Annotated in this window: 75 protein-coding genes and 1 rRNA gene; 25 read left to right on the top strand and 51 right to left on the bottom strand. The window is 70.8% G+C overall.

Going from position 1 to position 88,086, the window contains the following annotated elements; all coding sequences use genetic code 11:
• Both ABH935_RS44355 and ABH935_RS44350 read right to left on the bottom strand, forming a co-directional pair.
• Positions 1–75 (bottom strand): 16S ribosomal RNA (locus tag ABH935_RS44355); the annotation flags it as partial.
• A 656-nt stretch (positions 76–731) separates the two neighbouring features.
• Positions 732–1,733 carry a stage II sporulation protein M gene (locus ABH935_RS44350; protein WP_370384021.1) on the bottom strand — a complete coding sequence of 334 codons (1,002 nt, stop codon included), beginning with the start codon at positions 1,731–1,733 and terminating at the stop codon, positions 732–734.
• Positions 1,734–1,865: 132 nt separating this feature from the next.
• Between ABH935_RS44350 and ABH935_RS44345 the strand changes: the two genes are divergently transcribed.
• Positions 1,866–2,849, top strand: a complete 984-nt coding sequence (locus tag ABH935_RS44345) for an RDD family protein (protein WP_370384020.1) — start codon at positions 1,866–1,868, stop codon at positions 2,847–2,849.
• 97 nt (positions 2,850–2,946) lie between these two features.
• Here ABH935_RS44345 and ahcY read toward each other — a convergent pair whose 3' ends face one another.
• The 3 genes from ahcY to ABH935_RS44330 form a co-directional block, all read right to left on the bottom strand.
• Positions 2,947–4,404, bottom strand: coding sequence for an adenosylhomocysteinase (gene ahcY / locus ABH935_RS44340; RefSeq protein ID WP_370384019.1), 1,458 nt, complete (start codon positions 4,402–4,404; stop codon positions 2,947–2,949).
• An 89-nt stretch (positions 4,405–4,493) separates the two neighbouring features.
• Complete coding sequence (locus ABH935_RS44335; protein ID WP_323747866.1) at positions 4,494–4,667, bottom strand: Trm112 family protein; 174 nt, start codon at positions 4,665–4,667, stop codon at positions 4,494–4,496.
• A gap of 78 nt (positions 4,668–4,745) precedes the next feature.
• On the bottom strand, positions 4,746–6,110 hold the full coding sequence (locus tag ABH935_RS44330; protein ID WP_370384018.1) for a phosphomannomutase/phosphoglucomutase: 1,365 nt from the start codon (positions 6,108–6,110) through the stop codon (positions 4,746–4,748).
• Positions 6,111–6,319: 209 nt separating this feature from the next.
• Here ABH935_RS44330 and ABH935_RS44325 point away from each other — a divergent pair, with 209 nt between their 5' ends.
• The gene (locus ABH935_RS44325; RefSeq protein ID WP_370384017.1) at positions 6,320–6,712 is read left to right on the top strand and encodes a DUF3499 domain-containing protein; all 393 of its coding nucleotides are present in this window, start codon (positions 6,320–6,322) and stop codon (positions 6,710–6,712) included.
• Positions 6,713–6,873: 161 nt separating this feature from the next.
• Complete coding sequence (locus ABH935_RS44320) at positions 6,874–7,377, top strand: metallopeptidase family protein (protein WP_228563349.1); 504 nt, start codon at positions 6,874–6,876, stop codon at positions 7,375–7,377.
• A gap of 121 nt (positions 7,378–7,498) precedes the next feature.
• Here ABH935_RS44320 and ABH935_RS44315 read toward each other — a convergent pair whose 3' ends face one another.
• From ABH935_RS44315 to ABH935_RS44305, 3 genes are all read right to left on the bottom strand, one after another.
• On the bottom strand, positions 7,499–9,208 hold the full coding sequence (locus ABH935_RS44315) for a DUF5719 family protein (protein WP_370384016.1): 1,710 nt from the start codon (positions 9,206–9,208) through the stop codon (positions 7,499–7,501).
• Entirely contained in the window at positions 9,205–12,930 is a 3,726-nt protein-coding gene (locus ABH935_RS44310) for a glycosyltransferase (RefSeq protein ID WP_370384015.1), read from the bottom strand. Before ABH935_RS44310 ends, ABH935_RS44315 begins: the two co-directional genes overlap by 4 nt.
• 226 nt (positions 12,931–13,156) lie before the next feature.
• The gene (locus ABH935_RS44305; protein WP_194915663.1) at positions 13,157–13,414 is read right to left on the bottom strand and encodes a WhiB family transcriptional regulator; all 258 of its coding nucleotides are present in this window, start codon (positions 13,412–13,414) and stop codon (positions 13,157–13,159) included.
• Positions 13,415–13,899: 485 nt separating this feature from the next.
• Here ABH935_RS44305 and ABH935_RS44300 point away from each other — a divergent pair, with 485 nt between their 5' ends.
• The 3 genes from ABH935_RS44300 to ABH935_RS44290 are packed head-to-tail and all read left to right on the top strand — an operon-like array spanning position 13,900 to position 16,439.
• Positions 13,900–14,154, top strand: a complete 255-nt coding sequence (locus ABH935_RS44300; RefSeq protein ID WP_370384014.1) for a hypothetical protein — start codon at positions 13,900–13,902, stop codon at positions 14,152–14,154.
• A gap of 12 nt (positions 14,155–14,166) precedes the next feature.
• Positions 14,167–15,195 (top strand): 2-phospho-L-lactate transferase, encoded by a 1,029-nt coding sequence (cofD, locus tag ABH935_RS44295; RefSeq protein ID WP_370384013.1) that lies wholly within the window; start codon positions 14,167–14,169, stop codon positions 15,193–15,195.
• A 2-nt stretch (positions 15,196–15,197) separates the two neighbouring features.
• A complete protein-coding gene (locus ABH935_RS44290; RefSeq protein WP_370384012.1) occupies positions 15,198–16,439 on the top strand; it encodes a coenzyme F420-0:L-glutamate ligase in 1,242 nt (413 codons plus the stop codon).
• Positions 16,440–16,442: 3 nt separating this feature from the next.
• On the opposite strand, the gene ABH935_RS44285 is transcribed toward ABH935_RS44290, so the two are convergent.
• Positions 16,443–16,877, bottom strand: a complete 435-nt coding sequence (locus ABH935_RS44285) for a nuclear transport factor 2 family protein (RefSeq protein WP_370384011.1) — start codon at positions 16,875–16,877, stop codon at positions 16,443–16,445.
• Positions 16,878–16,988: 111 nt separating this feature from the next.
• On the opposite strand from ABH935_RS44285, the gene ABH935_RS44280 reads away from it, so the two are divergent.
• Positions 16,989–17,462, top strand: a complete 474-nt coding sequence (locus tag ABH935_RS44280) for a MarR family winged helix-turn-helix transcriptional regulator (protein ID WP_370384010.1) — start codon at positions 16,989–16,991, stop codon at positions 17,460–17,462.
• Here the strand turns inward: ABH935_RS44280 and ABH935_RS44275 are convergent.
• Entirely contained in the window at positions 17,440–18,486 is a 1,047-nt protein-coding gene (locus ABH935_RS44275) for a DNA-3-methyladenine glycosylase (RefSeq protein WP_370384009.1), read from the bottom strand. The genes ABH935_RS44280 and ABH935_RS44275 overlap by 23 nt on opposite strands.
• 46 nt (positions 18,487–18,532) lie before the next feature.
• Positions 18,533–19,627, bottom strand: coding sequence for a sugar phosphate nucleotidyltransferase (locus ABH935_RS44270; protein WP_370384008.1), 1,095 nt, complete (start codon positions 19,625–19,627; stop codon positions 18,533–18,535).
• Positions 19,628–19,779: 152 nt separating this feature from the next.
• Between ABH935_RS44270 and ABH935_RS44265 the strand changes: the two genes are divergently transcribed.
• The 3 genes from ABH935_RS44265 (at position 19,780) to ABH935_RS44255 (ending at position 23,774) form a co-directional block, all read left to right on the top strand.
• Positions 19,780–20,610 (top strand): TIGR03089 family protein, encoded by an 831-nt coding sequence (locus tag ABH935_RS44265; RefSeq protein WP_370384007.1) that lies wholly within the window; start codon positions 19,780–19,782, stop codon positions 20,608–20,610.
• Positions 20,611–20,645: 35 nt separating this feature from the next.
• A complete protein-coding gene (locus ABH935_RS44260) occupies positions 20,646–22,484 on the top strand; it encodes an LCP family protein (protein WP_370384006.1) in 1,839 nt (612 codons plus the stop codon).
• A gap of 114 nt (positions 22,485–22,598) precedes the next feature.
• Positions 22,599–23,774 carry an LCP family protein gene (locus tag ABH935_RS44255; protein WP_370384005.1) on the top strand — a complete coding sequence of 392 codons (1,176 nt, stop codon included), beginning with the start codon at positions 22,599–22,601 and terminating at the stop codon, positions 23,772–23,774.
• Positions 23,775–23,899: 125 nt separating this feature from the next.
• On the opposite strand, the gene ABH935_RS44250 is transcribed toward ABH935_RS44255, so the two are convergent.
• The 3 genes from ABH935_RS44250 to ABH935_RS44240 form a co-directional block, all read right to left on the bottom strand.
• Positions 23,900–24,325, bottom strand: coding sequence for a pyridoxamine 5'-phosphate oxidase family protein (locus tag ABH935_RS44250; RefSeq protein WP_370384004.1), 426 nt, complete (start codon positions 24,323–24,325; stop codon positions 23,900–23,902).
• Positions 24,326–24,493: 168 nt separating this feature from the next.
• Positions 24,494–25,096, bottom strand: a complete 603-nt coding sequence (locus ABH935_RS44245; RefSeq protein ID WP_370384003.1) for an HAD family hydrolase — start codon at positions 25,094–25,096, stop codon at positions 24,494–24,496.
• A gap of 16 nt (positions 25,097–25,112) precedes the next feature.
• A complete protein-coding gene (locus ABH935_RS44240; RefSeq protein ID WP_370384002.1) occupies positions 25,113–26,444 on the bottom strand; it encodes a nucleotide sugar dehydrogenase in 1,332 nt (443 codons plus the stop codon).
• Positions 26,445–26,553: 109 nt separating this feature from the next.
• Here ABH935_RS44240 and ABH935_RS44235 point away from each other — a divergent pair, with 109 nt between their 5' ends.
• On the top strand, positions 26,554–27,480 hold the full coding sequence (locus ABH935_RS44235) for a glycosyltransferase family 2 protein (protein WP_370384001.1): 927 nt from the start codon (positions 26,554–26,556) through the stop codon (positions 27,478–27,480).
• Between the two features lie 39 nt (positions 27,481–27,519).
• On the opposite strand, the gene ABH935_RS44230 is transcribed toward ABH935_RS44235, so the two are convergent.
• A complete protein-coding gene (locus ABH935_RS44230; protein WP_370384000.1) occupies positions 27,520–29,325 on the bottom strand; it encodes a YbhN family protein in 1,806 nt (601 codons plus the stop codon).
• Between ABH935_RS44230 and ABH935_RS44225 the strand changes: the two genes are divergently transcribed.
• Positions 29,324–30,418, top strand: a complete 1,095-nt coding sequence (locus tag ABH935_RS44225; protein ID WP_370383999.1) for a glycosyltransferase — start codon at positions 29,324–29,326, stop codon at positions 30,416–30,418. The genes ABH935_RS44230 and ABH935_RS44225 overlap by 2 nt on opposite strands.
• Before the next feature lie 151 nt (positions 30,419–30,569).
• Here the strand turns inward: ABH935_RS44225 and ABH935_RS44220 are convergent, their stop codons facing one another.
• The 11 genes from ABH935_RS44220 to ABH935_RS44170 all read right to left on the bottom strand — a co-directional run bounded on the left by ABH935_RS44220 (position 30,570) and on the right by ABH935_RS44170 (position 44,648).
• Entirely contained in the window at positions 30,570–33,875 is a 3,306-nt protein-coding gene (locus ABH935_RS44220; RefSeq protein ID WP_370383998.1) for a hypothetical protein, read from the bottom strand.
• On the bottom strand, positions 33,872–34,792 hold the full coding sequence (locus ABH935_RS44215; protein ID WP_370383997.1) for a glycosyltransferase family 2 protein: 921 nt from the start codon (positions 34,790–34,792) through the stop codon (positions 33,872–33,874). Before ABH935_RS44215 ends, ABH935_RS44220 begins: the two co-directional genes overlap by 4 nt.
• 225 nt (positions 34,793–35,017) lie before the next feature.
• Positions 35,018–36,034: a Gfo/Idh/MocA family oxidoreductase gene (locus ABH935_RS44210; RefSeq protein ID WP_370383996.1), complete on the bottom strand. Its 1,017-nt coding sequence runs from the start codon at positions 36,032–36,034 to the stop codon at positions 35,018–35,020.
• On the bottom strand, positions 36,031–37,134 hold the full coding sequence (locus ABH935_RS44205) for a DegT/DnrJ/EryC1/StrS family aminotransferase (RefSeq protein WP_370383995.1): 1,104 nt from the start codon (positions 37,132–37,134) through the stop codon (positions 36,031–36,033). The genes ABH935_RS44210 and ABH935_RS44205 overlap by 4 nt, the downstream gene beginning before the upstream one ends.
• The gene (locus tag ABH935_RS44200; RefSeq protein ID WP_370383994.1) at positions 37,131–37,751 is read right to left on the bottom strand and encodes an acyltransferase; all 621 of its coding nucleotides are present in this window, start codon (positions 37,749–37,751) and stop codon (positions 37,131–37,133) included. The genes ABH935_RS44205 and ABH935_RS44200 overlap by 4 nt, the downstream gene beginning before the upstream one ends.
• A gap of 88 nt (positions 37,752–37,839) precedes the next feature.
• Entirely contained in the window at positions 37,840–38,958 is a 1,119-nt protein-coding gene (locus ABH935_RS44195) for a glycosyltransferase (protein WP_370383993.1), read from the bottom strand.
• 7 nt (positions 38,959–38,965) lie between these two features.
• Positions 38,966–39,970, bottom strand: coding sequence for an ABC transporter ATP-binding protein (locus ABH935_RS44190; RefSeq protein ID WP_370383992.1), 1,005 nt, complete (start codon positions 39,968–39,970; stop codon positions 38,966–38,968).
• Entirely contained in the window at positions 39,948–40,934 is a 987-nt protein-coding gene (locus ABH935_RS44185; RefSeq protein ID WP_370383991.1) for an ABC transporter permease, read from the bottom strand. The genes ABH935_RS44190 and ABH935_RS44185 overlap by 23 nt, the downstream gene beginning before the upstream one ends.
• Positions 40,935–41,050: 116 nt before the next feature.
• A complete protein-coding gene (locus tag ABH935_RS44180; protein ID WP_370383990.1) occupies positions 41,051–42,529 on the bottom strand; it encodes a glycosyltransferase family 4 protein in 1,479 nt (492 codons plus the stop codon).
• Between the two features lie 68 nt (positions 42,530–42,597).
• Positions 42,598–44,109: a glycosyltransferase family 39 protein gene (locus ABH935_RS44175; protein ID WP_370383989.1), complete on the bottom strand. Its 1,512-nt coding sequence runs from the start codon at positions 44,107–44,109 to the stop codon at positions 42,598–42,600.
• 170 nt (positions 44,110–44,279) lie between these two features.
• Positions 44,280–44,648 (bottom strand): hypothetical protein, encoded by a 369-nt coding sequence (locus tag ABH935_RS44170; protein ID WP_194908911.1) that lies wholly within the window; start codon positions 44,646–44,648, stop codon positions 44,280–44,282.
• Positions 44,649–45,143: 495 nt separating this feature from the next.
• Between ABH935_RS44170 and ABH935_RS44165 the strand changes: the two genes are divergently transcribed.
• On the top strand, positions 45,144–46,037 hold the full coding sequence (locus tag ABH935_RS44165; protein WP_370383988.1) for a LuxR C-terminal-related transcriptional regulator: 894 nt from the start codon (positions 45,144–45,146) through the stop codon (positions 46,035–46,037).
• Between the two features lie 836 nt (positions 46,038–46,873).
• Positions 46,874–48,130, top strand: a complete 1,257-nt coding sequence (locus tag ABH935_RS44160) for a nucleotide sugar dehydrogenase (RefSeq protein ID WP_370383987.1) — start codon at positions 46,874–46,876, stop codon at positions 48,128–48,130.
• Between the two features lie 157 nt (positions 48,131–48,287).
• Here ABH935_RS44160 and ABH935_RS44155 read toward each other — a convergent pair whose 3' ends face one another.
• Together ABH935_RS44155 and ABH935_RS44150 are read right to left on the bottom strand one after the other, a co-directional pair.
• The gene (locus ABH935_RS44155) at positions 48,288–49,724 is read right to left on the bottom strand and encodes a hypothetical protein (protein WP_370383986.1); all 1,437 of its coding nucleotides are present in this window, start codon (positions 49,722–49,724) and stop codon (positions 48,288–48,290) included.
• Positions 49,717–50,229, bottom strand: a complete 513-nt coding sequence (locus ABH935_RS44150; RefSeq protein WP_370383985.1) for a SigE family RNA polymerase sigma factor — start codon at positions 50,227–50,229, stop codon at positions 49,717–49,719. The genes ABH935_RS44155 and ABH935_RS44150 overlap by 8 nt, the downstream gene beginning before the upstream one ends.
• Positions 50,230–50,345: 116 nt before the next feature.
• Here ABH935_RS44150 and wecB point away from each other — a divergent pair, with 116 nt between their 5' ends.
• On the top strand, positions 50,346–51,494 hold the full coding sequence (gene wecB, locus ABH935_RS44145; RefSeq protein ID WP_370383984.1) for a non-hydrolyzing UDP-N-acetylglucosamine 2-epimerase: 1,149 nt from the start codon (positions 50,346–50,348) through the stop codon (positions 51,492–51,494).
• Positions 51,495–51,581: 87 nt separating this feature from the next.
• On the opposite strand, the gene ABH935_RS44140 is transcribed toward wecB, so the two are convergent.
• The 3 genes from ABH935_RS44140 to ABH935_RS44130 all read right to left on the bottom strand — a co-directional run bounded on the left by ABH935_RS44140 (position 51,582) and on the right by ABH935_RS44130 (position 56,532).
• Positions 51,582–53,132: a glycosyltransferase family 4 protein gene (locus tag ABH935_RS44140; protein WP_370383983.1), complete on the bottom strand. Its 1,551-nt coding sequence runs from the start codon at positions 53,130–53,132 to the stop codon at positions 51,582–51,584.
• 92 nt (positions 53,133–53,224) lie between these two features.
• Entirely contained in the window at positions 53,225–54,736 is a 1,512-nt protein-coding gene (locus tag ABH935_RS44135) for a glycosyltransferase (RefSeq protein WP_370383982.1), read from the bottom strand.
• A 131-nt stretch (positions 54,737–54,867) separates the two neighbouring features.
• Positions 54,868–56,532, bottom strand: coding sequence for a glycosyltransferase family 4 protein (locus ABH935_RS44130; protein WP_370383981.1), 1,665 nt, complete (start codon positions 56,530–56,532; stop codon positions 54,868–54,870).
• A 79-nt stretch (positions 56,533–56,611) separates the two neighbouring features.
• Between ABH935_RS44130 and ABH935_RS44125 the strand changes: the two genes are divergently transcribed.
• Complete coding sequence (locus tag ABH935_RS44125) at positions 56,612–57,163, top strand: Uma2 family endonuclease (RefSeq protein ID WP_370383979.1); 552 nt, start codon at positions 56,612–56,614, stop codon at positions 57,161–57,163.
• A gap of 1 nt (position 57,164) precedes the next feature.
• Here ABH935_RS44125 and ABH935_RS44120 read toward each other — a convergent pair whose 3' ends face one another.
• The 5 genes from ABH935_RS44120 to ABH935_RS44100 all read right to left on the bottom strand — a co-directional run bounded on the left by ABH935_RS44120 (position 57,165) and on the right by ABH935_RS44100 (position 61,812).
• On the bottom strand, positions 57,165–58,427 hold the full coding sequence (locus tag ABH935_RS44120) for a hypothetical protein (protein ID WP_370383978.1): 1,263 nt from the start codon (positions 58,425–58,427) through the stop codon (positions 57,165–57,167).
• A gap of 43 nt (positions 58,428–58,470) precedes the next feature.
• Positions 58,471–59,637 carry a glycosyltransferase family 4 protein gene (locus ABH935_RS44115; protein ID WP_370383977.1) on the bottom strand — a complete coding sequence of 389 codons (1,167 nt, stop codon included), beginning with the start codon at positions 59,635–59,637 and terminating at the stop codon, positions 58,471–58,473.
• Positions 59,638–59,643: 6 nt separating this feature from the next.
• The gene (locus ABH935_RS44110; RefSeq protein WP_370383976.1) at positions 59,644–60,720 is read right to left on the bottom strand and encodes a glycosyltransferase family 2 protein; all 1,077 of its coding nucleotides are present in this window, start codon (positions 60,718–60,720) and stop codon (positions 59,644–59,646) included.
• A 79-nt stretch (positions 60,721–60,799) separates the two neighbouring features.
• The gene (locus ABH935_RS44105; protein WP_370383974.1) at positions 60,800–61,177 is read right to left on the bottom strand and encodes an ACT domain-containing protein; all 378 of its coding nucleotides are present in this window, start codon (positions 61,175–61,177) and stop codon (positions 60,800–60,802) included.
• Entirely contained in the window at positions 61,174–61,812 is a 639-nt protein-coding gene (locus ABH935_RS44100; protein WP_370383973.1) for an acyl-CoA thioesterase, read from the bottom strand. Before ABH935_RS44100 ends, ABH935_RS44105 begins: the two co-directional genes overlap by 4 nt.
• Positions 61,813–61,972: 160 nt before the next feature.
• Between ABH935_RS44100 and ABH935_RS44095 the strand changes: the two genes are divergently transcribed.
• The gene (locus ABH935_RS44095; RefSeq protein WP_370383972.1) at positions 61,973–62,815 is read left to right on the top strand and encodes a hypothetical protein; all 843 of its coding nucleotides are present in this window, start codon (positions 61,973–61,975) and stop codon (positions 62,813–62,815) included.
• Positions 62,816–62,837: 22 nt separating this feature from the next.
• Here ABH935_RS44095 and ABH935_RS44090 read toward each other — a convergent pair whose 3' ends face one another.
• The gene (locus ABH935_RS44090) at positions 62,838–63,392 is read right to left on the bottom strand and encodes a dihydrofolate reductase family protein (RefSeq protein ID WP_370383971.1); all 555 of its coding nucleotides are present in this window, start codon (positions 63,390–63,392) and stop codon (positions 62,838–62,840) included.
• Between the two features lie 155 nt (positions 63,393–63,547).
• Here ABH935_RS44090 and ABH935_RS44085 point away from each other — a divergent pair, with 155 nt between their 5' ends.
• The gene (locus ABH935_RS44085; RefSeq protein WP_370383970.1) at positions 63,548–63,784 is read left to right on the top strand and encodes a hypothetical protein; all 237 of its coding nucleotides are present in this window, start codon (positions 63,548–63,550) and stop codon (positions 63,782–63,784) included.
• Position 63,785: 1 nt separating this feature from the next.
• Here ABH935_RS44085 and ABH935_RS44080 read toward each other — a convergent pair whose 3' ends face one another.
• The 3 genes from ABH935_RS44080 to ABH935_RS44070 all read right to left on the bottom strand — a co-directional run bounded on the left by ABH935_RS44080 (position 63,786) and on the right by ABH935_RS44070 (position 66,844).
• Complete coding sequence (locus ABH935_RS44080) at positions 63,786–64,787, bottom strand: sigma-70 family RNA polymerase sigma factor (protein ID WP_370383969.1); 1,002 nt, start codon at positions 64,785–64,787, stop codon at positions 63,786–63,788.
• A gap of 84 nt (positions 64,788–64,871) precedes the next feature.
• Positions 64,872–65,531, bottom strand: coding sequence for a response regulator (locus ABH935_RS44075; protein WP_370383968.1), 660 nt, complete (start codon positions 65,529–65,531; stop codon positions 64,872–64,874).
• Positions 65,528–66,844 (bottom strand): sensor histidine kinase, encoded by a 1,317-nt coding sequence (locus tag ABH935_RS44070; RefSeq protein ID WP_370383967.1) that lies wholly within the window; start codon positions 66,842–66,844, stop codon positions 65,528–65,530. The genes ABH935_RS44075 and ABH935_RS44070 overlap by 4 nt, the downstream gene beginning before the upstream one ends.
• A gap of 176 nt (positions 66,845–67,020) precedes the next feature.
• Between ABH935_RS44070 and ABH935_RS44065 the strand changes: the two genes are divergently transcribed.
• Positions 67,021–67,155: a hypothetical protein gene (locus ABH935_RS44065; protein ID WP_370383966.1), complete on the top strand. Its 135-nt coding sequence runs from the start codon at positions 67,021–67,023 to the stop codon at positions 67,153–67,155.
• Positions 67,145–68,095 (top strand): glutaminase, encoded by a 951-nt coding sequence (locus tag ABH935_RS44060; protein WP_370346825.1) that lies wholly within the window; start codon positions 67,145–67,147, stop codon positions 68,093–68,095. Before ABH935_RS44065 ends, ABH935_RS44060 begins: the two co-directional genes overlap by 11 nt.
• Before the next feature lie 109 nt (positions 68,096–68,204).
• On the opposite strand, the gene ABH935_RS44055 is transcribed toward ABH935_RS44060, so the two are convergent.
• The 11 genes from ABH935_RS44055 to ABH935_RS44005 form a co-directional block, all read right to left on the bottom strand.
• Complete coding sequence (locus ABH935_RS44055) at positions 68,205–69,116, bottom strand: phosphate ABC transporter ATP-binding protein (RefSeq protein WP_370383965.1); 912 nt, start codon at positions 69,114–69,116, stop codon at positions 68,205–68,207.
• Between the two features lie 13 nt (positions 69,117–69,129).
• Positions 69,130–70,119 (bottom strand): class E sortase, encoded by a 990-nt coding sequence (locus tag ABH935_RS44050; RefSeq protein ID WP_370383964.1) that lies wholly within the window; start codon positions 70,117–70,119, stop codon positions 69,130–69,132.
• 58 nt (positions 70,120–70,177) lie between these two features.
• The gene (locus tag ABH935_RS44045) at positions 70,178–71,968 is read right to left on the bottom strand and encodes a substrate-binding domain-containing protein (RefSeq protein WP_370384022.1); all 1,791 of its coding nucleotides are present in this window, start codon (positions 71,966–71,968) and stop codon (positions 70,178–70,180) included.
• A 2-nt stretch (positions 71,969–71,970) separates the two neighbouring features.
• A complete protein-coding gene (gene pstA, locus ABH935_RS44040; protein WP_370383963.1) occupies positions 71,971–73,269 on the bottom strand; it encodes a phosphate ABC transporter permease PstA in 1,299 nt (432 codons plus the stop codon).
• Positions 73,262–74,317, bottom strand: a complete 1,056-nt coding sequence (gene pstC / locus ABH935_RS44035; protein ID WP_370383962.1) for a phosphate ABC transporter permease subunit PstC — start codon at positions 74,315–74,317, stop codon at positions 73,262–73,264. Before pstC ends, pstA begins: the two co-directional genes overlap by 8 nt.
• A 5-nt stretch (positions 74,318–74,322) precedes the next feature.
• Positions 74,323–76,839 carry a hypothetical protein gene (locus ABH935_RS44030; protein WP_370383961.1) on the bottom strand — a complete coding sequence of 839 codons (2,517 nt, stop codon included), beginning with the start codon at positions 76,837–76,839 and terminating at the stop codon, positions 74,323–74,325.
• 274 nt (positions 76,840–77,113) lie between these two features.
• Positions 77,114–77,707: a hypothetical protein gene (locus tag ABH935_RS44025; RefSeq protein ID WP_370383960.1), complete on the bottom strand. Its 594-nt coding sequence runs from the start codon at positions 77,705–77,707 to the stop codon at positions 77,114–77,116.
• A gap of 191 nt (positions 77,708–77,898) precedes the next feature.
• Positions 77,899–78,948 carry a substrate-binding domain-containing protein gene (locus tag ABH935_RS44020; RefSeq protein WP_370383959.1) on the bottom strand — a complete coding sequence of 350 codons (1,050 nt, stop codon included), beginning with the start codon at positions 78,946–78,948 and terminating at the stop codon, positions 77,899–77,901.
• Positions 78,949–79,031: 83 nt separating this feature from the next.
• The gene (locus tag ABH935_RS44015) at positions 79,032–79,283 is read right to left on the bottom strand and encodes a hypothetical protein (RefSeq protein WP_370383958.1); all 252 of its coding nucleotides are present in this window, start codon (positions 79,281–79,283) and stop codon (positions 79,032–79,034) included.
• 221 nt (positions 79,284–79,504) lie between these two features.
• Positions 79,505–79,864: a hypothetical protein gene (locus tag ABH935_RS44010; protein ID WP_370383957.1), complete on the bottom strand. Its 360-nt coding sequence runs from the start codon at positions 79,862–79,864 to the stop codon at positions 79,505–79,507.
• 1 nt (position 79,865) lies between these two features.
• The gene (locus tag ABH935_RS44005) at positions 79,866–80,207 is read right to left on the bottom strand and encodes a DUF1508 domain-containing protein (protein ID WP_194908936.1); all 342 of its coding nucleotides are present in this window, start codon (positions 80,205–80,207) and stop codon (positions 79,866–79,868) included.
• A 433-nt stretch (positions 80,208–80,640) separates the two neighbouring features.
• Here ABH935_RS44005 and ABH935_RS44000 point away from each other — a divergent pair, with 433 nt between their 5' ends.
• The 5 genes from ABH935_RS44000 to ABH935_RS43980 all read left to right on the top strand — a co-directional run.
• Positions 80,641–81,960, top strand: coding sequence for a UDP-glucose/GDP-mannose dehydrogenase family protein (locus tag ABH935_RS44000; protein ID WP_370383955.1), 1,320 nt, complete (start codon positions 80,641–80,643; stop codon positions 81,958–81,960).
• Positions 81,961–82,151: 191 nt separating this feature from the next.
• Positions 82,152–84,038: a 2-oxoacid:acceptor oxidoreductase subunit alpha gene (locus ABH935_RS43995; protein WP_370383954.1), complete on the top strand. Its 1,887-nt coding sequence runs from the start codon at positions 82,152–82,154 to the stop codon at positions 84,036–84,038.
• Positions 84,039–85,058 carry a 2-oxoacid:ferredoxin oxidoreductase subunit beta gene (locus ABH935_RS43990; RefSeq protein ID WP_370383953.1) on the top strand — a complete coding sequence of 340 codons (1,020 nt, stop codon included), beginning with the start codon at positions 84,039–84,041 and terminating at the stop codon, positions 85,056–85,058.
• Positions 85,059–85,317: 259 nt separating this feature from the next.
• Positions 85,318–87,765: an amino acid permease gene (locus tag ABH935_RS43985; RefSeq protein WP_370383952.1), complete on the top strand. Its 2,448-nt coding sequence runs from the start codon at positions 85,318–85,320 to the stop codon at positions 87,763–87,765.
• 110 nt (positions 87,766–87,875) lie between these two features.
• Positions 87,876–88,086: hypothetical protein (locus tag ABH935_RS43980; RefSeq protein ID WP_370383951.1), on the top strand; the 211-nt coding region annotated here is incomplete at its 3' end.

Genomic DNA, 88,086 nt, shown 5'->3' with positions numbered 1-88,086 from the left:
GGTTCACCGTTCGACTTGCATGTGTTAAGCACGCCGCCAGCGTTCGTCCTGAGCCAGGATCAAACTCTCCATTGATGATTATCACCAGCCGACCGGAATAGGGTCAGCATGAGGTGTCAGAAGAGTCACCTGGCGGACAGTCGCATACACCCCGACGGGGGTCGGGGTGGGCACTGTCAACCATGTGTTCAAGACACTCGGACCATCGCTCACGAGGAGCGCAGGACCCGAGGTCGCATGGCATCACAATTCGTCACACACTGTTGAGTTCTCAAGAAACAGACGCCCGAACCACTCGTCCCGGAACCTTGATTCCGATCGGCTGCGACCCGGCGTTGTCAGGTCTTGCTGTTTTTCTTTTGTTCTTGTCTTGCTTCGCTTTAGATCTTAGCAGATCCTTTGCGTTCTTCGCAATTTCACTGAGCCTTTGAATCAAGCACAGTCGCTTTGATTGCGATTGCCGGTTTGGGATTCTTTTTCGAACCCTTGCCCCGGCGGCTTGGTTACTCTAGCATGGATTCTTTGGGCTCTCGCCCGCCGCTCCCGCTTGACAGCAACCCCTCTAACTTACGCTCCCCGAACACGCGTGTCAACCTGATGGCCGTCGCCAGTTCATGGAGGGGAACCCTGTAAGTATGGCACACGTCTGAGGTCGCAGACGAATCGGCGGTGTCTACCCATCACTCAGAGGGCTGAAACCATCCGTTCGCTGATCGGATCCGGTGACCCGACTAAGCCCTCGTGGGTATCACGTCTGCTCTGTCGGCCCTGCTCACGTCACCTGTCTCACCGCGCAGAGCGGCTCGGCGACCAACGAAGAACACGTAGACGAGGAACAGCGTCTCGGCCACGAAACCGATCGTGAGCCGCACCGGAGCGGGCGTGTGCCCGGTCACGAACCCCTCGATCGAGCCCGACACCAACAGCACGCACGCCAACCCGAGCGCCATCGTCCCGAGCACCCGTCCCTGCTCCCCCAGCGCCTCGCCGCGAGTCCGCGGCCCCGGCGAGAGAAGCGTCCACGCGATGCGCATCCCGCAACCGCCGGCGACGAAGACCGCGCTGAGTTCCAACATCCCGTGCGGGGCGACGAGCGACAGGAACGTGCCGAAGCGTCCGTGCGCCGCCATGAACCCGCCGTCGATCGCCAGGTTCGCCGTGTTCATGTACATGGCGACGAACGGGAAGACCAGCGTCACCCCTCCGAACAGCGCCAGCGCGGACACCCAGGCGTTGTTCACCCACACCTTGAAGCCGAACGATCCCGGACTGAACTGCGTGTAGTACGTCTCGAACTCCCCGCCGGGCCGGAAGACCCCGTTCACGAGATCCGGAGAAGCCAGCTCCCCCTGCACGCGCGGATTCGCCGCGATGTACCAGCCCATGAAGAACGCGGCGACAAGTGAGATCACCGCGGTAGCGATCCACCAGCGTCGCGCTCTATAGAGAGCCGCCGGAAAGCCGTCGGTGAAGAAGTAGAGGATCTCTCTCCACGCCGGAACGCGGGGCCCGGCGATGGCGCCGCGCGCGGTCGCCAGCAGAGACGACAGGTGACCGACCACTACAGCGTCCGGCGCCGCGGACCTCACTACAGACAGATGCGTAGCGACGTTCTGGTAGAGCGCTACCAGCTCGTCCGCCTCGCCGCCGTCCAGAGCCCGGCTCTGGTTCGACAACTGCGCGAGGCGGGTCCACTCCGCGCGGTGGGCCGCTGCGTATGCGTCGATGTCCACGTGTAGGAAGACCCCGCCTCTGTGAGAAGCCAGCGCTCTATATGGAAAGTCTGTGGTGAGAAACTGTGCGCCCACGGTATGAGCGGTCTACCGTTGCCGCAACAACGTCAGCCCGGAGTGGAGACAAAGACCTTGAGCGACCTGGTCATCGGCGAGGGCGTGGCCCTGGATCTCCGGCTCGCCAAGCTGCCGAGCCGCGCGCTGGCCCGGCTGCTGGACCTGCTCATCCAGGCCAGCTTGCTGGGTGTGCTCGCCGCCGTGCTCGGAGTGGTGGCGTCGGCCGGCGCGGTCGACGACGCGGTGATGGCCGGTCTCATGATCGTCGTGACGATCGCGGCGGTGGTCGGGTACCCGGCGCTGCTGGAGACCGTCGGGCGCGGGCGCACACTGGGCAAGATGGCGCTCGGGCTGCGCGTGGTGCGCACCGACGGCGGCCCGGTGCGGTTCCGGCACGCACTGGTCCGCGCGCTCTCGGGCATCTTCGACCTCTACGCCACGGCCGGTGTGCTGGCCGTGGCGACGTCCTTCTCCTCGAAGCAGGGGCGCCGCACCGGTGACTGGCTGGCCGGGACGGTCGTGGTCCGCGACCGGGCACCGGACGCCGGGGTGAGCCCGGCCGGAATGGCGGCGCTGGCCATGCCCTATCCGTTGCTCGGCTGGGCGCAGCAGCTGGACCTGTCGGCGCTCCCCGACGACGTCGCGCTGTCCGCACGCCAGTACCTGACGCGCATGCACGAGATGCGCCCGGACGTCGCCGCGCGCATGGGCCACGAGGTCGCGACCGAAGTCCTCCGCTACGTCGCGATGCCGCCGGCCGGAACGCCGCCGTGGGCGTACCTGGCGGCGGTCACGGCCGAACGCCGGGTCCGGCAGATGCGGGCGGCGGAGGCGGCCCAGCGAGCGGCGTGGGAGCGGGCTCAGAGGCAGGCACCGGCCTACGCCGGGGCGCCGGGCCCGACGGCTGGAGCGCCGGCCGGGGCGCCCCCTATGGCACCGCCCACAGCGCCCCCTCCGGCGGCATGGCAGGGCTCGATGGTGCCGCCGGTCCAGGATCGGACGCCGGAGACCCAGCCCGCCCCGCAGACCGAGGGCGACGGGTTCAAGCCGCCGCTCTGAAACACCGTTCGTTCCAGGACCTGAAATAACGCCGAGGCCGGCCCCGCCAAGCGGGACCGGCCTCTCACGCGATCCGGAGCAGATCAGTACCTGAAGATCAGTACCGGTAGTGCTCCGGCTTGTACGGCCCCTCGACCTCCACGCCGATGTAGGCGGCCTGCTCCGGCGACAGCTTCGTCAGCCTCACGCCGAGCGCGTCCAGGTGCAGCCGCGCCACCTTCTCGTCCAGGTGCTTCGGCAGCACGTACACGCCGATCGGGTACTCCGCGGTCTTCGTGAACAGCTCGATCTGCGCGATCACCTGGTTGGTGAACGAGTTCGACATCACGAAGCTCGGGTGGCCGGTGGCGTTGCCCAGGTTCAGCAGGCGGCCCTCGGAGAGCACGATGATCGTCTTGCCGTCCGGGAACTTCCAGGTGTGGACCTGCGGCTTGACCTCGACCTTCTCGATGCCCGGGATCTTGGCCAGGCCGGCCATGTCGATCTCGTTGTCGAAGTGGCCGATGTTGCCGACGATCGCCTGGTGCTTCATCTCGGCCATGTCCGCGGCCATGATGATGTCCTTGTTGCCGGTCGCGGTGACGAAGATGTCGGCGCTGCCGACCACGTCCTGCAGCGTGGCCACCTGGAATCCGTCCATCGCCGCCTGCAGCGCGCAGATCGGGTCGACCTCGGTGATGATCACGCGGGCGCCCTGGCCGCGCAGCGACTCGGCGCAGCCCTTGCCGACGTCGCCGTAGCCGCACACGACCGCGACCTTGCCGCCGATCAGCACGTCGGTGGCGCGGTTGATGCCGTCGACCAGCGAGTGCCGGCAGCCGTACTTGTTGTCGAACTTGCTCTTGGTGACCGAGTCGTTGACGTTGATCGCCGGGAAGAGCAGCGAGCCCTCCTTGGCCATCTCGTACAGCCGGTGCACGCCGGTGGTGGTCTCCTCGGTGACGCCCTTGATGCGCTCGCCGATGGCGGTCCAGCGGTTGCCGTCCTCAGAGAGCGACTTGCGCAGCAGCGCCAGGAAGACCTGGAACTCCTCGCTGTCGGCGGCCGAGGCGTCCGGCACGGCGCCGGCCTTCTCGAACTCCGTGCCCTTGTGGACCAGCATGGTGGCGTCGCCGCCGTCGTCCAGGATCATGTTCGGGCCGGTGTTGCCGTCGCCGGTGTCCGGCCACTGCAGCATTCGGTCCGTGCACCACCAGTACTCCTCCAGCGTCTCGCCCTTCCAGGCGAAGACCGGGATGCCGGCCGGAGCCTCCGGCGTCCCCTGGCCGACCACGATCGCCGCCGCGGCGTGGTCCTGGGTGGAGAAGATGTTGCAGGAAGCCCAGCGCACATCGGCACCGAGGGCCGCGAGGGTCTCGATGAGGACCGCGGTCTGCACCGTCATGTGCAGTGAGCCCGAGATGCGCGCCCCGCGCAGGGGCTGCGCGTCCGCGTACTCGGCGCGGATCGCCATCAGGCCGGGCATCTCGTGCTCGGCGAGGGTGATCTCCTTGCGGCCGAATTCGGCCAGGGACAGGTCAGCGACCTTGTAGTCGCTCGGAGTGAGGACGCTCACGGCGTTTCTCCTGTTTCGTCGGCTGACGTTGCGTTTATGAATGTAGCGGTTCGCGGGGCTTACTGGCTCACCCGGACGGTGCGCGAGGCTCAGGCGGCCTTCGTCGCCTCGTCGATGAGCAGGACCGGGATGCCGTCGCGGACCGGGTACACCAGCGCACACTCCGAGTTGGTGCAGGCGAGCGCGGAGGCGGCGTCCTCTTCGCGCAACGGGGCGTGGCACTTCGGGCAGGCCAGGATCTCCAGCAGGGAGGGCTCGATCACGGCAGGGCTCCAATCAGGTCGAATCAGAAGAATGGGGCGGGCGGACTGGTTCCCCGGTCCGCCCTGCGCTTCAGCGCGTCAGGCGCGGATGATCCCGAGCACCTCGTCGCGCAGCGCTGCCACCGCGTCGGCGTCGGCCGCCTCGACGTTCAGGCGCAGCAGCGGCTCGGTGTTCGACGGTCGGACATTGAACCACCAGCCGTCGCCGGCGACGGTCAGGCCGTCGAGTTCGTCCACCGTGACGCCGGGCCGGCTCTCGAACGCCGCCCGGACCGCGGCCGAGCGGTCGGCCTGGTCGGCGACCTCGCTGTTGACCTCGCCGGAGGACGCGTAGCGGGTGTAGTCCGAGGCCAGCTCCGACAGCGGCGCGTCCTGCTCGCCGAGCGCGGCCAGCACGTGCATCGCGGCCAGCATGCCGGTGTCGGCCTTCCAGAAGTCCTGGAAGTAGTAGTGCGCCGAGTGCTCGCCGCCGAAGACCGCGCCGGTGCTCGCCATCTCCTGCTTGATGAAGGAGTGGCCGACCCGGGTGCGGACCGGGACGCCGCCGTGCTCGCGCACGATCTCCGGCACCGCCGCCGAGGTGATCAGGTTGTGGATGATCGTGGCGCCCGGGTGCTTGGCCAGCTCGCGCACCGCGACCAGCGCGGTGATGGTGGACGGGGCGACGGGCTCGCCGCGCTCGTCGACCACGAAGCAGCGGTCGGCGTCGCCGTCGAAGGCCAGGCCGAGGTCGGCCCGGTGCTCGACGACCGCGCGCCGCAGGTCGACGAGGTTCTTCGGGTCCAGCGGGTTGGCCTCGTGGTTCGGGAAGGTGCCGTCCAGCTCGAAGTAGAGATCGACGACCTCCAGCGGCAGTCCCTTGAAGACGGTGGGGACCGTGTAGCCGCCCATGCCGTTCGCCGCGTCGACGACCACCTTCAGCGGACGGATCTTCGACAGGTCGACGAGCTTGTTCAGGTACGCGGCGTAGTCCTCAAGCATGGCTCGCTGCGTGACGGTGCCGGTTTTGCCCGCCGGCGGCAGGGGATTCCCGTCGATGATCGCCTGCGCGGCCTCGCGGATCTGCACCAGACCGGAGTCCTGGCCGATCGGCGCGGCGCCGGCCTTGCACATCTTGATCCCGTTGTACTTCGCCGGGTTGTGGCTGGCCGTGAACATCGCGCCGGGCATGTCCAGCGCGCCGGAGGCGAAGTAGAGCAAGTCGGTGGAGGCCAGGCCGATCTCCACGACGTCCACGCCCCGCGAGGCGGCGCCGCGGGCGAAGGCCGCGGCCAGATCCGGCGAGCTCGGGCGCATGTCATGGCCGACCACGACCGACGGCGCGCCCGCGAATACGGCGAACGCCGCGCCGAGCGCCTCGGTGTCGGTCTCGTCGAGCTGGTCCGGGACCACCCCGCGTACATCGTATGCCTTGACGATCTGTGACAAGTCGTGGCCGGCCACTGGCTCCCGCTTTCAGGTCTGGTAACAGGTGAGTCGAGCCTATCCCGGGCGGCAGGCCGCGGTGGTCCGGCGGTCGCCGGACGAGGGTGGCGCGGCGAGCGGGGCGATCGCGGCCCCGGCGCCCGCGGAGGACCCAGCCGGACGACCCGCGCACGGATGTAGGGCGTGCCAGTGTTCCATCCGCGCCGGCAAGCGCTAATCTCCACCAAGTGAGCCCAGCCCGCAGATGTTCGCGAACCGCGTGTAGCCGTCCGGCCGTCGCGACGCTCACGTACGTGTACGCGGACTCCACCGCCGTCCTCGGCCCTCTGGCCGCCTATATCGAGCCGCACAGCTACGACCTTTGTGCGGAGCATTCGACCCGGCTGACCGCCCCGCGGGGGTGGGCCGTGCTGCGGTTGACCGAACCCGACCCGGGCCCCTCGCAGCCTTCGTCGGACGACCTCGAAGCGCTGGCGAACGCGGTGCGGGAGGCCGCTCGCGGGCCCCGTGGGGAGCGCGGGAACCGTGGGGACCGGGGTGAGCGCGGGGACGACGGGGACGGTGCGATCCTCTCGCGCGCCCGGGGCCACCTGCGGGCCCTGCCCGATCCCGAGCACTGAGCCCACACGAGCCACGCGAGCCACGCGAGCCCACGCTGAGCCTGAGCTGAGTCCGGTACCGAGCCCCCGACCGGGCTCACACCGAGCCCACACCGAGCCGCGCTGAGCCACGCTCGCTGCGAAAGCCGAGGTCACGGCGTAGTCGGCCCGACACGCGAGGAATGACTGTCGCCGAGGGGCGGATCGGCGGTTACGCTCGACGCGTGCCCATCACTGCCTCGATCAGGTCGGGGGCCGGCCAGGAGCCCCGCCGCCGGAAGCATACGCGTGACAGGCGGGGGCGGGGTCTGCGCGGCCCCCTAGCCCCGCCGCAGGTCCCGCTGGCGTTGACGCGCGCCGAGCAGTTCGACGAGCTGGTGCTGGACGCCGTGGAGCGCCTGGAGCGGCGCTGGCCGCGGCTGGCCGAGATCGAGCTGGCGGTCGAGGAGGTCCCGCCGGCGGACGCCGAGAACTGGAGCGACGAGGCCGTGCCGCTGGGCCGGGTGATCGCGGACCGTCCCGGCGAGCCGGTGCGGATCGTGGTGTACCGGCGGCCGGTGGAGGCCCGGGCCGCGGGCCGGCCGGAGCTGGCGGACCTGGTCTACGAAGTGGTCGTCGAACAAGTCGCGGAGCTGCTGGGCATGGAGCCCGACGAGGTGGATGAGGGACGGGACGAGGAGGACTGAGAAGTTCGCCCGTTCTCCTATATATAAGGTGTTGTGCCCTATATACGCCATCTCAGATAACACATAGAGACTCAAAAGCCGCCGGCCGAGCAGAACGCTCGGCCGGCGGCTGTTTTCCGTTTCAGCGGGCGACGGCGCCCGACAGGTCCGGAGCCACCGGCGGCACCGCCGCCGACACCCGGGCGTCCTCCAGTGTCTGCGCGGTGACCTGCATACCGCCCTTGGTCGGCAGGTCCGACAGGATGCGCGCGCCGTAAATCGGGTCCGAGCCCGGCTGCGGCTGGACGATCGCGGTGAACCAGCCGGTGGCCTTCGGGGTGTAGGCGACCGTGCTGTTGGCGGCGATCGTCACCTGGTCCACGGCCGGCTTGTTGTCGGCGCCGATGGTGGTGACCTGGACCGTCGACCCCTTGCTCCCGGCGGAGGTGAGGACCAGCGTGCTCTTGGCCGCCCCGCCGATGTTGCTGTCGCCGACGATCGCCTCGCTGCCGACCGGCGGGGTCGGAGCCAGGTAGGCGCTGTCCTGGGTGCCGCTCTTCGAGTCCGTCTCGACCAGCCGGACCCCGGACAGGAACGAGCCGCCGCTGCCGACGATCTGCAGCGCCGCCGATTCGGTCTTGTCCTGCGCGGCCGAGGTCATGTCCAGTATCACCGTGTGGTTCGGGGCGATGCTCAGCGGACTGTCGCGCTTGGTGTAGCCCTTGCCCGGGTCCTGCGTCTGCGCCGCCAGCTCGATCCGGCCCTGCTTTCCGTACCAGTAGACGTGGTCGATGCTGACCGGCACGTCGCTGGTGGAGCTGATGACCAGGTCGAACTTCGTCAGGGTGTTCCCCGGGGCGGGGATGCCCGGGATCGTCTGCGAGGTCTCGGCGGCCACGGCCGGCGTCTGAGCGGGGATGAAGTCCATGCCGCGGCCGGTGCCGTTGTCGCTCTTCTGCGGCTTGTCGATGTCCAGGACCTGGGCCGCGACCCGGCCCTCGGTGGTGGTGACGTGCACGCCGGCCACGGCGCTGGCCTGGGCCGCGGGGCCGAGGGGGCTGCTGAGCTGGTACTTGGTCGAGGTATGGGGAAGGACCGTGATGTCGTGGCCGAGGGTACCGGTGTCGATCTTGCCGTCCTGGCCGTAGTAGGTCAGGTTGACAGTGGCCGGGGCGTTGTCGGTGTTCGCCATGTACAGCCACGAGTCGCGGTCCGTGGTGCCGACCGAGACCCCGGCGAACCAGAAGTCGGTGCTCGGAGTGGTGCAGGGCGAGGCGGCCATGCCGCGCTGGTTGCCGCTGTCGCTGCGGATCAGCTCGCCGGCGGTGAAGCCCGGGGCGTAGGAACCGGTGGCCTGCAGGACCAGCGGCACCGGCTGGAGCTCGCCGACGTCGTTGGTGACCGTGTTGAACTGCGTGACCTGCTGCGCGCTGGAACGGGTGCCGGCGGCCCCGATCTTCAGCGGGGCGAACGGCTTGCCGTCGACGTACTGCACGCTCGCGCCGTCGGTGCCGGTCGTGGCGTTGCCCGACGGAGTGAAGGTGGTCAGCGACGTCGAGGTGTCGTTGCCGGCTCCCATCTCGCCCTGGCAGACCGCGGTGGCGCTGCCGACCGGCAGGGTGCGTGAGGTCTGCTCGCTGACCGCGCTCTTGTTCTGCGTGCCGGTGGAGAACCCGTAGCCGAGACCGGCCAGCAGGACCGCCGCGACCACGCCGAGGGCGCCGAAGGTGGAGATCGGGGAGGTGCGGGTCTTGGCCAGCGCGCGGCCTCTGGGGGCGCCGCCGCCGGGTCGCGGAGCGGCGCCGGTCGGACGTGCTCCGGTGGGGCGCGCGGGACGGTTCGGCCGGGTCATCGGTAGCCTCCCTGCCGGTGGTCGTCGGTCTCGAAGTCGGGGCGCTCGAAGTCCGGGCGCTCGTACTCGCCGGTGCCGGGGCGCAGGTAGCCGCCGTACGCTTCGGGGTTCTCGTACTCGCCGCTGTACTCGGCGGCGGCGTATTCGTGGCCGCCGTACTGCTGCGCATAGGGATCTTGCGGGTCCGCGTACGTCTCAGGCTGCTGCGCGTACGGGTCCGGCTGCTGCGCGTAGGCGTCGTGCTGGTATTGCTGCACGTATGGGTCTTGCTGCGCGTAGGGATCCGGTTGTGCGTATTGGTCTGGTTGTGCGTACGAGTCCTGGTGCGCGTACTGCTCGTGCTGATACTCGTACTGCGGCTGGTATTCCGGCTCGGGCTCCAGTGCGGGTTCCAGCGCCGGCTCGGGCTCCGGCTCGGGGGTGTACTGGCCGGGCAGGCTCGGCGGGACGTAGTCGTCGGGCTCGGAGCCCGGGCCCCGCTCCTCGACCCGGCCGCCGGTCGGCAGCGCCATGATCAGCGCGAACAGGAAGATCAGACCCTCGCCGACCAGCCACACCGTGCGCGAGGCGTCCGAGTAGGACACGGTCACCGTGCCGCCGCCGGCCGGCAGCGTGAAGCCCTGCGCCCAGCCGTCGATCGTGACCCGCGGCAGGTCGGCGCCGTTCATCCGGGCCGACCAGTTGCTGTCCGCGTCCTCGGCGAGCACCAGCTGGCGGCCGTCCTGGCCGGCGGCCACGGTGGCCGTGATCGTGCGGTCGTTCGCAGCGGTCTGCACCAGAGCCTTGGGGTCGCTGGTACCCGGGCCGCGCAGCGAGACCCGGGAGGCCGGGTTGGCGATCTTCCAGAGGTTGACGCCCTGGATCTGCGACTGCCGGTCCAGACCGGGGGTGGCGTCGAGGATGTGGACGTAGTCCGGGGTCAGGGTCTTCATCCCCACGACGTAGCGGACGCCCAGGGACGCCAGCCCCTGCAACTCGCTGCCGCCGGAGTCCGACAGCAGGCCGCCGACCAGTGTGTTGATCCGGTCGGCGTCGGCCTTCGGGACCTGGTAGTCGGCGTCGCCGAGGCTGGCGCCGTTGTCCCGGACGATGCCGTAGCCGATCACCGTCTGCGCGCCGGAGCCCAGGATCAGGGCTCTCGGCTGGTCGGGCATCTGGGACTGGACCGACACCACGGCCGGGCGGAAGTCCGCGGCGGAGCGCTGGATCGGCCCGGCGACGCCGTGCGTGACCCACCAGCCGGCCGCCACGACCGGGGTGGCGACCGCGGCCAGCGCCACCACCAGCGCGGCGGGCTGGCGCCAGCTGAGCTGCGAGGCCTGGAAGTAGTCGCGCGCGCCCTCGGCGCCGATCACCGCGGCCACGATCAGGCCGAAGCCGATCGCCGCGGTCGGCACGCCGCTCCACGGCTGCTGCGGCAGCCCGCCGGCCAGGCCGGTCGGGCGCACCTGGAGCGCCAGCAGGCCGGCGAAGAAGCCGGCCAGCGCCAGCGTCCAGCCGGCGAAGCTCAGGCGGCGGCGCGGGCCGCTGCGCAGCAGTCCGGCCAGACCGGCCAGGAACAAGCCGCCGGTGATCCAGTAGGCGTAGGTGCCCGGGCCGCCGGGGTTGGCCAGCAGCAGGTGCGTGGGGTCCGGGTTCTTGCCGGGCACCGGCGGCAGGCCGGGCTCCAGCAGGAACGCCGCCGGGTGCTTCACCAGCTGGAGCGACCACGGCATCAGCACGGCGATCGGCGTCACCAGCAGGATCGCCAGCCGGACGAGCACGGTGGCGAAGTCCGCGGTGGAGCGCCAGAACACGGTCAGCGCGGCGCCGGCCGCGAGCACCGCGCACAGCACCCAGACGATCGGGGCGAACGCCATGGCGATCGCGATCGCGAAGGCGGCGGGCCACGCGGCGCGCACCGAGCCCTTACGCCCCGGTCCGCCTATGGCGAGCAGCACTCCGGAAGCCGCCAGCGGCAGCAGGATGATGCCGACCGCCGAACCCAGCCGGCCGCCGGAGATCGCGCCGGTCGCCGCGGGCAGCAGCGCGTAGGCGGCCGATCCCCACACCCGCAGGGAGCTGGAGGAGACGGTGCGCTTGAGGACCGCGTAGGCGGTGAGGCCGGACAACGGCACGGAGCCGAGCAGCAGGACCGTGACCGCGAGGCTGGCGTGGCCGAACAGCAGGGTGCCGAGCAGGGCGACGACCGCCAGGTAGGGCGGCGCCGGAGAGGTGGAGCCGGTGGCGACGCCGTGCCAGGGGGCGAAGAAGTCGTGCCAGAGATCGGAGGCGCCGGCGGGCGCGGGCAGCAGCGAACCGCCCATCAGCCGGCCGCCGGTGAGCAGGTTCCGCGCCGCCACCATCATCACGACGGTCAGCGCGAGCCACACGAAGTTGCCGGGCATCCGGACCGCGCGGATCAGCCACGGGGTCCCGGAGTCGAAGGACTCGGCCTCCTCGGAGACCGGACCGCTCTCGATGGAGCCCCCGCCGGCCTCGTCCTCGCGCTGGTTCCGGGAGCGGAAGCCCTCGAATGCGTCCTCGAAGGTGTGGCGGAAGACCTGCAGGCGGGAGGGGAACAGCGAGTCCAGGTCCACCGGGCCCCGAGCCCGGGTCCGGGCCCTGGCCCGCCGGGCGCGCACGATGCGGTCCATGCGGCCGGCGTACGCCAGCGCCGCCAGCACCTCGTCGGCGGCCTTCAGCGGCGTCTTGTTGAGCACCAGGCCGATCGCGCGCAGCAGCGACCAGAAGAACAGCCGCAGGAACGTCAGTATCGGGAAGCGGCCCGCGTGGTTGACGGTGACCGCGTACAGCGCGTGCTGGCGGTCCTCGAAGTGCGGCCGCGAGACGCCGGCGCTGATCCGCCGCTCGCCGCGCGTGGCCGCCTCGGCGTGCCAGAACACGGCCTTCGGCGCGGTGAGCACGTCGTAGCCGGAGTTGTTGGCGCGCCAGCAGAAGTCCAGGTCGTCGCGGAACATCGGGATCGCGCGGTCGAAGCCGCGCAGCCGGTCCCAGACCTCGCGCCGGACGAGCATGCCGGCGCTGGACACCGAGAGCACCCGGGTCGGCTCGGCGTGCTGGCCCTGGTCGTGCTCGCCGTCCTCCAGGCCGGTCCAGCGGCGGCCGTCGGAGGTGACGGTGACGCCGACTTCGAGCAGTTGCTCGCGGTCGTGCCAGCCGCGGATCTTGGGGCCGATGACGGCCGCCTCGGGGTGGTACTCCCCCACTTCCAGCAGCCGCAGCAGCGCGTCCGGCGCGGGCTCGGAGTCGTCGTGCAGCAGCCACAGCCACTCCACCACCTGGTCTCCGCGGCCGTAGAGGTCGAAGTCGGCGACCGGGGCGGCCTTGAGCGCGTGGTTCACGGCGGTGCCGAAGCCGGTGTTGCGCTTGGTCTGCAGCACCGCCTCCGGACCAAGGTTCTCGTCCAGGATGGCCAGCGAGTCGTCCTTGGACCCGGTGTCCACGGCCAGGATCCGCTGCGGTGCGCGCAGCTGCCCGAGCAGGCCCTTGAGGGAGTCCTCCAGCCAGCGCGCGCCGTCGTGGGAGACCACCACCGCGGTGACCACGTGGTTCGGGAAGGCGTTGACCGCCGCCTCGGCGGCGGCCCGGCGCCGGGCGTCGACGTCGGCCACGGCGAACTGGCCGGTCCCGCCGGGCTGGCCGCCGTAGCCGCCGGCGGCGAACTGGCCGGTCGCGGACAGGCCGCCGGTCCGATATCCGGATTCTGGGTACTGGGACATGCTGCGCTGGCACCGGCTCCGGTCTCGGGAATCCCCGCTCGGGGGCGGACTGAGGGTCCACCATACGCGAGCGTCCGCAGATACCGACCGGCTATGCCGTTATGCCCGAATTGCGTTGCCTGGCAAGGAGAACACGGCCGCAGGGCTCTCACGGAAGAGTCCTCCACAAGTCCTCTTCCACGGTCCCCGCAGCCGTCGAACGACGGTCATATGCGACAGATCGCCCTCACACGGCGGCGCGCTTGAGTCGTCTGCGCTCGCGCTCGGACAGGCCGCCCCAGATCCCGAAGCGCTCGTCGTTGGACAGCGCGTAGGACAGGCACTCAGCCTTCACCTCGCAGTTGAGGCAGATCTTCTTCGCCTCCCGGGTCGACCCGCCCTTCTCCGGGAAGAAGGACTCGGGGTCGGTCTGCGCGCACAAGGCGCGCGACTGCCAGCCGCGGTCCTCGTCGACCCCGTTGTGGAGCGGATAGATGCGGTACACCTCGGCGTGACAAGCCTCTTCCGCGCCCTCTGTGTTCTCCGCGGCCTCGGCCACCGCAACGCCTCCTGGCCCTACCTGGTCCGCACGGAAGAAGATCACTCCCCGTGCGGAGATCATCACGACACGTTTGAAATTACACGCGCGTCATTACCGGGCCGTCAAGCCGGGATCTGGTAGCGACCATGCGATTCACCTGTTGGAGGTAATACGCGCCCCCACCATGCGGACGCCGCTTGACAGCGGTCCCGGTCGCCGGGTGGGGTGGGGGCATCATGAACGCGCGCATCGTGACCGCCGAGAGCCGCCGGGGCCTGTCCCCCGCCGCGGCGCAGGTCACCGCTGCGCGCACCGCGATGGAGTCGTGTCGCGGTCTGTGTTGTCGCTGTCTCTGTCACAGCTGACCTTTCCCACAGACCCACCGAAAGCAGCGGCCCGACCGTTGCCCGGCCCGACGCAGGCCGGATGTCCTAGCGGAGTTTCCCCCCATGCCGAACCAGGCCCCGTTCACGGCCACCACGGCCACCACGGCCACCATGGCCGCCACAGCCACCACCGCGCTCACCCCCGACCTCCTCGCGCCGGACCTCGTCGCGCTCTTCCTCGGCGCGACCCCGCACCCGGACATCGTGATACCGGAACCCACGGTCACGGTCGCCGACCTGGCCGCCGCCGCCCGCGCCGAGGGGGTCGCGGCCGCCCGGCTGCGGTGGGACGCGGCCAAGCAGCGTTTCTCCTCCTGAAATACTGCCCTCATGCGCATCACAGCCCTTGCCGGAGGCGTCGGCGGAGCCCGATTCCTCCGCGGCCTGCTCGCGGCCGCACCCGACGCCGACGTCACCGTGATCGGCAACGTCGGCGACGACATGACCATGCACGGCCTGCGGATCTGTCCGGACCTGGACACCGTCATGTACACCCTCGGCGGCGGGATCCACGAGGGGCAGGGCTGGGGCCGGACCGAGGAGACGTTCGGGGTCGCCGACGAGCTGAAGGCCTACGGCGTGGGCCCGGACTGGTTCACGCTCGGCGACAAGGACATCGCCACGCACCTGGTGCGCTCGCAGATGCTCGGCGCCGGCTACCCGCTGTCGGCGGTGACCGAGGCGCTGTGCACGCGCTGGGACCTGCCGGTACGGCTGCTGCCGGCCAGCGACGAGCGGGTCGAGACGCACGTCGTGGTCGACGACCCAGAGGCCCCGGGCGGACGCCGCGCGGTGCACTTCCAGGAGTACTGGGTCCGGATGCACGCGCCCGACGCGCGGGCGATCGTGTCGGTCGGCGCGGAGAACGCCAAGCCGGCCCCGGGCGTGCTGGAGGCGATCGCCGAGGCGGACGTCATCGTGCTGCCCCCGTCGAACCCCGTGGTGTCCATCGGCACGATCCTGGAGATCCCCGGCATCCGGCAGGCCGTGGCGGACGCCGCGGCGCCGGTGGTGGGCCTGTCCCCGATCGTCGGCGGCGGCCCGGTGCGCGGCATGGCCGACAAGGTGCTGGCCGCGGTCGGCGTGGAGGTCACGGCGGCGGCCGTCGCCAAGCACTACGGCGCGCGGCTGCTGGACGGCTGGCTCGTCGACGCGGACGCGGACGCCTCCTCGGTCGCCGAGGTGGAGGCCGCCGGCATCGCCTGCCGCGCGGTCCCGCTGATGATGTCCTCCCCGGAGGCGACGCGGGCGATGGCCCAGGCGGCGCTGGACCTGGCCGCCGACATCGCCGCCGGCAAGAACTCCGCCGCGGACCCCTCCGCGGGCCCCGCCGACGGCTCCGCGCGACCGGCGTCCTGACCATGGCCGACACCTCCTACACGGTGCACGCGGTCGCCGGGATCCCCGAAGTCGGTCCTGGCGACGACCTGGCGGCGCTGATCGCCGCCGCGGTGACGGAGTCCGGGCTGGGCCTGCGGGACGGCGACATCCTGTGCGTCACCTCCAAGATCCTGTCGAAGGCCGAGGGCCGCGTGGTCCGGGCCGACGACCGCGAGGCCGCGATCGACGCCGAGATGGTGCGGCTGGTCGCGCGCCGCGGGCCGACCCGGATCGTGCAGACCAGGCACGGCTTCGTGATGGCCGCGGCCGGCGTGGACGCGTCCAACACCCCGGCCGGCACCGTGCTGCTGCTGCCCGAGGACCCGGACGGCTCGGCGCGGGACCTCGCCGACGCGCTGCGCGAGCGGTTCGGCGTCGCGGTGGGTGTGGTCGTCACCGACACCTTCGGACGGCCGTGGCGCGAGGGCCAGACGGACGTGGCCATCGGCTGCGCCTACGTCAACGCGCTCATGGACCACCGCGGGACGATAGACGCCTTCGGCAACGAACTGCTGGTGACCGCGGCGGCCACGGCCGACGAGCTGGCCGGCGCCGGCGAAGTGGTCAAGGGCAAGGCCGACGGCGTGCCGGTCGCGGTGATCCGCGGGCTGGGCGACCTGGTGACCGCCGAGCCCGGGCTCGGCGTGCGGCCGCTGATCCGGTCCGCGGAGAACGACATGTTCTCGCTGGGGACGACCGAGGCGATGCGCGAGGGGGTGCTGCGGCGCCGGACGACGCGGTGGTTCGCCTCGGACCCGGTGCCGCCGGACTCGGTACGCCGCGCGGTGGCCGCGGCCTTGACGGCCCCCTCTCCGCTCCCGGACGACAGCGCGGCTCCGGAGAACGGCACGGTTCCGTGGCGGTTCGTACTGCTGGAGTCCGAGACGGCCCGGAAGGCGTTCGCGAGCGGCTTGGCTTTAACCGACGACACAGTGCTGGAGCGCGCGCCCTATCTAGTGGTCCCCTGCCACATCGCTACAGCGTTGCCGCCTACGGACTTCCTCATCGCGTCTCTAGGCGCCGCTGTAGAGAACTTCCTGGTGACCCTCGCGGCCGAAGGCATCGGGTCCACCTGGGCCAACGCGGACCCCGCCGCCATCAGGGAGCTGCTGGCACTTCCCGACGGATGGGAACCTCTGGGCGTCATCGCTATAGGGAAACCCGCGGAGGCGCCTTCTGCGCAGACTCCGCGGGATCCCGAGGACTTCATCACCGTGCGCTGACCTCTACAGCGCGACAGCCGGCTCCCCCACCCGGAACACCGGCCGGACGGTCAGCTCGCTGATCCGCCAGCCCTCCGCGGTGCGCACCACCTTGTTGCGGTACTGCCCGACGAGGACGCGCACCGGTTCCGGGCTGTCGGTGTGCCCGAACGCGCCGGTCACGTAGGCGCGCACCGTGCCGGTGTCGCCCTGGACCTCGACCAGGATGCTGTTGAACTGGTGCGCCAGGCGCTCGTAGCCCTCGTGGTTGCGGCGGGCCTGGTCGATCAGCGCCTCGCGCCCCTCCTGCGTGCCCCCGGGCGTGGTGCCGACGACGTCCTCGGTGAGGACCGCCTTCAGCCCGTCGAAGTCGTGCTCGTCCAGGCAGCGGCCGAGATGCACGAACAGGTCGGTGATCTCCGCGCGGTCCGAAAGGGTCTGGATGTCGTAGCCGGTCATCGTCGTCTCCCCATCAACTATTCGTTGGCCTGGCCAACACTATGTTGGCACGACCAATGTTGGTCGCGCCAACTACTTCTGTCAACCCCGGCGCCGAAGTAGGCTGCGGCCATGGACCCGCTCAACACCCCCGTCCGCCTCCACGGCCGCGCGACCTGGCTGTTGGGCCAGGCCTCGAACCAGGGGCACCGGCTGATCGGCGAGCGGATGCAGGCCACCGGCGTGCCGAGCCGGTCGTACTACCCGCTGCTGGCGGCCCTGGCCGACTCCGGCGCGACCAGCCAGGCGGACCTCGGGCGGCGCATCGGGCTGGACCGCAGCGACGTCACCGCGGCGGTCACGGACCTGGAGGGGCGCGGCTGTCTGGAACGGGCGCCGGACCCGGCGGACCGGCGGCGCAATCTGGTGCGCATCACCGAGGACGGCTTGCGGTTCCTCGGCGCGTTGGACGCGGAACTGGACGCCGCGCAGGAGGAGTTGCTGGCTCCGCTGTCAGAGAGCGAGCGGAAGACGCTGATCGCCATGCTGGGGCGCCTGGTGGATCACCACACGGGGTTGCGGATCAGCGGTACAGAAGAGCGCTGACGCGATAGCGGTGGCCGCGATAGGGCTCCAGAAGCTCCAGCATGCGGTCGTCGTCCCACGCCATCGCGGGGTCTCCCAGAGCCCCGCACACGATGCGTGGCAGGTGCAGGTCGCCCACGGAGACCGCGTCGGCGTCGCCGTGCGAGCGGTGCATCACTTCGGCGGCCGTCCAGACGCCGATGCCCGGAACGGTGCGGATGCGGCGCGCCGCCTCATCGCGTTCCATGCCCACGGTCTCTTCCAGGCGGGCCGCGACGCGGGAGGCGCCGAGGATCGCCCGCGAGCGCTTGCCGTCGACCCCGGCTCGGTGCCATTCCCAGGACGGGATCAGGGCCCACTCGCGGGGCGACGGAGAGACCCACAGGCGAACCTCTGCGGGAGCCCCTGGAGCGGGAATCCCATAGCGCCGCACGAGTAGTTGGTACGCGCGGTGCGCCTCCTGGACCGTGACGCGTTGCTCCAGGACCGCGGGAACCAGGGAGTCCCAGACCCGGCCGCTGCGGATGACCCGAAGTCCCTTATTGCGTCGCAGAGACTGCACGAGTTGCGGATTGCCTTGTGCGGCGACGAGTTCGGCGAACTCCGCGCGCGTCTCCTCAGAATCGCTGAGGCCGAGGAAGTCGGGCAGGGTCTTGAGAAGCCAGGCCGCGCCGGGCCCCCAGGCTTCGGCCTCCACGGTCTCGGTCGTCGCCCGGCGCAGGCGCAGAGCGCCCGGGTCGCCGGACGGAGTGCGGCAGCCGATCCACAGAGAAGCGTCTTCGGCGCGGCGGAATGTGGGGTCCCCGGCGCCGCGGCGCAGGACGCTCACCGACCCCGCGAGGTCGTAGCCGGGATCGACGACGAGGGTCTGACGGGCCTCGGGCTCCGCGGCCGGCTCCGGCGGCGCCTGCCGCGCGGCCGGGACGACAGGACGCCGGGGCGGGGCCGTACGGCGCCGCTCGAAGGCGGCACCTCCACTGCGTCCCTTGCGGGCGGCCCAGACCGCCCGGATGTCGCTGTCGGTGTTGTCAGCGTTGTCAGTCATCGCGGAGCAGAGTTTGCCATCCCGGCCCCGGGGCGTGCGCGCATTCCTACTCGTCGCTGGAGAACCGCACCGCCTTGTCCGGCAGCACCGCCCCGCACCAGACGCGAGCTCCGGCGCGCAGTTCGTTGTCGGCGCCGAGCACCGCGCCGTCGCCGACCACCACGCCGTCCAGCACCGTGTTCTCGCCGATGCGCGCGCCGGCGCCGATGATCGAGCAGTTCACCTTCACGCCGCGGCCGATGACCGCGCCGGCGTCCAGGACCGAGGCGCTCACGTGCGCGCCGGACTCGATCACCGCGCCGGAGCCGACGGTGGTGCCGGCGTCGACCACCGCGTCCTCGGCGATGCGGGCGCCGGGCAGGATCAGGGATTCGGCGGTGCCGCGCTCGGCCGGGCCGGGCACCGCGGAGGAGGTCACTATCCCCATCACGAGGTCGGCCGAGCCCTTGGCGAACGCCGCCGGCGTGCCCAGGTCCAGCCAGTAGGACTGCTCGACCACGCCGAGCACCTTCGCACCGGAGGCCAGCAGGCCCGGGAAGGTCTCGCGCTCCACCGAGACCCGGCGGCCGGTGGGGATCTCGTCGATGCGGGAGCGCTGGAAGACGTAGCAGCCGGCGTTGATCTGGTCGGTGACGATGTCCTCGGGCCGCTGCGGCTTCTCCAGGAACGCGGTCACCCAGCCCTGGGCGTCGGTGGGGACGAGGCCGAAGGGGCGCGGGTCGGTCACCCGGGACAGGTGCAGCGTGACGTCGGCGCCGCGCTCGCGGTGCGCGTCCACCAGCGCGGCGATGTCCACGCCGGACAGGATGTCGCCGTTGAACACCAGGACCGGCTCGTCCGGGGCGCTGATGAGCTTGTCGGCCACGTTGCGGATGGCTCCGGCGGTGTCCAGGGGCACGTCCTCGGTCACGTACACCAGCTCCAGCCCCAGGTCGGAGCCGTCGCCGAAGTACTGCTCGAAGACCTCGGCCCGGTAGGCGGTGGCGAAGACCACCCGGTGCACCCCGGCGTCCTTCGCGCGGACCAGCTGGTGCGTGAGGAACGGGACACCGGCGACCGGGAGCATCGGTTTGGGGGTGTTCACCGTCAGAGGACGCAGGCGGGTGCCCTTGCCCCCCACCAGAAGGATCGCCTCTGTCACTCTCTTTCCCCTCGCCAGTTCTCTCAGCGCGGCGTCCCTGACGTACACCGCTTGTCGTCGCGCACACCCGGCGCGCCGTGCGGGCCAGCATAAACGGTCCTTGACCGACGTGCTTGCGCAACAGCAGCCTGTTTCCCCCGTATCCTCTCGGCGTGACCGCAGCGAACAGTAGTTTCCCGGACGTGTGGCGGGACGCACTCGCCCTCGGCCCTTCCCGGCCGTTCCTGACGTACTACGACGACCACACCGGCGAGCGGGTGGAGCTGTCCTACGCCACGTTCGACAACTGGGTCGCCAAGACCGCCAACCTGATCCAGGACGAGCTGGCCCTGGCCCCCGGCGACGAGGTCGCGATCCTGCTGCCGACACACTGGCAGACCCCGATCTGGCTGCTGGCGTGCTGGACCGCCGGGGTGGTGGCCAGCGTCGGCGAGGACCCGGCGGCGGCCGAGCGCGCGGCGGCCGTGGTCGCCGGGCCGGACCGGCTGGAGGAAGCGCTGGCGTGCAAGGGCGAGCGGATCGCGCTCGCGCTGCGGCCGCTGGGCGCGCCGTTCCCCAACGTTCCCGAAGGATTCACCGACTACGCCGCGGTCGCGCCGGCGCAGCCGGACATGTTCGTCCCCTACTCCCCGGTCACCGCGGACACCCGGGCCCTCGTCGCCGACGGCTCGGAGTGGACTCAGGGCGAACTCGTGAAGGACGCCGCCGACGCGGCGGCCCGCTGGGGTCTGACTTCCAGTAGTCGAGTACTGACCGGCTGTGCCTACGATTCGCGCGCCGAGATCCGGGCAGCCTTGACGTCCGAACTCGCGGTCGGCGCTTCCTTGGTACTGTGCCGGAACGTCGACCCGTCGAGGCTGCCGGGTCGCATGGCTTCGGAGAAGGTGAACGCGCGGGTCGCGTCCCTGGCCGGAGGCGGTGGCGGAGAGGGTGCGGATTCCGGGAGCGCTGGAGGCTCGCTGGGAGTTCTGCCTGTGGAGTGACGCCACCGCGCGAAACCCTGGTGTGAGGAGATCGTGTGGCAGGCGAGCGCAACCCCGAACCGCCCCCGTGGGAACGGGTGGCTCGGCAGCCTGGAGGCGGCCACCGTCGAGCGTCCGACGGTTACGGCGACGACGCCCCGGGCCCTGTCCGGGGCCGCGGTCAGTACCGCTATGAGCCGGACAACGCCTCCGAGGGCGAACTCGACGTCGCTCGGAGCCGCAACAGCCACGGCGGCGGACGAAACGGCCACGGCGGGCGCAACGGACGCGGCGCCGGGATACCCGCGGCCGCCGGAGCCGGACGGCTGGCGCCCCGGGGCGTCATCACGGTCTCCGCGGCCTCGCTGGCGGTCACGCTGATAGGCGCCGGCGCCTTCACCTACGAGCACTTCAACAGCAACATCAACACGTTCAGCAACTCGGGCCTGTCCGCCAACCGCCCGGCCGAGGCCAAGGCCAACGCCCAGGGCCAGCGCCCGGAGAACATCCTGCTGGTCGGCTCGGACAGCCGCGACAACGGCAACAACGCCTTCGGCGGCGGCGCGACCGGCCAGGGGGCCCGCTCGGACACCTCGATCCTGCTGCACGTCTACGCCGACCACCAGCACGCCGTGGGCATCTCGATCCCGCGCGACATGATGGTCAACATGCCGGCCTGCCAGATCGACCCGAACGATCCCAACAAGGGCCACACCAGGCCGCAGCAGAACCAGTTCAACGCGGCGTTCGCGGTCGGCAACACCGCGCAGGGCAACGTGGCCTGCGAGATCAACACCATCGAGTCGATATCCGGGATCCGGGTCGACCACACCGTGGTGGTCGGCTTCGCGGCGTTCGCCAAGCTCACCGACGACATCGGCGGCGTGCAGGTGTGCGTGCCCAAGGACGTGAACGACGCCGGCGGCGACAACATCACGCTGCACAAGGGCATCCAGACGGTGAAGGGCCAGACCGCGCTGGACTACGTCCGCGAGCGCGAGGGCCTAGGCGACGGCTCCGACATCGGCCGCACCCGGCGCCAGCAGGCGTTCCTGGGGTCGATGATCAAGAAGGTGGAGAGCGACGGGGTGATGAACGACCCCCGGACGCTGTCCGCGATCTTCAACGACGCGCTCAAGTACGCGCAGTTCGACCCGGACCTGGGCAGCCTGGGCGCCCTGTCGAGCTTCGCCGAGTCGATGAAGGGGATCAACCCCTCGCACATCCAGTTCCTGACCCTGCCGGGCCACTACCGGACCCAGGACGGCCGGGTGGAGATGGACCCGGTGGCCGCCGGCGTGATCTGGGACCACCTCAAGAGCGACACGCTGCTGGACGGCTCGGGCGCGTCCGGCGCCTCTGGCGCCGCGAGCTCGCCGGCCACCTCGGCCCCGCCGACCAAGGCGGCGACCACCACGCAGCCGCCGGCGCCGTCGATCTCGCCCTCGACGATCTCGGTGAAGGTGGAGAACGGCACCACGACCAACGGCCTGGGCGCCGACACGACCACCTCGCTGCAGGCCCAGGGCTACGACGCGGTGCTCAGCCGCACCGTGCCGCCGCACACGGCCGTGACCACGATCACCTACCCGAACTCCCGCTCGGAGGCCAAGGCCAAGCAGCTGGCCACGCTGTTCCCGGGGGCGAAGGTCCAGGCCGGCAGCTACGGGACGCAGATCCTGCTGGTCGTCGGCGACGACTACGCCGCGGCGCACCCGAAGGGCCCCGGCGCCACCTCCGCGACGAGCGGCGCGCCCACGGCCGGTTCGACCGCCCCGAGCAGCGGCTCGACCGCCGCCGGACCGCTGCCGACCGACATCGCGAACAACTCGCGGACCGCCGACCAGGACATCTGCTCCGGCATCACCGCCGGTTACGGCGCCGGGACCGGCTGAGCGGGGCGGCGGGACGCATCTGTGCGATCCGGCAGGCGCCGGATCGCACAGATGTCGCAGTACCGGGACATTTGAGACGAAGTTAGTACGAAGATGACATAGTCTCGTCCCATCATGGACGACCAGACCACCGGCCCGGCCGACCCCTCCCGCCGTTCACGGCGTGCCGCGCGACGAGTCGCACGGCGCGCTGAACGGCACGACGCACGGCACATCAGCGCGGCCGACATCGGCTCCATGTCCCGCCGACGGGTCGTCATCATCTGCGCGACCTCGCTGTCGGTGCTGGCGATCGCCGGCGCGACCGGCTTGTGGGCCGTGTACAACCGGCTGAACGACAACATCAGGACCGTCGACATCCACGCCGACGACGCCCCGGGACCGGCGGACGCGCTGCGGCCGAGCTCGGCCACGCCCCCGCCCGGCGGCCGCGCGGCGATGAACGTCCTGCTGATCGGCTCGGACGACCGCGACGGGGCGAACGCCCAGTACGGCGACGCCAACTCCGGGGCCCGCTCGGACACCACGATGCTGCTGCACGTGGCCGGGGACCGGAAGAGCGCGACGGTGGCCTCGATCCCCCGCGACACGATGGTGCAGACGCCGGCGTGCCTGTTGTCCAACGGCGGGCAGTCGCAAGCCCAGTTCGGGATGTTCAACGCCGCGTTCTCCATCGGCGGCGCGGCGTGCACGGTCAAGACCGTCGAGGGTTTCAGCGGCCTGACGATCGACCACGTCCTGGTGGTGGACTTCACCGGCTTCAAGAAGATCGTGGACGCCATCGGCGGCATCCCGGTGCACCTGGACCAGGCGGTCAACGACCCGGACTCGCACCTCAACCTGCCGGCCGGCACCACGGTGGTCGACGGCGAGCAGGCCCTCGCGTTCGTCCGCGCCCGGCACAACCTCGGCGACGGCTCGGACATCGGCCGCATGAGCCGCCAGCAGCAGTTCCTGAACTCCGCCCTGGACACCCTGGCCGCCGACGGAACGCTGGACGACCCGGCGAAGCTCTACAAGGTGCTCGACGCCGCCACCAAGGCCCTGACGACCGACCCCGCGCTGGGCTCACTGCCAGCGCTGGCGGACTTCGCCTCGGACCTGAAGCAGGTGCCGCGGCAGCAGATCACGTACCTGACGGTGCCGTGGCAGTGGTACCAGCCGGACCCGAACCGCGTGCAGCTGGCGCCGATCGCGCAGGAGCTGTTCACGGCGATGCGGCAAGACGCGCCGGTGCCGGCGGATGTGCTGGCGCTGTCGGCGAAGCAGGGCGAGCAGACTGCGTCCTGAAGGGCTCTTAGGACGCCGACGATCCGTTCGGCGACGGCGCGACTGGTTTCTTGATCCCTGCGCGCCGCCGCCGAAACGCCCGGCTGATCCCCCTGCCGACCCGCCGGACCACCGAATCGGCCCGCCTACCCGAACCACCACTTCGTCGCGCCGCCGTCCCCGGTGCTCTTCAGCGCGACCGCCGAGCGCACGTCGATCCGGTAGACCTGCCAGGGCCCCGGCCCGGCGCTCGGGGCGCTGAACGGCGCGGTGATCACATCGCCCTCGGCCTCGCAGGGCCAGCCGACGGCGGCGTAGATCGCGGCGATCCGCTCGACCACCGCCGGGTCCGTGACCCGCCGGGCCTCGCCGTCGAAGGTCACGTCGTAGCCCTCGATCGGTGCCGCGACCGTGCAGCGCGGATCGGCGGCCAGGTTCCGGGTCTTGCGGACGGTGGGGTCGGTGGTGAAGTGGACGGCGCCGTCCAGCCAGGTGTGGCCGAAGCCGGTGGTGTGCGGCGAGCCGTCGGGGTTCAGGGTGGTGAGGAACCAGGAACGGCCGGGACCGGCCACGGCGGCGGCGACCGCCTGCTCGATCTCCTCCCACTCCAGCTGGGGAGTCCGTACTTGGGCAGGGACAGGTTCTTGGCCCGCAGGGGCTTGAGGTCACTCATGCCTGTACAGACGATCCGGCGGCGCCGAAGTCATCGGTGCCGCCGGATTTTTCGCCGCTGTGGCGGATCAGGCCCTTCGCAGCAGCGCGTCGAGTTCGCCGATCGCCTGCGCCGTGTCCTGGAAGAGCACCGCGGACATGCCGAGCGCGCGGGCCGCCGCGCAGTTCTCCTCGACGTCGTCCACGAACACCGTCTCCGCTGCCGGCAGGCCGAGGCGTTCGAGGCAGAGTTCGTAGATCGCCGGATCCGGTTTCGCCACACCGACTTCGTGCGAGTACACGATCAGATCGGTCAGCTCGCTGAACCGGTACGCCTCCTCTTCGCGCTCGCGCGCGCCGACGAAGCTGTTGCTGATGATCGCGGTCACGTAGCCCTCGTCCCGGCGGGCGCGCCAGTAGTCGGCGATCTCGGCGTTGTAGGTGCCGAGGTACTCGACCCAGACGTCCTCCATGAAGGCCTCGAACCTGGCCACCGGTACCCCGAGGGTGTCGGCGGCTCGTTCGTGGACCTCCTCCAGCGTGATCCCGCCGATCTCGCCCGCCCGGAAGACGGGGTCGACGCGGTGGATCCAGCCGGCGCCGAACTCGGGCTCCCAGCGGGCCGCGGTGCCGAGGTCCGGGGTGTGCTCCAGGACCCCGCCTATGTCCAGGATGATCGCGCGGATCGACATCTCAGCGCCCCGGGCCTCAGGCGATGCCCAGGACCTTGCGCGCGACGCCCTCCCACTTGGCCGGGTCGGTGACGTTGCGGCCGTCCACGAGCACCTTCACGCCGGGGAAGTCCGCGGCCGACAGCTCGCGGTACTCCTCGTGCTCGGTGTGCACGATGATGCCCGCGACCTCGGTGCCGGGCTCGTAGGCCGGCAGGCCGAGCGCCGCCAGCTCCTCGGCGGAGTACAGCGGGTCGGACACGTACGGCTGCGCGCCGTCCCCTGCAAGCGCCGCGACCAGGCCGAAGACGCCGGAGAACGCGGTCTCCTTCACGCCGCCGCCGCGGTAGGCCGCGCCGAGCACCAGCACCTTGCGGCCGGCCAGCCCGCCGCCGCCGGTCGCGCCGCCGAGCAGGCCCTCCAGCAGGCCGACCAGGTAGGCCGGCTGCGCGAGGTTGGACTCGCGGGCCGCGCGCACGATCGAGGCCTCGGGGTCGTTGAACAGGTAGAAGCGGGGGTACACCGGGATGCAGTGGCCGCCGACGGCCGGGCCCGGCTGGTGGATGTGGCTGAACGGCTGGCTGTTGGAGGCCTCGATCACCTGGAAGATGTCGATGCCGGTGCGGTCGGCGAAGCGCGCGAACTGGTTGGCCAGGCCGATGTTGACGTCGCGGTAGGTGGTCTCGGCGAGCTTGGCCAGCTCGGCGGCCTCCGCGGAGCCCAGGTCCCAGACGCCGTTGCCGCGCTTGAGGTCGGGGCGCTCGTCGAAGTCCAGCACCGCCTCGTAGAACGCGACCGCGGCCGCGGCGGACTCGGCGTCGATCCCGCCGACCAGCTTCGGGTACTTGCGCAGGTCGGCGAAGACCCGGCCGGTGTAGACCCGCTCGGGGCTGTGGCAGAGCAGGAAGTCGGCGCCGGCGTTCAGGCCCGAGGCGGCCTCCAGCGCGGGCACGAAGCGCTCGCGGGTGGTGTGGACCGGCAGGGTGGTCTCGTAGCTCAGCAGGATGCCGGTGCGGCCGTTGGCGGCGGCCTGCTTCAGGCCGGCGGCGATGGTCTGGGTGGCGGCGTCCATGGCGCGGAAGTCCGGGACCGCGTCCTCGTCGACGACGACCGGGACGACGACCACGACCGCGTCGCTGTCGGCGACCGCGGCGACCCCGTCCAGGGTGGCGGTGAGGTGGCCGGCGGAGACCACCTGCGGCAGCCGCACGTCCAGCTCGGCCTCGCCGGGGAACGGCTCGACGCCGGCGTTGATCTGGTCGACCGTGCGCGCCACGACGTCCACGCCGTGGACCTGGTGCCCCTTCGAGGCGAACTGCACGGCCAGCGGCAGGCCGATCTTGCCCATTCCAATGACGCTGATCTTCACAGTGCTCCGGACTCCAGGCTCGGCTGTTGACTTCTCCTACATGACCGGACGCAAGCGTACCCGGCACGGTTCCGAATACCCTTATGCCGTCTACTTGCTGAGGAGCACCGTGACCGACTCTGAACTGACTGTCATCGTCCCCACACGGGAGCGCCCGGGGCTGTTGAAGGAGACGGTGGAATCCATCGTCGCCTCGGCGCGTGCCGCGTCGGACAAGCTCGGTGCCACGGTGCGGGTGCTGGTGGTGGACGACGCCTCGCCGACGGAGTCGACGCGCGAGGCGGTCGCCGCCCTGGGCGCCGAAGCCGCCGCGGCCGGTTCGGCGGTGAGCGTCGACTACGCACGGGTCGAGGTCCACGACGGCCGCAAGGATCCCGGCGCCGCGATCGCCCTCGGGGTGTCGCTGGCGACCTCGCGCTACCTGACGATCTTCGGCGACGACGACATCATGCTGCCGGAGCACATCACGCTGCACCTGCGGAACATGCGGGGCGGCGCGGACGTGTCGGCGGCGTCGTACTACATCACCGACGGGCAGCTGAACCGGCAGTACGCGAAGCGGCGGCGGCCGGCGCACCTCGGCGATCTGCTGATCGGGCGGATCGACGTGAACGACGGCGCCTTCGTGCGGACGGACCTGATCCAGGCGGTGGAGCTCGATCCGGCGCTGCTGGCGCAGATGCTGTACCCGGTGTGGGCGACGCTGCTGATCGACGGGCGCAAGTTCGTGTACTCGCGCACGCCGTCGTTCCTGTACCGGCGCCACGACGCCAACATCAGCAGCGTGAACAAGGACGCCGAGGACGCGGCACTGCGGACGTCGCTGCAGGAGAAGTACCGGGCGCTGGCTTCGGAGAAGCTGGGGGCGGTGCCGGAGCCGCGGAAGGTGGACTGGGCGCGGCACAAGCGGGAGTGGCGGTACTCGAAGAAGGGGTACGTGCGCTGGCGGATGGCCGCGACGGAGTTGGCGGTGAAGCGGAATCCGGTGGTGCGGAAGGCTTTTCGGATGCCACCGCTGCCGCCTAAGGAGTCGTGAGCTGGGCTTGCCGGCCCTGCCCGACTTTGCCCGACCTGTCTAACCCGCGGTAGCGCTCGCCGGCTCACCGTCGGCGAGCGTCGCGCCGCGAGTCCGACCCTCGCGCGCGGTGACGGCGGCGGCGATGAGGTCGGCGATGATCGTGATCAGGCGCGAGGCCAGGGCCACGACCGTCGCCTTGCCCGGATCCAGCACCGGCTGCAACGCCGCGACCAGGATCAGCTCACGCACGCCGGCGCCGGCCGGAGCGAAGACGATGATGAAGCCGACGCTCCAGGCGAAGGCGTAACCGCCGACGCCGAGCAGCAGCGTGCGCCACGGCGACGCGCCGAGCGCGATCGCCAGGATCCAGATGTGCGTCCCGGCCAGCAGCCACCCGACGACGCTCCGGGCCGCGGTCTCCGCGATGGTGCGCGCGGTGAGCGGCTCGATCGCGGGCCGCCGCGTGACCCGGAAGATGGCCTTGAGCACGGGATTCGCAACCCGCGGATGCAACCCGGCCATCAGCACCGGCACCGCCACGAACGCCCACCAGTACCCCGCGGCCTCGGCGCCCCCGGCAACCGGCAACGTGGCGGCGGCCAGCACAAGCGCCGACGCAAGCGAGACGAGCATGGCGAGCGCGGCAGCCGCAGCGCTGCGTGCCCGCGGAATGCGATACGCGCGGCCGAGCTGCATCTGCGCAACCACCGGCCACACCGACCCGGGCAGATACTTGCCGAGCTGACTGGTGAAGAAGATCCGCGCCGCGGGCCGCAACCCCAGCGGCGACCCGAGCGACCCGAGCAACCCCCGCCACGCCAGCATCATCGCCACCACCGAGGCAAGCGCCGGCACCAACGCGACGACCAACGGCACCGGCCCGAGCTCGGCGAAGCCCGCCTGCACACGGCTCCACTGGCGCGCCACGGCATAGGCGCCGGCCGCGAGGGTGAGGGCGAGGAAGGCCAGGCGGGTGACTTGGGCGCGGCGGTTGGGGCTCGCGGTGAGGATTTCGGCGGCGACTTCGGGGTCAGCATCGGCCGCGGCACCGTCACCGACAGCAAGCACCGCAGCAGGCTCGCCCGCCGAACCGCCTACAAGCCGATCGCCCGAGCGCGCCGAAGCATCGGCCGCAGCACCTTCGCCGACAGCACGTGCCTCGACAGGCTCGCCCGCCGAACCATGACCAGCAAGCCGATCGCCCGAGCGCACCGCACCCTCGTTGAGGGCACGCGCCTCGACAGGCTCGCTCGCCGAGCCATGGCCAACAAGCCCACCATCCGAGCGCGCTGTAGCACCTTCGTTGAGGGCACGCGCCTCGGCAGGCTCGCCCGCCGAACCATGACCAGCAAGCCGATCGCCCGAGCGCACCGCACCCTCGTTGAGGGCACGCGCCTCGACAGGCTCGCCCGCCGCGCCATGACCAGCAAGCCCACCATCCGAGCGCACCGAAGTATCGGCCGCGGCACCACCATCGACAGCAAGCACCTTCGCAGCCTCGCCTTGCGAACCGCCGACCGCAAACCCATCGGCCGCCGAGCCGCGAACAGCGAGCTGATCGCGCGAGCGGAGCGAAGCACCGGCCTGCACTCCAGCCCCGGCCGCAGCACCGTCGCCAGCAGCAAGCCCATCGACACGCCTGCCCGCCGCACTGCGCGCAACAATGCCATCCGCCAGCACTCCAGCATCTGCCGCAACACCATCGCCAGCAGCAAGCGCCTCGACAGGCGGCTCGCCCGAGCGCCCGGCATCCGCGTGGCCCGCCGCGCCGTCGGTGACCGCGGGCTCGGCCGCGGCGAGTGCTCGGCCGCCGGGCTCGCCGGGGCGGCGGGCAGAGCCGGAGCCGCTACTCTGGCTGACCATGCGCGTCCTGATCTTCGGCACCTACGATGTGGCGGCGCACCCCCGGGTGGGGGTCATCGCTGAGGGGTTGCGGGGTGCGGGTCATGAGGTCCGCGAGTGTAACGCGCCTCTTGGGTTCGATACTGCGGCGCGGGTCAAGATGCTGGCGCAGCCTTGGCGGGTGCCCGCTCTGGGGGTGCGGCTGGCTCGGTGTTGGGCGGGGTTGGTGCGGGGGGCGCTGCGGGGGCCTCGGCCGGATGTCGTGGTGGTCGGGTACCTCGGGCACTTCGATGTGCATCTGGCGCGGTTGTTGTTCGGGCGGCGGCGGGTGGTGCTGGACCATCTCATCGGGGCCGCTGACACCGCGCGGGACCGGCAGGTGGGCCATGGTGTGCGGCAGCCGTTGCTGCGGGCTGTCGACGCCGCCGCTCTGGGCGCCGCGCGCGTTGTGGTGGTCGACACCGAGGAACACCGGGAGACCTTGCCCGCCAAGTACCGGGAGCATGCGGTGGTGGTGCCCGTCGGTGCTCCGGACGAGTGGTTCGTCGCGGAGCCGGCGGCGGCGGAGGGGCCGCTGCGGGTGGTGTTCTACGGCCTTTTCACGCCGCTTCAGGGGGCCGCGACCATCGGCAGTGCGATCGCGCGCCTCGCCGACCGGCCGATCGTCTTCACGATGGTCGGCGGCGGCCAGGACAAGGCCGAGACGGTGCGCAACGCCGGCGAGGCCGCGAACGTCGCCTGGCGCGACTGGGTCCCCGCCTCGGAGCTGCCCCGGCTGGTCGCCGGGCACGATGTCTGCCTCGGCATCTTCGGCACCGGGCCCAAGGCCCTGCGCGTGGTGCCGAACAAGGTCTACCAGGGTGCCGCGGCCGGCTGCGCGATCGTCACGTCGGACACCCCGCCGCAGCGCCGCGCGCTGGTCGGAGCCGCCCGGCACGTCCCGCCCGGCGACGCCGCTGCCCTGGCCGACGCCCTGGCCGACCTGGCCGCGCGCCCCGACGAGCTGGCCCGGCTGAAGAAGGCTTCGAGCACCGCCGCCCACGACCACTTCACGCCCGCGCACGTGGTCGAGCCGCTGCTGGAGAAGCTGGACGAGCTCGGCTTCGGACGCTGACCAGCCGAAGCGCGCAGCCGAGCTCAGAAGGCCGCCGAGACGGACAGGCCCGGCTTCGGCCGCCGACCCGCCGAAGCGGGAACCTGAGCGACCGAGCCCACCTGCGAAACCTGAACCGCCGAGCCGCGAGCCCGAATCGCGAACCGACGCTTCACACACCCGCGTCCTCCCGCACGTCCGGCCCCCGCGCGTCGCCGTCCCCGGAGTCCGGCTCGCCGACAGCCGCCGCGCCGACATCCCGTGCGCCCACATCCCGCGCACCGACGTCCACCGCCGCGACAACCGCCGCCGTGACCGACCCCGCCGACCCGGCCGACCCCACCGACCCCGCGCCGCCGCCCGGCACCGCCGCCGCGGCCCGCCGGGCCCGGACCCGCGTCCACGCCAGCTCCCACGGCAGCATCCGGCCGCGCCGCGAGCACCACGTCTCGACCCCGACCCCGCCGGCCAGCGCGAACGCCGTCGCGGCGCTCGCGTAGCCGCCGAAGCCGTTGTCCGGCGACTTGTAGCGCAGCTTCACCGTGTGCGTCCCGGCCGGCACCGACACCGCGACCAGCCCCTGGTCGGCCGGCACCAGCCGGGCCGCCTTGCCGTCCACCGTGGCCGACCAGCCGACCTGGTCGGAGTCCGCCACCACCAGGTAGCCGGGAGCCGCGGTGTTCACCTGCGCGCCCACCGAGTCCAGGCCGTCGGAGGTCACCGTCACGAGGCCGCCGTCGACGATCCCCGACGTGGCCGCGACCGCCGCCGCCGGCGTCCCGGCCGGAGGCGAACCGACCGCCCCGGCAGCGGTGGCACCGGCGATGCCGGCCGCCGAATTCGAGGCCGACGACGAAGCCGCTCCCGCCGGCGTCCCGGAATCAGACCCCGGCGCCGACAACACGTTCGGCGCCGACAAAGCCGACCCGCTGTTCAACACCACCGTCGAGGCGTCCAGCGCCCCGGAGGCCAGCAGGCTCACCCGGGACGCCGCGTCCGAGACCACCACCGAGGAGTCGGCCCACCGGATCCGCGGCATCGCGTTCAGCCGCTGGTAGATCACCGACGACCCGGCGTACACCAGCTTCAGTCCGTCCCCGGGGTTCGTCACCGTCGCCAGCGACGGCGCCCCGGCCAGCCCCTGCACCGCCAGCGGCGTCGCCTTCGTCGAGTGCAGTGTTATCGTCGCCGTCCGCGTCCCGTCCTGCGCCGGGGAGTCCAGCGGTATCGGCACGTCGAACTCGATCCCGGTCTGGATCCCCTGGGTCAGCCGCTTCGAGGTCACCGTGCCGGAATCGTCCGTGACCGAGATCTCGATCCAGTTGTTGTCCGAGTTCGGCGCGTAGGCGGACACGTCGTCGGAGGAGGTCGGCACCAGCCCCAGCGCCCGGACGTCGTCCCCGACCGGCAGCCGCACCGTGACCGGCACGTTCGGCTGCAGCACCGTCTCGGAGCCGTCGGTCGTCGCCGGGTGCGTGGTCCCGAACACCGGCTCGTTCGGCGAGGCGGTGAAGTAGGCGACGCCCAGCCGGTCCAGGATCGGGCTGGTGGCCTGCGCCTCGTCCGGTTCGAAGGACAGCCGGGTCGGCCCGGGCACCGGGTCCCCCGGCACGCCGCGCACCAGGGTCGCGAACGCCGAGTTCAGGAACGCGTGCCCGTTCAGCGCGCGCAGCCCGTAGATCGAGTCGGTGCCGAGCACCGACGCGTCGGCCGTGCTGGCGTAGCGCGAGTGGCCCAGGTTCGCGGCCAGGAACTCCTGGGTGTCCGTGACCGGGTAGAAAGTCGACTTGTCGGCGCTGGGCGTGAACCGCCCGATGAACGAGGTCCCCTCGGCGGCGACCATCGCCACCACCCCGCACGCCGCGAGCACCCGCACCAGGCCCAGCCGCCGGACCGACCCGCCGAACCAGGACACCAGCCACAGCAGCGCGACCAGCAGCGCCGCGGCCGCGATCAGGACCAGCCCGTGGTGGATCTCCGTGCTGTACGTGGAGACGGGGACCTGGTTGGCCGCCGACGCGTCGGACCCGTTGTACCCCTTGGGCCCGTCCGTGACCGCGACCCGGTGCCCCTCGGACACCAGCGTCCAGCCCTCCAGCACCACCGCCAGCAGCACCGCCCCGGACCAGGCCGGCGCGGCCCAGCGAGCCAGGCCCGGGCGCCCCGGTATCCGCGGCATCCGCGGCACGATCCACTGCGCGAGACGACCGCGCTCGGCGGCGGGCGACGCGACGAACTCCGACCGCTTGCGCAGCACGACCTCGAACCCGACCGCCGCCAGGCACGCCACCAGCAACCCGGACACGCACCGCGCGCGGCCGATGAAGTTCGCTCCGAACAGCGACCTGAGCACCGGGACGTGCTGCCCGGCCGTCAGCAGGAAGCCGCCGTGGTAGATGAGCAGCATCCACAGCGCGGTCGCCGCCACGAAGAACACCCACACGCCGCGCGGGAGCAGCATCCGGCCCCGCCGGATCGCCATCACCCCGACCACGGCCAGCACCAGCACCGCCGCGCCCACGTAGCCGAGCGCCTCGACCGCGTTCGGGTCCAGGTAGAACAGCTGCTGGCCGTTGGAGGCCACGCCGCCGAACGCCCACGGCGCGAACGACGTCAGGAACGTCAGCGGGTCCAGGTGGTCGGCGCCGTTCTGCGCACGCCCCTCGATCAGCCACGACGAGTAGAACTTCGCGAACGGCAGCACCTGGAACATGGCCAGCCCGACACCGGCCCCGACTCCCGCCGCGAGCCCGGCCAACTGGCCGGGTTTGCGGGTCCGCACCAGCGCGTAGACGCCGACTGTGAGCAGCGAGTAGCCCTCGACCGAAGGGAAGCCGCCCAGCAGCAGGCCGGCGATCGCCACGGCCAGGATCGCCATGTCCCGGAAACGCCGCTGCTGGATGAAGCGCTCGACCGCCCAGAACACCAGCGGCACGAAGGCGCCGACCCGGGTCTGCGGCCAGCCCTGCCAGGCCACCATGTAGGCGCCGGACACGTAGGCCATCCCGCCGACCAGAGCGGCCGGCGGCGACAGCTTCAGCCGGCGCAGGAACAGATAGAGCCCGGTCAGTCCGACGACCACCTCGGCCAGCCGCTCGTACGCCGGGGCCAGCCAGGACGGCAGCACGTAGTAGGGCGCCGTGAGCGGGGAGGCCAGCGCGTTGTTGGTGATGCTTCCCAGCGGGGTACCGCCGACGATGTAGGGGTCCCAGGCCGAGGGCTTCCCGGACTTCACACCCTTGGCGAACAGGGCCTCCGCCGGGATCTCGGAGGTGTAGATGTCCGACTGCATCAGGTTCTTGCTCTGCGACTCGCCGTAGCCGGCGTTCGCGTACTCGCCGTAGCGCATCATGTAGTCGGTGTCGGCCAGCACGGTGCGCCCCGCCAACTGCGAGGCGATGCCGCCGACCGCCAGGTACAGCGCAGCCAGCACGGCCGCCGCGGTCACCAGCCGCGCAGCCCAGACGTTGCCGCTCACTCCGGCCGGGACCGCACGATGAGGTCGGCGAGCAGCGCCATGGAGGCGATGATCAGCCCCGACAGCAACAACAACGCCGTGTTCTGCGCGAACCGGAACGGATGCACCACCAGATCGAACACCGCCTTCACCGCACCGATCCCCACCAACCACAACGCCGGCGGCATCAACACCTTCAACGGATTGAAATACATCACCATCCGCAACACCTGAAGGATGTACCGATACGCATCCGTCACAAACCGGAACTTCGACTTCCCCGCCCGCTTCGCATAATCGATCGGCACATACACCACAGGATGCTGATTCGACATGAACGCCAACGTGATCGTCGTCACACACGAGAACCCGGGCGGCAACAGGCGCAGATACGGCAACGCCACCTCACGCCGCATCGCCCGCAACCCCGAGTTCAAATCCGGAATCTTCTGATTCGTCAACTTCTCGGCGATCTTCCGGATCACCCACTTCGCCGGGATCCGCAACAACCGATGCGACCCCATCTCCGCCCGACGCGCCCCCACCACCTGATCGATGTCCGCGTCGAAATCAAGCATCTCCACCAACTCGGGGATCCGCTCATTCGGATACGACATATCCGCATCCGTCCACACCACGATCTCACCCCGGGCCATCTTCGACCCGATCCGCCGCACCGTCCCGGCCCCGCCGTTCCGGTTGAACGCCACCACCTTCACCGACGGATACTCGATCTCAGCCTTCCGCAACACCTCCAACGTCCCATCCGTGGAGGCGTCATCGATCGCCAGCACCTCATAGGGGTACCCCGTGGCATCCAACGCCGCGCAAATCCGCTGAATCTCCAGCAGAACATGCGCCTCCTCGTTGTAACACGGCAGAACCACACTGACATGGGGAGGAAGCTGCTCGGGCTCCAAGGATCCAGCCCCTTTCATCAGGCATGGTGCGGACTCGTCTTGAGTAGGGGAGATCAGTCTCCGCGAGGACTCTTAGAGTTTCGTGAAGCTCGTCAAACCGAAGTAAAGAACGCGTCAGGGCCTCCGAAACCGGATACCCGGTTTCGGAGGCCCTGATCACTCCGCGTCCTCAGCTGGTCAACGGCCTCTTCCGGCCAGCGCGTCTCCCGCCACGGAACGTATGTTCGTCGTCACTTCAGGCGATCACAGCTCGACGGTCGCACCCTTGGCGGCCGAGTCCAGCGCGGCCTCGGCGACCCGCACGACCTGCAGGCCCTGACGCATGCTGACGATGCGCTCGCGGCCGCCGCCGACGTCCAGGACCGCGTCCCGGAACGCCTCCAGCTCGGTGCGCAGCGGCTCGGGCTTCGGAATGGCGAAGCGCACCATGTCGCCCTCCGATACTCCGCGGAAGGCTTGCATCGCCTCCCAGGTGGGGATCGTCGGGGCCGAGGCGTTCGCGTAGAAGGTCAGATCGGCGGCCAGCGTGTCGGCGACGAAGCAGCCCTTCTCACCGGTGACGATGGTGACCCGCTCCTTCATCGGCGAGAGCCAGTTCACCAGGTGGTTGACCACGGTGCCGTCGGCCAGCCGGCCGGTCATCGCGATCAGGTCCTCGTGCTCGCGGCCCGAGCGGTACGCGGTGTGGGCCGAGATCGAGGTGTAGGACTGCCGGGTCACCCAGGCCGTGGAGTCGATGTCGTGGGTGGCCAGGTCCTTCACCACGCCGACGTCGGCGATCCGGTTCGGGAACGGGCCCTGGCGCCGGGTCACGACCTGGAAGACCTCGCCGAGCTCGCCGTGCTCCAGCCGCTTGCGCAGGTTCTGCAGCGAGGGGTTGAAGCGCTCGATGTGGCCGACCGCGCCGACCAGCCCGGCCCGCTCGAAGGTCTCGGCGAGCTGGGTCGCGGAGTTCACATCCGGCGCTAAAGGCTTCTCGATCAGGGTGTGCACGCCAGCCTCGGCCAGCGCCAGGCCGATCTCGGTGTGGAACACCGTGGGCACGGCGACCACCGCGAAGTCGATGCCCGCGGCGATCAGCTCCTCGACGTTCCCCAGCACCTGGCGGCCGTTGGCCACGCCGTGCGCGTCGCCGCCGGGGTCGGCGACCGCGACCAGCTCCACGCCGTCCAGCGAGCCCAGCACCCGGGCGTGGTGCCGGCCCATCATGCCCAGGCCGATCAGGCCCGCGCGCAGCTTCGCGCCGTCCGTCCCGCTCACAGCGCGTTCACCCCGGCCACGATCCGCTCCAGCTCGTCCTGGGTCAGGGTCGGCATGACCGGCAGCGACAGCGCCTCGGCCGCGGCCTTCTCGGTCTCGACCAATTCGCCGGCGACGCGCGAGGCGACGTCGGGGCGCTGGAAGGACGGCAGCCGGTGGATCGGGATCGGGTAGTACATCCCGGTCCCGATGCCGCGCTCCTTCAGGCGCTCGGCCAGGCCGTCGCGGCCGCCCTCGACCTCGTCGGTGACCCGGATCGTGTACTGGTGGTAGACGTGCTCCGCACCCGCGACAACCGGCGGCACGCCGACGCCCTGCAAGTGCGCGTCGAAGTACCGCGCGTTCTCCTGACGCTGCTTGGTCCAGGCCGCCAGCTTGGTCAGCTGCACCCGGCCGACGGCGGCGTGCACGCTGGACAGCCGGTTGTTCAGGCCGATGACCTCGTTCTTGTACCGCTCCTCCATACCCTGGTTGCGCAGCAGGCGGACCTGGCGCGCGACCTCGGCGTCCGGGGTGACGACGATGCCGCCCTCGATGGAGTGGATGTTCTTGGTCGGGTACAGGCTGATGCACGCGGCGTCGCCGAAGGTGCTGATCGCCTTGCCGTCCAGCGTGGCCCCGACGGCCTGCGCCGAGTCCTCGATGACCTTCAGACCGTGCTTGCGCGCGATCTCCATGATCGGGCCCATCGCGGCCGGGTGCCCGTACAGGTGCACCGGCATGATCGCCACGGTCCGGTCGGTGATCGCCGCCTCGATCGCGGCCGGGTCGATGTTGAACGAGTCCCGCTCGATGTCCACGAACACCGGCACCGCGCCGACGATCGCCACCGAGTTCGCGGTCGCCGCGAAGGAGAACGAGGGCATGATCACCTCGTCGCCCGGCTTGACGCCCAGCGCCAGCACCGACAGGTGCAGCGCCGAGGTGCCGGAGTTCACGGCCACGCAGTGCAGGCCGTCGACCAGCGCCGAGAACTCCTGCTCGAAGGCCTCGACCTCGGGGCCGGCGGCGACCTGGCCGGTCCGCATGACGCGCACCACGGCTTCGATCTCGTCCTCGCCGGTCACCGGCCGGGCCGGGGGAATGAACGGGAGCGTCATGCCTTCTCCTTCAGAACACCGTCGATCTCTACGTACTCAGAGCCGTCTTTGGGGCACACGAACAGACCGCCGCCGCGGTCCTCCAGCGGCTCGCCGGACTTGCCGACCCAGCGCAGGCGCTTGGCCGGGACGCCGGCGACCAGCGCGAAGTCCGGGACGTCCTTGGACACCACGGAGCCGGCCGCGACCAGGGCCCAGCGGCCGATGGTGACCGGCGCGATGCACACCGAGCGCGCGCCGACCGAAGCGCCCTCGCGCAGCGTGACGCCGACCGGTGTCCAGTCGTGGGCGGACTTGGGGGTGCCGTCGGCGTTCACCGCGCGCGGGTAGTGGTCGTTGGTCAGGACCACCGCCGGGCCGATGAAGACCCCGGGCTCCAGTACCGCCGGCTCGTAGACCAGCGCGTGGTTCTGGATCTTGCAGTTGTCGCCGACCGGCACGTCCGGGCCGATGTAGGCGCCGCGGCCGATCACGCAGTTGCGACCGACGCGCGCGCCCTCGCGCACCTGGGCCAGATGCCAGACGCTGGTGCCCTCGCCGATCTCGGCGCGGTCGTCCACGTCGGCGCTGGGCAGGATGCGCACGCCTTCCCGGCTACCCTGCTTCTGTTCAGTCACTCTCGGTTCTCCGGCGATCGTACGTGCGAGGGGTCGGGTCGCGGCCCGCTGGACCGTGGGCGCGGCGGCCCACTGTGGCTTCAGAGCGTCAGTGCTTGACCAGCCCGCGGATCTCCTCCGCGAGCTTGTCGTACGGCGAGGCCCCGGTGAGGTGCTCCGCCGCCCACTTGCGGGCGTTGTGGCGCGCCTGTTCGAGCTCGTCGTACTGCTCCGACCACCGCCGCAGCGTAGCCGACGCGGCGGCGGGGTCCGCCACCACCTCGCCCGCGCCGGAGGCGGCGATCAGCTCGGCCATCCGCGGCAGCGGTGTCGCCACCACCGCCAGGCCGACGGCCAGGTACTCGTACAGCTTGCTCGGCACCGCCTCGCGGAAGGCCGGGGTGTCGTCCAGGAGCACGAGCCCGGCCCACGCCCCGTCGGCCAGCGCCCAGGCCTTCTGCGGGTCCAGACGCCCGTGGAACCTGATCCGGTTGCGCACCTGCTCGCTGGAGGTCGCGTGCCAGGTGTCCAGCCAGGCCTGGTCGCCCGGCTGCACCGGGCCGACCACGTCGAGCTCCCAGGTGTAGGTGCCCTCCACCGCGGCCAGCATCGCCTGCAGGCCGCGCGAGCGCCGCACGTCGCCGATATAGATGGCGCGCGGGGCGGAGTGGTCCGGCTCGCCGGGGGCCGGCAGGAAGGAGAAGTCCGGGAGGTTCTTCACCACCAGGCGGTTGCGGCCCTTCATCGGCGGCACGTGGTCGTCGGCGACCACGGTGATGTTCGCGCGCTTGGTCCAGAACGTACAGATCCGGACCGCGAAGGTGGCCGCGCTCTTCTTCCAGGAGGCGCGGGCCCAGGCCCGGTCCTTGAGCAGCTTCAGGTAGTCCTCGTGGACGTCGGCCACGACCTTGCGGCCCTTGAACCAGCGGGCCAGCGTCGCGCCCGGGACCATGTCCGGGTCGACGGTCAGCAGGACCTTGCCGCGGGCCTTGAACGGCAGCGTCAGGTCCGCCTTGAGGCGCTTCTTCGCCGAGCGGGAGCCCAGGGTGTGCACCAGACAGTCGGCCGGGCCGGCCTCGGGGAGCCCGAGACCGACCACCTCGACGCCCAGGCCGGCGCGGCGCAGCGCGGCGGCCAGGCGGTGCAGCCGGGCGTCCGCCACGTCGTGCCCGCCGGTGATGATCGACACGTCGATACTGCTGCTGTTACTGCTGCGGTCAGCGGCCATGCCTTGCTCAGACGTCCTCTCCGATGGCCTTCTGCAGCGCTTCCTTGGTCTTCTCCGCCTTGGCCGCGAGCGCCTGGTCCTCCCGGGCCTCCTTGGCCTCGGCGGCGGCCTTCTTGGCGTCGGCCTCTTCCCGGTCCTTGCGCTGCCGCTCGATGTAGGCGTCGATGACCTCGTCGGGGTCGCCGCTCTGCACCAGGTTGCCGTGGTCCATCCAGATGCAGTGGTTGGACATGTGGCGGACCGTCTCCAGGCCGTGCGAGACCAGCACGATGGTGCGGGCGTTCTCGCACAGCTCCAGCATCTTCTCGGTGGCCTTCTCCTTGAACCGCGCGTCACCGGCGGACAGGGCCTCGTCCACGAGCAGGATGTCCGGGTCCATGTGCACGCCGACCGCGAAGGCCACGCGCGCGTACATGCCCGAGGAGTACGTCTTCATCGCCCGGTCGATCGCGCCCTCCGAGAGCGTGTCGAGGTCGGCGAAGTCGATGATCGCGTTCTCCTTCTCGCGGATCTGGTCCTTGGACCAGCCCTGCGCGAGCCCGCCCAGGACGATGTTCTCCCGGCCGGTGAGGTTCTGGTTGAAGCCGACACCCAGGGCCAGCAGCGTGGACACCCGGCCGCGCACCTCGACGCGACCCTGCGTGGGGGGCAGGATCCCGGAGAGCGCGCGCAGCAGGGTGGACTTGCCGGCGCCGTTGTGGCCGATGACGCCCAGCACGGTGCCGTGCGGCACCTCGAAGGAGACGCCGTTTACCGCCTTGATGACCTTCTGCTCGACCTTCTGGCGCTTGGCCTTGCGGATCAGCGCGGCCTTCAGGGTCGGGTTGGCCTCGGCCTTGGTGCGGTAGTACAGGTGGAGGTCCTCGACCTTGATGGCCAGGCGGGGCTCCAGCTGCTTGTCGACGAGCTTGGCCGCCGGCTGCTCGGCCGGTGCCGAAGTGGTTTCGGCGGACTCGGCGGACTCGGCGGTGTCCACGGTCTCGACGGTTTCAGAGGCGGACAGCGAACTCACGCTCCCTCGACATGAAGTACCAGGCGCCGACGACCAGGGCGACGATCGCGCAGGCGGCGCCGACTGCGAGCTCCGACAGTTGCGGGGCGTAGGACGCCCCCTTGGCGAACGGATGTGAGCCGTTGCCGACCAGCACCGTGTTCCAGGAGTTGATGATCGGCGAGAACGGGTCCCACTTGTAGACGCCGAGGATCCAGTGCGGGAGCGAGGTCTTTCCGGTCACCGGGTCCGGAACGGTCTTCGACTTGATGTAGTTCAGGCTGAACAGCACCGGGGTGATGTACATCCAGATGCGCAGCACGTAGGGCAGCAGCGTGGACATGTCGCGGAAGTACAGCGTCACGGCCGCGAACAGCAGCCCGAGACCGAAGCTGAAGACCGTCTGGATGATGAAGATCGGGATCACCCAGAGGATGTTCACTGTGACGCTGTGGTGCACGCCGATGTAGAAGCACGCGTAGACCAACAGCGTCGGGAAGTACGTCAGCATCGCCGTGAACGTCGTCGACAGCGGCAGCAGCACCTTCGGGAACGACATGTTGATGATCATCTTGCCGCCGCCGGTGATCGAGCTGGCGGCGAACTGGATGACGTTCCGCGTGTAGAAGAACGCGAACAAGCCGGTCAGCAGCCCGACGAAGTGGGCCATCGCGCTGGCGCCGGCGCCACCGGAGCCGCCCAGCACACTGGTCAGCAGGAAGTACACCAGCGCCAGCAGCATCGGGTTCAGCACCAGCCAGAACTGGCCGAAGAAGCTGTCGAAGTGCTGGCCCTTCAAGGTCGAGGACGCCATGTGGGTGGCGAACTGACGCCGGGCCCAAACGTCCCGGAAGTACGGTCCCAACTTGGGCAGCGCGTATCGGTAGGGCTCGAAGACGTGAACCTGCTCGGTCGCGCGCGGAGGTTCGGGGGTCTTCGTCCGGGTCTCCTCCACGGATCCCGTCTCACTGGTGGCGGTCGCCACTCTCACACTCCACTTGCTTTAGGTTGCACCTGTTTGGGGGGTCAGGGTCGTGCTGTAGATCGGTCACACTATCGGGCAACGCTTTGCGGTCCGCCGAATGTCCCCGTGGTTACACCCTAAGCGTTCGGCTCATCCGTCTCACCGAACGCCCGGACCCCCGTCCGCGGTTCCGGTTCCCGCCCGAGCAGTCGCGCGTAGACCCCGCCCAACACCTCGGCCTGGCCCTCCCAGGAGTTGGCCGCCAGCAGGTCGTCAGTGTAGCGGGACGCGTACGCCGGCCGATCGGCGAGAACCTTGGCGACCGCCTGAGCGTACTCGTGGGCGTCCTCGGCGGTGAAGACCTCGCCGTTGCCCAGCTCCCGGGTGAAGTCGGCCATGGCCTGCACGTCGGAGACGACGATCGGCAGCTTGGCGTGCATGTACTCGTAGTACTTCGTGATCAGCGCCACCTCGTGGTTCGGGGTGTGCAGGATCGGGATCACGCCGATGTCCGCGGAGGCCAGGTACTGCGGGACGAGGTGCGGCGCGACATAGCCGACCATGTGCAGCCGGTCGGCGACTCCGAGGTCTTCGGCCTGCTTCTGCAGCGCGCGGGTGAACTCGGTGTCGGCGCCGCGGACCACGGCCACGTGCACGTCGGGCAGCTCCGGCAGGCCGGCCACCATGGTCGCGATGCCGCGCATCGGTGAGACCGCGCCGGAGTAGACGAGCAGCGGGACGTCGTCGGCCAGGCCGCAGGCCTTGCGCAGGCTTGGCGCTTCGGTGGAGTCCGTATCGCCCGATTCGTCACGCTCTTCGCCCGGGACGTGCAGCATCGGGGCGTTGGCCACGACGCCGGGCGTCTCGGTGAGGTGGTAGCGCTCCTGCAGCCACTGCGCGAGCAGCGGGGAGACCGTGATCACCGCGTCGGCCTTGCGGACGTACTCACCCTCCAGCCCGACGTAGGCCAGCCGGCGCTGCTCGGGCATCGAGACGCCGGCCACGAACTCGTGGGCGTCGTAGAGCACCTTCGGCCGCTTGCCCTTGCGCTCCAGCTTGTCGGCGACCCGCACCGCGATGCCGGGGGTGTGCATGTCGTGGGCGTGGATCAGGTCCGGCTCGAACTCCTCGATCAGCGCCGACCAGCTCGACTCCAGCCACAGCAGGTGCCGGGCCGTGCGCCGCCAGTCGCCGTCGCGGAAGTAGACCTTCCAGAGCATCTCCTTGGCGCGGTGCTTCATGCTGCCGTCGCCGGTGCCGGGCTCCTTGATCCGCTGCACGATGCGGCGCCGCGCCTTGTAGTCCAGCGACGAGGCGAACGACAGCGCCCGGAACGGCATCAGCCGCAGGCTCGGGGCTCCGTCGTCCTTCAGCGGCCACTGCGCGATCTGCCACTTGTTGTGCAGTCCGGTACGCACGACCTGCGCCGCGCCGATGTAGGCCGGGTCCGACGGACGCCCCTTGCGGTTCGGCTCGTAGCCGAGCAGCAGGACGTCGTAGCCGGCTTCCGCGGCACTGTAGGCGGCTTTCTGCACCCGCGAGTCCAGCCGCACGTCGTTGGCGACGAGCATCGCCACGCGTGGGCGCCGAGCACTGGGGCGGCGGTCGTTTGTCACATGGGAATGCTAGTGGGGCGGCGCCCCGGGGCGGGAAAGCCGCCACCGCGCCGGACGGGTGACCCCGGCTATCCGCGGCTCACGGGCGTCTCCCGCGGCACGTAGACCTCGATCCAGGACCCGGCTGTGAATCGTGCTGCAAGTCGGTAACGGCTCATGATGGCCCGGTAGGCGGCCGCCTCTCCCGGGTGGCGCGCGGGATCGGCGAGGAAGCGGCCGGCGGCGTGCTCGGTGAGGATGAGCGCCCGGACCTGGACGCCCGGCCTGTCGGCCGCGAAGGTGAGCGGCACGAGGTGGTAGCGCGCGGGGTCGAGCCAGGGGCCGTAGCTCTCCACGGCGACCGGCGCGCGCCCGGGGACGTGCGCGGCGACCCAGGCCGCGGCCTGGACGCGCGAGTGCTCGTCGAGCCGGGGGTAGAGGGTGACCGCGGAGACCAGGGGGATGAAGGCCGCGGCCGCGGTCACGGCGGCGACGGCGCGGCGGCGGGTCCGGGGGAAGACGGCCGGGACGGCCACGCCGGCGAGGACGGCGAGCGCGGGGGTCAGCGGGACGAGATTGCGGTCGAAGCGGACGGTCATCACGGCCAGGAGAAGAAACTGCGGAATCACATAGGCGAAGGCGATGATCAATGTCCTGCGAATGAGCTCGGGCGCGCGGAACAACGCGACGATCGCCACCGCGACGGCGATCAATAGCAATGGTTGATCGCGGAACAGGGCGCCCAGGTAGTAGCCGGGCGCGCCGCCCTGCGCACCGACGTGGCCGTCTTGATAATGGACGGCTTCCGATCTCACGCCGTCCAGAACCGCGAGGGGACGCGTGAGGATCCCTGGCGTGGTCAGCGCGAACACCGCGGCCGCGACGGCGGCGGCTTCCGCGATGCGGATCACCAGCTTGTCGCGCCGGGGACTCAACACATACGCGACAACTACTGGAAGCGCTGCGACGGCCAGGTATTTGGCGCCTAATGCGATCCCCACGCCGAGACCACAGAGGAGGTCTCCATAACGCGCGTCACGGAGAACCCGGGTCGCGCCGTACAAGGTAAGCGCGACAGCGAGACCGGCATATACGTCCGGCGTTGCGTAAACGCTGTTGGCTGTCGCTAAGGGGGAAACCGCAACGGTCGCCGCAGCGACGGCGGCGGCGATACGTCCCCATCGCTCTGGGAGCTCTGCCGCCTTCAGTACTTCCCGCACGACAGCCCACACCAGTAGGCAGGTGGCCACGGCCGCGAGGACTCCGACCAATCGGACCGTCACGATGAACGCGCGGGAGTCCGTGTGTGCCACGCCGAGGTTCTCGATGCGCATCGCGCCGTGCGTCGGTACGTGGATCCCTACCGCGCGGAAGGCGGTCGTCACTCCGGCGATCACTTCATAGAGGAGTCCCGGGTAGCGGTAGGTGTGCGAGTCCAGCATCCCGTCGGACGCCATGCGCAGCCCGACGGAGATGTTCAGTGGCTCGTCCGAGTTTCCGACTCCCGGCAACGCGGCCATCACCAACGGCAGCCGCAGCGCCAGGGCGAGCACGGCCACCGCCGCCGCCAGGGGGTCGATCCTCCGCAACGCCATTCGCATGTCGGGTCAACGATCGACCGGGGTGGTCGGAAACGCACGAGTGGTCACATATGGGTTCAGAACGTATAGGAGATGCGCTCTATGTATAACTCCATGTATAAGAGGTGCGCCCCGCTGAAAGTTTCAGTGGGGCGCACCTCTTACAACCGGGCGCCGGTCGAACCGCACACTCAGTTGCGCAACGGACTCCGACTGTCCTCAAGGTCGTCGAGCCCGCCCAGGAGCTCGTACCCATAGGGGCCCTCGACCCAGTCCACACTCCAGTCCTCCAGCATCGGCGAGGTGGTCAGGGCGCGCCGCACCAACGCGGTCGCGGTGTCACGGACCGAGTACGGAACGTCCGGATCGGACGCGAGGTAAAGGCCGGCCACGAGGCGGGCCGGGAAGACGCCGGCTTCGTCGACGACTACGTGAGCGTGCTCCAGGGCGCGGGGGGAGTCGCCGGAGACCGCCTGCAGGGCGTAGCGGAGGGTCGCCGCGGCCAGACCGCGGTCACCCGCGAAACCGGCCCGCTGCACCGCCACCATGATCAGATCCATGATGATCTTCCTTCCTGTCAGGATTCGGTCAGGACCAGCACGACAGGCAGGCGCCGGGCATGCCGGCCGTGATGGGGCCCGCTTGCTGCACCTGGTTCGCGGACGCGGACGCACTGAGCGGAGCAACCAGCAAGACAGTGACAACAGCCAAGCCGGCGAAGACATGCTTGAGTCGAGACACGGTGCTTCCATTTCTGTGGGGTGGATTTGTGGGCCCGCACAGCCGTGGGGGCCGGGCCCGAGACGCCTAGGAGCGGGCGCTGGTCTGAGTCTCATGCGTGGCGGCCGGTGCGGGGAACGGTGCGGACCCGTCCGCCTTAGGCCAGGCCGGTCCCGGCCACGACCCTGTATCCGGAATGGTGCGGTATCCCCCTTGATCGCCAAGGTTCCTGCTGCGAGCATGGGTCCGGCGCCGAGGCCGGATGTATGCGAAGGGGGTGTGCCGTGCTTGGTTCGCTAGGACTGGATCCGCTAGCGCAAGCGGTCTACAGCGCGATGCTCGCCGACCCCTCAGTAGGTGTCCGCGAGTTGACCACACGGTTGGGACAGGACGAGGACCAGATCAGGGAGACCCTGGACCGCCTGGTCGAGCTGGCCCTGCTACGACCGTCGCGAGAGCGTTCCGGAGAGCTGTACCCGGTCTCGCTCGTCACCGGGATGCAGTTACTGGTGCAGCGCCAGGAGGCGGAGCTGGCCGCCGGCCGCGACGCGGTGGCGGCGGGCCGGGCGGCGGTGGCCGAGCGCGAGCCGGCCGAGCGGCTGATAGGCCTGGACGCGGTGCAGTCCGAACTGGACCAGCTCCTGGCGGGCGCCACCGTCGAGGTGCTGTCCATGGTCCCCGGCAACGCCATCTCGGCGGCCTCCCTGTCCGCGGCCCGCCCCACCGACGACGACGTGGCCCGGCGTATACCGTCGCGCGTGCTGTACCACTCCTCGACGCGGCAGGACCCGGCCACTGTGGCGTACGGCCGATGGCTGGCGGAACGGGGCACCGAGATTCGGCTCTCTCCTGCGGTGACGCGGCGGCTACTTATCGTGGACGGTCGCACTGCGGTTGTTCCGATAGAGCCGGACGAGCCTGGCATCGGCGCGCTGTGTGTGCGCGAGCCTGGGTTGGTGGACCAGCTCACTGCGCTGTTTGAGCTGATCTGGACGGACGCGGTTCCGTTGGGGATGCCTGCTAAGGCCGATTCGCCCGCTGGGCTGTCCCCTACCGACCGGCATCTGCTTCGCTTGCTTGGCGATGGTCTGACTGACGAGGCTGCTGCTAAGCGGCTGGGGATTTCGGCGCGGACTGTGCGGCGGATTATGGCTGATTTGATGGTTCGGTTGGATGCGGAGAGCCGGTTCGAGGCGGGGGTTGAGGCTGCGCGGCGGGGGTGGTTGTGAAGGATTGGTGTGGGTGGGGGGTGGCGGGTGGCGGGTGGGGATGGGGGGTGGTTTTTGGCGTTGGTCCGCGCGGTGGTTCGGGTCTGAGCGTGGTGCGTTGGCGGGTGGCGATGGCGGTCGCGGTCGCGGTGGCTGTGTCGGTGGCGCGTGCTATATCTGTGTATAAGGGGCGATAATTGCCTAACAAAATGCCAGCATGACCGACTCGCACACTGGGTCACGTCGGCGGCTGGCGGTTTTCGTGTCCACAACCGCGCACAGGTCCGAGTCACTGCGCATGTCGTAGGCGGCAATCGTCGTGCGTGGTGGGCACCTTGAGGCCTCCGGCGGGCGCTCTACAGCGAGGGGGCGACCCGCGCGTCCGGCGCTTCGGCGGCGGCCCGCGACTGCTCGGCTTTCTGTCCGCTCGTGGTGCGTTGCGCTGCTTGCCGGCGGTGCTGCTTGTGGTCACCGGGTTCTGGGCCCCTCGCCACGTCGTCGCCTTACGGAACCAGGCCGGTCCGGTGGCGTCAAGCCGGATCGCTCCTGCTGTGGTCCGGTTTCGTCCGGCTTGACACCACCGGCCCGGCCAGGTTGGCTTCGCCCGCCGACGCGGCGAGGGGCCCAGAACCAACACCCCGCATGGTCCTTCGGACCCGGCGTACCACGTGGTCGGCTGGGCTGGCGCGTCGCCGAACGCAAATGCTGGTCAGCAGGTTGCGACTTCTGTAACCGTGCGGATACGGCGCATGAGCGGGCGTGAGACGTCCGCTGCACTCACATAGAGTTGGCGCGACGCGGCGTTGCTTCGGGGGCGCGTGGCGGGATTCGATGGGATTCGAACAGACGGAGTCATCATGCACGTAGTCGTCGCCGGGCAGGGGTATGTCGGCTTGCCGCTTGCGGTCCGCGCGGCCGAGGTGGGGCACCGGGTTGTGGGCTACGACGTGGATCCGCATCGGGTGAAGCAGTTGGCGGCCGGCGAGTCGTATGTTGAGGACGTCGCCTCTGAGCGGGTGCGCGCGGTGCTGGACTCCGGCGCTTACTCCGTGACCTCCGATGGCGGCGCGTTGGGCGGTTTCGACCTGGCCGTTATTACCGTGCCGACGCCGTTGCGTGACGGTGTGCCGGATCTGAGCTACATCGAGTCCTGTTCTCGGACGCTCGGTGCGCATTTGCGGCCTGGGGCGGCCGTGGTGTTGGAGTCCACGACCTATCCGGGTACCACCGAGGAGCTGATGGTGCCGATTCTGGAGGAGGTCTCCGGGCTGGCTGCGGGGCGCGACTTTCATGCCGGTTTCAGCCCCGAGCGCATCGATCCGGGGAACCAGAAGTGGCCGTTTGAGAAGACTCCGAAGGTGGTCTCCGGTGTCGACGCGGAGTCGTTGGCCGTCATCAAGGGCTTCTACGACGACCTGGTCGAGACCACGGTTCCGGTCTCCGGGCCGAAGGAGGCCGAGCTCGCCAAGCTCATCGAGAACACCTTCCGGCACGTCAACATCGCGCTGGTGAATGAGATAGCGATGTTCGCCAAGGCGCTGGACGTGGATGTCTGGGAGGCGATCGGGGCTGCGGCGTCCAAGCCCTTCGGGTTCATGAAGTTCACTCCGGGGCCCGGCGTCGGTGGGCACTGCCTGCCGATCGACCCGTCGTTCCTGTCCTGGAAGGTGGAGCGGACGGTCGGGGTCCCGTTCCGCTTCGTGGAGTTGGCGAACGACGTGAACAACCACATGCCGGACTACGTCGTGCGGCGGCTGATGGAGGGCTTGAACGCGCGTCGGCAGACGGTCAACGGCTCGCGCGTGCTGTTGCTGGGCCTGGCGTACAAGCCGAACACCTCCGACGCCCGGGAGTCGCCCTCGACTCGGGTCGCCGAGCTGCTGCTGAACCTGGGTGCGCAGGTGCGCGGGGCGGACCCGCATGTGGTCGACGACATCCACGCCGACGCCCGGTTGGTGCGGGTGGAGGCCGGTGCGGAGGAGATCGCCGCGGCCGACGCGGTGGTGCTTCTGGCCGACCACGCAGAGTTCGATTACGACCTCGTAGCGAAGCACGCGAAATATGTCCTCGACTGCCGGAACCGGATGGCCGGCCCGAACGTCGAAGTGTTGTAGGACGCGCGACCGCGCCGGCGTTGTGGGGCGCTGAACCGGTCGCCGTGACACGGGTCGAGGCCCGGCTTCCCCAGTGGGGTGGGGGGCCGGGTCTCGACGCGTTTTCCGTTGTCCTGCCAGCGTTTTTTGCTGATGCCTGGCGCCTTCTATCAACGCCTCACTTGGCGGCGGCCAGGCGCTGGACGGCTGTGTGCGCGATCTGCCGCACCCAGGTGTCACCGCCGGGGATCGGCTGGTCCGCCGACGCGCCGCCGGCCAGCACGTCGAAGGTGATCACCTTGGCGCCGACCCGGATGGCGACGGTGACGCCGCCCTGCTCCCCGGTCCAGTGCTTGATCCAGGCCTGGTCGCCGAGCCCGGACAACGGCTCGGACCGGGCCTTCGTCTGCTGCGTGGACTGGTCGTACGCGGCGAGGCCGGACTGCGCCGCCGAGGCGTCGGCGAAGGTGTAGACGCCCTCGTTGACCATGAACTCGCCGTCGCCGCCGGACACCGTGCCGCGGAAGCACATCCCGGAGACCGTCGTGGCCCCGATGATCTGGGTCCCGCCCGACTGCCAGGTGTCCTGGGTGTTCGCCCCGAAGGACGGTCCGAGGTCCGCCGGGGCGAACAGGAAGCCGTCCACCGGCTGCGAGGGCGGGAGCGGCGCGGACGAGGGCCTGGACTGGTGCCCCGGCTCGGGCCCCGAGCCGCTGGTCGCCGGGGAGGTCGGCCGCGTGATCACCGGCATCGGCTCCGGAGAGTCGACCCGCGGCGCGTTCGCCACCCGGGCCACAGCCTTCTGCGACACTTCGGTCAGCCAGTCGGCGGACACCGCCTTCACCGCCTCGGCGGATCCGGGCAGGAGCTCGTTCACGACGACGACCTGTCCTTCGAGGACGACTGCGCTGACCACCATGTCCGGGCCGCCGTAGTCCTTCTGCGTGAACATCCCGTCCCCGACGCCGGCGACGTCCTGGACGGCCGACACCGCTCCGGCCGCGCCCCGGCATCCACCGGCCTGCGCGGCCGATCGGACCCGGGCGAAGGCCGCCTTCGCCGAGGCCGCGTCCGGGAACTGGTACAGATGCTCGCCGTCCGTGAGCCCGGTCCCGCCCGAACCGGGGTGGGTGAACTCCCCCTGGACCACGGGGCCGACGACGGCGACCGGCACAATCTGCGCACAGAGCAAGCCCCGGAACGGCCCTCCCGAGCCGAAGGTCCCCGCTCTGGTGTAGCTGGGACCCAGATCAGCGGGCTGCATCAGGGCCTCGCTCAACTTCACGTACCGGCCGTGCCCGGACGCGCTGGACTGCCCGGTGGTGACCGCGCCCGGGGCGGGTCCCGGCCCTCCGGTGGCCAGCCCCGCGCTCGTCACGGCGACCGCCACTGCCACCACCGCGACGCTCGCCATCGACATGGCAGCCACCCGTCGGCGCCGCCGCTGCCCGCGGCTTCGTACGGTCGCACCCGGGCCCGCGTATCCGGCCCAGGCACGGCCGTCCAGCACGTCGGCCAGGACGCCGCGGAAGTCGTCGTTCATCTCGTCGCCGACGTTGCTGATATCGGCGTCGCCGGCACCGCCGCTGTTCATCTCGTCCCTCGTCTCAGGCATGCGTCATCTCCCAGCCCTCGGTCCCGGCCGTGTCGGCCAGCAGCGCGGCGAGCGCCACCCGCCCCCGGGCCAGCCGGGCCTTGACCGTGCCCTGCGGTATCTCCAGTGCCTCGGCGACCTCGGCCACCCGCAGGCCGCCGAGGTAGTACAGGACCAGCGCGGCGCGCATGCCCTTGGGCAGCACCGCCAGGGCGTTACGGACCGCGATCGCGTCCGCGGACGGCGGTGGCAGGTCGGGCGGTACGCCGTGCCGGGCCATGGCGCGCAGGCCCGCGGTGTAGTGCCGCCAGCGCGAGATCGCCAGCCGGTAGGCGGTGGTCTTGACCCAGCCCACCGGGTCGGCGCCGTCCCGGGTGAGCCTGTCCCAGCGGGTCCAGGCCCGGGCGTAGGCCTCCTGGACGCAGTCCTGGGCCTCCGGCAGGTCGCCGATGACCAGGTACAGCTGGCCGATCAGGCGTGGCGCGGTGGCCGCGTAGACCTCGTCGAATTCGCTCGGCGACGCCAAGTGCCGCTCCCCTCGGTGCGATCTTCGGACGGCCACGGTGCCCCGTGCCCGCCCCCGGTCCCGAGCACTGCACGCGCTCGGCCCCGATCGGGTTGCATGCGGCGAGTGTTCTACAGTTGCCGGGTCAAGCAGCGGAACGAGCACGGACGGCGGCAGCCTTGAGGATCATCTGCGTGGCGGGGGCCCGCCCCAACTACATGAAGATCAAGCCGGTCATGGACGCGCTGGAGGCGCGCGGGGCCGAGGTGGTGCTGGTGCACACCGGCCAGCACTACGACGAGGCGATGAACGACGTCTTCTTCCGCGACCTCGGCATCCGCACCCCGGACCGCTACCTGGGCGCCGGGTCCGGAAGCCAGGCCGAGCAGACCGCGCGCATCATGCTGGCCTTCGAGCCGGTGGTGGGCGAGTTGGCGCCGGACGCGGTCGTGGTGGTCGGCGACGTGACCTCCACCGTGGCCTGCGGCCTGGTCGCGGCCAAGGCCGGGACGCTGCTGGCGCACGTCGAGGCGGGCCTGCGCAGCCGCGACTGGTCGATGCCGGAGGAGGTCAACCGGGTCGTGGTCGACCGGCTGTCGGACTACCTGCTGGCGCCGTCCCCGGACGCCGTGGACAACCTGCGCGCCGAGGGCTACCGCGAGGACCAGGTGCACCTGGTCGGCAACGTCATGATCGACACGCTGTTCGCGAACCGCGAGCGTGCGCTGGCCTCCGGCGCGCTGGAGCAGCTGGGCCTGACCCCCGGGGGCTACGGCCTGGTGACCCTGCACCGCCCGGCGAACGTCGACTCCCCCGAGGCCCTGGCCCCGCTGGTCGGCGCCCTGATGAAGGTCGCCGAGGAGCTGCCGCTGATCCTGCCGGCCCACCCGCGCGCCGCCACCGCGCTCCGCGAGCTGGTCACGACCGACCGCATCCGCCTGATCCCGCCGGCCGGCTACCTGGACTTCGTGGCCCTGCAGGCCGGGGCCCGCATCGTGTTGACCGACAGCGGCGGTGTACAGGAGGAGACGACGGCGCTCGGCGTGCCCTGCGTGACGCTGCGCGACAACACTGAGCGGCCGATCACGGTCAGCGAGGGCACGAACATCCTGGCCGGGCTCGACCCCACGCGCATCGTCGAGATCGCGCAGCGGGTGCTGGCCGACCCGCCGGCGGCGCGGCGCCCCGAGCTGTGGGACGGGCACGCCGGGGACCGGATCGCCGAGGTGCTGCTGAGCGGTGGGAGTGCGGCGACACGGCTGCGGCCGACGGATCTGGCGCGGTGACCGGCACGCTCCGGGCATTTGATCCGACCGGAGATGCTTCGCCCCTTTTAGATATGTTTACCGCTCGCCACCGACGAAAACGGTGGCTCAGCCCTTCCCGGTAACCTCGCGGTACAGCCCGAGCATCGTCTCGGCCTGCCCCTCCCACGAGTACTGACGCAGCGTCTCCTCGCTGTAAGCCTTCGTATACGCGGCCGGGTCCTTGAGCACCTTGCGCGCCGCCTCGACGAACGAGGTCACGTCGCCGGCGGTGTAGACCTCGCCGTTGCCCAGCTCGCGGGTCAGCTGCGAGGTGGCCTTGACGTCGCTGGCGACCACCGGGAGCCCGGCGCTGATGTAGGACCAGAACTTGGTGGTGATGGTGAGCTCGTGCAGCGGGATGTGGAGCAGGGTGTCGATGCCGATCGTCGCCGAGCGCAGGTACGCGGTCAGCTCCTCGCTGGGGACGTAGTCCAGGAGGTGGAAGCGGTCTGAGACGCCCAGCTTCTCCGCCATCGTCACGAGTTCGGCGACGTAGCCGTCGCGGCGGCCGACCAGCAGGGCGGCGTGCACGCCGTCGAGCTCCGGCAGCGCCTCGACCACGGTCTGCAGGCCGCGGACCTTGGTCACGCTGCCCGGGTGCACCAGCAGCGGGACGTCGTCGGCCAGGCCAAGGGCGCCGCGCACGCCGGGCACGTCGTCGCCGGAGGCGGCCAGGTCGGCCAGCGCCGGCATGTTCTTCACCAGCACGGGGGCCTTGCGGCCGGGGAACTTCTCGATGCCGTGGAACTCGACCATCGCCTCGGCGTAGCCCTCGATCGGGCTCATCACCGCGTCGGCCAGCGGCAGGTACTTGGCCTCCTGGGCGGCCATGGCCGGGGCCCAGGTCGGGTTGTCGCGGGTGTCGCCGGCGAAGAACTCGTGGGCGTCGTAGACGACCTTCACGGTGCGGCCCCTGGCCCTGGCCCGGGCCGCCGCGCGCACCGCGACGCCCAGCATCTCGGCGTCGTTGGCGTGTATCAGGTCCGGCTCCAGCTCGTCGGCGGCGCGGCCGAAGGAGTCCTCGAAGTCGACCAGGCGCGGCTGGGCGTTCCACACCGCGCCCTCGCCGCCGCGGCGGACCAGCAGGCGCTCCAGGGAGGTGCTCGGCGAGTCCTGCACGATGTTGTAGTTGTGGTCCAGGGCCTGCTTGCGGGCCGAGATCCAGTAGCCGGCGGCCTTCACGCCCAGCGACTTGGCCGCCAGCATCGCCTCGTCGACCAGCTTGGCCGCCGGGTTCAGGCCGTCGGCGGACCGGCGGGAGAGCAGCTCGCGCTCGACCGCCAGGTTGGACTGGCGGATGCGCTGGCGCTGGTGCTTGACCTTGCCGAGCTCGACCGTGGAGTACGCGATCAGACCGCTGACACCGCTGCGGCGCGGGTGGTAGGTGCGGTACTTCGTGGCCGCCATACTCTCGGCGGGGCGCAGGATCGTGACCTCGCCGGACTTGGACTCCTCACGCTTGCCGCTGCGCGAGCGGCCGACCAGGTAGGTGTCCCACCCGGCTTCGGCCGCCGAGCGGGCCTCTTTCTGGACGCGGGAGTCCCCGTCTATGAAGTTCCCGACCAGCATGACAACGCGTGGGCGCACATCAACGCGGCGCTGGTCGGGAGTGGTCACTGTTCCTCCGGGGGCAGTTGTGGACTGGCTCGGATTCTAGCAACGGTATATATGACCTTCATCCCGGCAGGGATCTGGCAGGGGATATGCCCTCAGCCGCGAAGCCACGGCTCCAGCGCCTCGGCGGACTTGCGGCCGTCGTGGTACTCGCGGACGAACGCCCGGCCCGTCGCGGCCACCGCGCGCGCCTTGTCCCGGTCGGCGAGCACGCCTTCGATGACCTCGGCCAGGGAGTCCGGGTCGGCCTGGATCGTCGGGATCTCGGCCGGGACCCGGTCGCGCACCCGCTGGTCGATGTTCGCGATGCTCACCCGGCCGGCGGCCATCGCCTGGCAGGTCATGACGCCGTAGTTGCCGATCACGAAGTGGTCCAGCACGATGTCCGCGTCCTGCACCACGCCGACCAGCTCGGCCTGCGGGATGTGCTCCAGCCGCCGGTACTCGATCAGGCCGCGGGACTCCAGGTCGCGCAGCGTCGGCTCGATCAGGTCCGAGCCCTTCATGAACGGCCGCGACGGCGCGTGCACGACCACCGGCACCTCGCGCTCCAGCGGCGTGCGCGTCCCCTCGGTCCACTGCTCCAGGTCCACGACCACCGGCAGCCAGGTGGCGCGCGGGACGTCGTCGATCAGGTCCGGGGTGGAGACGAAGACCGGGCCGTCGAACTCCTCGACCCACTTGGCCATCTCGGCAGTCTTGCCCCGCAGCACCTCGGTGAGCTTCTGGTCCTCCTCACTGACCGGCGCGCGGAACGGCGAGAACTTGTAGAGCTCGATGTGCCGGTCGGGCGAACGGATGTCGGAGCCGTGGAAGAGCAGCGCGGTCCGGATGCCGGCCCGGCGCAGCTCGGGCAGGTCGTCGGCGAGCTGGCCGCCGTTGAGCCGGCCCAGGACCGCCAGGCCGCTCTCGGACAGGACGTGGGTGACGGTGTCCAGGGTGTCGGCGACCCGGCCCAGGCCCCACACCGGGTCGACCCAGTCCTTGTCCTCGGCCTTGATGTCGGAGCCGTAGGCGAAGGCGTAGCTCTTCTTCTGGAGGTTGCGGGCCGGGATCCCGGCGTGCTCCCGCACGGCGACGGCCCAGGCGTGGCCCATGCCGGCGTTGTTGTTGGAGCCGATGAGCAGCGAGGTCTGCGGGCTCTTGGCGGCCGGCTGGGCCTCGCCGGGCGCCACGGCGGCGCGGCCGAGCCTGGCCACGGCCTTCTCGGCGGTCTTGTCGCAGGCCACGACGACGTCGGGGGCGAAGGCGTCGAGGTAGGGGCCGATCTCGGCGGCGACGTCGGCGGCGGACCAGGTGGCGGCCGGGTTGCCCAGCGCCTTGCCCCGGGCGTTGCGCGTGGTCAGGACGGCCTTGCGACCGAGCTTGCCGAGGGCGCCGGGGGCGGCGTCGAAGGACGTGCCGACCCGGAGCTCGACGACGTGCACCCCGCCGCGCGACGGATCGGGCTTCCGCTTCCCGAACGCCGGCGTGAGGAACAGGACGCTGTACCCGGCGGCGAGGAGCCGATCGGCCTCGGCGCGCGCGGCCGAGGCGGCGGCCGCCGGGGCCGCGGAGACGACGGCGGCGCGGCTGCGCGCGGCGGCGGGCTGGTCCTGCTCAGACATGGCTCGGCGGCTTTCTGGTGGAGCGGGCTGGGGCGGGCTGGGACGCCGCACCGTGGTACGGGTCGCACGGAGCAGCGCCGCCACGTTAGCCGATTCAGGTGAGGCAGGTGGGGTGGACCGCCGGTCTGCGGTCAGCCACGGGCGACGCTCTCCGCCGCCTCGGCGGGGTCCGGGCGCGAGGTCGGCACCCGGCCGCCACTTTCGCCGCCCTCATCGGCCTCGCTGTCATCGCCGTCATCGCTGCCCTCGCTGCGCGCACCACCCGGCTCCGGCCGCAGCCCGCTCACCCGCTCGTACACCTCCAGCAGCGCGGGCACCTGCCCCTCCCAGCTGTGCGCCGCCAGCATCTCGTCCGTGTAGACCGCCGCGTAGCGCTCGCGGTCGGCCGCGACCTTGCGTACCGCCCTCGCCAGGCCGTCGACGTCGTCGACCTCGAAGACCTCGCCGTTGCGCAGCCGGCGGGTCAGCTCGCCGGCCGCCTTCACGTCGCTGACCACCACCGGCAGGCGGGCGCCGATGTAGGACCAGTACTTGGTCGTGATCGTCAGTTCCTGGGTGGGGATGCGGCGGAGTGTGTCGACGCCCGCCGTCGCCGACGCGATGAAGTCGGTGAGCTCCTCGACCGGGACGTAGTCCAGCACGTGGAACTGCTCCGCCACGCCCAGCCGGGCCGCCAGCTCGGCCAGCTCCGCGACGTGCCCGGCGCGCGAGCCGACGAGGAGCGCCAGGTGCGCCTCCGGCAGCTGCGGGAGCGCGCGGACCGCGGTGTCCAGGCCGCGGATCGGCGTCACCGAGCCCGGGTACACCAGCAGCGTCGCCTCCGGCCCCAGCCCCAGCCGCCCGCGCACGCCCGGGCCCCGGCCGCCGGGCACGCTGAACGTCGCGGCCTCCGGCATGTTCCGCACCACCGTCGGCCGCACCGCGAGGCCGTGGTGCTCGACCAGCTTGTCGGCGAAGTTGTCGACGGCCGTCACCACCGCGTCGGCCATCGGGATGTACTTCGCCTCCTGAGCCGTTATCACCGGCGCCCACGTGACGTCCTCGGGACGGATGTCGCCGGCGGTGTACTCGTGCGAGTCGTAGACCACCGCGACCCGCCGCCCGGCGACCCGCGCCCGCACCGCCGCCCGCACCGCGACACCGAGCATCTCGGCGTCGTTGGCGTGCAGCACGTCCGGCATCAGCTCGTCGGCCATCCGCCCGAACGAGTCCTCGAAGTCCGCCAGCCGGGGCTGCGCCGCCCACGCCGCCGCCTCACTGCCCCGCCGCACCAACAGCCGCTCCAGCGCACTGCTCGGCCCGCCCCCGGCCGCCGCCGCGTAGTTGCGGTCGAAAGCCTGCTTGCGCACCGCGACCCAGCGCCCGCGCAGCCGCACACTCAGGACCCGAAGCCGCAACACCAAACGCGTCCCCAGCGCCTCAAGCGCACCGGCCCCGTCCGTGACCCGCCGCGCCAGCAACTCCCGATCCGCACCCAGATCCCGCTGCCGCAACCGCTGCCGCTGATGCCGCGTCCGGCTGAGCTCCGCCGAGCGGTAGGCGACCAGGCCGCGAACGCCCCGCCGATGAGGATGCGAGGCGCGATATCGCGTGGCGGTCATGGTCTCGGCGGCGCGCACGACGGTCGCACCGCCCAGCGCGTACTCCTCCCGCCGCCCACTCGGCGACCGCCCGACCAGATACGTGTCCCAGCCTGCGGCGGCGGCGTACCGCGCCTCCTTCTGAACGCGCGAGTCACCCTCCACGAAGTTGCCGACCAACATGACGACGCGGGGTTTGTGGTCGCTGGGAGTCATCGTGCCATTGCATCATGGTGACGCGGGAAGGTTCGGGGACCGGCGCGCGCAACTACGGGCGAACCGAGGGGATTTCGACATGGACTCGATCATGTACGCAACCGAGCCGCTGACCACACATGAGTTCTTCGCCCTCGACGTGGACGAGAAGCTCAAGGTGGAGCTCATCGGCGGCGCACTGGCCGTGAGTCCGTCTACCAAGCCCTGGCATGGAGATGTCGCGCTTGAGCTCCGCGATGTTCTGAAGGCGGTCCTCGGTCCGCGGTTCAGGATCTACCTCGACCTCGATGTGAGGATTGATGAGGAAAACGTCCCGCGACCGGACCTCTTCGTCGTCCTGTCCCAGCCCTCCAAACGGGACCGCGTAACCGAAGCCGCCGATGTTCTGCTGGCTGTCGAAATCATGTCGCCGGGTTCGAAAGTGAACGATCGCAGAGTCAAACCATCGCTTTACCGCGAGGCCGGCATCCCGTCATGGCGCATCGAGCGCAGCGGTGACCATCTCGCTCTCATCGAAATCCCGGTCTGCGGCCAAGAACAAACCCACCTCGGCCAGGTTGTCCTGGAAGTCGCCAGCTTCGACGTCCCTATCGACCTCGACGCGATCGCCTACTACGCGTTCGAGGAATGACCTACTTCAGCTTCTTCCGCAGCCCGCGATAAGCCCGGTCCGCCTTCCGCACCGCCAGATGCAGCCCCGGCCGCTCCTCCAGCCGGTCCCGCCGCGTCAGCCCGGGCAGCGGCTCGCCGTTCGGGCCCAGCTGCGCGCGCAGGCGCTCGATCTCGGCCTCCAGCTCCCGCACCCGCTTCTTGCCGGTCGACTCCGGCCACTCCGGGTAGGCGCTGACTACGCGCCCCCGCTCGCGCGTGTACGCGGCCAGCAGCTGCGCCGCCACCACCTTGCTGTCGTGGCGCTGCGTCACCCACGTCAGACCCTCGGCGCGCAGCCGCGTGCGCTCCGCCGGGTCGCCCGCCAGCTTGCGGACCACGTCGGCCAGCGTGGCGCCGGTGGCCTCGACGATCGGCACCTCCGACACTGCCGCGCCGGGCATCGCCTCGCGCGCCCGCACCCGGTCGTGGATGTGCGCGATCGCGACCGCGCCGCTGGCCATCGCCTCGCAGGAGACGACGCCGTGGTCGCCGATGGTCAGGGAGTCGACCACCAGGTCCGCCTTGGCGAACTCCGCCTTCACCTGGTCGCGGGTCAGGCCGGACAGGGGGCGGTAGACGATCACGCCCTCGTCGTGCAGCGGCCGGAGGGCCGCGTCGACCAGGTCGGAGCCCTTCGTGGCGCGGCGGGAGGGCATGTGGACCACGACCGGGACGGCCGGTTCGGCGCCGCGCGGGGTGTGCCAGGCCGCGACGTCCAGGGCCAGCGGCACCAGCTCGGCGTCCGGGACGTAGTCCGGCAGGCCCGCGGTGGAGACGAACATCGCGTCGCAGAAGCGGCGGGCCACCGAGACGCGGGCCAAGATGGCGTCCTCGTCGACGACCGCGCCGGCCAGGTAGGAGTCCGGCTCCCGCTCGGCGTGCACCGACGGCAGCCGCACGTCCGAGCCGTGCCAGTGCATGTAAACCCGCTTGCCGAGCGAGCGCAGGAGCGGCAGGTCCCACAGTTCGGGCAGCACCGGCTCCTTGGCGTCCAGCAGCCCGCGGCCGTACTGCAGGTGGAACACGTCGAAGCCGCGCACCGCCTCGTCCAGCGCCTGCCACCGGTACATCGGATCGGCCAGGAGCCGGTCCTGGTCCCACTCGCGGTCCGGCCTCAGGCCGAACGCCGGCTCGCCGAACGACCACACCTGCGCGTCCACGCCTTGCGCACGCAGCGCCTTGGCCCACTCGGACGGCTGGCCGGCGATGTCCCTGGGGGCGTACAGGACGCGGAGCTTCGACACGGACCGACCCTACTGCGCGGGGTCGGTCCGGAACCACTTGCCCTCACTCGCCTCGCGGGGTCAGCCGTTCGTAGATCCCGCGCAGCACCTCGGAATCGGCCTCCCAGCTCAACGCCGGGGCCGCCGCGCGCACGTTGACCGCGTAGGTCGCGTAGTTGTCCGCGACCTCCTGCAGCGCGGCGGCGAGCGAGGCCGCGTCGCCCGGCGTGTACAGCGCCCCGAGCTTGTGCTCCTCGACCACGCGCCGCAGTTCCTGCACGTCCGTGCCGACCACCGGGACCCCGGCGCGCACGGCGTGGAACAGCTTGTTCGGCATGGCCAGCCGGTGGTTCAGCCACTTGTCCGAGTGCGTGACCAGCGAGATGCCCAGCTCCCGCAGCAGCGCGTCCACCTCGTCCACCGGACGCGCGCCGACCACCTCGGCGGCCTTGGAGTCGTAAGAGCCCAGATACGTGTCGTCGGCCGGCCCGGCGATGACGATCCGCAGCGGCTTCACCAGCTCCGACGCCCCGGCGATGGCCTCCAGCTCGCGGAACGGCGCGATCCGGCCCGCGTATACGGCCCCTGACACCGCCTTCGGCGGGTCCACCGGGCCGCCCTCGGGCATCGGGAACGTGTTGCGGACGACCTCGACGTGCCGCCAGCCGTAAGCCTCGTGCAGCGCGTCGGCCACGCCCTGCCCGACGGTGATCACCGTGGCGGCCCGCGCGCCCCACGCCTGTTCCTGCTTGGCTTCCCGGCGCTTCTGCAACGGCGTCGGGCGGCCGACGCGCGGCCGGCCCTGCCAGAGCTCGTGCGTGTCGTAGACGAGCGGCACGCGGTGTTCCTGCGCCAGCTCCACACCGAGCGGCAGGGCGTTGAAATCGTGCGCGTGCACGACGTCGAACTCCTGCCCGGCGGCCAGCTGCCGGGCGTTGGCGCGCCACGCGGCGAACGCCGAGTTCCGGTGCTGTGGCAGCAGGAGCCAGCGCGCGGCCCGCAGGTGCGGCGGCAGCTTGCGGCGCGCGCCGAGCGATTCGGCGCCCTCCTTGCGGAACGCCGACCCGGCGCCGACGCTGGCCACCGTGACGCCCGCCGGCGGCTCGTAGCCGGTCGAGACGTCCTTGCCGATCACGTGGACCGCGTGGCCGGCGCCGGCCAGCGCCGCGGCCTCGCGCATCACCCGGGTGTCGGTCGCGACGTTGGAGATGACGAGCATCAGGATGCGCATGCGCGGCTACTTCTTAGGGGTCTTGGAGGATTTGCCGGTGGCCTTGGCCAGCCGCGCGGGAGAGGTGAGGAAGCCGTAGCCCCAGGAGCCGTGCATGGTGGCCAGCACCAGCGGCAGCCGGGCGCGGACGCCCGCCGGCAGGCCGCGGGATTCGTAGAGCGCGCCGGCGGTCAGCGCGCCGAAGTAGCCGGCGGGGATCACGAAGCCGAGCGCGGCTATCCCGGGGCCGCCGGTGACGGCGGCCAGCCCGACGACCGTCCCGGTCGCGACGGCCAGCAGCGCCCCGGGCGGCGCGAGGTAGCGCAGGTTGGCGGTGCCGGCGTGGGTGCGCATCACGACGCGGCGCCAGCGGCCGTACTCCTTGTACTGCTTCGCCAGAGCCTTCAGGTTCGGGCGCGGCCGGTAGGTCACCGACAGGCTCGGGTCGAACCAGATCAGCCGGCCGGACTCGCGGATCCGGTGGTTCAGCTCCCAGTCCTGCGCCCGGGTGAAGTGCTCGTCGTAGCCGCCGAGCTCGTCGAGCACGTCGCGCCGGAAGACCCCGAGGTAGACGGTGTCCGACGGGCCGCTCTGGCCGCCGGTGTGGTTGGGGGCGTTGCCGACGCCCAGCTTGCTGGTCATGGCGCGGGCCACGGCCTGCTCGAAGACGGTGACGCCCTCGGCGCGCATGACGCCGCCGACGTTGGCCGCGCCGGTCTCTTCGAGCAGCCGCACCGCGGTCTGGATGTAGCCGGGGACGAGCTCGCCGTGGCCGTCGACGCGGACCACGATGTCGTGCTTGACCTCGGCCAGGGCCGCGTTCAGGGCGGCCGGGGTGCGGCCGGTGGGGTTCGGCACGCTGCGCACGCGGGGATCGGCGGCCGACAGTTCGTCGGCGACCTCCTGGGTGCGGTCCGTGCTCGGGCCGATCGCCAGGATCAGCTCCAGTTCGCCGGGGTAGCCCTGGGCCAGGACACCGTTGACGGCGAACGCGAGGTGGCGCTCCTCGTTGAGGACCGGCATGATCACCGATACCGGGGGCCAGGCGGTCCTGGTCTCCTCAACGGATGCCGCGGTGGGTGCGGAGGGTTCTGAGACGTTCATCGTCGGTCAGATTACCGGCCTACTCTGAACCCTCGGGGCAGATGCACGGACTGCGACCATCCGGTGACCGAACAGATCTTCAGTCGACGGCATGTCCGGCTGCCCGCAACGCCGCGACCGCCCGTTCGGTGTCGGATTCGGGCACCAGCACCAGATCGGCGTGGAACGTGGAGGCGACGAACACCGGCACCGCTGCCGCCGCCAGCGGCTCCAGCAGCGCGGCGAGCATGCCCGGCAGGTTCAGGCCGTGCGCCGTGTCGCCGCCGTAGAGGGCGCGCCACAGCTCGGCGTCCGCGCTCTCGTGCTCGACGACCTCGCGGACCACGGTCAGCCCTTCGGGGGCGCGGACCTGCGCGATCCAGCCGCTCGGCGGCGCGACGGCGGCCGGCAGGTGCTCGACCGTGAAACGCCCGGGGACCAGGCGCAGGCGCTGGGTGCGCTCGCTGGCGGCGCTCACCGGCCGGCCTCCGGGCTGCTCGCGCGGCCATTCGCCGGGCCGTTCGCCGGGCCGTTCGCTGCGGACAGCGCGGCGTCCTCGGCACCCCGCACGGCTCGGTCCCGTCCCGCCTGGTCCCGCGCGGCCTGAATGGCGCGCCGGCGGGCCAGCCGGTGGCTGCGGCGGATCTCCGCCTCGCCGTGCCGGCGCCGGTCCAGATCGGTCTCCAGCACCAGCGGCGGCACCGAGCGCGGCTGGCCCTTGTCGTCGACGGCGACGAACACCAGGTAGGCGCTGGCCACGTGGCGCGGCGCGGTGCCGGCCTCGTTCCACGGCTCGGCCATCACCCGCACGCCGACCTCCATCGAGGTGGCGCCGACCCAGTTCACCTGCGCGTAGGCGTGGACCAGGTCGCCGACCCGGACCGGGTTCAGGAACTGCATCTCGTCCATCGCGGCGGTGACCGCCGGTCCGCCGGAGTGCCGCCCGGCCACGGCCCCGGCGACGTCGTCGACGAACTTCATGACCACGCCGCCGTGCACGGTGCCCAGGAGGTTCACCTCGGTGGGCCCCATGATGTGGGACAGCATGGTGCGCGAAGCGGCGGTGGTACGGGGTGCGGGCTCGGAGGTGCTGCGCGAGGCGTCATCGGTCACCCCATCAGCGTAGATCGTCCCGGGACGTGCCTCGATCCGGGCATCGGTCCCGATGCGCCGGAGACGATAGCGCCGGTGAGACCCGGGTAAGGGGGCTATCCACGCCGCCCTCTCCGGGACAAAATCGCAGGGAGCGGATACTAGACAGGGGGCGTCCGACATGACACAGAACATCTCCGCGAGACGCGGGGCGAAGATAGCGGTTTTCCCGGCACTGGTGCTCTTGATCCTCGTCGCCGCCTTCGACAACCAGTGGACCCGCCACTGGCGCGACGGCAGGTCGGCCGAGGGCGGCAACGCGATGCACAGCTGGAGCGCCGGTCCGGTCAGGGGGTTGAGTGCGCTGGCGTGGCGGGCGACCAAGGAGACCGGCGAGCCGGCCCGCGTCTTCTTCGGGATGATGGCCGAGCCGGTGATCGCGGTCGTCCTGACCTTCCTGCTGCTGATGGTGGTCTGCCGCGGTGTGGCCGCACGGCGCGGACGCTGGACCGTGTTCCTCGGCTCGTGGTTCGTCACCGGCGTGGCCGCGGCGATCGCGTTGATCGCCGGCTCGGCCATCGCCGGCATCGGCATCGCCAACGGCCTGACCGACGGCGGGAACACGCAGTTCGGGCGCGGGGACATCTACTACACGCTGATCGCGATGGGCCTGGGGTTCGGGTTGTTCGCGGGCTGGCTGGTCGGGTTCGTCGCGGTGCTGGTGTACGGGTCGACGGAGCTCTCGGAGCCGTTGAGCACGACCCAGGAGTACGAGGCACCCTCGTACGCCGACTACACGTCGTCGGCCATGTCCTCGGCGGCGCCGTCGTCCGGAGCGGGGTCGAGCGAGGACTACTCGTTCACGCCGACGTCGCCGTATTCCTCGGGTCCCCCGGCTCCCGCCGGCGGAAGCGGGAGCGGGAGCGGGGGCTACGGCGGCTACGAGTCGGAGCCGACGAGCGCCACGACCGAGCTCACGCCGCCGCACGAGAGCGACCCGTACGGCGGCGCGCGGCCTTACTGAGCGCCCTGATCGCTCTGATCGCTCAGTCCTCGGCCGGGCCGTAGACGACGTGCAGCGTGCCGGACTTGAAGACGTCGCACTTGATCAGCCGCAGCTTGATCGGCTCCTCCAGGTCGTCCGGCCACACCCGGAGGCCCTGGCCGAGGGCGATCGGGTGGATGAACAGGTGCAGCTCGTCCAGCAGTCCGGCACCGAGCAGCTGCCGCACCACCGAGACCGATCCGGACACCGCGACCGGGCCGCCCTCGCCGGCCTTGAGCTCGCGGACGAAATCGAGCAGGTCGCCTTCCACCTGCTCGGAGTTGCGCCAGGTGAACTCCAGCTTCTCGTGCGAGACGACGATCTTGCGCGCGTCGCCGAGAAGCTTGGCGAACTCCAGGTCCTGGCCGGCTTCCTCGCGGGCCGGCCAGGCGGCGGCGAAACCGTCGTAGGTCGTGCGGCCGAACAGCAAGGTGTCGGTGAGCTGCTCCGTCACAGCGGCGCCGAGCTCGTCGCTGAAGTACGGGAAGTGCCAGTTCTGGGGCTCGGCCACGACGCCGTCGGCGGCGGAGAAGAAGCCCGCGGTGATGGTGCGCATGGTGTGACTCCTAAGAGGTCCTCGGTGCCTTCGGCGGGCTCCGTGTCGGTCGCTTCGTAGGGTCAGACGGAGGCGCCGTGCCGAACTCATCGCCCTGAGCGAAGATTTTCTCGCCGCATCGATGAATCGGCGCGCCCTCGCGGGTCTGTAGTGGCGTGGGACGCATTGAGCGGTACGACGTGTCGACGATCGAGCAGCCGACCAGAGCGGACCTGGAGCGGCTGGCCCGGCGGCGGCTCGACGCCCGGCGGCGGGGATGCGAGCTGGTGCTCACCGGGGTCGGCGAGCGGCTGCGGCTGCTGCTGGCGCTGACCGGGCTGGACGAGGTGTTCGTGATCGTCGGCGCGGGGCCGCCGGATGAAGTGGTGGAGCTTGTCGAGCCTGAGGGGTAGCTCAGGCCGGCGTGCCGTCGGCCTGGAGCCGCGCGGGCACGCCGAACAGCGGGAACAGCCGGTCGGTGTCCAGGTAGTTGCCGATACCGGCCAGCCGCCCGTCCCGGATCTCCAGGATCATGATCGCCCACGGCGTGAACCCGGCGCCGTCCTCGGCCGGACGGTACTGCGCGAACGCCGGCGACCCGTTGGCCTCCACGGCCAGCAGCCGCGAGCCGCGGCAGCCGCCCCCGGCGCCGTTCCACCAGGCCCGCAGCTCGTCGATCCCCTGAAGCCACAGCTGGTAGGGCGGCATGTTGAGCGAGACGTCGGCGCGCAGCAGCGCGGTCAGGCCGTCGATGTCGAAGGCCTCGAAGGCCTTGACGTACTTGCCCAGGAACTCGCGCTGCTCCTCGTCCAGCGGCTTGGCGGTGTCCCCGCCGGCGGCGCCGTCCTCGGCCAGCGTGGCACGGGCCCGCTGCAACGCGCTGTTCACCGAGGCCACCGACGAATCCAGCAGTTCGGCGGTCTCCGCCGCCGACCACGCCAGCACCTCGCGCAGGATCAGCACGGCCCGCTGGCGCGGCGCGAGCTTCTGCAGCGCGGCGACGAACGCCAGCCGGATGCTCTCCCGCCCGACGGCCACCTCGGCGGGATCCCCGGCGAGCACCCGCTCGTCCGGAATCGGCCCCACCCAGATGTTCTCCTCCAGCTGCGCCAGATTCGGCGCGGTCGCCGATCCGGGCGAGAACAGGTCCATCGGCCGGGCCCGGCGCTGCGCCGCCGGCGCCATGTCCAGGCACACGTTCGTCGCGATCCGGTACAGCCAGGTCCGCAGCTGGGACCGGCCCTGGAACCCCTCGAACTTGGACCAGGCGCGCAGCAGCGTCTCCTGCACCGCGTCCTCCGCCTCGAAGGCGGAGCCCAGCATGCGGTAGCAGTAGGCGGTCAGCTCGCGGCGGAAGGGTTCGAGCTGGTCGGCGACGGCGTCGCGGTCGATGGTCGTGGACACGTTTTTCACCATAGCCCCGGGTTCTGACAGATGGGGTGGTGCTCGGAGAATCCGGGATGGCGGAACGCGCTGATCACAGGCCCGGGGGCGCCGCTATCACGCCTCGTCGAGCAGCCCCGCGTCCCGTCCCACCAAGGCCGCCTGCACCCGGTTCGCCACGCCGAGCTTCGCCATCACCCGCGACACGTGCGCCTTCACCGTCGCCTCGCTCAGGTACAGGTTCTTGCCGATCTGCGCGTTCGACAGCCCGCGCGCCACCTCGGCGAGCACGTCCCGCTCGCGCGGCGTCAGCTCCGCCAGCAGCTTCACGGCCTGGTCGGCGCGGTCCGCGACGCGCAGCCCGGTGTAGTGGTCCAGCAGCCGCTTGGTCACCGGCGGCGAGAGCATCGCGTCGCCGCGGGCCACCACGCGCATCGCCGAGATCAGGTCGCGCGGCGGGGTGTCCTTGAGCAGGAAGCCGGTGGCACCCAGGCGCAGCGCCTCGAAGATGTACGCGTCCAGGTCGAACGTGGTGAGCATGACCACCGGCGGCGGGTCAGGGGTGGCCTGCACGCGGCGCAGCGCCTCCAGGCCGTCCACGCGGGGCATGCGGACGTCCATCAGGACCACGTCCGGGCGGTGCGCCGCCAGGGCGTCGACGACCAGCGAGCCGTCCTCGGCCTCGGCGACCACCCGCAGGTCCTCGGCGGACTCCAGGATGGTGCGCAGGCCGGCGCGGACCAGGCTCTCGTCGTCGACGAGCAGGATGCGGATCATGCGGCGGGCTCCGGGGAGGGGATCAGACGGGGGGCGTCCGGGTCGGCGGTGTGGCCGGCGCGGTCCAACTCATCATCGGTCAGGCCGGCCGTTCCGGCCGAGGGCCCGGTGCCGCACTCGCGGCCCCCCGGGGTGACGATGACACCGTAGTCCGCCTCGTCCTTCTTCGCGTCGGCCTGCGGCCACGGCAGCCAGGCCAGCACCAGGAAGCCGCCGCGGAGCGTCGGGCCGGCCTCGAACGAGCCGCCGGCGACCTCCACACGCTCGCGCAGCCCCGCCAGGCCCGAGCCGGCGCCGGGCAGCGAGGTGCCCACGACGCGCGGCGCCTGGTTCTCCACCCGCACCTCCAGGCCGATGTCGGGCGCGCCGGACAGCCGGACCGTGGTGGCGGCCGAGGCGGCGTGCTTGTGGATGTTGGTCAGCGCCTCCTGGACCACCCGGTAGGCGGCGCGGCCCACCGCCTCCGGCACCGGGGCGTCCAGGCTCAGGCTGCTGTTCGGCACCAGCCGCACCGAGACGCCGGCCGCGGCCGAGCGCTCGACCAGCTCGGCGATGTCCGCGAAGCGCGGCTGCGGGGCCAGCGGGGCCGAGGTGTCGCCGCTGGCCAGCACGCCGAGCACGTCGCGCAGGTCCTCCAGCGCGGAGCGCGCGGTCTCCCGGATCAGGCCGGCGGTCTGGCGGGCCGCGGCGGGCTCGGGGCGCTCGGTGATCTCCAGTCCGCCGGCGTGCAGCGCGATCAGCGAGATGCGGTGCGCCAGGACGTCGTGCATCTCGCGCGCGATCCGGGTCCGCTCGGCCAGCCGGGCGGCCTCGGCCCGGACCTCCTGCTCGGCCTCGGCACGCTCGGCGCGCTCCTGCAGGCCCACCAGCCGGTCGTGGCGGGCGCCGAAGTAGGCGCCGAACAGCACCAGGACCAGCACCCACAACACGTTCACCAGCACGTCGGTGAAGGTCAGGTCGCCGTGGTTCTCGATGGCGGTCTGGGTCAGGTAGGCGGCGCCGCCGAGCGCGGTCAGGCCCCACATCACCCGGTCGCGGCGCTTCACCGCCAGCGCGAACAGCATCATCGCCAGCGGGACCGACACCTGGCCCAGCACGGCCAGGAGCATGGTCAGCACGGTGACGCGCTCGGTGCGGGATCGGCGCCACCACAGCGCGACGGTGCCGACCAGCGCCAGGCCGCCCTGCAGGGCCGCCATCGGAAGGTCGTGCTTGTCGACGCCGTCCGTGTACAGGTCCGTGAGGCCCTCCAGCAGGGCCAACGCCATGACCGCGATGTCGCGGGCGCGCGGGAGCCAGGCCGGGGATTTCACCCCTTCAGCGTAGGTCGGGTGCGGAACGGCGCACGTCCGACTTTCGTAGGGGAACCATGGGGAACGAAGGCATCATGACCGCGGACCCGGCCGGCGTGCGTGGTTCCGGCGGCGCGGCGTGATCATTCTCACCTGAACGCCGGAAGCCTCTGATCCTCAGCACCCGCACGGAGGGAGTGATCCACCTGTTGATCGACTGGAAAGAGTTCACCGAGACGACGCGCGACCGACAGTGGGCGGCGGATATAAAAGCCTGGCTGGCTTCCGATCCGAGGGACACCGCTGCGAAGGACACCGCCGATGGCGACTGAGGAAGGCGCGGCGGTGTCGATCGACGACATCGCCTACGACGCGCTGCTGGAGTGGATCGCCGACGAGGTCGCGCCGTTCGTCGGCCAGGGCCGCGTCGCGGACTACATCCCGGCGCTGGCCCAGGTGCCGCCGGACCGGTTCGGGATGGCGCTGGCCACGGTCGACGGGCACCTGTACGGCGTGGGCGACTTCCGCGAGCGCTTCTCGCTGCAGAGCATCTCGAAGGTGTTCACGTTGGCGCTGGTCATGGCTGGCGACGCCGGGGCGCTGCGCGGCCGGGTCGGGGTGGAGCCGTCCGGCAACGCGTTCAACTCGCTGATCCAGCTGGAACTGGAACGCGGGATCCCGCGCAATCCGTTCATCAACGCCGGGGCCCTGGTCGTCACCGACATCCTGCAGACCCAGACCGGCGACGCGGCCGGCGCGGTCCTGGACTTCCTGCGCACCGAATCCGACGACCACACCGTCACGATCGACGGCGTGGTCGCGGCTTCCGAGGCCGAGCACGGCGACCTGAACCTGGCACTGGCGCACTACATGGCCTCGTACGGGAACATCGAGAACCCGGTCGGTCTCACCGCCGAGCACTACTTCCGGCACTGCTCGATCTCGATGAACTGCGCCGAGACCGCCATGGCCGCGCTGTTCCTGGCCCGGCACGGCGTGCGCGCCGACGGCACCCGGCTGCTGCCGGTGCTCGGCGCCAAGCGCGTCAATGCCCTGATGATGACCTGCGGCGCGTACGACGCCGCGGGCGACTTCGCCTTCCGCGTCGGACTCCCCGGCAAGAGCGGCGTCGGCGGCGGGATCGTCGCGGTGGTGCCGGGGCGCGCCGCGCTGTGCGTGTGGTCGCCGGCGCTGGACCCGCACGGGAACTCGGTGGCGGGGGTGGAGGCTTTGGACCGGTTCAGTGCGGCGACCGGGTGGTCGGTGTTCTAGGCGTTCCAGGTGTTCTAGGCGTTCCAGGAGAAGAACATCCGCAGCGGTGCCACCGGATCCGCGAAGACCCGGCGGCGCCGCCGCTTCACTGTCGAGAACGCCGGCCCGGCTACCCGAACCGCCCGTTCACGTAGTCCGAAGTCCGCTCGTCCCGCGGGTCCTCGAACAGCTGCCGCGTCGGCCCCGCCTCCACGATCCGCCCCGGGGTGTCGTGCGTGGCCAGGAAGAACGCGCAGTTCTGCGACACCCGCGCGGCCTGCTGCATGTTGTGCGTGACGATCACGATCGTCAGGCGCCCGCGCAGGTCGGCGATGGTCTCCTCGACCCGGCGGGTGGAGGTCGGGTCCAGCGCGGAGCAGGGCTCGTCCATCAGCAGGACGTCCGGCTCCACGGCCAGCGAGCGCGCGATGCACAGCCGCTGCTGCTGGCCGCCGGACAGCGCACCGCCGGGCGAGCGCAGCCGGTTGCGCACCTCGGTCCAGAGCCCGGCCTGCGTCAGGCTGGTCTCGACCAACTCGTCGCGCCGCGCCTTGGTGGCCTTGATGCCGGCCAGTTTCAGGCCGCTGACCACGTTGTCGTAGATGGACATCGCCGGGAACGGGTTCGGGCGCTGGAACACCATGCCGACCCGGGCCCGGACGTCGGCCGGACGGCGCCCCGGCGCGTAGATGTCGTCGCCGGCCAGCAGCACCTGCCCGGCCAGCTGCGCCGACTTCACCATCTCGTGCATGCGGTTCAGGATCCGCAGATACGTCGACTTCCCGCAGCCGGACGGCCCGATGAGCGCCGTCACCTCGCCGGGCTCCATGGTCAGCGACACCCGCTCCAGGACCTTGTGGTCGCCGAACCAGGCGGACAGGTCGCGGGTCTCCAGGCCGACCAGCCGGCCCGGGCGCCCGGGGCCGTGGTCCGGGCTCGCGCGGGGGCCGTCCGGATCGCCCGGGACGGCCGGCAACTGCTCGGTCGGAGCGTCCGCGGTCGAGGCCGTCGCCACCCCGCCGTACTCGTCTATCTCGGTCATCGTGGTCCCAGATTCAGTAGAGGTTCGGCAGCAAGACGGTGGCGTTCTCGTACACGCACCACAGCAACGCGGCCAGCACCGGCGCCATGGACAGGTACGCGGCGCGGCGGTTCCACAGCACCGCGAGCGCCACCGTCGCCACCACCGCGAACGCCAGCGCCAGCGCCCACAGCTGCAGGGCCGGCCAGGCGTCGGTGTCGGAGGCCAGCGGCTTGTCCAGGTCGGTGCGGGCCCCGGTCTGCCCGGAGCCGGCGCCGGCCTGGCCGTCCAGCCGCGCGCCGACGTAGATCGCGTGTGTCGGGATCCACGTCGAGTCCCCGGTGGCCAGCACCAGCCGGTCGGGGAAGGCGTCGACGACCGGCTTGCTCCCCTGCCCGAAGGCGTTGACGGTGTAGGTGTAGGACCCCTCGCCGGTGGTGATGTTGATCTTGTCGCCGATCCGCAGCCGCGGCAGCCCGGCGAACGGCGCGCCGAACGTCGCCCGCCGCCCCATCAGCACGCTGACACCGGGCTGGCCGGGCAGCACCGTGTACCGCACGTGCCCCGGCCCGCGCGCCAGATCGGCGCCGGTGGTGCCCTCGACGACGACCGTCTGGTGCAGCCCGAGGCGGGGGATGTCGAGGATCATCAGCGGGGCGCCGTCGGGTGCGGGGGCGACCGGGGCGGTGGCCGTGGCGAGCTGTTGGGCCAGCGCCCGGTACATGGCCGCCTGACTGTGCTGCTCCTGGAGCCCGGACAAGCCGAACGCGTAGACGGCCCACCCGAGCAGGAGCACCGCCAGCAGGCTCGCGGAGGTGGACACCATCCGCACGATGCGCAGCCCCCGGCCCTCGCGCAGCGCGGCGCGGAGCGCGGCCGGGGAGGGCTGCGGGACCGTCGCAGCGGGCTGCGGTTCGGCCCCGGAGCCCGCCTCGGGCACGGCTTCGGACTCGGTCTCCGGGTCTGGCGGCACGATCGGCTCGGCGGTGGATTCCACAGCGGTCTCCGCGGTGGGCGCGGTCATCTGCCAGGCTCCTTCGCCTCGCCGGCGGACACCGGTCCGCCGCACGGGATCACCACGCTCATGAGCCCTGCCCCCTCCCGATAGCCGCGAGCTTGCGACGCCGCACCAGGAAGCTGCCGAGCACCGGCGGCACGATCACCACCGCGAGCAGTTCCAGGGAGGTGAGCCCGGCCATCAGCTTCGGATCGCGGTGCTGCGGCACGTCGGCGACGACCGCCGCGGCCCCGCCGACGGACCCTCCGCTGTCACCGCCGGCGCTCCCGGAGCTGTCCGTGGGAAGCCCGGTCAGCGGGTCGACCCCGCCGGTCGTGCCACCGGTGGTCCCGCCGGTCGTGGTGCCGCCGGTCGTGCCGCCGGTGGCCCCGCCGTTGGAGCCGGACGACCCGCCGCTGGTACCGCCGGACGTGCCGCCCGAGGTGCCGCCGGTCTTCCCGCCCTTCTTGCCCCCGGTGCCGCCGGAGGTCCCGGTCGAACCGCCGGTGCCACCGCCGGAACCACCGCCGACCGTGCAGTTCAGCGGCGTTCCGGCCTTGTCACAGGGACTCGGCTGCGGGGCGTCGGTCAGCACCGTGAGCTGGCCGGCGGAGTTGAAGGTCGGGTTCGCGCAGTTGGCCAGGGTGTTGGGATCCACCCCGGACTGCTGTCCGGGGATGTGCGAGACCTGCAGCATCCCGCCTCGCACCAGGTTGCGCGGGATCGGCGAGTAGCCGAGGTGGTCGGCCTCGGCCTGGCCGGCACACAGGATGTAGGTGATGTATTTGGACAGCGCGGCGCCGTGATCGTCCGTGACCCGCGGCACCGGGGGCAGCGACCCGGTGTCCCTGGGCGCGATGATGTAGCTGTAGCTGGAGATCGGGTACGAGCGCGGGTCGGTCATCGTGTAGACGCCGTCGAGGTTCTGCTGCAGGTAGTTCGGGTCGGTCGGCGGCGTGCTGTCGTCCACGCCGCGGATCTTGGCCGCGGTCAGCGCGATCGCGACGTTCGACGCGGTCGGGATCGCGTAGAACCCGGCGGGGTTCAGCACCTTGACGACCGGCCAGTTGACCGCCTTGGCGTAGGCGTACTCGTCGTAGCCGATCCCGCCCTCGCCCTGCTGGCCCTCGATGAAGTTGGCCACCACGTCCGAGCCGTTCTCCGCGTGCATGTTGCTGACCGCCGGGGTCGGGAAGAACTCCGTGTAGTCGCCGCAGGAGACACCGTTGATCGAGGTGCAGTAGGCATCCCACTGCGCCTTGTGCGTGTGCTCCATGTAGCGGGTCCACTGCGCGGTCGCACCGGAACCGTCGGCGCGCACGATCGGGGTGATCGGCTCGTGCGGCAGGGTGCCGGGGTAGTCGGCCTTGATCCGCGGGTCGTCCCACATGGTGATCTGGTTGGTGAAGATGTCGACCAGCACGTCGGGCGACAGGCGCAGGTCCCTGATCTGCTTGCCGCCGACCTTCAGGTTGTACATGAACGTCGTGCCGCCGGCCGTCACCGGGACATAGGAGAAGCGGTAGGTCGGGTTCTCGATGTTGCCCTCGTTGGCCTGGTTGCCCTGGCCCACGCCCTGGTCGACCGAGGACCGGAACGGCACGTCGGAGGCCGTGAAGTCGTCCAGGCCGTTCTCCCAGTCCTGCCGGCCGGCCGCGGAGCCGTCGGTCTTGAGGTTGATCTGGTTGCCCTGCGGGATGAGGTCGCGGCGCCACTGGTCCAGCGCCGGGCCGCTCCAGGACGAACCGGAACCGGCCAGGGCGGTGGCGGCGTGCACCGGCACGGCCGGCGTGAGGGCGGCGGCCAGGGCCACGGCCGCGGCCAGCGCGGCCGCGAGCCGGGCCGGCGTTCGGCGGCTTGTCAGGGTTCGGACCATGGTCACGAGGCAGGCTCCGGATTCAGGTGGGCCACCGCCGCGGCGCCCGGGATCGGGACGGGGCGCGGGGGCGGGACGAGGGAGGCGGCGGGGGTCTGCGCCGCGCGGACGCGGTCACGGGCCATCTGCCGCCGGCGGCGGCGCGAGAGCTCACCGGGGCGCCGCCCGCCGATGATCCGCGCGGTGATGAACAGGATCATGACGACGGCCATCAGCGTCAGAGCGGCGCCGAAGGCACGGATCTTCATGACGTCCTGGGGATAGCGGACGTAGTTCCAGACGTAGAGCGGCAGGCTGATCTGCTGTCCGCTGAAGGGGTTCGCGTTCATCCCGGAGGTGAACCCCGCGGTGAGCAGGACCGGCGAGGTCTCCCCCACCGCCCGGGCCATACCGAGCAGGACCGCCGTGGTCAGACCGGACCGCGCGGTGGGCAGCACCACGTTCCACACCGTGCGCCACTGACTCGCGCCGAGCGCGTAGGAGGCCTCGCGCAGAGTGTTGGGCACGACCCGGATCACCACCTCGGAGGCGCGGGTGACGATCGGCATCATCATCACGGTCAGCGCCAGCGACGCCGCGAAGCCGCTGCGGTCGTAGCCCAGGGTCAGGATCACCGAGCCGAGCACGAACAGGCCGGCGACGATCGAGGGCAACGCCGTCATCGCCTCGACCACGGTGCGCACCGGCCGGGCCAGCCGGCCTCCCACCTCGGACATGAACACCGCCGCGGAGATGCCCAGCGGCACCGCGAACAGCGTCGCCAGCCCCAGTTGCTCCAGCGAACCGACGATCGCGTGCAGGACCCCGCCGGAGGACAGCGGGTCCAGCGGACCGGTGCTCTCCATGTCGTGCGTCAGGAAGTTGCCGTGGACGATCACCTTCTCCCCGCGCCAGGCCACGTAGGCGACCTGGTCGGCGAGCACCACCAGGATGAGGATCCCGGCCCCGGTGAACATGGCCGTGGCGATCTTCTCGCGCACGTGCCGGGCTTCCCACTGGGTGCGCGCGATGCCCCAGTACATGACCAGGTACACCGCGTACCAGCACAGCCAGAAGCCCGGTGCGCCGGACCAGGGCATGATCCGCTCGTAGACCAGCCAGACCAGTCCGAGCGCACCGACGGCGGCCCCGGCCAGGGTCGCGAAGTCCGCGGCCGTCATCGCGCCGGGACGCACCCGCACCTGTCCGGTGTCGTCGAGATAGGCGGCGCCGGGACCGGGGCCGCCGGGAACAGCCGGCCCGCCGACGGCCGGCGCGGCGGAACTCACAGTCGTCATCGCGGCGTCAGGCCCCTCACTCATTGGTCGCGGCTCCGGAGCGCGAACGGGAGATGATCGCGGAAGCGACCATGTTGATCAGCAAGGTGATCGTGAACAGCACCAGGCCGGCGGCCATCAGCGCCGACAGCGCGAGCTTGTCGGACTCGCCGTAGCGCAGCGCGATCAGCGAGGAGATGGAGTTGGCGCCGGCCTGCAGCGGGTGGTCGCTGATCGCGAACACCGGCGAGATGATCAGCGCGACCGCGATGGTCTCGCCCATCGCCCGGCCGAACCCGAGCATCACCGCGCCGATCACGCCGCCCTTGCCGAACGGCAGCACGACGGTCCGCACCATGCCCCAGCGCGTGGCGCCGAGCGCGTAGGCACCCTCCCGCTCCCCGGTCGGGGCCTGCGAGAACACCTCGCGGGACAGCGAGCAGACGATCGGGATCACCATCAGCGACACCACGACGCCGGCGATGAACGCCGACTGCGTGTACGAGGCGGCGATCTCGCCGTTGCGCACCTTGAGGAACGGGAGCACCCCGCCGAGGTGCGTGGACAGCCACCGCTCGGAGCCGATGATCCGCGGGGTGAGGAAGAACAGGCCCCACAGGCCGTAGACGATGCTCGGCACCGCCGCCATCAGGTCGACGAGCGAGATCAGCGTTCGGCGCAGCCCGGAGGGCGCGTACTCGGAGATGAAGACGGCCGCGGACAGCGCCACCGGCACCGCGATCAGCAGCGCGACGACCGCGATGATGATCCCGTCCGGGAGGACCGCGCCGATGCCGAAGCGGTGCGTGGCCGTCTGCCACCGCTGCTCGGTCAGGAACGACCAGCCGGTCGCGTGCAGCGCCTGCGCGCCCCGGGTGATCAGGAAAAGGGCGATCAGCCCCATGATGGCGAAGACCGACAGCCCGGCGGCGCGGAAGACGAGGCGGAAGATCCGGTCACCCCGCGACACCCCGGCGATGATGTGGATCGGCCGGTCGTCGGCCGGGGCGGGCCCCGCCCCCGGGCCGGAGCCCGGCGGCGGCGTCCCGAACAGGTCGTCGGCGAGCGCGGCGCCGGCGTCCACGGTGCTCACACCCCTCACCGCCCGAAGCGGCGCGCGGGCCGCTTCCAGACCGACCGGATCCGGGCGCCGACGGTGCCCGAGGACGCCATCAGGGCGATGGGACCGGCGGCGACCAGGACCAGGCCGATGATCAGCAGGATCGGCAGGATCAGCCGCCCGACGCCCGCGGTGTCGGCGCTGGCGCTGCCCACGGCGGCTGCGGCGGCGGTCGAGCCGCTGATGCTGTGCGCGGGGCCGCTGCTGCCGGTGGCGGCCGCGGCGCCCTTGGAGGAAGAGGAGCCGGTCAGCCCGTTCCCGCCGTTGTCCCCGGAGCCGAGCGTGCTGGTCAGGTAGGACACCGACGCCGTGCCGTTGTTCGAGACCGTGACCGGGGTGACCGCGACGTTGCCCGACGTGGACGCGGGGCCGGTGGCGCTCACCGTGGCGGTCGGGCCGCCCGGATTGCCGGCCGCTCGGACCTTGGCGATCGCGGCGCCGGCCTGCGCGGCCTGCGCGGGGGTGTCGCCGACGTAGCCGGGGGCGAGCTCGCCGGGCTGGTTGCCGGGAAGCTGACCGCTGCGGCTGTCCGTGGCCGCGGACAGGAAGTCGGCGACGTTCCCGGCCAAGGCCTGCGTGACCTTCCCGGTCGGGGCCATCGCGTAGGTCGGGACGGTCAGCGGATAGGCGTTGGCGTCACCGGCGTAGCCGGTGTGCGACGAGCCCCAGGGCAGTGACTGGGTGCCGGTCTTGGGGTCGGTCGTGTAGTCCAGCGCGGCGGAGGCGATGGCCGGGGCGGTGGGGGTCACGAAGGCGCCCGTGCCGTTCGGCAGGGCCGCGGTCGGCAGGCTGAACGCGGCCGCGCGGCCGTTGTCCATGATCGCGATCAGGCTGCGGGCGCCGACGTTCTGGGGCCCGCACTTCTGGTTGCCGCCCAGTGCCGGCGTGTACACCCACGAGATGCACGTCGCCGTGGACTGCATCATGTGCCGGACGACGTCGTCGAGCCCCGACTGGATCGGGTTCCATTCGAAACCCTTCATGGTCGCGCCGAATTTGTGGCTCGCGTTGGCGCTGGTGTCCCAGTCCTTGCCGCTCGTGAAGTCCTTCGGCGGGCCGGAGTTGTCCTGGGAGACGAATCCCGCGATCGGGTAGGGGTACTTGGACGCCTGGTAGTACGTGTCGACGTGCATGCCGTAGGGGTCGGGCGTGCCCTTCAGGAAGGCGTTGGCATCGGGGTCGTCGGTGATCCAGGTGGTCAGCTCGCGGACCAGGTCGCTGTTGCCGCCCGCGACGATCGGCAGGGTGTTCACACCGGCGACGACGCAGCTGGGCCAGGTGACCCCCGAGCCCTGGTTCAGGGCCAGGAACTCCTTGTCCTCGAACAAGCAGGTCGGGTTTCCCAGGACGGAAAGCGTGTGGCTCTTCGAGGTGGCGAAGTTCTCGACGTCGTAGGACTGGGTGAGCAGTTTGGCCACCAACCGCGCGTTGAGCTTCAGGCTGGTGACAGGCACATGCGTTTTGGCGTCGTCGATGAAGAAGGTGATCGCGATACCCGTGTTGCCCAACGGCACATACGTGTACGGACGGCTGCTGCTCGCCGCCGCGTCAGCCGGCAGCGAGGTGAACGCCATGTCGGCTCCGGAGCTGCCGGCCATGAAGTCGCCACGGGCCTGCGGCTCTGTCAGGTCGCTGCTGTACAGGAGCGCCACCGGGTCGGCCGCGTTCAGACAGGCACCGACCGTCCACTGGGCCAGAGCACGGTCCAGCATCGGCATGCCCTCGGCGGCGACGGGCGACGAACTCGCCGCACAGACACCGGCGACGGGCGCGAACGACAGCGGGATGACCGTGCGGTCGGCCCAGGCGCACTGCTCGCCGGTGCCGTTCTGGTTGTTCTGGTCGATCTCGTTGAGACCGCCGATCATCGCCGCCGTGAACGTGCTGTCGTTGTCCAGCGAGTGGTCCGCGCAGTTCATCGTGCCGCTGTCGAACCCGGTCGCGTCGCCGCCGTAGTTCGGCTCCACCACCAGCGAGCACTGGTGCGTCGCGTCACACCCCAGCGTCGTGCTCTGGGTCGCGGTGTACACCTCGATGTCGGCGCTGCCCGTGCCGTCGCTGTGGGTCACGGCCGGCACGCTGTTGCGCGGGAAGTCCGGCGCCGCCGTGCCCAGCGCCTCGTTCTTCTGCTGGAAGCCGTCAGCGGCGTTCTGGTCGTAGTGCGACGAGCCGTAGCAGTCGGTGATCGCCGGCTTCGTCCCGCGGCATTCGTAGATCACGACCGGGTACATGACCGCCGTGACGGTGTTCCCGGTGAAGGAGACGAACGGTCCGGTGCTGGGGGTGAAGCCGCTCCAGGAGACGTGCACCGTCTGGTCGACGAGGTTCGTCGTCTGGGCGACGGTCACGGAGCCGTTCGGACCCGTCGTCCCGGTCGTGGGATCCCCGGCGGTCGGGATCCACACCGCGGGCCCCGGGGCGGTGACCGACGAGGAGTCGGCGTGGGCGGCGGCGATGGTGTGCGCACCCGGAGGCAGCACCACCAAGGCCGTCATGAACGCGACCGTCCACGCGAGGACGGCCGCGCAATAGGCGCGTACGCCTCTGCGGCGCCGGGCGGCTCCCGCTTCATGGGGCGACATGGAGGGACCTCCGAGATCGAAAATCAGGGGACGCATACATTCGCCCGCTCGCGGGCGACGGGAGGCCGACGGTGGCACGGCCAAGGCGGAAACGGTGACCGACCGTGAATCGACGCCGCACGTGTCGGCGTCGGTTCACGGTCGGTGTCACCTGGCGGTACGCGGCGCGGTGCTCAGTGCTCAGTGCTCAGTGCGCCGGGGTGAAGCTGACGCTCAGCGAGCCGACGACCTGGTTGGCGGTGAAGAAGCTGGTGTGCAGCGCGCTGTCCAGGTACGCGGCGCCGTCCGCGGGGATGTCGGCGTCGCCGGTCAGGGTCTGCGGGGTGACGCCGGCACCGCTGCCGACGGTGTTGTCGCCGAAGAAGAACAGGTTCACCGGCGTGGTGCCGCCGTCCGGCACCGCGGACAGCTCCTGGTTCTCGCCGCTGAACGAGACCTGGTGGAAGCAGATGAACTTGCCGGTCAGCGCGTCGGCGAAGGCCAGCCCGCCGCCGAGGGTGATGGTCCCGTAGAAGTTGGGCAGCGAGGCGCTGCCGCCGGTGACCGGGAAGGTCACGGTGGCGCCGGTGCCGCTGTTGTAGGACCCGGTCGCGGTCGGCAGCGGCACCGCCGCGATGCCCGACTGGAGCGCCGAGGTGAGGAAGGCGTTGGAGGCGGTCACGGCGACCGAGCCCGAAGCCGGGGTGGCCGGGGTGCCGGTCGCACTGGCCGACGGCAGGGCGACGGCAGTCGCGGCGAGCGCGGTGGCGGCGGCCAGCGTACGCACGGCGGTGCGGTTCATAAGGACTCCTTGGATCTCAGGGATAGAGGGCGGACAGAACGGAAGGGGGAAGGGCCGGGCCCGTCGGGTCGTCCGTAGACGGCGCCGACGGGCCCGGTCGTGGAACTGGGATCTCTACGCTGAAGGCGGATCGCCGCGATGGACGTTCACCGTGATCTGCCGATCAGCGGTCGTACGGCCCGGCGAGAAGGTCAGTTGCCGGCCTGCAGGGTGCCGCAGGCGGCGCCCAGCGAGTGGAAGCCGTAGCTGGCGATCAGCGTGGCGGCGTTCTTGCAGATGTAGCCGTTGTTGGTCGAACGGTCGAGCAGGGCCTTCAGGCGCGGGCCCTCGGTCGCGTCGGCCCAGTCGGACTGGCGCACGACGTGGTAGACGTTGCGGATGTAGGTGGTCGGCAGGGCGCTGTTCCACGCCTTGCTGGCGGTGAGGATCTGCTCGGTGCCGTCGATCGAGCGGTTGGCGTCCAGCACGCCGGGGGCGTCGGTCGTGGTGCCCCTGCTGTCGTAGACCTGGCCGATGTAGTGGGACAGGGAGTACGGGAAGATCGCGTTCACGTCGCCGACGAACGCCGGGTCGGTGCCCTCGTTCTCCTCGGGGTTGACGGTGTTCCAGCACGACGGGAGCGGGGTGCCGATACCCATCGCGCCCAGCCAGAACGAACGGGTGCCCGAGCCAGACTGGGGCACGAAGACGTCGATGGGGGCGTTCGGCAGGGTGCCCTCGTCGGTGATCTGGCTCCAGTTGGTGATGCTGCAGTTGAAGATGCCCTGCAGGTCGGTGGTGCTCAGGTCGTGCGGAGCGTTGCCGCCGGTGTAGGCGGACCAGCCCACGGCGTCCTTCGCGAACGGGATGAACCAGTCGGCGTTGCTGCCGGCGTTCGGGCCGCGCGAGGAGCGGGCCAGGTCCAGCGTCGTGTTGGTGGTGTTGTTCAGGGTGCTGATGCCGGAGCCGGAGCCGTTCGGCCGCGGGATCGACGTGGCGCCGGTCTTCGGCGTGATGTTGCCGGCCGGGGTGGCGTCCCAGCTGTAGTACTTCGAGGCCGGGCTGGTGGCGTTGTACTGGGCCGACAGGCCGTTGTCGAACGCCTGGATGGTGTCCGAACCGCCGGAGACGATGTCGGTGGCGGCCGGGGTGGTGCCCGACGGCGGGTCGGCCAGCGCGGCGCCGTTCGACGCCACGACGGCGCCGAAGGCGGTCGCGGCGATCGCCGAGGTGATGGCCAGCTTGCGGGTGACAGAGCGCATTACTTTTCCTCCTGCAAGGGGGACTGGTCCTTGCGGGAATGAGACTCGCCGAACGGCTCCGTCCCGACCAGCTTTCAAGGTCTTTACGGCCCGCCGCCGACGCGGTCGCGCTCCGCACAGATGTGCTGCTGGCGGGGCGTGTGAGAACCCTGAAACACCAGTCGGCGGAACCCGGTGTGCTTCCGGCAGTGGTGCGGTAGTGCCGTCTTGGGGCCCCCGCGTTCATCTAGGAACAGGACCGGCTCGCCGGGACCGCCGGCGACATGGGAGCCGCCGGCATCGTCCACTGCCTGGAAGTCGTGGCCGAACGCCGATCCCTGCATTCCGGTACGCATACGGTCATCCCCTGATGAGTCGGGAATCGCGTACCGACCACTCTCGCCGAAGGCAACCGTTGGTCACATCCCCCTCACCCACGGTCGCGAGGGGCGTTCACCGCGCGCAGGCCGGCGATCGGGCAGCCCACAGCGCCCGCCGACCGCTCCCGGCGCGGCGTCCCCCGCACCACGAGTGCTTCCCTCAGTACCGTCCCGGCGCCGCCTTGGACACGCCTCGTTCATCTCCCGCGGCGGGCGAATCCCGACAGGGCGTTCAGGAATCCGGTCGCTCCGCCGCGGCACTGGTCCGGGCGGAGGTAGCCGCGGGCGCTGCGGGCCACGACCACGCCCGCGCTCATGCCGGTGCCGGTCACGCGGACCGGCAGGGCCGCCGACCACCACCAGTCCGGGCCGTCGGCGTCGCGACCCAGGCGGATGCTCAGGGCGTCGCGGTCGGCGACCAGTTCGCGCCAGGCCGCGTCCAGGGCCTCGTCGCTGCGGTAGGCGCCGGCGGAGCGGGCCAGGGGGCGGCCGTTCGCCGCCAGCAGGATCCAGACCAGTTCGCCGTCGCCTCCGCGCACCACCAGGGCACCGGGCATCTCAGCCGTCGGCGGCCAGCAGCGCCAGGAACTTGGCGACCGCGATCTGGCAGGTGGCGTAGCGCTCGTAGGACCGGATCGATCTGGCCAGCGGGGTTCCGCTGGGAGATTGCAGGACCCAGGTCCAGCCGGCCCCGTCCTTCACATGACTGATGCGCGCCGACAGATTGGGCGCGTCGCGCCTTAAGCGGGAGTAGGCCCGGCGTGCCTCGTCCGCGGCAGAGTACGCCGGGGCGGAGATGGCCACGATCCGTCCGTTGCTCGCCTTCGCCCGCCAGCGGTAGCGCCCGTTCTCAGCGCGGTCCACCAGCACCCGTCCGCTCTCGTCCCGAACAGTGTCCATGGCATTCCGCCCAACACTCGAGCTCAATTTTGAAGGTTCTCGAGCGATCAATCTAGGCGTGCTAAGCAAACCAGGCGCCGGGAAACGTCCGACCAAGGACATCTGTTCGCCTACCCGTTGCGCCTTAGTCGCTTACGAGGCGTGATCACCTGTCAGGGCACTGAATCACCGGTGAGGGGCGCGGGTGCCGCGGGCCCCGATCAACCGCTTCAGCAAACCGTTCGCCACCCGCTGTTCGGCCGCGCTCTTCCCCGGAACCGGCGGGCACCGAGCTGAGTCGGACGAGCACCCGGAGCGAGGCGATTGTGCCGCCGGATCCCGGGTATCGCGGCATACCCGAAAAGTTTTGGTGCTTTCGCGTGAGGGTTCCTCATAGCATCGACGTCTACGCTGGCTTGGTTCGACAGGACATCCCACCAGATCGGAGACACACGTGCGGATCACCGTGATCGGCACCGGCTACCTCGGTGTCACGCACGCCGCCTGTATGGCCGCGCTCGGCTTCGAGGTGATGGGGCTGGACGTCGACGTGGAGAAGGTCGCCGCCCTGGCCGCCGGCCGCGTCCCGTTCTTCGAGCCCGGGCTCGAAAAGCTGCTGCGCGAGCAGATCGCCGCCGGCCGGCTGTCGTTCACCTCCGATCACGCCGAGCTGGCCGCCTGGGCCGGCGAGGGCGCGGTGCACTTCGTCTGCGTGGGCACGCCGCAGAAGAAGGGCGAGTACGCCGCCGACATGTCCTACGTCGACGCCGCGTTCGAGACCCTGGCCCGGTCGGTCGCGGACCAGGGCCGCTCGCTGCTGATCGGCAAGTCCACGGTCCCGGTCGGCACCGCCTCCCGGATCGCCGAGCGGATCGCCGAGCTGGCGCCGAACGCCGAGCTGGCGTGGAACCCCGAGTTCCTGCGCGAGGGCCACGCCGTGCACGACACGCTGCACCCGGACCGCCTGGTCATCGGCGTGCGGTCCGAGCAGGCCGAGGCGGACCTGCGCCGGGTCTACGCGCGGCTGCTGGAGGAGAACGTTCCGCTGGTGGTCACCGACTTCCCGACCGCCGAGCTGGTCAAGGTCTCCGCCAACTCCTTCCTGGCGGTCAAGATCTCCTTCATCAACGCCATGGCCGAGGTGTGCGAGGCGGCCGGCGCCGACGTCATGCAGCTGGCCGAGGCGCTGTCCCACGACCCGCGCATCGGGCACCGCTTCCTGGTCCCGGGCCTCGGCTTCGGCGGCGGCTGCCTGCCCAAGGACATCCGGGCGTTCATGGCCCGGGCCGGCGAGCTCGGCGTGGACCAGGCGCTGGCCTTCCTCAAGGAGGTCGACGCCATCAACATGCGGCGCCGGGTCCGGACCGTGGACCTGGCCCGCGAGCAGTGCGACGGCTCCCTGCTGGGCAAGCGCGTCGCGGTCTGGGGCGCGGCGTTCAAGCCGGAGTCCGACGACATCCGCGACTCCCCCGCCCTGAACGTCGCGGCGTCCATAAATCTGCAGGGCGCGCAGGTCACGGTCTACGACCCGAAGGCCACGGACAACGCGCGCAAGATGTTCCCGACCCTGTCCTACGCCGACTCGGCGATGGAGGCGGCGGACCAGGCGGACGTGATCCTGCACCTCACGGAGTGGCAGGAGTTCCGGGACCTCGACCCGGTGGCCGTTCGCACCCAGGTGCGACAGACCCGGATCATCGACGGCCGCAACGCGCTGGACGCGACGGCCTGGCGGGCCGCGGGCTGGACCTACCGGGCCCTGGGCCGGCCCTGACGGACCGGTTCGAACTCATTAGCCGATCAAGGGTGGGCACCGCCAGGCGACCCGCCCTTCTTTACATCTCTTTCACCGCGATCCCGCGTTGTAAGACATCCGAGCAATCCCACTACCGCTCAGAGAAACTTACCCGCCGTAGCATTGGTAGTGCGCGCAACCTAAACTTCTCACAACAGGGCGGGTTCCCCATGACCAAGCAGGTTGAGAAGGTAGACCGGGTCATCATCCGTTTCGCCGGCGACTCAGGCGACGGTATGCAGCTCACCGGTGACCGGTTCACCTCCGAGACCGCGGCGTTCGGCAACGACCTGTCGACGCTGCCCGACTTCCCCGCGGAGATCCGGGCCCCCGCCGGGACCCTGCCGGGCGTGTCCGCGTTCCAGCTGCACTTCGCCGACCACGACATCCTCACCCCCGGCGACGCGCCGGACGTCCTGGTGGCGATGAACCCGGCGGCGCTGAAGGCGAACCTGAAGGACGTCCCGCGCGGCGGCACGATCATCGTCAACACCGACGAGTTCACGCCCCGCGCGCTGACCAAGGTCGGCTACGCCGCCGACCCGCTGGAGGACGGCTCGCTGGACGGCTACAAGGTGCACAAGGTCGCGCTGACCACGCAGACGGTCAAGGTCCTGGAGGGCCACGACATCTCCCGCAAGGACGCCGAGCGGGCGAAGAACATGTATTCGCTCGGCCTGCTGTCCTGGCTCTACCACCGGCCCACCGAGGCCACAGTGGCGTTCCTGGAGAAGAAGTTCGCCAAGAAGCCGGCCATAGCGGCCGCGAACGTGGCAGCGTTCCGCGCCGGCTGGAACTACGGGGAGACGACCGAGGACTTCGTCGTCTCCTACGAGATCGCCCCGGCCCCGATGCCGAAGGGCACCTACCGGAACATCCACGGCAACCTGGCCCTGGCCTACGGCCTGATCGCGGCCAGCCACTCCAGCGGGCTGCCGCTGTTCCTCGGCGCCTATCCGATCACCCCGGCCTCGGACATCCTGCACGAGCTGAGCAAGCACAAGAACCACGGCGTGCGAACCTTCCAGGCCGAGGACGAGATCGCCGGCATCGGCGCGGCCCTGGGCGCCAGCTTCGGCGGGTCGCTCGGCGTCACCACCACCTCCGGCCCCGGCATCGCCCTGAAGGGCGAGACCATCGGCCTGGCGGTGAGCCTGGAGCTGCCGCTGGTGATCTGCGACATCCAGCGCGGCGGCCCGAGCACCGGCCTGCCGACCAAGACCGAGCAGTCCGACCTGCTCCTGGCCATGTTCGGGCGCAACGGCGAGGCCCCGGTGCCGATCGTGGCGCCGCGCTCCCCGGCCGACTGCTTCGACGCCGCCGTGGAGGCGGTGCGGATCGCCGTCACCTACCGCACCCCGGTGTTCCTGCTCTCCGACGGCTACCTGGCCAACGGCTCGGAGCCCTGGCACATCCCGGACGTCGCCGACCTGCCGGAGATCGCCCCGAACTTCGCCGCCGGCCCGAACAAGGTGCTGGAGGACGGCAGCGAGGTGTTCTGGCCGTTCCTGCGCGACCCGCAGACCCTGGCCCGGCCGTGGGCCATCCCCGGCACCCCGGGCCTGGAGCACCGGATCGGCGGCATCGAGAAGCAGGACGGCACCGGCAACATCTCTTATGACCCGGCGAACCACGACCTGATGGTCCGGACCCGAGCGGCCAAGGTGGCCGGCATCGACGTCCCCGACCTGGAGGTGGACGACCCCTCCGGCGAGGCGAAGGTCCTGGTCCTGGGCTGGGGCTCGACCTACGGCCCGATCCAGGCCGCCTGCCGCCAGGTCCGGCGTGGCGGGCAGGCCGTCGCTCATGCCCACTTGCGCCATTTGAACCCCTTCCCGGAGAATCTCGGGCGCATACTGAGGGAGTACGACAGAGTGCTGATCCCCGAGATGAACCTCGGGCAGCTCTCCATGCTCATCCGCGCCCGCTATCTCGTGGACGCGGTCGGCTACAACCAGGTGCGCGGCCTGCCGTTCAAGGCGGCCGAGCTGGCCGGAGTGATCAAGAACCTGATCGGGTCGGACGCGGTTGCCCAGGAAGAAAAGGCGGGGGTCTGAATGCCGGAACTTCTGAAACTGACTACCAAGGACTTCAAGACCGACCAGGAAGTGCGCTGGTGCCCCGGCTGCGGGGACTACGCGATCCTGGCGGCGGTCCAGGGCTTCATGCCGTCCCTGGGCATCTCCCGGGAAGACATCGTGTTCGTCTCGGGCATCGGCTGCTCCTCGCGCTTCCCGTATTACATGAACACCTACGGGATGCACTCCATCCACGGCCGCGCCCCGGCGATCGCCACCGGGCTGGCGGCCTCCCGGCCGGACCTGTCGGTGTGGGTGGTCACCGGCGACGGCGACGCGCTGTCCATCGGCGGGAACCACCTGATCCACGCGCTGCGCCGGAACGTCAATCTGAAGATCCTGCTGTTCAACAACCGGATCTACGGCCTGACCAAGGGCCAGTACTCGCCGACCTCGGAGCTGGGCAAGATCACCAAGAGCACGCCGTACGGGTCGCTGGACGCCCCGTTCAACCCGGTGTCGCTGGCCCTGGGCGCCGAGGCGACCTTCGTGGCCCGGACCATCGACTCCGACCGCAAGCACCTCACCTCGGTGCTCCAGGCCGCGGCCGAGCACCAGGGCACGGCCCTGATCGAGATCTACCAGAACTGCAACATCTTCAACGACGGCGCGTTCGAGAACCTGAAGGACAACTCCGTCCGGGACCGGCACCTCATCCGTTTGGAGCATGGGCAGCCGATCGCGTTCGGTCCCGACGACGAGCGCTACGGCATCGTGCGGATGCCGGACGCCACGCTGAAGGTGGTGCCGCTGGAGCAGGCCGGGGACGCCGTGCTGATCCACGACGCCCACGCCCCCGAGCCGGACCTGGCGTTCGCGCTGTCGCGGCTGCCGGACCCGGCGACGCTGTCCCCGACCCCGATCGGCGTCTTCCGGGACGTCACCCGGCCGACGTACGACCAGCTGATGGCCGACCAGCTCGACGACGCCGCGCGCACCCTGGGCTCGGGCAAGCTCGACGAGCTCCTGACGGGGTCCGACACGTGGACGATCTCGTGAGAGGTCGATGACACTCCCCCGTTCGGCCCTGTCGAGCGATGAGTTCGACCGCGATGAGACAGTCCTGGTCGCAAACGCAGAGCTCATGATCGCGAACGCCCCTTCCCGCTCGCGGGCAGGGGCGTTCGCGCGGGCGCAAACGAAATGCAAACGCCCTCAAGTTGGATGATCTGATCTCCGAGGTGATAGGACAGACCTTCGGCATGGGCATAGGGACCATGTTGGTCCTTTGTATCCCGCCGAGATGAGGCAACAAGCGATGAGCAGAACCAGCACGGCCGCGCCGAAGTCGGCCGGCGCGGGGGCGAGCGCGGTACCTGTCGCGGCGCCGGGGGCCCTGGCCCCGGACGTCAACCTTCCCGAGAGTCTGGGCTACCGGGTCAAGAAGCGTCTGCTCGGCCAGCCTCTGGTCAACGACGAGCTGCACGGCGAGAAGCTCTCCAACCCGACGGCGCTCGGGATCATGGGCATCGACATGATCTCCTCGTCGGCGTACGGCTCCGAGCAGATGCTGACGCAGCTCATCCCGTACTTCGGCGCGCTGGGCTTCATGCTGGTCATGCCGATCACCGGCGTGATCCTGGGCATGCTGATCCTGCTGACCCTGTGCTACCGGGACGTGGTCTCGGTGTACACCAAGGCCGGCGGGTCCTACGTGGTGGCCCGCGACAACTTCGGCCCGAAGATCGCCCAGATCGCCGCGGTCGCGCTGATGATCGACTACGTGGTGACGGTCGCGGTCCAGATCTCGGCCGGCACCGACGCCATCGCCTCCTACCTGGCGATCACCTTCTCCGTGGACATCACCAGCTGGAAGCTGTGGATCACGGTGGCCGTGGTCCTGCTGCTCTGCTACGGCAACCTGCGCGGGGTCAAGGAGGCGGGCAAGCTGTTCGCCTCCCCGGCGTACGTCTACATCGTCCTGGTCGGGATCACCCTGATCCTGGGCGTGGTGCAGCTGGCCACCGGCACCCTGCACCACGCCACGAACGCGCACGACACCAGCAGCTACGGCGGGATCGTGCAGGTCGGCGGACACACCAACTTCCTGCTCACGGCCGGGGCGGCGCTGGCGCTGCTGCGCGGCTTCGCCAACGGCGGGTCGTCGCTGACCGGTCTGGAGGCCGTCTCGAACGGCATCTCGGTGTTCAAGAAGCCGGCCGGCACCAACGCCCGCAAGACGCTGACGGCCATGTCGGTCATCCTGGGCTCGCTGGTGCTGGGCATCTCGATCCTGGCCTGGCAGATGAAGACCTACCCCTACACCAACGGCGCGCCGACCGTCCTGGCGCAGATCACGCACCTGGTGTGGGGCAAGAACGCGGTCGGCAGCGTGATGATCACCCTGGTCCAGATCGCCACCGCGCTGATCCTGTACACCGGCGGCAACACCTCCTTCAGCGGCTTCCCGTTCCTGGTCTCCTACGTCGCCGACGACTCGTTCCTGCCGCGCCAGCTGCGCACCCGCGGCCACCGCCTGGCGTTCTCCAACGGCATCGTCGTGCTGACGATCCTGTCGCTGGTCCTGATCGTCGCGATGGGCGGCAACCTGACCAAGCTGGTGTCGCTGTACGCGATCGGGGTGTTCACCGGCTTCGTGATGGCGGCGACCGGCCTGTTCAAGTACCACTGGATCCGCAACGAACCACGCCGCACGTGGAAGCTGTTCGTCAACGGCTCGGCCGCCGTGTGCTCGCTGGCCGTCGTCCTGATCTTCGCCGTCACCAAGTTCACCGAGGGCGCGTGGCTGGTGGTGGTGGTCTTCCCGCCGGCCGTGTTCGGCCTCATCCAGCTGAACAAGCGCTACCGCCGCGAAGCCGACGCGCTGGCGAACACCCCGGCCTCAGCCCTGCTCCCGACGCGCACGGAGACCTCGGTCATGGTCCTGGTCGACTCGGTGGACCTGGCCGTGATCAAGACCCTGCGCTACGCCCGCTCCCTGCGCCCGACGGAGTTGCGAGCGGTGCACCTGATGGTGGACAACGTCTACGCCGAGCAGCTGCGCAACCAGTGGGACGCCTCCCAGGCGGCGGACATCCCGCTGGAGGTCATCGAGGTCCCCGACCGCCGCATCCGCCGCGCGGCGATGGAGCTCGCGGCGCGCGAGACCTCGGACAACTACGAGGTGACGGTCCTACTCCCCCGCCGCACGTACTCCCCGGTCGTCGGCCGCCTGCTCCACGACCGCACAGCCGACCGCCTGGCCGAGGTCCTCTCGACCCTGCCGCACGTGGTGGCCACGATCGTGCCCTTCGACGTGGTCGAGGCCATCGAGGAACTGGAGCTGGCCGAAAAGGGCCGCAAGAGCAAGGTCCGCGAGGCCGAGGGCACCGGAGCCGCCAAGCCCCGCTCCACGAAGAAGATGCTCCTCGACGCCGAATGCGCCAGCATCCCGGACCCCGGCCACGGCGTCCCGGTCCCCCTGACCCCGATCGGCACAGTCCAGTGGCGCCAACGCGCCGCGGTCGAGGGCCGCATCCGGTCGGTGGCGGTGTCGCCGGTCAAGGGCTCCCCCGCCCTCGAAGCCGAACTCTACGACTCCTCCGGCGGCATCACACTGGTGTTCTACGGCCGCCGCTCGATCCCCGGCATCGAACCGGGCGCGAGCATGCGCGTCGAGGGCATGGTCGGCGAGATGGAGGGGCACCTGGCGATGGCGAACCCGACGTACAAGCTGCTGCCCCGCGAGTACGGGGACGACGAGTAGCGGTAGTTGTGGTGAGGCGCCCTTCGGACTTCGGTCCGGGGGCACTTTGCTTTGGGGCGGGGCCGGGCTAGCTGCGGCGGGCGGCGGGCGGCGGGCGGCGGGGCAGCAGCATGAGTGCAGCTCGGCGGCGCGGCAAGTGCACGGCAGCCGCTGGCCAACCACCGAGCACACGGCCCTGGCATGGCCCGGCGGCACTCGGCGGCGCGGGGGTGCTCGGCGGCGCGGGGGTGCTCGGCGGCACGGCGGTGCTCGGCGGCACGGCGGTGCTCGGCGGCACGGCGGTGCTCGGCGGCACGGCGGTGCTCGGCGGCACGGCGGTGC

It is taken from the genome of Catenulispora sp. GAS73, assembly GCF_041262085.1.
Taxonomy (GTDB): domain Bacteria; phylum Actinomycetota; class Actinomycetes; order Streptomycetales; family Catenulisporaceae; genus Catenulispora.
Note: the sequence above shows the minus strand (reverse complement) of the source record. Positions and strands in the feature narration are given on the sequence as shown.

Excerpts from the sequence above, each read along its gene's own strand:
- ABH935_RS44320 (WP_228563349.1), top strand. The coding sequence starts at position 6,874 with ATGACTGTCGCCGAGGGGCGGATCGGCGGTTACGCTCGACGCGTGCCC.
- ABH935_RS44315 (WP_370384016.1), bottom strand. The coding sequence starts at position 9,208 with ATGACCCGGCCGAACCGTCCCGCGCGCCCCACCGGAGCACGTCCGACC.
- ABH935_RS44310 (WP_370384015.1), bottom strand. The coding sequence starts at position 12,930 with ATGTCCCAGTACCCAGAATCCGGATATCGGACCGGCGGCCTGTCCGCG.
- ABH935_RS44300 (WP_370384014.1), top strand. The coding sequence starts at position 13,900 with ATGCCGAACCAGGCCCCGTTCACGGCCACCACGGCCACCACGGCCACC.
- cofD (WP_370384013.1), top strand. The coding sequence starts at position 14,167 with ATGCGCATCACAGCCCTTGCCGGAGGCGTCGGCGGAGCCCGATTCCTC.
- ABH935_RS44290 (WP_370384012.1), top strand. The coding sequence starts at position 15,198 with ATGGCCGACACCTCCTACACGGTGCACGCGGTCGCCGGGATCCCCGAA.
- ABH935_RS44285 (WP_370384011.1), bottom strand. The coding sequence starts at position 16,877 with ATGACCGGCTACGACATCCAGACCCTTTCGGACCGCGCGGAGATCACC.
- ABH935_RS44280 (WP_370384010.1), top strand. The coding sequence starts at position 16,989 with ATGGACCCGCTCAACACCCCCGTCCGCCTCCACGGCCGCGCGACCTGG.
- ABH935_RS44275 (WP_370384009.1), bottom strand. The coding sequence starts at position 18,486 with ATGACTGACAACGCTGACAACACCGACAGCGACATCCGGGCGGTCTGG.
- ABH935_RS44255 (WP_370384005.1), top strand. The coding sequence starts at position 22,599 with ATGGACGACCAGACCACCGGCCCGGCCGACCCCTCCCGCCGTTCACGG.
- ABH935_RS44245 (WP_370384003.1), bottom strand. The coding sequence starts at position 25,096 with ATGTCGATCCGCGCGATCATCCTGGACATAGGCGGGGTCCTGGAGCAC.
- ABH935_RS44225 (WP_370383999.1), top strand. The coding sequence starts at position 29,324 with ATGCGCGTCCTGATCTTCGGCACCTACGATGTGGCGGCGCACCCCCGG.
- ABH935_RS44230 (WP_370384000.1), bottom strand. The coding sequence starts at position 29,325 with ATGGTCAGCCAGAGTAGCGGCTCCGGCTCTGCCCGCCGCCCCGGCGAG.
- ABH935_RS44215 (WP_370383997.1), bottom strand. The coding sequence starts at position 34,792 with ATGAAAGGGGCTGGATCCTTGGAGCCCGAGCAGCTTCCTCCCCATGTC.
- ABH935_RS44205 (WP_370383995.1), bottom strand. The coding sequence starts at position 37,134 with ATGACGCTCCCGTTCATTCCCCCGGCCCGGCCGGTGACCGGCGAGGAC.
- ABH935_RS44195 (WP_370383993.1), bottom strand. The coding sequence starts at position 38,958 with ATGGCCGCTGACCGCAGCAGTAACAGCAGCAGTATCGACGTGTCGATC.
- ABH935_RS44175 (WP_370383989.1), bottom strand. The coding sequence starts at position 44,109 with ATGCGAATGGCGTTGCGGAGGATCGACCCCCTGGCGGCGGCGGTGGCC.
- ABH935_RS44170 (WP_194908911.1), bottom strand. The coding sequence starts at position 44,648 with ATGGATCTGATCATGGTGGCGGTGCAGCGGGCCGGTTTCGCGGGTGAC.
- ABH935_RS44165 (WP_370383988.1), top strand. The coding sequence starts at position 45,144 with ATGCTCGCCGACCCCTCAGTAGGTGTCCGCGAGTTGACCACACGGTTG.
- ABH935_RS44160 (WP_370383987.1), top strand. The coding sequence starts at position 46,874 with ATGCACGTAGTCGTCGCCGGGCAGGGGTATGTCGGCTTGCCGCTTGCG.
- ABH935_RS44155 (WP_370383986.1), bottom strand. The coding sequence starts at position 49,724 with ATGCCTGAGACGAGGGACGAGATGAACAGCGGCGGTGCCGGCGACGCC.
- ABH935_RS44135 (WP_370383982.1), bottom strand. The coding sequence starts at position 54,736 with ATGTCTGAGCAGGACCAGCCCGCCGCCGCGCGCAGCCGCGCCGCCGTC.
- ABH935_RS44130 (WP_370383981.1), bottom strand. The coding sequence starts at position 56,532 with ATGACTCCCAGCGACCACAAACCCCGCGTCGTCATGTTGGTCGGCAAC.
- ABH935_RS44125 (WP_370383979.1), top strand. The coding sequence starts at position 56,612 with ATGGACTCGATCATGTACGCAACCGAGCCGCTGACCACACATGAGTTC.
- ABH935_RS44115 (WP_370383977.1), bottom strand. The coding sequence starts at position 59,637 with ATGCGCATCCTGATGCTCGTCATCTCCAACGTCGCGACCGACACCCGG.
- ABH935_RS44110 (WP_370383976.1), bottom strand. The coding sequence starts at position 60,720 with ATGAACGTCTCAGAACCCTCCGCACCCACCGCGGCATCCGTTGAGGAG.
- ABH935_RS44095 (WP_370383972.1), top strand. The coding sequence starts at position 61,973 with ATGACACAGAACATCTCCGCGAGACGCGGGGCGAAGATAGCGGTTTTC.
- ABH935_RS44090 (WP_370383971.1), bottom strand. The coding sequence starts at position 63,392 with ATGCGCACCATCACCGCGGGCTTCTTCTCCGCCGCCGACGGCGTCGTG.
- ABH935_RS44080 (WP_370383969.1), bottom strand. The coding sequence starts at position 64,787 with ATGGTGAAAAACGTGTCCACGACCATCGACCGCGACGCCGTCGCCGAC.
- ABH935_RS44075 (WP_370383968.1), bottom strand. The coding sequence starts at position 65,531 with ATGATCCGCATCCTGCTCGTCGACGACGAGAGCCTGGTCCGCGCCGGC.
- ABH935_RS44060 (WP_370346825.1), top strand. The coding sequence starts at position 67,145 with ATGGCGACTGAGGAAGGCGCGGCGGTGTCGATCGACGACATCGCCTAC.
- ABH935_RS44055 (WP_370383965.1), bottom strand. The coding sequence starts at position 69,116 with ATGACCGAGATAGACGAGTACGGCGGGGTGGCGACGGCCTCGACCGCG.
- ABH935_RS44050 (WP_370383964.1), bottom strand. The coding sequence starts at position 70,119 with ATGACCGCGCCCACCGCGGAGACCGCTGTGGAATCCACCGCCGAGCCG.
- ABH935_RS44045 (WP_370384022.1), bottom strand. The coding sequence starts at position 71,968 with ATGGTCCGAACCCTGACAAGCCGCCGAACGCCGGCCCGGCTCGCGGCC.
- pstA (WP_370383963.1), bottom strand. The coding sequence starts at position 73,269 with ATGAGTGAGGGGCCTGACGCCGCGATGACGACTGTGAGTTCCGCCGCG.
- ABH935_RS44030 (WP_370383961.1), bottom strand. The coding sequence starts at position 76,839 with ATGACGGCCTTGGTGGTGCTGCCTCCGGGTGCGCACACCATCGCCGCC.
- ABH935_RS44025 (WP_370383960.1), bottom strand. The coding sequence starts at position 77,707 with ATGAACCGCACCGCCGTGCGTACGCTGGCCGCCGCCACCGCGCTCGCC.
- ABH935_RS44020 (WP_370383959.1), bottom strand. The coding sequence starts at position 78,948 with ATGCGCTCTGTCACCCGCAAGCTGGCCATCACCTCGGCGATCGCCGCG.
- ABH935_RS44015 (WP_370383958.1), bottom strand. The coding sequence starts at position 79,283 with ATGCGTACCGGAATGCAGGGATCGGCGTTCGGCCACGACTTCCAGGCA.
- ABH935_RS44010 (WP_370383957.1), bottom strand. The coding sequence starts at position 79,864 with ATGCCCGGTGCCCTGGTGGTGCGCGGAGGCGACGGCGAACTGGTCTGG.
- ABH935_RS44005 (WP_194908936.1), bottom strand. The coding sequence starts at position 80,207 with ATGGACACTGTTCGGGACGAGAGCGGACGGGTGCTGGTGGACCGCGCT.
- ABH935_RS43995 (WP_370383954.1), top strand. The coding sequence starts at position 82,152 with ATGACCAAGCAGGTTGAGAAGGTAGACCGGGTCATCATCCGTTTCGCC.
- ABH935_RS43990 (WP_370383953.1), top strand. The coding sequence starts at position 84,039 with ATGCCGGAACTTCTGAAACTGACTACCAAGGACTTCAAGACCGACCAG.
- ABH935_RS43985 (WP_370383952.1), top strand. The coding sequence starts at position 85,318 with ATGAGCAGAACCAGCACGGCCGCGCCGAAGTCGGCCGGCGCGGGGGCG.